The 115,343-nt window shown below is 60.9% G+C and carries 96 protein-coding genes, 1 tRNA gene and 2 pseudogenes (2 of these 99 cut by a window edge); 53 read left to right on the forward strand and 46 right to left on the reverse strand.

Features of this window, described 5'->3' with window-relative positions; all coding sequences use genetic code 11:
* On the forward strand, positions 1-4,396 hold the 3' portion of the coding sequence (locus ACVI9W_RS20285; protein ID WP_461530970.1) for an NAD-glutamate dehydrogenase. Its footprint begins 470 nt before the window's first position; 4,396 of the gene's 4,866 nt are visible here — the last part of the coding sequence; the start codon falls outside the window, past its left edge; it ends in the stop codon at positions 4,394-4,396.
* A gap of 157 nt (positions 4,397-4,553) precedes the next feature.
* On the opposite strand, the gene ppsR is transcribed toward ACVI9W_RS20285, so the two are convergent.
* Positions 4,554-5,372: a posphoenolpyruvate synthetase regulatory kinase/phosphorylase PpsR gene (gene ppsR, locus ACVI9W_RS20290; RefSeq protein ID WP_461530971.1), complete on the reverse strand. Its 819-nt coding sequence runs from the start codon at positions 5,370-5,372 to the stop codon at positions 4,554-4,556.
* A 176-nt stretch (positions 5,373-5,548) separates the two neighbouring features.
* Here ppsR and ppsA point away from each other — a divergent pair, with 176 nt between their 5' ends.
* The 8 genes from ppsA (at position 5,549) to ACVI9W_RS20330 (ending at position 13,637) form a co-directional block, all read left to right on the forward strand.
* Positions 5,549-7,924: a phosphoenolpyruvate synthase gene (ppsA, locus tag ACVI9W_RS20295; protein ID WP_461530972.1), complete on the forward strand. Its 2,376-nt coding sequence runs from the start codon at positions 5,549-5,551 to the stop codon at positions 7,922-7,924.
* 109 nt (positions 7,925-8,033) lie between these two features.
* A complete protein-coding gene (locus ACVI9W_RS20300) occupies positions 8,034-9,050 on the forward strand; it encodes an alpha/beta fold hydrolase (RefSeq protein ID WP_461530973.1) in 1,017 nt (338 codons plus the stop codon).
* Positions 9,051-9,119: 69 nt separating this feature from the next.
* A complete protein-coding gene (gene rraA, locus ACVI9W_RS20305) occupies positions 9,120-9,608 on the forward strand; it encodes a ribonuclease E activity regulator RraA (protein ID WP_038608795.1) in 489 nt (162 codons plus the stop codon).
* Positions 9,609-9,635: 27 nt separating this feature from the next.
* The gene (locus ACVI9W_RS20310) at positions 9,636-10,631 is read left to right on the forward strand and encodes a zinc transporter ZntB (protein ID WP_038608796.1); all 996 of its coding nucleotides are present in this window, start codon (positions 9,636-9,638) and stop codon (positions 10,629-10,631) included.
* Positions 10,632-10,726: 95 nt separating this feature from the next.
* A complete protein-coding gene (locus ACVI9W_RS20315) occupies positions 10,727-10,981 on the forward strand; it encodes a CrfX protein (RefSeq protein WP_371261983.1) in 255 nt (84 codons plus the stop codon).
* Between the two features lie 2 nt (positions 10,982-10,983).
* Positions 10,984-11,808 (forward strand): mechanosensitive ion channel family protein, encoded by an 825-nt coding sequence (locus tag ACVI9W_RS20320; protein WP_128326090.1) that lies wholly within the window; start codon positions 10,984-10,986, stop codon positions 11,806-11,808.
* Positions 11,809-11,922: 114 nt separating this feature from the next.
* A complete protein-coding gene (gene sigX, locus ACVI9W_RS20325) occupies positions 11,923-12,489 on the forward strand; it encodes an RNA polymerase sigma factor SigX (RefSeq protein ID WP_036990388.1) in 567 nt (188 codons plus the stop codon).
* A 110-nt stretch (positions 12,490-12,599) separates the two neighbouring features.
* Positions 12,600-13,637 carry an OmpA family protein gene (locus tag ACVI9W_RS20330; RefSeq protein WP_038608805.1) on the forward strand — a complete coding sequence of 346 codons (1,038 nt, stop codon included), beginning with the start codon at positions 12,600-12,602 and terminating at the stop codon, positions 13,635-13,637.
* 57 nt (positions 13,638-13,694) lie between these two features.
* Here the strand turns inward: ACVI9W_RS20330 and cobA are convergent, their stop codons facing one another.
* From cobA to ACVI9W_RS20355, 5 genes are all read right to left on the reverse strand, one after another.
* Positions 13,695-14,438 carry a uroporphyrinogen-III C-methyltransferase gene (gene cobA / locus ACVI9W_RS20335; RefSeq protein WP_461530974.1) on the reverse strand — a complete coding sequence of 248 codons (744 nt, stop codon included), beginning with the start codon at positions 14,436-14,438 and terminating at the stop codon, positions 13,695-13,697.
* Between the two features lie 29 nt (positions 14,439-14,467).
* Positions 14,468-16,138, reverse strand: a complete 1,671-nt coding sequence (locus ACVI9W_RS20340; RefSeq protein ID WP_461530975.1) for a protein kinase domain-containing protein — start codon at positions 16,136-16,138, stop codon at positions 14,468-14,470.
* A gap of 9 nt (positions 16,139-16,147) precedes the next feature.
* A complete protein-coding gene (locus tag ACVI9W_RS20345; protein ID WP_461530976.1) occupies positions 16,148-17,359 on the reverse strand; it encodes a nitrate/nitrite transporter in 1,212 nt (403 codons plus the stop codon).
* A gap of 174 nt (positions 17,360-17,533) precedes the next feature.
* Complete coding sequence (locus ACVI9W_RS20350; RefSeq protein WP_461530977.1) at positions 17,534-18,109, reverse strand: ANTAR domain-containing response regulator; 576 nt, start codon at positions 18,107-18,109, stop codon at positions 17,534-17,536.
* A gap of 15 nt (positions 18,110-18,124) precedes the next feature.
* Positions 18,125-19,339, reverse strand: coding sequence for a CmpA/NrtA family ABC transporter substrate-binding protein (locus tag ACVI9W_RS20355; protein WP_461530978.1), 1,215 nt, complete (start codon positions 19,337-19,339; stop codon positions 18,125-18,127).
* 151 nt (positions 19,340-19,490) lie between these two features.
* Between ACVI9W_RS20355 and ACVI9W_RS20360 the strand changes: the two genes are divergently transcribed.
* Positions 19,491-20,513 (forward strand): quinone-dependent dihydroorotate dehydrogenase, encoded by a 1,023-nt coding sequence (locus ACVI9W_RS20360; RefSeq protein ID WP_461530979.1) that lies wholly within the window; start codon positions 19,491-19,493, stop codon positions 20,511-20,513.
* 95 nt (positions 20,514-20,608) lie between these two features.
* On the opposite strand, the gene rmf is transcribed toward ACVI9W_RS20360, so the two are convergent.
* Positions 20,609-20,824: a ribosome modulation factor gene (gene rmf, locus ACVI9W_RS20365; protein ID WP_010223328.1), complete on the reverse strand. Its 216-nt coding sequence runs from the start codon at positions 20,822-20,824 to the stop codon at positions 20,609-20,611.
* 541 nt (positions 20,825-21,365) lie between these two features.
* Between rmf and rlmKL the strand changes: the two genes are divergently transcribed.
* Positions 21,366-23,567, forward strand: coding sequence for a bifunctional 23S rRNA (guanine(2069)-N(7))-methyltransferase RlmK/23S rRNA (guanine(2445)-N(2))-methyltransferase RlmL (gene rlmKL / locus ACVI9W_RS20370; protein WP_461530980.1), 2,202 nt, complete (start codon positions 21,366-21,368; stop codon positions 23,565-23,567).
* A 106-nt stretch (positions 23,568-23,673) separates the two neighbouring features.
* A complete protein-coding gene (locus ACVI9W_RS20375) occupies positions 23,674-26,070 on the forward strand; it encodes a sensor domain-containing diguanylate cyclase (protein ID WP_461530981.1) in 2,397 nt (798 codons plus the stop codon).
* A gap of 4 nt (positions 26,071-26,074) precedes the next feature.
* Here the strand turns inward: ACVI9W_RS20375 and dacB are convergent, their stop codons facing one another.
* Positions 26,075-27,538 carry a D-alanyl-D-alanine carboxypeptidase/D-alanyl-D-alanine endopeptidase gene (gene dacB / locus ACVI9W_RS20380; protein ID WP_157191803.1) on the reverse strand — a complete coding sequence of 488 codons (1,464 nt, stop codon included), beginning with the start codon at positions 27,536-27,538 and terminating at the stop codon, positions 26,075-26,077.
* A gap of 204 nt (positions 27,539-27,742) precedes the next feature.
* Here dacB and ACVI9W_RS20385 point away from each other — a divergent pair, with 204 nt between their 5' ends.
* Positions 27,743-28,087, forward strand: coding sequence for a YggL family protein (locus tag ACVI9W_RS20385; RefSeq protein WP_191831950.1), 345 nt, complete (start codon positions 27,743-27,745; stop codon positions 28,085-28,087).
* A 41-nt stretch (positions 28,088-28,128) separates the two neighbouring features.
* On the opposite strand, the gene ACVI9W_RS20390 is transcribed toward ACVI9W_RS20385, so the two are convergent.
* From ACVI9W_RS20390 to ACVI9W_RS20415, 6 genes are all read right to left on the reverse strand, one after another.
* Positions 28,129-31,788: a transporter substrate-binding domain-containing protein gene (locus tag ACVI9W_RS20390; RefSeq protein ID WP_461530982.1), complete on the reverse strand. Its 3,660-nt coding sequence runs from the start codon at positions 31,786-31,788 to the stop codon at positions 28,129-28,131.
* An 8-nt stretch (positions 31,789-31,796) separates the two neighbouring features.
* Positions 31,797-32,423 (reverse strand): response regulator, encoded by a 627-nt coding sequence (locus tag ACVI9W_RS20395; RefSeq protein WP_461530983.1) that lies wholly within the window; start codon positions 32,421-32,423, stop codon positions 31,797-31,799.
* 307 nt (positions 32,424-32,730) lie between these two features.
* Positions 32,731-34,062, reverse strand: a complete 1,332-nt coding sequence (locus ACVI9W_RS20400) for a deoxyguanosinetriphosphate triphosphohydrolase (protein WP_461530984.1) — start codon at positions 34,060-34,062, stop codon at positions 32,731-32,733.
* Between the two features lie 87 nt (positions 34,063-34,149).
* Positions 34,150-34,482: a hypothetical protein gene (locus ACVI9W_RS20405; RefSeq protein WP_157191808.1), complete on the reverse strand. Its 333-nt coding sequence runs from the start codon at positions 34,480-34,482 to the stop codon at positions 34,150-34,152.
* Positions 34,479-34,856: a phage holin family protein gene (locus ACVI9W_RS20410; RefSeq protein ID WP_422415242.1), complete on the reverse strand. Its 378-nt coding sequence runs from the start codon at positions 34,854-34,856 to the stop codon at positions 34,479-34,481. The genes ACVI9W_RS20405 and ACVI9W_RS20410 overlap by 4 nt, the downstream gene beginning before the upstream one ends.
* An 8-nt stretch (positions 34,857-34,864) precedes the next feature.
* Complete coding sequence (locus tag ACVI9W_RS20415; RefSeq protein ID WP_342624817.1) at positions 34,865-35,179, reverse strand: ElaB/YgaM/YqjD family protein; 315 nt, start codon at positions 35,177-35,179, stop codon at positions 34,865-34,867.
* Positions 35,180-35,474: 295 nt separating this feature from the next.
* Here ACVI9W_RS20415 and ACVI9W_RS20420 point away from each other — a divergent pair, with 295 nt between their 5' ends.
* The gene (locus ACVI9W_RS20420) at positions 35,475-36,683 is read left to right on the forward strand and encodes an ammonium transporter (RefSeq protein ID WP_342624818.1); all 1,209 of its coding nucleotides are present in this window, start codon (positions 35,475-35,477) and stop codon (positions 36,681-36,683) included.
* Here the strand turns inward: ACVI9W_RS20420 and ACVI9W_RS20425 are convergent, their stop codons facing one another.
* A complete protein-coding gene (locus tag ACVI9W_RS20425) occupies positions 36,684-38,642 on the reverse strand; it encodes a monovalent cation:proton antiporter-2 (CPA2) family protein (RefSeq protein ID WP_422415239.1) in 1,959 nt (652 codons plus the stop codon).
* 177 nt (positions 38,643-38,819) lie between these two features.
* Here ACVI9W_RS20425 and ACVI9W_RS20430 point away from each other — a divergent pair, with 177 nt between their 5' ends.
* The 4 genes from ACVI9W_RS20430 to ACVI9W_RS20445 all read left to right on the forward strand — a co-directional run bounded on the left by ACVI9W_RS20430 (position 38,820) and on the right by ACVI9W_RS20445 (position 40,921).
* Positions 38,820-39,056, forward strand: a complete 237-nt coding sequence (locus ACVI9W_RS20430) for a glutaredoxin family protein (RefSeq protein WP_038608834.1) — start codon at positions 38,820-38,822, stop codon at positions 39,054-39,056.
* A gap of 95 nt (positions 39,057-39,151) precedes the next feature.
* The gene (locus tag ACVI9W_RS20435) at positions 39,152-39,583 is read left to right on the forward strand and encodes a D-Ala-D-Ala carboxypeptidase family metallohydrolase (RefSeq protein ID WP_461530985.1); all 432 of its coding nucleotides are present in this window, start codon (positions 39,152-39,154) and stop codon (positions 39,581-39,583) included.
* Between the two features lie 88 nt (positions 39,584-39,671).
* Positions 39,672-39,983 (forward strand): transcriptional regulator, encoded by a 312-nt coding sequence (locus ACVI9W_RS20440; RefSeq protein WP_422415236.1) that lies wholly within the window; start codon positions 39,672-39,674, stop codon positions 39,981-39,983.
* Between the two features lie 50 nt (positions 39,984-40,033).
* A complete protein-coding gene (locus ACVI9W_RS20445) occupies positions 40,034-40,921 on the forward strand; it encodes a pseudouridine synthase (protein ID WP_422415235.1) in 888 nt (295 codons plus the stop codon).
* A gap of 40 nt (positions 40,922-40,961) precedes the next feature.
* Here the strand turns inward: ACVI9W_RS20445 and ACVI9W_RS20450 are convergent, their stop codons facing one another.
* From ACVI9W_RS20450 to acnA, 3 genes are all read right to left on the reverse strand, one after another.
* Positions 40,962-42,527 (reverse strand): methyl-accepting chemotaxis protein, encoded by a 1,566-nt coding sequence (locus ACVI9W_RS20450; RefSeq protein WP_038608840.1) that lies wholly within the window; start codon positions 42,525-42,527, stop codon positions 40,962-40,964.
* A 93-nt stretch (positions 42,528-42,620) separates the two neighbouring features.
* The gene (locus tag ACVI9W_RS20455; protein WP_461530986.1) at positions 42,621-43,397 is read right to left on the reverse strand and encodes a CPBP family intramembrane glutamic endopeptidase; all 777 of its coding nucleotides are present in this window, start codon (positions 43,395-43,397) and stop codon (positions 42,621-42,623) included.
* A gap of 154 nt (positions 43,398-43,551) precedes the next feature.
* On the reverse strand, positions 43,552-46,293 hold the full coding sequence (gene acnA, locus ACVI9W_RS20460; RefSeq protein ID WP_461530987.1) for an aconitate hydratase AcnA: 2,742 nt from the start codon (positions 46,291-46,293) through the stop codon (positions 43,552-43,554).
* A gap of 253 nt (positions 46,294-46,546) precedes the next feature.
* Here acnA and rlmM point away from each other — a divergent pair, with 253 nt between their 5' ends.
* Together rlmM and tusA are read left to right on the forward strand one after the other, a co-directional pair.
* Complete coding sequence (gene rlmM, locus ACVI9W_RS20465; protein ID WP_461530988.1) at positions 46,547-47,611, forward strand: 23S rRNA (cytidine(2498)-2'-O)-methyltransferase RlmM; 1,065 nt, start codon at positions 46,547-46,549, stop codon at positions 47,609-47,611.
* A 170-nt stretch (positions 47,612-47,781) separates the two neighbouring features.
* Positions 47,782-48,024, forward strand: a complete 243-nt coding sequence (gene tusA / locus ACVI9W_RS20470; RefSeq protein ID WP_038608848.1) for a sulfurtransferase TusA — start codon at positions 47,782-47,784, stop codon at positions 48,022-48,024.
* Here the strand turns inward: tusA and ACVI9W_RS20475 are convergent.
* Positions 48,021-49,427: an MATE family efflux transporter gene (locus ACVI9W_RS20475; protein WP_461530989.1), complete on the reverse strand. Its 1,407-nt coding sequence runs from the start codon at positions 49,425-49,427 to the stop codon at positions 48,021-48,023. The two genes, tusA and ACVI9W_RS20475, sit on opposite strands and share 4 nt — an antisense overlap.
* 144 nt (positions 49,428-49,571) lie before the next feature.
* Here ACVI9W_RS20475 and pdxB point away from each other — a divergent pair, with 144 nt between their 5' ends.
* Positions 49,572-50,714, forward strand: a complete 1,143-nt coding sequence (gene pdxB / locus ACVI9W_RS20480; RefSeq protein WP_461530990.1) for a 4-phosphoerythronate dehydrogenase PdxB — start codon at positions 49,572-49,574, stop codon at positions 50,712-50,714.
* A gap of 53 nt (positions 50,715-50,767) precedes the next feature.
* Here the strand turns inward: pdxB and ACVI9W_RS20485 are convergent, their stop codons facing one another.
* A complete protein-coding gene (locus tag ACVI9W_RS20485; RefSeq protein WP_191831935.1) occupies positions 50,768-50,941 on the reverse strand; it encodes a PA1571 family protein in 174 nt (57 codons plus the stop codon).
* Between the two features lie 255 nt (positions 50,942-51,196).
* Between ACVI9W_RS20485 and ACVI9W_RS20490 the strand changes: the two genes are divergently transcribed.
* From ACVI9W_RS20490 to mqo, 4 genes and pseudogenes are all read left to right on the forward strand, one after another.
* Complete coding sequence (locus ACVI9W_RS20490) at positions 51,197-52,969, forward strand: ABC transporter transmembrane domain-containing protein (protein WP_461530991.1); 1,773 nt, start codon at positions 51,197-51,199, stop codon at positions 52,967-52,969.
* 782 nt (positions 52,970-53,751) lie between these two features.
* A pseudogene (locus ACVI9W_RS20495) lies at positions 53,752-53,910 on the forward strand (HAMP domain-containing protein); the annotation flags it as partial.
* 171 nt (positions 53,911-54,081) lie between these two features.
* Positions 54,082-54,795, forward strand: a complete 714-nt coding sequence (locus ACVI9W_RS20500; RefSeq protein ID WP_461531849.1) for a methyl-accepting chemotaxis protein — start codon at positions 54,082-54,084, stop codon at positions 54,793-54,795.
* 389 nt (positions 54,796-55,184) lie between these two features.
* On the forward strand, positions 55,185-56,783 hold the full coding sequence (gene mqo, locus ACVI9W_RS20505) for a malate dehydrogenase (quinone) (RefSeq protein WP_461530992.1): 1,599 nt from the start codon (positions 55,185-55,187) through the stop codon (positions 56,781-56,783).
* A 117-nt stretch (positions 56,784-56,900) separates the two neighbouring features.
* Here mqo and ACVI9W_RS20510 read toward each other — a convergent pair whose 3' ends face one another.
* From ACVI9W_RS20510 to ACVI9W_RS20520, 3 genes are all read right to left on the reverse strand, one after another.
* A complete protein-coding gene (locus ACVI9W_RS20510; protein WP_157191826.1) occupies positions 56,901-57,263 on the reverse strand; it encodes a glycine zipper domain-containing protein in 363 nt (120 codons plus the stop codon).
* A gap of 134 nt (positions 57,264-57,397) precedes the next feature.
* A tRNA-Pro gene (locus ACVI9W_RS20515) sits at positions 57,398-57,474 on the reverse strand.
* A gap of 65 nt (positions 57,475-57,539) precedes the next feature.
* Positions 57,540-57,761: a YgdI/YgdR family lipoprotein gene (locus tag ACVI9W_RS20520; RefSeq protein ID WP_038608856.1), complete on the reverse strand. Its 222-nt coding sequence runs from the start codon at positions 57,759-57,761 to the stop codon at positions 57,540-57,542.
* Positions 57,762-57,953: 192 nt separating this feature from the next.
* Between ACVI9W_RS20520 and moaB the strand changes: the two genes are divergently transcribed.
* Positions 57,954-58,493, forward strand: a complete 540-nt coding sequence (gene moaB, locus ACVI9W_RS20525; RefSeq protein ID WP_107022870.1) for a molybdenum cofactor biosynthesis protein B — start codon at positions 57,954-57,956, stop codon at positions 58,491-58,493.
* Positions 58,494-58,515: 22 nt separating this feature from the next.
* Positions 58,516-59,703, forward strand: coding sequence for a molybdopterin molybdotransferase MoeA (locus ACVI9W_RS20530; protein ID WP_461531850.1), 1,188 nt, complete (start codon positions 58,516-58,518; stop codon positions 59,701-59,703).
* Here the strand turns inward: ACVI9W_RS20530 and ACVI9W_RS20535 are convergent.
* On the reverse strand, positions 59,692-60,939 hold the full coding sequence (locus tag ACVI9W_RS20535; protein ID WP_461530993.1) for a glycosyltransferase family 4 protein: 1,248 nt from the start codon (positions 60,937-60,939) through the stop codon (positions 59,692-59,694). The genes ACVI9W_RS20530 and ACVI9W_RS20535 overlap by 12 nt on opposite strands.
* Positions 60,940-61,004: 65 nt before the next feature.
* Positions 61,005-62,459, reverse strand: coding sequence for a mannose-1-phosphate guanylyltransferase/mannose-6-phosphate isomerase (locus tag ACVI9W_RS20540; RefSeq protein ID WP_461530994.1), 1,455 nt, complete (start codon positions 62,457-62,459; stop codon positions 61,005-61,007).
* Positions 62,460-62,736: 277 nt separating this feature from the next.
* On the opposite strand from ACVI9W_RS20540, the gene yegS reads away from it, so the two are divergent.
* Positions 62,737-63,636, forward strand: coding sequence for a lipid kinase YegS (gene yegS / locus ACVI9W_RS20545; RefSeq protein ID WP_461530995.1), 900 nt, complete (start codon positions 62,737-62,739; stop codon positions 63,634-63,636).
* Here the strand turns inward: yegS and ACVI9W_RS20550 are convergent.
* The 3 genes from ACVI9W_RS20550 to ACVI9W_RS20560 form a co-directional block, all read right to left on the reverse strand.
* Positions 63,620-64,279 (reverse strand): response regulator, encoded by a 660-nt coding sequence (locus ACVI9W_RS20550; protein ID WP_461530996.1) that lies wholly within the window; start codon positions 64,277-64,279, stop codon positions 63,620-63,622. The genes yegS and ACVI9W_RS20550 overlap by 17 nt on opposite strands.
* Positions 64,276-65,166: a sensor histidine kinase gene (locus ACVI9W_RS20555; RefSeq protein ID WP_422420968.1), complete on the reverse strand. Its 891-nt coding sequence runs from the start codon at positions 65,164-65,166 to the stop codon at positions 64,276-64,278. The genes ACVI9W_RS20550 and ACVI9W_RS20555 overlap by 4 nt, the downstream gene beginning before the upstream one ends.
* A 447-nt stretch (positions 65,167-65,613) precedes the next feature.
* Positions 65,614-66,111 carry a histidine kinase gene (locus ACVI9W_RS20560; RefSeq protein WP_461530997.1) on the reverse strand — a complete coding sequence of 166 codons (498 nt, stop codon included), beginning with the start codon at positions 66,109-66,111 and terminating at the stop codon, positions 65,614-65,616.
* A 349-nt stretch (positions 66,112-66,460) separates the two neighbouring features.
* On the opposite strand from ACVI9W_RS20560, the gene ACVI9W_RS20565 reads away from it, so the two are divergent.
* Both ACVI9W_RS20565 and ACVI9W_RS20570 read left to right on the forward strand, forming a co-directional pair.
* Positions 66,461-67,396 carry a chemotaxis protein CheV gene (locus tag ACVI9W_RS20565; protein ID WP_038608870.1) on the forward strand — a complete coding sequence of 312 codons (936 nt, stop codon included), beginning with the start codon at positions 66,461-66,463 and terminating at the stop codon, positions 67,394-67,396.
* A gap of 46 nt (positions 67,397-67,442) precedes the next feature.
* On the forward strand, positions 67,443-68,246 hold the full coding sequence (locus ACVI9W_RS20570) for an MOSC domain-containing protein (protein WP_461530998.1): 804 nt from the start codon (positions 67,443-67,445) through the stop codon (positions 68,244-68,246).
* Between the two features lie 79 nt (positions 68,247-68,325).
* On the opposite strand, the gene ACVI9W_RS20575 is transcribed toward ACVI9W_RS20570, so the two are convergent.
* Positions 68,326-70,254, reverse strand: coding sequence for a transglycosylase SLT domain-containing protein (locus ACVI9W_RS20575; protein WP_461530999.1), 1,929 nt, complete (start codon positions 70,252-70,254; stop codon positions 68,326-68,328).
* 221 nt (positions 70,255-70,475) lie between these two features.
* Here ACVI9W_RS20575 and ACVI9W_RS20580 point away from each other — a divergent pair, with 221 nt between their 5' ends.
* Complete coding sequence (locus ACVI9W_RS20580) at positions 70,476-72,395, forward strand: ATP-binding cassette domain-containing protein (protein WP_461531000.1); 1,920 nt, start codon at positions 70,476-70,478, stop codon at positions 72,393-72,395.
* Between the two features lie 39 nt (positions 72,396-72,434).
* Here ACVI9W_RS20580 and ACVI9W_RS20585 read toward each other — a convergent pair whose 3' ends face one another.
* Positions 72,435-72,875, reverse strand: coding sequence for a universal stress protein (locus ACVI9W_RS20585; protein ID WP_038608878.1), 441 nt, complete (start codon positions 72,873-72,875; stop codon positions 72,435-72,437).
* A gap of 109 nt (positions 72,876-72,984) precedes the next feature.
* Between ACVI9W_RS20585 and ACVI9W_RS20590 the strand changes: the two genes are divergently transcribed.
* The 7 genes and pseudogenes from ACVI9W_RS20590 (at position 72,985) to ACVI9W_RS20620 (ending at position 81,268) form a co-directional block, all read left to right on the forward strand.
* Positions 72,985-73,422 (forward strand): hypothetical protein, encoded by a 438-nt coding sequence (locus tag ACVI9W_RS20590; RefSeq protein ID WP_461531001.1) that lies wholly within the window; start codon positions 72,985-72,987, stop codon positions 73,420-73,422.
* Positions 73,423-73,919: 497 nt separating this feature from the next.
* Positions 73,920-76,068, forward strand: a pseudogene (gene fadB / locus ACVI9W_RS20595) (fatty acid oxidation complex subunit alpha FadB).
* Between the two features lie 29 nt (positions 76,069-76,097).
* On the forward strand, positions 76,098-77,273 hold the full coding sequence (gene fadA, locus ACVI9W_RS20600) for an acetyl-CoA C-acyltransferase FadA (RefSeq protein WP_038608883.1): 1,176 nt from the start codon (positions 76,098-76,100) through the stop codon (positions 77,271-77,273).
* A 78-nt stretch (positions 77,274-77,351) separates the two neighbouring features.
* Entirely contained in the window at positions 77,352-77,603 is a 252-nt protein-coding gene (locus ACVI9W_RS20605; protein WP_461531002.1) for a DUF1653 domain-containing protein, read from the forward strand.
* 100 nt (positions 77,604-77,703) lie between these two features.
* On the forward strand, positions 77,704-80,316 hold the full coding sequence (gene topA, locus ACVI9W_RS20610; protein ID WP_461531003.1) for a type I DNA topoisomerase: 2,613 nt from the start codon (positions 77,704-77,706) through the stop codon (positions 80,314-80,316).
* A 146-nt stretch (positions 80,317-80,462) separates the two neighbouring features.
* A complete protein-coding gene (locus ACVI9W_RS20615) occupies positions 80,463-80,984 on the forward strand; it encodes a DUF6586 family protein (protein ID WP_461531004.1) in 522 nt (173 codons plus the stop codon).
* Between the two features lie 50 nt (positions 80,985-81,034).
* Positions 81,035-81,268, forward strand: a complete 234-nt coding sequence (locus tag ACVI9W_RS20620; protein ID WP_038608889.1) for a hypothetical protein — start codon at positions 81,035-81,037, stop codon at positions 81,266-81,268.
* Between the two features lie 65 nt (positions 81,269-81,333).
* On the opposite strand, the gene sulA is transcribed toward ACVI9W_RS20620, so the two are convergent.
* The gene (sulA, locus tag ACVI9W_RS20625) at positions 81,334-81,828 is read right to left on the reverse strand and encodes an SOS-induced cell division inhibitor SulA (protein ID WP_038608891.1); all 495 of its coding nucleotides are present in this window, start codon (positions 81,826-81,828) and stop codon (positions 81,334-81,336) included.
* A 10-nt stretch (positions 81,829-81,838) separates the two neighbouring features.
* Positions 81,839-82,447 (reverse strand): transcriptional repressor LexA, encoded by a 609-nt coding sequence (gene lexA / locus ACVI9W_RS20630; protein ID WP_038608892.1) that lies wholly within the window; start codon positions 82,445-82,447, stop codon positions 81,839-81,841.
* A 230-nt stretch (positions 82,448-82,677) separates the two neighbouring features.
* Here lexA and ACVI9W_RS20635 point away from each other — a divergent pair, with 230 nt between their 5' ends.
* From ACVI9W_RS20635 to nagZ, 3 genes are read left to right on the forward strand one after another with little or no spacing between them, the layout of a single operon-like run.
* Complete coding sequence (locus ACVI9W_RS20635; RefSeq protein WP_157191841.1) at positions 82,678-83,391, forward strand: TetR/AcrR family transcriptional regulator; 714 nt, start codon at positions 82,678-82,680, stop codon at positions 83,389-83,391.
* Positions 83,392-83,436: 45 nt separating this feature from the next.
* Positions 83,437-83,961: a L,D-transpeptidase family protein gene (locus ACVI9W_RS20640; RefSeq protein ID WP_422415380.1), complete on the forward strand. Its 525-nt coding sequence runs from the start codon at positions 83,437-83,439 to the stop codon at positions 83,959-83,961.
* Positions 83,962-83,983: 22 nt separating this feature from the next.
* Positions 83,984-84,982, forward strand: coding sequence for a beta-N-acetylhexosaminidase (gene nagZ / locus ACVI9W_RS20645; RefSeq protein WP_461531851.1), 999 nt, complete (start codon positions 83,984-83,986; stop codon positions 84,980-84,982).
* Between the two features lie 81 nt (positions 84,983-85,063).
* Here nagZ and ACVI9W_RS20650 read toward each other — a convergent pair whose 3' ends face one another.
* Genes ACVI9W_RS20650 through mfd form a run of 3 tightly spaced genes read right to left on the reverse strand, consistent with a single transcriptional unit; the run spans position 85,064 to position 91,407 of the window.
* The gene (locus tag ACVI9W_RS20650) at positions 85,064-87,382 is read right to left on the reverse strand and encodes a DEAD/DEAH box helicase (protein WP_461531005.1); all 2,319 of its coding nucleotides are present in this window, start codon (positions 87,380-87,382) and stop codon (positions 85,064-85,066) included.
* 4 nt (positions 87,383-87,386) lie between these two features.
* Positions 87,387-87,947: a CsiV family protein gene (locus ACVI9W_RS20655; RefSeq protein WP_461531006.1), complete on the reverse strand. Its 561-nt coding sequence runs from the start codon at positions 87,945-87,947 to the stop codon at positions 87,387-87,389.
* Between the two features lie 10 nt (positions 87,948-87,957).
* Positions 87,958-91,407 carry a transcription-repair coupling factor gene (gene mfd, locus ACVI9W_RS20660; RefSeq protein WP_461531007.1) on the reverse strand — a complete coding sequence of 1,150 codons (3,450 nt, stop codon included), beginning with the start codon at positions 91,405-91,407 and terminating at the stop codon, positions 87,958-87,960.
* Positions 91,408-91,576: 169 nt separating this feature from the next.
* On the opposite strand from mfd, the gene ACVI9W_RS20665 reads away from it, so the two are divergent.
* From ACVI9W_RS20665 to sthA, 3 genes are all read left to right on the forward strand, one after another.
* The gene (locus tag ACVI9W_RS20665) at positions 91,577-93,040 is read left to right on the forward strand and encodes a glyceraldehyde-3-phosphate dehydrogenase (protein WP_157191847.1); all 1,464 of its coding nucleotides are present in this window, start codon (positions 91,577-91,579) and stop codon (positions 93,038-93,040) included.
* A 71-nt stretch (positions 93,041-93,111) separates the two neighbouring features.
* The gene (locus ACVI9W_RS20670; protein ID WP_461531008.1) at positions 93,112-94,113 is read left to right on the forward strand and encodes an FAD:protein FMN transferase; all 1,002 of its coding nucleotides are present in this window, start codon (positions 93,112-93,114) and stop codon (positions 94,111-94,113) included.
* A gap of 223 nt (positions 94,114-94,336) precedes the next feature.
* On the forward strand, positions 94,337-95,731 hold the full coding sequence (gene sthA / locus ACVI9W_RS20675) for a Si-specific NAD(P)(+) transhydrogenase (protein ID WP_038608908.1): 1,395 nt from the start codon (positions 94,337-94,339) through the stop codon (positions 95,729-95,731).
* A gap of 42 nt (positions 95,732-95,773) precedes the next feature.
* Here sthA and ACVI9W_RS20680 read toward each other — a convergent pair whose 3' ends face one another.
* Together ACVI9W_RS20680 and ACVI9W_RS20685 are read right to left on the reverse strand one after the other, a co-directional pair.
* Positions 95,774-96,496, reverse strand: a complete 723-nt coding sequence (locus tag ACVI9W_RS20680) for a glycerophosphodiester phosphodiesterase (RefSeq protein WP_461531009.1) — start codon at positions 96,494-96,496, stop codon at positions 95,774-95,776.
* A 27-nt stretch (positions 96,497-96,523) separates the two neighbouring features.
* Positions 96,524-97,111, reverse strand: a complete 588-nt coding sequence (locus tag ACVI9W_RS20685) for a PilZ domain-containing protein (protein ID WP_157191849.1) — start codon at positions 97,109-97,111, stop codon at positions 96,524-96,526.
* Between the two features lie 94 nt (positions 97,112-97,205).
* Between ACVI9W_RS20685 and ACVI9W_RS20690 the strand changes: the two genes are divergently transcribed.
* From ACVI9W_RS20690 to ACVI9W_RS20700, 3 genes are all read left to right on the forward strand, one after another.
* On the forward strand, positions 97,206-98,456 hold the full coding sequence (locus ACVI9W_RS20690) for a lipoprotein-releasing ABC transporter permease subunit (protein WP_461531010.1): 1,251 nt from the start codon (positions 97,206-97,208) through the stop codon (positions 98,454-98,456).
* Between the two features lie 7 nt (positions 98,457-98,463).
* Positions 98,464-99,147 (forward strand): lipoprotein-releasing ABC transporter ATP-binding protein LolD, encoded by a 684-nt coding sequence (lolD, locus tag ACVI9W_RS20695; RefSeq protein ID WP_461531011.1) that lies wholly within the window; start codon positions 98,464-98,466, stop codon positions 99,145-99,147.
* A gap of 72 nt (positions 99,148-99,219) precedes the next feature.
* Positions 99,220-100,464, forward strand: a complete 1,245-nt coding sequence (locus tag ACVI9W_RS20700) for a lipoprotein-releasing ABC transporter permease subunit (protein ID WP_461531012.1) — start codon at positions 99,220-99,222, stop codon at positions 100,462-100,464.
* A gap of 60 nt (positions 100,465-100,524) precedes the next feature.
* Here the strand turns inward: ACVI9W_RS20700 and ACVI9W_RS20705 are convergent, their stop codons facing one another.
* Positions 100,525-101,883, reverse strand: a complete 1,359-nt coding sequence (locus tag ACVI9W_RS20705) for a heavy metal sensor histidine kinase (RefSeq protein WP_461531852.1) — start codon at positions 101,881-101,883, stop codon at positions 100,525-100,527.
* A complete protein-coding gene (locus ACVI9W_RS20710) occupies positions 101,880-102,560 on the reverse strand; it encodes a heavy metal response regulator transcription factor (RefSeq protein WP_461531013.1) in 681 nt (226 codons plus the stop codon). The genes ACVI9W_RS20705 and ACVI9W_RS20710 overlap by 4 nt, the downstream gene beginning before the upstream one ends.
* Before the next feature lie 157 nt (positions 102,561-102,717).
* Between ACVI9W_RS20710 and ACVI9W_RS20715 the strand changes: the two genes are divergently transcribed.
* Positions 102,718-103,212, forward strand: coding sequence for a cupredoxin domain-containing protein (locus ACVI9W_RS20715; RefSeq protein WP_461531014.1), 495 nt, complete (start codon positions 102,718-102,720; stop codon positions 103,210-103,212).
* A gap of 67 nt (positions 103,213-103,279) precedes the next feature.
* Positions 103,280-104,110 (forward strand): NADPH-dependent 7-cyano-7-deazaguanine reductase QueF, encoded by an 831-nt coding sequence (gene queF, locus ACVI9W_RS20720; RefSeq protein WP_461531015.1) that lies wholly within the window; start codon positions 103,280-103,282, stop codon positions 104,108-104,110.
* 44 nt (positions 104,111-104,154) lie between these two features.
* On the opposite strand, the gene ACVI9W_RS20725 is transcribed toward queF, so the two are convergent.
* Together ACVI9W_RS20725 and ACVI9W_RS20730 are read right to left on the reverse strand one after the other, a co-directional pair.
* A complete protein-coding gene (locus ACVI9W_RS20725; protein WP_038608926.1) occupies positions 104,155-104,418 on the reverse strand; it encodes a DUF4404 family protein in 264 nt (87 codons plus the stop codon).
* 124 nt (positions 104,419-104,542) lie between these two features.
* Complete coding sequence (locus ACVI9W_RS20730; protein ID WP_461531016.1) at positions 104,543-105,109, reverse strand: phosphonoacetaldehyde phosphonohydrolase-related protein; 567 nt, start codon at positions 105,107-105,109, stop codon at positions 104,543-104,545.
* Positions 105,110-105,337: 228 nt separating this feature from the next.
* Here ACVI9W_RS20730 and ACVI9W_RS20735 point away from each other — a divergent pair, with 228 nt between their 5' ends.
* From ACVI9W_RS20735 to rssC, 3 genes are all read left to right on the forward strand, one after another.
* A complete protein-coding gene (locus tag ACVI9W_RS20735) occupies positions 105,338-106,012 on the forward strand; it encodes an MlaA family lipoprotein (RefSeq protein ID WP_461531853.1) in 675 nt (224 codons plus the stop codon).
* 339 nt (positions 106,013-106,351) lie between these two features.
* Entirely contained in the window at positions 106,352-107,536 is a 1,185-nt protein-coding gene (rssB, locus tag ACVI9W_RS20740; RefSeq protein ID WP_038608932.1) for a two-component system response regulator RssB, read from the forward strand.
* Complete coding sequence (gene rssC, locus ACVI9W_RS20745) at positions 107,533-108,015, forward strand: anti-sigma factor antagonist RssC (protein ID WP_013971741.1); 483 nt, start codon at positions 107,533-107,535, stop codon at positions 108,013-108,015. The genes rssB and rssC overlap by 4 nt, the downstream gene beginning before the upstream one ends.
* Before the next feature lie 39 nt (positions 108,016-108,054).
* Here rssC and ACVI9W_RS20750 read toward each other — a convergent pair whose 3' ends face one another.
* The 3 genes from ACVI9W_RS20750 to dusA all read right to left on the reverse strand — a co-directional run bounded on the left by ACVI9W_RS20750 (position 108,055) and on the right by dusA (position 112,131).
* Positions 108,055-109,959 carry an alkaline phosphatase D family protein gene (locus ACVI9W_RS20750; protein ID WP_461531017.1) on the reverse strand — a complete coding sequence of 635 codons (1,905 nt, stop codon included), beginning with the start codon at positions 109,957-109,959 and terminating at the stop codon, positions 108,055-108,057.
* 147 nt (positions 109,960-110,106) lie between these two features.
* Positions 110,107-111,033 carry a transaldolase gene (gene tal / locus ACVI9W_RS20755; protein WP_461531018.1) on the reverse strand — a complete coding sequence of 309 codons (927 nt, stop codon included), beginning with the start codon at positions 111,031-111,033 and terminating at the stop codon, positions 110,107-110,109.
* Positions 111,034-111,156: 123 nt separating this feature from the next.
* The gene (gene dusA / locus ACVI9W_RS20760; RefSeq protein ID WP_461531019.1) at positions 111,157-112,131 is read right to left on the reverse strand and encodes a tRNA dihydrouridine(20/20a) synthase DusA; all 975 of its coding nucleotides are present in this window, start codon (positions 112,129-112,131) and stop codon (positions 111,157-111,159) included.
* 499 nt (positions 112,132-112,630) lie between these two features.
* Here dusA and ACVI9W_RS20765 point away from each other — a divergent pair, with 499 nt between their 5' ends.
* On the forward strand, positions 112,631-113,521 hold the full coding sequence (locus ACVI9W_RS20765) for a glycosyltransferase family 2 protein (RefSeq protein ID WP_461531020.1): 891 nt from the start codon (positions 112,631-112,633) through the stop codon (positions 113,519-113,521).
* On the opposite strand, the gene ACVI9W_RS20770 is transcribed toward ACVI9W_RS20765, so the two are convergent.
* Positions 113,511-114,713: an O-antigen ligase family protein gene (locus ACVI9W_RS20770; RefSeq protein ID WP_461531021.1), complete on the reverse strand. Its 1,203-nt coding sequence runs from the start codon at positions 114,711-114,713 to the stop codon at positions 113,511-113,513. The genes ACVI9W_RS20765 and ACVI9W_RS20770 overlap by 11 nt on opposite strands.
* 277 nt (positions 114,714-114,990) lie before the next feature.
* Positions 114,991-115,343 carry the final stretch of a sulfite exporter TauE/SafE family protein gene (locus tag ACVI9W_RS20775; RefSeq protein ID WP_157191863.1) on the reverse strand. It continues 433 nt past the right edge of the window, so the window shows 353 of its 786 coding nt (coding positions 434-786); its start codon lies off the right edge, out of view; the stop codon is at positions 114,991-114,993.

Genomic DNA, 115,343 nt, shown 5'->3' on the forward strand with positions numbered 1-115,343 from the left:
GATGTACCTGGAGATCGACCGCTGCGCCAACGCCGCCGAACTCAACGTGCTGAGCCGCGAGCTGGAGCAGGTGCTGGCTGAGGTGCGCGTTGCGGTGGCCGATTTCGAACCGATGAAAGCCAAGCTGCGGGAACTGCTGGCGCTGGTCGAGCAAACCGCCTATGCCCCGGCCCAGGCCGAGAAGGCCGAGGTCAAGGACTTTCTGGAATGGCTGGTGGGCAACCACTTCACCTTCCTCGGCTATGAAGAATTCGTGGTCCGCGCCGATGCCCAGGGTGGTCAACTGGCGTATGACGAGCAGTCGTTCCTCGGCCTGACCCGCCTGTTGCGCGCTGGCCTCACCGCCGAAGACCTGCGTATCGAAGACTACGCGGTCAACTACCTCAACGAGCCGCTGCTGCTGTCCTTCGCCAAGGCCGCTTACCCGAGCCGTGTGCACCGTCCGGCCTACCCGGATTACGTCTCTATCCGCCAGCTGGATGCCGACGGCAAGGTCATCAAGGAATGCCGCTTCATGGGCCTGTACACCTCTTCGGTGTATGGCGAGAGCGTGCGCAACATCCCCTATATTCGTGGCAAGGTCGCCGAAGTCGAGCGCCGCTCCGGTTTCGACCCTAAAGCCCACCTGGGCAAGGAACTGGCGCAGGTCCTGGAAGTCCTGCCGCGCGATGATCTGTTCCAGACGCCGGTGGATGAGATGTTCAGCACCGTCATGTCGATCGTGCAGATTCAGGAGCGCAACAAGATCCGCGTGTTCCTGCGCAAGGATCCGTACGGTCGCTTCTGCTACTGCCTGGCCTATGTGCCGCGCGATATCTACTCCACCGAAGTGCGGCAGAAGATCCAGCAAGTACTGATGGATCGCCTGAAGGCCAGCGACTGCGAGTTCTGGACCTTCTTCTCCGAGTCGGTGCTGGCGCGTGTGCAGCTGATCCTGCGCGTCGATCCGAAAAACCGCATCGACATCGACCCGCAACAGCTGGAAAACGAAGTCATCCAGGCCTGCCGTTCGTGGCAGGACGACTACGCCAGCCTGACCGTCGAAAGCTTCGGCGAAGCCCAGGGCACCAACGTTCTGGCCGACTTCCCGAAAGGTTTCCCGGCCGGCTACCGCGAGCGCTTCGCCGCCCATTCGGCGGTGGTCGACATGCAGCACCTGCTGACCCTGTCCGAGCGCAAGCCGCTGGTGATGAGTTTCTACCAGCCGCTGACCCAGCTCGGTGAGCGCCAGCTGCACTGCAAGCTGTACCACGCCGATACCCCGCTGGCACTGTCGGACGTGCTGCCGATTCTGGAAAACCTCGGCCTGCGTGTGCTCGGCGAGTTCCCGTATCACCTGCGTCACGCCAGTGGCCGCGAGTTCTGGATTCACGACTTCGCCTTCACCTACAGCGAAGGCCTGGACCTGGATATCCAGCAACTTAACGACACCCTGCAGGACGCCTTTGTCCACATCGTCAAGGGCGATGCGGAAAACGACGCCTTCAACCGCCTGGTACTGACCGCCGGCCTGCCGTGGCGCGACGTCGCGCTGCTGCGTGCCTATGCCCGCTACCTCAAGCAGATCCGCCTGGGCTTCGACCTGGGTTACATCGCCAGCACCCTGAACAACCACACCGACATCGCCCGCGAGTTGACCCGGTTGTTCAAGACCCGTTTCTACCTGGCGCGCAAGCTCACCAGCGAAGACCTGGACGACAAGCAGCAACGTCTGGAACAGGCCATCCTGACAGCGCTGGACGACGTCCAGGTGCTCAACGAAGACCGTATCCTGCGTCGCTACCTGGACCTGATCAAGGCCACCCTGCGTACCAACTTCTACCAGACTGACGCCCACGGCCAGGTCAAGTCGTACTTCAGCTTCAAGTTCAATCCCAAACTGATCCCCGAGCTGCCCAAGCCGGTACCGAAGTTCGAGATTTTCGTTTACTCGCCGCGCGTCGAAGGTGTGCACCTGCGCTTCGGCAACGTCGCCCGTGGTGGTTTGCGCTGGTCGGACCGTGAGGAAGACTTCCGTACCGAAGTGCTGGGCCTGGTAAAAGCCCAGCAGGTGAAGAACTCGGTGATCGTGCCGGTCGGGGCCAAGGGCGGCTTCCTGCCGCGCCGCCTGCCGCTGGGCGGTAGCCGTGACGATATCCAGGCTGAAGGCATCGCCTGCTACCGGATCTTCATTTCCGGGCTGCTGGATATCACCGACAACCTCAAGGACGGCGCCCTCGTGCCGCCGGCCAACGTCGTGCGTCACGACGATGATGACCCGTACCTGGTGGTGGCGGCCGACAAGGGCACTGCAACCTTCTCCGACATCGCCAACGGCATTGCCATCGATTACGGCTTCTGGCTCGGCGATGCCTTCGCTTCCGGTGGTTCGGCCGGTTACGACCACAAGAAAATGGGTATCACTGCCCGTGGCGCCTGGGTTGGCGTGCAGCGTCACTTCCGTGAGCGCGGCATCAACGTCCAGGAAGACCCGATCACCGTGGTCGGTGTCGGTGACATGGCCGGTGACGTGTTCGGCAACGGTTTGCTGATGTCCGAGAAGCTGCAACTGGTGGCTGCGTTCAACCACCTGCACATCTTCATCGACCCGAATCCGGAGCCAGCCAGCAGCTTTGCCGAGCGCAAACGTCTGTTCGATCTGCCGCGTTCGGCCTGGAGCGACTACGACACCAGCATCATGTCCGAAGGTGGCGGGATCTTCCCGCGCAGCGCGAAAAGCATTGCGATCAGCCCGCAGATGAAAGAGCGCTTCGCCATCGAAGCCGACAAGCTGACCCCGACCGAGCTGCTCAACGCCTTGCTCAAGGCGCCGGTTGATCTGCTGTGGAACGGCGGTATCGGTACCTACGTCAAGTCCAGCGAAGAAAGCCACGCCGATGTTGGCGACAAGGCCAACGACGCCCTGCGTGTCGACGGCAACGAGCTGCGCTGCAAAGTGGTGGGCGAGGGCGGTAACCTCGGCATGACCCAGCTGGGTCGGGTCGAGTTCGGCCTCAATGGTGGTGCCACCAACACCGACTTTATCGACAACGCTGGTGGCGTGGACTGCTCCGACCACGAGGTCAACATCAAGATCCTGCTCAACGAAGTGGTGCAGGCTGGCGACATGACCGAGAAGCAGCGTAACCAGCTGCTGGGCAGCATGACCGATGAAGTGGCCGGTCTGGTGCTGGGCAACAACTACAAGCAAACCCAGGCGCTGTCCCTGGCAGCTCGTCGGGCCAAGGAGCGCATCGCCGAATACAAACGGCTGATGGCCGACCTGGAAAGCCGTGGCAAGCTGGACCGGGCTATCGAGTTCCTGCCCACCGAAGAACAGCTGGCCGAGCGCCTGGCTGCCGGCCAGGGCCTGACCCGCGCCGAACTGTCGGTGCTGATCTCCTACAGCAAGATCGACCTCAAGGAACAGTTGCTCAAGTCGCTGGTACCGGATGACGACTACCTGACGCGCGACATGGAAACCGCGTTCCCACCGTCACTGGTGAGCAAGTTCGCCGAGGCCATGCGTCGCCATCGCCTGAAACGCGAAATCGTCAGCACCCAGATCGCCAACGATCTGGTCAACAACATGGGCATCACCTTCGTTCAGCGTCTGAAAGAGTCCACCGGCATGAGCCCGGCGAACGTTGCCGGTGCTTACGTGATCGTGCGGGATATCTTCCACCTGCCGCACTGGTTCCGTCAGATCGAGGCGCTGGACTACCAGGTGCCTGCGGAAATCCAGCTGACCCTGATGGACGAGCTGATGCGTCTGGGCCGTCGGGCGACCCGCTGGTTCCTACGTAGCCGTCGCAACGAGCAGGACGCCGGGCGTGATGTCGCGCACTTCGGGCCGAAGATCGCTGCGTTGGGTCTGAAGCTTGATGAACTGCTGGAAGGGCCGACCCGTGAGCGCTGGATGACTCGTTACCAGGGCTTCGTCGAAGCCGGTGTGCCGGAGCTGCTGGCGCGTATGGTTGCCGGTACCACGCACCTGTACACCCTGTTGCCGATTATCGAAGCGTCCGACGTCACCGGCCAGGATCCGGCTGAAGTGGCCAAGGCCTTCTTCGCGGTGGGCAGCGCGCTGGATCTGACTTGGTACCTGCAGGAAATCAGCAACCTGTCGGTGGAAAACAACTGGCAGGCCCTGGCCCGCGAGTCGTTCCGCGATGATATCGACCTGCAGCAGCGCGCGATCACCATCTCGGTCTTGCAGATGGCCGATGCGCCGCAAGACATGGATGCCCGCGTGACGCTGTGGCTGGATCAGCACCGCGTGATGGTCAACCGCTGGCGCGCCATGCTGGACGAGCTGCGTGCCGCAACCGGTACCGATTACGCCATGTACGCGGTAGCCAACCGTGAACTGGTGGATCTGGCCATGAGCGGGCAGGCGGCGGTGGTGCCGTCCTGAGTCTGAGCTGAAATGAAAAAGCCCCGGCATCTGCCGGGGCTTTTTTTTGACCTTGTAGGAGCGGATTCATCCGCGATGGACTGCGAAGCAGTCCCTCATTTTGGGGCCGCTACGCGACCCTTCGCGGATAAATCCGCTCCTACAAGTAAGGAAGTGCCTACTTGAACCTGCGTTCTACGCCTTTCTCCACAAGAATCTTCGCCGCTATCTCTTCCACCGAGAAATGCGTGGAGTTGATGTGGGCAATGTTCTCGCGGCGGAACAGGTTCTCGACTTCGCGCACTTCGAACTCGCACTGGGCGAAGCTGGCATAGCGGCTGTTGGGCTTGCGCTCATGACGAATGGCGGTTAGCCGGTCCGGGTCGATGGTCAGGCCGAACAGCTTGTGCTGGTGGTTTTTCAAGGCCTGCGGCAGTTGCAGGCGCTCCATGTCGTCTTCGGTCAGCGGGTAGTTGGCCGCGCGGATGCCGAATTGCATGGCCATGTACAGACAGGTCGGAGTTTTGCCACAGCGTGAGACACCCACCAGGATCAGGTCGGCCTTGTCGTAGTAGTGGGTACGGGCGCCATCATCGTTGTCCAGGGCAAAGTTGACCGCCTCGATGCGCTCCATGTAGTTGGAGTTGCCACCGATGGAGTGGGATTTACCCACCGAATAGGACGAGTGCGCCGTCAGTTCCTGCTCCAGCGGGGCCAGGAAAGTCGAGAAAATGTCGATCATGAAGCCATTGGAGGTGGCCAGGACCTCGCGGATGTCCTGATTGACGATGGTGTCGAAAATGATCGGGCGGACACCGTCCTTTTCTGCGGCGCTATCGATTTGCTGTACCATGGCCCGCGCTTTTTCCACACTGTCGATGTACGGACGTGTGAATTTATTGAACGAGATTGTATCGAATTGCGCTAGAAGACTCTGTCCCAACGTCTCGGCAGTGATACCGGTGCCGTCGGAAATAAAGAAAGCAGATCGTTTCATTTGCGCCTTGGGCCTTAAGCTGGTGAGAATTCTTGGATATGATAGGTTCGGTTTACCGAACATCGTGTTCGGCATTCTCACTTATTTTCCGGGTCCAGGCCACAAGCGCCCGGCCAAGCCAGAGCTGGCAGGCGGGCGACCTGAGCTTTTCCAACACAGTTAGTGGAGAGATCACCTTGGTAGAGTACGTAGTTTCCCTCGATAAGCTCGGCGTCCATGATGTAGAGCATGTGGGGGGCAAGAACGCATCCCTCGGCGAGATGATCAGTAACCTCGCGGGCGCCGGTGTATCGGTCCCCGGCGGCTTTGCCACTACGGCTCAGGCGTACCGTGATTTTCTCGAGCAGAGTGGGCTGAACGCCCAGATCCACGCTGCGCTCGACGCACTGGATGTCGATGACGTCAATGCCCTGGCCCGTACCGGTGCGCAGATCCGTCAGTGGATCATGGAAGCCGAGTTCCCCGAGCGTCTGAACGCTGAAATTCGCACCGCCTTCGCTGAAATGTCCCAGGGCAACCCGAACATGGCCGTCGCCGTGCGTTCCTCGGCCACCGCCGAAGACCTGCCAGACGCGTCGTTCGCCGGTCAGCAGGAAACCTTCCTGAACATCCGTGGCGTCGAAAACGTCATCCGCGCCGCCAAGGAAGTGTTCGCTTCGCTGTTCAACGACCGCGCCATTTCCTACCGCGTGCACCAGGGCTTCGACCACAAGCTGGTGGCCCTGTCGGCAGGCGTGCAGCGCATGGTGCGTTCGGAAACCGGTACTGCTGGCGTGATGTTCACCCTCGACACCGAATCGGGCTTCCGTGATGTAGTGTTCATCACCGGCGCCTACGGTCTGGGTGAAACCGTCGTACAAGGTGCGGTCAACCCGGATGAATTTTATGTCCACAAAGGCACGCTGGAAGCCGGTCGCCCGGCCATCCTGCGTCGCAATCTGGGCAGCAAGGCCATCAAGATGGTCTACGGCGAAGAAGCCAAGGCCGGTCGTTCGGTCAAGACCGTTGATGTCGACAAAGCCGACCGCACCCGTTTCTGCCTGAGCGACGCCGAAGTCAGCGAGCTGGCCAAACAGGCCATGATCATCGAGAAGCACTACAAGTGCCCGATGGACATCGAGTGGGCCAAAGACGGCGATGACGGCAAGCTGTACATCGTTCAGGCGCGTCCGGAAACCGTGAAGAGCCGTTCCCAGGCCAACGTCATGGAGCGTTACCTGCTCAAGGAAACCGGCACTGTGCTGGTCGAAGGCCGTGCCATTGGCCAGCGCATCGGTGCCGGCAAGGTGCGGATCATCAAAGACGTCTCGGAAATGGACAAGGTCCAGGCTGGCGACGTACTGGTATCGGACATGACCGACCCGGACTGGGAACCGGTAATGAAGCGCGCCAGTGCCATCGTCACCAACCGTGGCGGACGTACCTGTCACGCGGCGATCATTGCCCGTGAACTGGGTATTCCGGCAGTGGTCGGTTGCGGCAACGCCACCCAGTTGCTCAAAGATGGCCAGGGCGTGACCGTTTCCTGCGCTGAAGGCGATACCGGTTTCATCTTCGAAGGCGAGCTGGGCTTCGACGTCCGTCAGAACTCGGTCGATGCCATGCCAGATCTGCCGTTCAAAATCATGATGAACGTCGGCAACCCGGACCGTGCGTTCGATTTTGCCCAGCTGCCCAACGCCGGTGTCGGCCTGGCGCGTCTGGAGTTCATCATCAACCGCATGATCGGCGTGCACCCCAAGGCGCTGCTGAACTACGCCGGCCTGCCTGCCGAGCTGAAAGAAAGCGTCGACAAGCGTATCGCCGGTTACAGCGATCCGGTCGGCTTCTACGTCGAAAAACTGGTCGAGGGCATCAGCACCCTGGCGGCGGCGTTCTGGCCGAAGAAGGTCATCGTGCGCCTGTCGGACTTCAAGTCCAACGAATACGCCAACCTGATCGGCGGCAAGCTCTACGAGCCGGAAGAAGAAAACCCGATGCTGGGCTTCCGTGGCGCCTCGCGTTACATCAGCGAAACCTTCCGTGACTGCTTCGAGCTGGAGTGCCGTGCACTCAAGCGCGTGCGTAACGAAATGGGTCTGACCAACGTCGAGATCATGGTGCCGTTCGTACGCACCCTGGGTGAAGCCAGCCAGGTCGTCGACCTGCTTGCTGAAAACGGCCTGGCCCGCGGCGACAATGGTCTGCGCGTGATCATGATGTGCGAGCTGCCGTCCAACGCCATCCTCGCCGAAGAGTTCCTCGAATACTTCGACGGCTTCTCCATCGGTTCCAACGACCTGACCCAGCTGACCCTGGGCCTGGACCGCGACTCGGGGATCATCGCTCACCTGTTCGACGAGCGTAACCCAGCGGTCAAGAAGCTGCTGGCCAACGCCATCCAGGCTTGTAACAAGGCTGGCAAGTACATCGGCATCTGCGGCCAGGGCCCATCCGACCACCCGGACCTGGCCAAATGGCTGATGGAGCAGGGCATCGAAAGCGTCTCGCTGAACCCGGATTCGGTACTCGAAACCTGGTTCTTCCTGGCTGAAGGCCAGGCTGCGAACTGAGGCGTTGAACCGGAACCTTCACTTGGCCTTTGCTGGCCGGTGAAGGTTCCGACCGTATTCCAGGGCGTGTTCCAGTGATGGTTCCCGCCCTTTTTCGTGCAAGAAACCTATGCAAAGCAGCAGTTCTCTATTTCCCGTGGCCTTGCTCAGTGCCGAACGTCGCGGTGATCTGAGCGAAGACGTCTACCGGATCAAAGCCGGTAACAGCCCGGATCGCACCGTTGAGCTGGCGGTCACCCGTCTCGGTCTGGCTGACCAGGCCGAGGTGCGCGGCGCCCCGGTGATTTTGCTGCACGGCAGCTTTTCCAACCGGCGCTTCTGGTATTCGCCCCGGGGTGTTGGCCTGGGTGCATACCTGGCGCGCGCCGGTTTTGATGTGTGGATTCCGGAAATGCGCGGCCACGGCCTGTCGCCGCGCAACCGCGCTTATCGAAATAACCGTGTTGCCGACTATGCCCGTTACGATTTGCCGGTCATCGCCGCCTTTGTCAGCGAGCAGTGCGGCCGTGCCGCGCACTGGGTCGGCCACTCCCTGGGCGGTACCACGCTGGCCGCTGCGCTCGGCGGTCGGTACCTGACAGCTGAGCAGGTGGCCAGTGCGGCGTTTTTCGGTACTCAGGTCAGTCGCACCTACTGGCCGCTGAAATTACCGCCAGTGGAGTGGGGTGGGCGCCTGTTGCTCAAGCGCTTCGGGCAGATTTCCGGCTCGCGGCTCAAGCGCGGCCCGGAGGACGAGCCGATTGGCCTGGCCCTGGAAAGCATGCGCTGGTTCGGTCTGTTCGGCCGTTTCGGCGACAAGGATCGCGATTGGTGGGCCGGGCTGGCTGAAGTCGATGTGCCGGTGCTGGCGGTAGGCGCGGCTGGCGACCATCAGGACCCGGTGTGGGCCTGTCGCAAGCTGTTTGAGCAATTGGGCGGTGAGCACAAGCAATTCGTTCGCCTGGGGCGCGAAGAGGGCTTCGACAACTTTGGGCACGTCGACATGCTGGTCAGCAAGCCCGCGCAGACGCAGGTATGGCCGCTGGTTGAGCGCTGGCTGCACAACCCCATGGCTGCTTTGCTCAATGATACTGCGCAGCAGGTGACCGGATCGGCGCCGACGTGTAGCCTTGAGCCTAAAGCTTGATCGCTGGGCCTCGTTAACTGATTTGAAACTGTGACATCCCTTTGTCTTGGCAACCGACAGGAGTTTCCCATGCATTATCTCACCCCCGATCTGTGCGACGCCTACCCGGAACTGGTGCAGGTGCTGGAGCCGATGTTCAGCAACTTCGGTGGACGCGATTCCTTCGGTGGTGAGATCGTCACCATCAAGTGCTTCGAGGACAACTCGCTGGTCAAGGAACAGGTTGACCTGGATGGCAAGGGCAAGGTGCTGGTGGTCGACGGTGGCGGTTCGCTGCGTCGCGCCCTGCTCGGTGACATGCTCGCCGAGAAAGCTGCCAAGAACGGCTGGGAAGGCCTGGTGATCTATGGTTGCGTGCGTGACGTCGATGTCCTGGCACAGACCGACGTTGGCGTGCAGGCCCTGGCCAGCCACCCGATGAAGACCGACAAGCGCGGCATCGGTGATCTCAACGTGGTGGTGAACTTTGCCGGGGTGACGTTCCGCCCGGGCGAGTACATTTACGCAGACAACAATGGTGTGATTGTCTCGCCAAGTCCGCTTAAAATGCCGGAATAAGCACTGAAACCGCGAAGTGGAGCAGGAATGTTCGAGGAAGAAAACGCGCAGTGGGGGTTGGTGCATGCCCTGGTGCTCGATGGTAAAGGCGGTGCGCGTTCGATTGCTCGAACTGAACTGGACGACCTGCAGCTGCAACCAGAGCAGAGCCTCTGGCTGCATTGGGATCGCAGCCATCCCCAGACCCGGACCTGGCTGCGCCGCGACAGCGGCCTGAGCGAGTTCGCCTGCGACCTGCTCCTCGAAGAAAATACCCGCCCACGCCTGCTGGCCTTGCCAGAAGAGCAGATGCTGCTGTTTCTGCGCGGGGTCAACCTCAATCCGGGCGCAGAGCCTGAAGACATGGTCTCGGTACGCATTTTCGCCCAGGCACAGCGGGTGATTTCCCTGCGCTTGCGGCCATTGCGCGCCAGTGACGAGCTGTTGCAGCAACTGGCCGAAGGCCGTGGCCCGAAGACTGCCTCCGAACTGTTGCTGAGCATGGCGCAGCTGCTGACCGAGAAGGTTCAGGCGCTGCTCAGTGATCTCTCGGAAGTGGTCGACCTGGAAGAAGAGAAGCTTGAAGCCGACCAGAGGTACGCGCCGGAGCAGGCTTCCTTGCAGCAGATCCGCCGCCGTGCCGCCGGTCTGCGCCGCTTTCTCGCGCCGCAGCGCGAGCTGTACGCGCAATTGGCGCGCAACAAGTGGAGCTGGTTCGCCGAAGACGATGCCGATTACTGGAACGAGCTGAACAACAGCCTGATTCGCTATCTTGAAGAGCTGGAGCTGACCCGTGAGCGGGCGGCGCTGGTGCTGGAAAGCGAAGACCGTCGGCGTGCTGAGCGCATGAACCGGACCATGTACCGCTTTGGCATCATCACCTGTATCTTTTTGCCCATGAGTTTTGTCACCGGGCTGCTGGGCATTAATGTCGGCGGAATTCCGGGATCGGAAAGCCCCTATGGTTTTCTCTTCGCCAGCCTGCTGGTACTGGCGCTGGCGCTGGGGCAGTGGTGGTTGTTCCGCCGGCTGCGCTGGGTGTGATCCGGTGCATTTCGTGAACAATCAGTCATTAACTGTCTGCCCGGTTCATGTGACCCGTGCCGGGGCGACCTCGTCTTTGACAGATATTGCGCGAGGTGCCCATGCACGATCCGTTTGAAGAATCCCTGCGAGACCTGCTCAAGGCATCACCGTCCGGGCGCGAGCGCGACGACGATGCCTGCCTTGGGCGTGTCCTGAAAACCGCCAACCGTCAGGTGGGTGCGGGCGATCTGTTCAGCCTGCTTGGCCGCTGGAGCCAGGCGTTGATGATCGCCGTGAACAATGGTTCGGCGCATGTAGCGCCGGTCCGCCGTAACGCTACCGCTCGTAAAGCTGATAAGGCCGATTGAATATGGAACTTAATCTCTGGACCCAGAGCTTGCTCACCGCGATGACCGCGCTGTGGACCAAAGTGGCGAACTTCATCCCCAATCTGTTTGGCGCCCTGGTTGTGGTGCTGCTCGGTTTTGTCGTGGCCAAGCTGCTCGACACCTTGCTCTCCAAACTGCTGGCCAAACTCGGTCTGGACCGCCTGATGGGCGGCACCGGCCTGACCAAGATGCTGGATCGGGTCGGTATCCAGGTGCCGATCTCGACGTTGATCGGCAAGATCGTCTACTGGTTCGTGTTGCTGATCTTCCTGGTCTCGGCGGCTGAATCCCTTGGTCTTGAGCGCGTTTCGGCAACCCTGGACATGCTCGCGCTGTACCTGCCGAAGGTGTTTGGCGCGGCGCTGGTGCTGCTGGCGGGCGTGCTGCTGGCACAACTGGTCAACGGCCTGGTGCGCGGCGCCGCCGAAGGCATCGGCCTGGAGTACGCCGCCGGCGTCGGTCGTATCGCTCAGGGCCTGGTGATTATCATCAGTATTTCGGTGGCGATCAGCCAGCTCGAGGTCAAAACTGACCTGCTGAACCATGTAATCGTCATCGGTTTGATTACCGTTGGTCTGGCCGTTGCCCTGGCGATGGGCCTGGGCAGCCGTGAAATTGCCGGGCAGATTCTGGCTGGAATCTACGTCCGAGAGCTCTATCAAGTGGGCCAACAGGTGCAGGTTGGAGAGGTCGAAGGGCAGATCGAGGAGATCGGCACGGTCAAGACGACCCTGCTGACCGATGACGGCGAGCTGGTTTCGTTGTCCAACCGGATTCTTCTCGAGCAGCGAGTCAATAGCCGCTAACCGGGTAAATCCTGCTAATGTATGCCGCCGCAAAATTGCCCCAGGCAGGGGTAAGCGGCGACATTGACCTGACTGTCGGCCAGATTCGTTTTGAATAAAGTTCACTCGCTGCCCATGCGTTACGACCCCCGCGAGCTCACTGATGAGGAGTTGGTGGCGCGTTCGCATGAGGAGCTGTTTCATGTTACTCGCGCGTATGAGGAGCTCATGCGGCGCTACCAGCGGACTCTTTTTAACGTGTGTGCACGTTATCTAGGGAACGATCGGGATGCTGATGATGTCTGTCAGGAGGTGATGCTCAAGGTGCTCTATGGTTTGAAGAACTTCGAGGGCAAATCGAAGTTCAAGACCTGGCTCTACAGCATCACCTATAACGAATGCATCACCCAGTACCGCAAGGAGCGGCGCAAGCGTCGACTGATGGATGCCTTGAGTCTTGATCCACTTGAGGAGGCCTCGGAAGAGAAGGCGCCGAAACCTGAAGAGAAGGGTGGGCTGGATAAATGGCTAGTGCATGTTAATCCGATTGACCGTGAAATTCTGGTGCTACGATTTGTCGCAGAGCTGGAATTTCAGGAAATCGCCGATATCATGCATATGGGCCTGAGCGCAACGAAAATGCGGTACAAACGTGCGCTAGACAAGCTACGTGAGAAATTTGCGGGCCTTGCTGAAACTTAGAAGCACGCAAATATCTCTAACGTACCGGCAAGTTCTGCTAGACTTGCCGTCGAGTTGTCCCCCGGATGTTGGTGGGACTGCTTAACTATCACCAGATGGGGATTTAACGGATGAAATTGAAAAACACCTTGGGCTTGGCCATTGGTTCTCTTGTAGCCGTAACTTCGCTCGGCGCTCTGGCACAGGGCCAAGGCGCGGTTGAGATCGAAGGTAACGTTACCAAGCAGTACTACGATAGCGAGCGCAATTTCAAGAACGACGGCACCAACCCTGGTGTTCGCCTCGGTTACTTCCTGACCGACGACCTGTCGCTGGACCTGGGCTACAACGAGACTCACAACGCTCGTGGCGAAGTCTTCAACAAAGACATCAAAGGTTCTAAAGCCAAGCTCGACGCTACCTACCACCTGGGTACCGTAGGCGACGCAGTGCGTCCTTACGTTTCCGCTGGTTTCGCGCACGAGAGCCTGGGCCAGGCCACCAACAACGGTCGTGACCACTCCACCTTCGCCAACCTGGGCGCCGGTGCCAAGTGGTACATCACCGACATGTTCTTCGCCCGTGCTGGCGTTGAAGCCATGTACAACATCGACAACGGCAACACCGAGTGGGGTCCAACCGTCGGTCTGGGTCTGAACTTCGGTGGTAGCGGTGGCAAAGTTGCTGCTGCTCCTGCTCCAGTTGCTGAAGTCTGCTCCGACAGCGACAACGACGGCGTTTGCGACAACGTTGACAAGTGCCCTGACACCCCAGCCAACGTTACCGTTGACGCTGACGGCTGCCCGGCTGTTGCCGAAGTCGTACGTGTTGAGCTGGACGTCAAGTTCGACTTCGACAAGTCGGTCGTCAAGCCAAACAGCTACGGTGATATCAAAAACCTGGCTGACTTCATGAAGCAGTACCCACAGACCACCACCACTGTTGAAGGTCACACTGACTCCGTCGGTCCTGACGCTTACAACCAGAAGCTGTCTGAGCGTCGTGCAAACGCCGTTAAGCAGGTTCTGACCAACCAGTACGGCGTAGAATCGAGCCGTGTTGAGTCGGTAGGCTACGGTGAAACCCGTCCGGTTGCTGACAACGCCACCGACGCTGGTCGCGCTGTTAACCGTCGCGTAGAAGCACAAGTAGAAGCCCAAGCCAAGTAATTGGTAAGCGCTTCACGGAAAAGCCCGGCCTAGGCCGGGCTTTTCTTTGCCTGCGATTCAGGCCGGTATCTGCAGCAGGGTGCTGCCTGATGCTGCTCGGGCTGCCACTTCGCCGATCACCAGTATCGCCGGGCTGCTGAGTTTGAAGCGCGCAGCATCCTCGCATAGCTGAACCAAGGTGCTGCGTTGTTCGCGCTGTTGGGGCAGGGATGCGTTCTCGATCATCGCCACTGGGGTGTCGGCTGCCAGGCCGCCTGCCAACAGTCCTTGGCGGACCTCGTCGAGTTTGCTCACGCCCATGTACACCACAAGGGTGGTGCCACCCTGGGCGAGCGCCTGCCAGTTCAACGGGCTGTCATCCTGGGTGTGCGCGGTGACCAGGGTCACGCCCCGGCTTACGCCGCGCAAGGTCAGGGAAATGCCACATTGGGTAGCTCCGGCAAGGCCGGCGGTAATGCCATTGACCAATTCGGTTTCGATACCTTGAGCCTGCAGCCAGGCAGCTTCTTCACCGCCACGCCCGAAAATGCACGGGTCGCCGCCCTTGAGTCGGGCCACACAACGGCCCTGGCGGGCATAGCGCAGCATCAGACGCTGGATGAAGGCCTGGGGTGTGGAACGGCATCCGCCGCGTTTGCCAACGGCAACCACGCGTGCCTGAGGGCAGTGGGCGAGGATCAGTGGGTTGACCAGGTCGTCGATCAGTACCACTTCGGCTTCAGCCAGGGCACGTACAGCCTTGAGGGTCAGCAGCTCCGGGTCACCGGGACCGGCACCAATCAGCCAGACTTTCGCATTCATCGTGTATTCCTCATCGGCAAAGGACGCCGTCAGCCTTTTAGCAGGCAGATCAGCAGGATCAGGTTGAGTAACAACGACAGCAGCGCCAGGCCGCGCCAGACCTTCAGTGGCTCGCGTTCGAGCAGTGGCCGCGGGCGTATGCCCAGGTGCTGGCGTTCGCCTTGTTCGAGCAGCAACAGCCATTGCTCGGCGGTTTCAAAACGTTGTTGCGGGTCGGCGAGCAATGCCTGGGTCAAGTTGTGCTCCAGCCATTCAGGCAGGTCTGGGCGGTAGCGTGCGGCACTGGTGGGCTGGACAAAGCGTGGGCGCTGGAACGCCTCGATTTCGCCATAGGGGTAGTGACCGGTCAGCAGGTAGAACAGCGTTACGCCGACGCTGTACAAGTCCTGCCGGGCGCTGGGCGGCTCGCCGCCGAACGCTTCCGGGGCAATGAACGACGGGGTGCCGGGGAGCTCGTGGGCACGGTCTTCAGAGAGTCCCGGGCAGAAGGCCAGGCCAAAATCCAGCAGGCGCAGCTGGCCATCGTCACCCAGGTGCAGGTTCTGCGGTTTGATATCGCGATGGAGGATGTTGCGCCGGTGCAGCATGCCCACGGCCTGTAGCAGTTGCTGGGCAAGCGCCTGCCAATCCGCCAGCGGTAAGGGGCCGGTACGGGCGAACAATTGCTCCAGGGTCTGGCCTGGGTATTCACGCATCAGGTAATACAGGTGCTGGCGTTGGCTGGCCGGGTGGACTTCGGGGAAGTAACGCCCGGCAACCCGGCGCAGGAACCACTCTTCGAGCAGCAGGCTTTGTAGTGCGCCAGGTTCATCCTTGCGCTGCTCGGGCAGGGTTTTCAGCAACCAGGCGTGTTGCTGGTTGTCGTGAACCCGGTACAACAGGGACTGTCGACTCTGGCTGAGGGCCTGCTCGACCGTCCAGCCATCGATCGATTGGCCGCTACGCAAGGGGCCTGGCAGCGGCCATTGCTGCAGTTGCGCCAGGGAATCGCCGAGGTTGCTCGCGCCCAACTGATCAATCCGCACCAGCAATGCGCTGGCGTTGTCCTGGCTGCCGCTGTGATGGGCCGAGCTGACCAGCGTGTGCGCCGCGTCCTGCAGGTCGATCTGTTCGCGCAGCACCGCCCTGATTTGCGATTCGCTGAGGCTGGCCCAGACGCCATCGCTGAGCAGGACGAAGCATTCACCAGCGTGCAGGTCGCCTTCGAGGTAGTCGACCTGCAGGTGTTGATCCAGGCCCAGGGCGCGCTTTAGCACATGCTGCATGCCTGGCTGATCCCAGACGTGATCCTCGCTGATACGCTGCAACTGGCCAGCGGCCCAGCGATAGATACGGCAGTCGCCGACATGCGCCAGGGTGAAACGCCGACCGCGCAGCACCAGGGCGCTGAGGGTGGTCAGTAGTGGCTGGCCACCACCATTGGCGCGCAGCCAGCGATTCTGCGCCAGCAACAGGCGGTCGAGCGCCTGGGCCACGCCCCAGGTAGGCGGTGTGGCGTAATAGTCCAGAGCTAGCGCCTGCAGGCTCGCCCGCGCGGCCAGGCCGCCGTCGGCGCACTGGCTGACGCCGTCGGCGAGGGCGAACAGATAGCCTTTGCTGGCAGCCAGTTCCGGATTGGGTGTAACCAGGCGCAAGGCATCCTGGTTCTCTTCTCGAGGCCCGGTGGCGCTGGCTTGCGCAAAGCTCAGTTGCAGGCTCATGGCGCTGCCTCAGACCCGCGCCGCGGTGACGGCGGCCGAGCCCCAGGTGGTGCGCCAGCGTTGTTTCACGCCGTACAGGCCGAACCAGGCCAGCACACCGAGGCTGGCGAACAGCCAAAGCCCCAGTTGATAGTCGCCGCTGTGTTGTTTGATCGCGCCAAGGCCGGCGGCCAGGAGGAAACCACCGATACCCCCGGCCATGCCGATCAAGCCGGTCATCACGCCGATTTCCTGGCGAAAACGCTGCGGTACCAGCTGGAACACTGCGCCATTGCCAGCACCAAGACCGAGCATGGCACTGACGAACAACGCCAGTGCCGCCACCGAACTTGGCAGGTTGAAACCGACCGCGGCAATACAGATGGCTGCCACGGTGTACATCGCCAGCAGGGTACGGATCCCGCCAAAGCGATCGGCCAGGGCGCCACCCAGAGGGCGCATCAGGCTGCCGGCGAACACGCAGGCGGCAGTGTAGTAACCGGCAATGACCGGGCTCAGGCCGTACTGGTCGTTGAAGTAGCCGGGCAGGGCGCTGGCCAGGCCGATGAAGCCGCCAAAGGTGACGCTGTAGAAGAACATGAACCACCAGCTGTCGCGATCACCCAGGGCTTTGAGGTAATCGGCCATGGCCTTGGGCTTGGGGCGTTGCGGGGCATTGCGCGCAAGCAGGGCGAACAGCGCCAGGGTCAGCACCAGCGGCACCACGGCAAAGCCGAAGACATTGTTCCAGCCAAAACTGGCGGCCAGGACCGGCGCCAGCAGCGCGGCGAATACGGTGCCGGAGTTGCCTGCGCCGGCAATACCCATAGCCTTGCCCTGGTGCTGGGCTGGGTACCACTGCGAGGCCAGTGGCAGGGAGACGGCAAAGGAAGCGCCGGCGACGCCGAGGAACACACCCAGCAGCAACGCCTGTTCATAGCTGTGTATGCCCAGGTTCCAGGCGCAGAACAACGCCATGATGACGATCACCTGGCCAATCAGGCCGGCGGTTTTTGGTGACAGGCGGTCTACCAGGATGCCCATCACGAAGCGCAGGATGGCGCCGGCGAGGATCGGTGTGGCAACCATCAGGCCGCGTTGCTGGGTGGTCAATTGCAAGTCTGTGGCAATCTGCACCGCGAGGGGGCCGAGCAGGTACCAGACCATAAAGCTCAGGTCGAAATACAAAAAGGCGGCGAACAGCGTGGGAATATGCCCGGACTTCCAGAAACTCGTATTCATCGAACACCTCGTTGAACGTTGCACTGCAGGTCGCGCCCTCAAGGGGCAGAAACGCAAAAGACGCCGCCTCCCGGCCCGCTGTTGCGAGGGGGATGCGACGTCTTTGTCGTGAAGGGGCAACCGCCGTTGGCTACCTGTGCGAATAGAATTAGCAAAAGCCAGGCCAGGGTGCTGTCAGCCAAGCAAATCACTCATGGCGATGATCTGTTCGGCCACCTGGATCAGCTTCTGCTGCTTGCTCATGGCCTGGCGACGCATCAGGGTGTAGGCCTGTTCTTCGTTGCAGTCCTTCATTTTCATCAGCAGCCCTTTGGCCAGCTCGATGCGCTTGCGTTCGGCCAGCTGCTGGTCGCGGGCTTGCAGCTGGGCCTTGAGCGCCTGGTCGCTTTCGAAGCGGGCCATGGCCACGTCGAGGATTGGCTGCAGCCGCGCCGCATGGATGCCTTCGACGATGTAAGCGCTGACCCCGGCCTGGATCGCCTGGCGCATCACGTTCGGGTCGTGCTCGTCGGTAAACATGACAATTGGCCGTGGCCGGTCGCGACTGACCAGGATCACTTGCTCCATTACATCCCGGCCCGGTGACTCGGTATCGATCAGCACCACATCCGGACGCACCGTTTCGACGCGTGCCGGCAGGTCGATGATCAGCCCTGACGCTTCGATAACTTCGAAGCCGGCTTCAACCAGTGCAGCTTTCAGACGCCCGACTTTCTTTTCGGTGTCGTCGATCAATAGGATCCGCAGCATCATGAGCTCCCCTGATCAGCGACGGGCGAGGGCGGCAGGCGTTTGCGCCAGCGCGTGCAGGGCAAAGCTGCGGGCGTAGCCGGCGGGGTCGCTGCCATCCCAATAGCTGCCATCGATCAACTGGCTGCGGCGCATGTTCTGCTCGGTACAAGGCACACCGATGGCAGTGGCGGCGTCGCGGTACAGCGCCAGTTGCTGCACCTGGCGCGCCACGCCGAGGTAGTCGGGATCTTCGCGCAGCAGGCCCCAGCGGCGGAACTGGGTCATGAACCACATACCGTCGGACAGGTAGGGCAGGTTGGCCCGGCCGTTGTCGTGCAGGCGCAAGGCGTGCGGGTCGTGCCAGTGATTGCCAAGGCCGTCGTGGTAGTCACCGAGCAAACGCGGTTCGATACTGCTCAAGGGCGTGTCCAGGTAGGCCTGGCCGCTCAGCAGCTGGGCGGTGCTGCGACGGTTTTCCGGGCTTTGCTCGATGAAGCGGCCGGCGGCCAGAATCGCTTTGACCAGCGCTCTGGCGGTGTTGGGGTATTGCTCGACGAAGGCGCGGGTACAGCCGAGGACTTTCTCAGGGTGGTCAGGCCAGATCGATTGGCTGGTCGCCAAGGTGATTCCCTGGCCCTGCTCGACGGCGTCGGCCGACCAGGGTTCGCCGACACAGAAACCGTCAATGCGCCCGGCTTGCAGATGAGCAAGCATCTGCGCCGGGGGCACTACAACGCTGTTGACGTCATGCAGTGGGTGGATGCCCTGGCTGGCCAGCCAGTAATACAGCCACATGGCGTGAGTGCCGGTCGGAAAGGTCTGGGCAAAGGTGAGTTTTGTCCTGCTTTGGTGCACGAAGTGCTCCAGCGCCTCGGGACGGGTCACGCGCTGACGTTGCAGTGCCGCCGACAGATTGATGCCTTGGCCATTCTGGTTGAGCCCCATCAGCACCGCCATGTCGGTGGCTCCGGTGCCGCCAATGCCCAGGTGCACGGCATAAATCAGCCCATACAGGCTATGGGCGGCGTCCAGCTCGCCGCTGACCAGCTTGTCGCGCAGGCCGGCCCAGGAACTCTGGCGCTTGAGGTTCAGGCTCAGGCCGTAGGGCTGGGCAAAGCCCTGGGTCGCGGCAACCACTACCGAGGCGCAGTCGCTCAGGGCCATGAAGCCGATGTCCAGGCTGCGCTTTTCCGGCGCATCGCTGCCGTTGACCCAGGCCAGTGGAGTCGTGGGGGTATCGTTGTTCACAATAGTGCGCCTGTATCGAAGGTCAGGCCGTGCCGCTTGCGTGGCCGGTATCAAGCGTCAACAAAGCAACGCATATGCCAAGGCGGCGCTGTCCCCCGGACGGCGCCACCTATATAATCGCCCCCTCACTCACGCCGAGCTAAGCCCGCCCATGTATACCCTGGCCCGCCAGTTGCTGTTCAAGCTCTCCCCGGAGACCTCCCATGACCTGTCCCTGGACCTGATCGGCGCCGGTGGCCGCCTGGGCCTGAACGGGCTGCTGACCAAGGCCCCGGCCTCCTTGCCGGTGACGGTCATGGGCCTGGAGTTCGCCAACCCGGTGGGGCTGGCGGCAGGTCTGGACAAGAACGGTGCAGCCATCGATGGTTTTGCCCAGCTGGGTTTCGGTTTTGTCGAGATCGGCACGGTCACGCCGCGTCCGCAGCCGGGCAACCCCAAGCCGCGCCTGTTCCGCTTGCCACAGGCCGAGGCGATCATCAACCGCATGGGCTTCAACAACCTGGGTGTCGATAACTTGCTGAACCGCGTGCAGGCGGCGAAATATCGCGGCGTACTGGGCATCAATATCGGCAAGAACTTCGATACCCCGGTCGAGCGCGCAGTGGACGACTACCTGATCTGTCTGGACAAGGTCTACGACCACGCCAGCTACATCACCGTCAACGTCAGTTCGCCCAACACCCCGGGCCTGCGTAGCCTGCAGTTCGGCGACTCGCTCAAGCAGTTGCTCGATGCCCTGGCCGAGCGCCGCGGGCAACTGGCTGCGCAGTACGGCAAGCACGTACCGTTGGCGATCAAGATCGCTCCGGACATGAGCGATGAAGAAACCGCTCTGGTGGCTGCGGCGCTGGTCGAGTCAGGCATGGATGCGGTGATTGCCACCAACACCACGCTGGGCCGTGAAGGTGTCGAGGGCTTGCCTCATGGCGACGAGGCCGGTGGCCTGTCGGGCGCGCCGGTACTGGAAAAGAGCACGCATATCGTCAAGGTGCTGTCGGGTGAGCTGGGTGGCAAGTTGCCAATCATCGCAGCCGGGGGCATCACCGAGGGCAAGCATGCGGCACAGAAGATCGCCGCGGGTGCCAGCCTGGTGCAGATCTATTCGGGGTTCATCTACAAGGGGCCTGCGCTGATCCGCGAAGCGGTGGACGCCATTGCTGCCATGCCGCGCTGAAACGCAGGCATAAAAAAGGGCCCCTTGAAGGGGCCCCTGGGCCTTAGCCCGCCGCCCGGATGGGGCGCGCATGGTGAATGAATTCAGTTCCTCGTTCAGCCAACGGCGTGAAGTTCGTTGAGTCTGTGAATACCCGCAGTGCCGGTCATACCGTCCCAGTTGTCGCCGCGTCCTTCACGCCAGCCATTGATCCATGCCTGGCGTACAGACGGTAGAGTAAAAGGGCAAAGCTCGCGGGATTTGCCGGTGACCCCATATTGGTAGCCACGTGAAAATGCTCGTTCCAACGGATCACGCTTAAGTCTTCTCATAGGGTGTTGCCCTCACTTGTTGACTGTAATGTCCCGTCGGCCTCTAGGAGGCCGGGCAGAATCGTTCTGCCGGTTTGCGCTCGCTGCCGGCGTCGCGAGCGAAAGTGTTGCCCCGTTGCGGTGACAACCTGAGATGAGTTCTAACCAATGCACGACACAGTGTGAATGATCGTTTTGTCATAAGGACGTAACCTTTCCTAGGGTCAAAGGATAAGTAAATAAATGCGTCAGGCCTGGATCCGACGCAAAGCCCGCTATGATCAGGGTTTGATAAGAATTGAAGTCACTTGGCGAGCGCCGGGTGATAATTTGTAACAAGGCAGTCAATACGACGAAGGGTCATTTTTCCCCCTGTCAGTCGTGAATTTTTCATTCTGCCCGGCGATCAAAGACTTTTCTGCCCCAGGCAAAAGGTCAGGTTGCCCGGGTGGCCCGGCACTCACCGCAGTGCCATTCGAACGCTCGCTGGAAAGGCGTTCGATTAAACATCGGAAGGCGATGCGCTTGCCCTCCACTTATTGCTCAAAGCACTGGATACCTCATGTCGGACCGTTTCGAACTCTACCTAACCTGCCCCAAAGGTCTTGAAGGCCTGCTCGCCGAAGAGGCCCGCGGCCTGGGCCTTGAAGAGGTGCGTGAACACACCTCGGCCATCCGCGGCTCGGCCGACATGGAAACCGCCTACCGCTTGTGCCTCTGGTCACGCCTGGGCAACCGCGTGCTGCTGGTGCTCAAGCGCTTCAACATGAAGAACGCCGACGACCTGTACGATGGTGTGCACGATGTCGAGTGGCAGGACCATCTGGAAGCCAGCGGTTCGCTGGCCGTGGAGTTCAGCGGCCATGGCTCGGGTATCGACAACACCCATTTCGGTGCCCTGAAGGTCAAGGATGCCATTGTCGACAAGCTGCGTACCCGCGATGGCGAGCGTCCTTCGGTTGACAAGCTCAACCCTGACTTGCGCGTGCACCTGCGTCTGGACCGTGGTGAAGCGATCTTGTCCCTGGATCTGTCGGGCCACAGCCTGCACCAGCGCGGTTACCGTCTGCAGCAGGGGGCTGCGCCGCTCAAGGAAAACCTTGCTGCCGCGGTTCTGATCCGTGCCGGCTGGCCGCGTATTGCCGCCGAAGGCGGTGCGCTGGCTGACCCGATGTGCGGTGTGGGTACTTTCCTGGTGGAAGCGGCGATGATCGCCGCCGACATCGCCCCCAACCTCAAGCGTGAGCGCTGGGGCTTCAGCGCCTGGCTTGGCCATGTACCGGCATTGTGGCGCAAGCTGCACGACGAAGCGCAGGCGCGGGCGCAGGCCGGTCTTGCCCGTCCGCCGTTGTGGATTCGTGGCTACGAAGCCGATCCGCGGCTGATCCAGCCGGGCCGCAACAACGTCGAGCGTGCCGGTCTTAGCGACTGGGTGAAAATCTACCAGGGCGAGGTAGGCAGTTTCGAGCCACGTCCAGACCAGAACCAGAAGGGTCTGGTGATCTGTAACCCGCCCTATGGCGAGCGTCTGGGTGATGAAGCCAGCCTGTTGTACCTCTACCAGAACCTCGGTGAGCGTCTGCGTCAATCGTGCCTGAACTGGGAAGCGGCAGTGTTTACTGGCGCCCCCGATCTGGGCAAGCGCATGGGTATTCGCAGCCACAAACAGTACGCGTTCTGGAACGGCGCGCTGCCGTGCAAGCTGTTGCTGATCAAGGTGCAGCCCGACCAGTTCGTCACCGGCGAACGTCGCCAGCCCGAGCGTGACGCTCAGGGTAACGAAGACCAGCGTTCACCGGCAGCCGTTGCCAGCGAGCCGGCACGCTTGAGCGAAGGCGGGCAGATGTTCGCCAATCGGCTGCAGAAAAACCTCAAGCAGTTGGGCAAGTGGGCCAAGCGCGAGCAGGTCAGTTGCTATCGTCTGTATGACGCTGACATGCCTGAATACGCCCTGGCCATCGACCTGTATCAGGACTGGGTACACGTCCAGGAATACGCAGCACCGCGTTCGATCGATCCGGAGAAAGCCCAGGCCCGCCTGTTCGATGCCCTGGCCGCAATTCCCCAGGCACTGGGCATCGACCAGAGCCGGGTGGTGGTCAAGCGTCGCGAGCGTCAGAGCGGTACCCGCCAGTACGAGCGCCAGAGCACTCAGGGCCAGTTCCTGGAGGTCAGCGAAGGTGGCGTCAAATTGCTGGTCAACCTGACCGACTACCTGGATACCGGGCTGTTCCTCGATCACCGGCCGATGCGCATGCGTATCCAGCGTGAGGCCGCCGGCAAGCGTTTCCTCAACCTGTTCTGCTACACCGCGACCGCCAGCGTGCATGCGGCCAAGGGCGGTGCACGCAGCACCACCAGCGTCGACCTGTCACGGACGTACCTGGACTGGGCGCGGCGCAACCTGTCGCTCAATGGCTTCTCCGACAAGAACCGTCTGGAGCAGGGTGATGTCATGGCCTGGCTGCAAGCGTGCCGTGATGAGTTCGACCTGATCTTCATCGATCCGCCGACCTTCTCCAACTCCAAGCGTATGGAAGGTGTATTCGATGTCCAGCGTGACCATGTCGAATTGCTCGACCTGGCAGTAGCGCGTCTGGCACCGGGCGGCGTGCTGTATTTCTCCAACAACTTCCGCAAGTTCCAGCTCGACGAACGTCTGGCCGAACGTTATGCGGTAGAGGAAATCAGCGCACAGACCCTGGATCCGGACTTCGCCCGTAACACCAAGATTCATCGGGCATGGCGCATTCAGGCACGCTGAAGACGATCTTCTCCCAGGCCTCGGATTGCTTCATTAGTGGCTAATGGCTATAACTGAAGGAGGACCTGGGAAACGCTGCATGCTGGCGTTATGAGTGCGATCAACTATGTCGATGCATGGCGTTCGTCCAAAGATGCTCGGCTTCGTCAGCGAAGAAGTGTCCGCCTGGTTGGTTGCCCTTGTGGCACTGGTGGCCGGCGGACTGTTGACTGCGTTTCTGGCGTTGGCAACCTACGAGTTGTACCAGCAACAGTTGCGTCAACGCTTCGAGCTGCTGGCCAGTGAGCGTTACAGTCGTATCGAAGAACGCTTCGAGGATCAGGTGCAGCGCCTGGATGGGCTGCGTCGGTTCTTCGTCTTTGCCACCGAAATCACGCTCGAAGAATTCAATGGTTACGCGCGGCCCTTGCTGCACCGTACCCAGGCCTATTCCTGGGCGCCGCGGGTGCCGGGGCCCGCACGCCAGGCCTTTGAGCAGCGTGCGACTCAGGTACTTGGCCGTCCCTACGAAATCCAGCAACTGACGGATGACGGCAGTTTGCGCGTATCACCCGCGCGTCCGATCTACTACCCGGTGCTGTTTACCCAGACCTTGGGCCTGCAGCGCCAGCCGCTGGGTCTCGACCTGCTTTCCCAGGCCCTGCGTCAGGACACCCTGCAACGCGCCGCGAAGCCCGGCAGCATGGCTGTCTCTGCGCCGCTCAACCTTACCGATGTGGAGCCTGCGTATGCCCGCGGTATTCTGATGGCGGCGCCAGTGTTCGCGCCACATGATCCTGACCCGCAGCCGCGGGGGTATGTCATGGCGGTGATCAGTATGCGGCAGCTGATGGCCGAGGGACTGCCCAACGCGGCCCAGGACAACCTGGTGGTGCGTATTCGCGACCTGTCCGGGCCGGACAGCCAGCATGAGGTGCTGTTCCAGTCGGATAACCGGGGTACTTCCTCAACGCTGGCCGCCAGTCATCTGCTGCACTTGGCCGACCATGACTATCAGCTCGATATCCGTCCAAGTCTGGCGTTCATGCAGGCCAACCGCTCTTCGGCGGTCCCCGCCGTGGTGTTTCTGGGTGGTTTGCTCAGTGTATTGCTCAGTGCCTTGCTGTTCAGTCTGTTCAGCCAGCGTCAGCGCGCCCTGACCCTGGTCGAACAGCGCACTGGCGAGCTGCGCATCAGTGAGCAGTCGCTGCGTGATACCCACAATCAGTTGCGCAGTGTGCTGGATGCGGCGACTCAGGTCGCGATCGTCGCTACCAACCTGCGTGGTGTGATCAGCACGTTCAATGCTGGCGCCGAACGCATGCTGGGCTACAGCAGTGCCGAAGCGGTCGGCAGCCTGACCCTTGAGGCACTGATCTCGCCCCAGGAACTGCACCAGCGGGCCCGGGACTTGAGCCAGCGTTATGGCCGCGAAATCACCCCGGCCCAGGCAATGTTCGCGCAAACCGTGCAGGAAGGAGGCAAAGAGGCGGGTGAGTGGACGTTGCAGCGTAAAGACGGCAGCCATCTGCTGGCCAACATGCTGGTGACGGCAGTGCTCGATGAACACGGCCTGTGGGTCGGTCACCTGGCGATCTGCATCGATGTCACTGAGCGCAAGCGCGTGCATGAAGCCCTGGCGGCCCGTGACCGTTTGCTGGACAAGCTCAGTGCCGAAGTGCCTGGTGGCATTTATCAGTTCCGTCTGCGTTTGGATGGCAGCTCATGTTTCACCTATGCCAGTGAAGGCTTGCGTGACATCTACGAGATTGAGCTTGAGCTGCTGCGCCAGGATGCTACGGCGGTATTTGAGCGCATCCACCCGGATGACCTGTTGCGTGTGCGCACTTCAATCCGCCATTCAGCCGATCACCTGACACCTTGGCGTGAAGAGTATCGCGTGTTGTTGCCGCTGGCAGGTCAGCGCTGGGTGCGGGGCGAGGCGACCCCTGAGCCGGAGGAGGACGGCAGTACGCTGTGGCACGGCTATCTGACCGATATCTCCGATCTGAAACGGGTTGAAGAAGAGCTGCGCGCGCTGTCGGTGACCGACTCGCTGACCGGTATCCATAACCGGCGCTATTTCCAGGAGCGTTTGAAGGTCGAGCTTGAGCGCGCTCAGCGCGACAATCAGGACCTGGCGATCATCATGCTGGATATCGATCACTTCAAACGCATCAACGACCAGTTTGGTCATGCGGTGGGTGATCATGTGTTGCGCAGCCTGTGCCAGCGCATCAGTCAGCGTCTGCGGCGCACCGATGTGTTCTGTCGTCTGGGTGGAGAGGAGTTCATGGTCTTGTGCCCGGGCAGTAACGCCGAGCAGGCGCACTCGCTGGCCCTGGAGTTGTGGCAGGGGGTGCGCAGTGTCGTCGTCGAGGGTGTTGGGCAGGTCACTGCCAGTTTTGGCGTGGCCGGCTGGCGCCCGGGGGAGGGCGCCGATGCCTTGTTGCTACGCGCCGACTCCGGCGTCTATGCGGCCAAACAAGCTGGCCGCGACCGGGTCGAGACAGAACTTTCCTGAATGCTCAGGGCTGTACAGAGGCCGTGCTGTTGACCAGTTTCGGCTGGCGATAGAGGTCCAGCAGCACCTGGTCGAGCACCGCTGAAGCACCCCAGGGTTTTGGATCGTTGAGGATCGCCGCCACCGCCCAGGTGTTGCCGTTGCTGTCGCGGCTGTAGCCGGCAATCGCGCGTACGGTATTCAGGGTGCCGGTCTTGATATGGGCCTCGCCGGTCATCGCTGTGCGCTTGAGGCGCTTGCGCATGGTGCCATCCATGCCTACCAGCGGCATGGAGCTGATGAATTCGGCAGCGTAGGGGCTTTTCCAGGCAGCTTGCAGCAGGGCCGCCATTTCCCGGGTGCTGACCCGTTCGGCGCGAGACAACCCGGAGCCGTTCTCCATGATCAGGTGCGGTGCAGTGATGCCCTTTTTCGCCAGCCACTGGCGTACCACCCGCTGTGCTGCACGGGCGTCGTCGCCATCGGCATCGGTGCGGAACTGCGCGCCCAGGCTCAGGAACAGCTGCTGGGCCATGGTGTTGTTACTGTATTTGTTGATGTCGCGAATGATCTCGACCAGGTCAGGCGAGAAGGCGCGTGCCAGCAGGCGGGCACTTTTTGGCACGCTGTCGATCCGGTCGCGGCCCTGGATGGTGCCACCCAGTTCATTCCAGATGGCCCGTACCGCACCGGCGGCATAGGTCGGGTGGTCGAGCAGCGACAGGTAGGTCTGCGAGTTGCAGCCGTCAGCCAACTGGCCGCTGACCACGACGGTGACGCCGTCTGCCTGGGTGACCGGGTTGTAGCGCACATCGCCGCTGCATTGTTTGCTGTTGACCGCCTTGACCTGGTTGTCGATACGGATGCTGGCAATCGGTGGCTCGACCGATACCAGCACCTTGCCACCGTCGTTGCGGGCGACAAAACGCAGGGCCTTGAGGTTGATCAGCAAGGAGTCGGGTTTGACCAGGAACGGCTTGTTTTCGTCGCCGCCGTCATCATTGAACTGGGGCAGCACGGGTTGCACGAAGTGGCTGCGGTCGAGCACCAGGTCGCCGCTGATGGTTTGCACCCCGTTGGCGCGCAGGTCGCGCATCAACAGCCAGAGCTTTTCCATGTTCAGTTTCGGGTCACCGCCGCCCTTGAGGTAGAGGTTGCCCTGCAGGGTGCCGTTACGCAGCGGGCCGTCGCTGTAGAACTCGGTCTTCCACTGGTGAGTCGGGCCGAGCAGCTCCAGGGCCGCATAGGTGGTGACCAGCTTCATGGTCGAGGCCGGGTTGACCGAGATGTCGGCATTGAACACGGTTGGCGTGCCAGGGCCGTTGAGCGGCAGCATCACCAGCGACAGGGCCGAGTCCTGCAATTTATTGGTTTTCAGCGCTTGCTGCACCTTGGCGGGCAGCGTGGTGTTGACGGCCGCGGCCTGGGAAGGCAAGGCAACGGGCAGGAGCAGGCCGGCAAGCAGAAGAGGGCGTAGAGATCTGATCATGTGCAATAAAACCCTGCAAGCGAGGGGTGAAAAAAACGGAGCAAGGAAAGGTGAAGGCCCCGGAGTGAAAAATATAGCGCGCATTATGCCCCAAGGCGCAGGGAGATGGGGCAGTGCGACAGGGTGGCTTGTCGGCTTTTATTCCGGCAGCCTCGCGGCGAAACTGGTAAAGTGCGCCGCGTTATTACTCAAGAGGATTGTTTCATGGCCACTAACCGTTCCCGCCGTCTGCGCAAAAAACTCTGCGTGGATGAATTCCAGGAGCTGGGTTTTGAACTGAACCTGGAGTTCAAGGAAGACCTGACCGACGAAGCCGTTGATGCCTTCCTCGATGCCTTCCTGGCAGACGCTATGGATGCCAACGGTCTGGACTATGTTGGCGGCGACGACTTCGGTCTGGTTTGCAAAGCAGATCGCGGCTCGGTCACTGAAGAGCAACGCGCTGCCGTTGAAAGCTGGCTCAAAGGCCGCAACGAGCTGACCAAGATCGAAGTCAGCCCGCTGCTGGACGCCTGGTATCCGGAAAACCCGATCAATCCGGTTGCCTGATGCCTGAAGAAACGGCGGCCCCAGTGGCCGCCGTTTTATTTTCAGCTCACCTTTGCCGTCGCACTGGCTGAGCCCCCTGGGTGCAAGTGCCGTTCAAGTGCCTGTTCCACCTCTGCCATGGCTGCCGCCAGCTGTTGCTGGTGAAGCTCGAGCGTGGGTACCGGCGCATTCGCCTGGCAGTCTGATTCCAGTTGTTCGCAGGCATCGATCAAGGCGTTGGCCTGAATGATCCGCGCGGCACCGAGAATACGATGCGCTTCGTCCTTCAACCGATCGGGTTGCCGTTCAGGGTCAAGCTCCGCCAGCGCTATCCGGTCCTTGCTAAAACTCTGTTGAAGCTGTTTCAGCAATGCTTGCAGGTCGACCGCGCTGTTGCCCACCACGGGCTCCAGGCCTTGCAGGTCGAACAGGGCAGAGTGGGCGGCACCGGCGCGTTGGGGGAGAGGTTGGATCCTCGCCAGGCGCTGGCCCAGCGCCTTGAGGCTGATCGGCTTGAGCAGGCAGTCATCCATGCCGGCTTGCTGGCATTGCCTGCGGACTTCCGGTTGCGCATTAGCGGTGTAACCGAGCAGGGTGCAGCGGGGCCATTGTCGTGCGTTTTCGTCAGCGCGTATTGCCTGGGCAAGTTGGTAACCATCGATGTCTGGCATGTTGCAGTCGATGATCAGCACATCGAATGCCTCCCGCCGCCATATCTCCAGAGCCTCCAGGCCGTTATCGACACTGCGGTGCTGCAACCCCAGGTAGTTCAGTTGCTGGGTCAGTAGCAGCAGATTGGCCGGATGGTCATCGACCACCAGTACCTTCAGGGCGGCAACGGACAGGCAGGGTTCGGCAATCACGGCAGGCCCGCCGGGCTGGCTGGCCATCAGCGTCACCGGCATGCTGACCTGCACACGGGTACCCTGGCCAAACACACTGTGCAGGGTCAGGTTGCCGCCCATCAGGTGGCACAGGTCGCGACTGATCGACAGACCCAGGCCTGTACCGCTACGCGCCAGCTTGCTATCGGGGTTGGCTTGGGCGAAGGGCAGGAACAGGCGTTGCTGGTCCTCATCGCGAATGCCGATACCGGTGTCCTGTACGCTCAGTTCAAGCCTGGCAAGATCCGGCTCGGGGCCAGGCTCCAGGGCTAGTTCGATGATGACCTGGCCCTGCTCGGTGAACTTGATTGCATTGCTGACCATATTCGAAAGGATCTGCTTCATCCGTAGCGGGTCCAGGTGAACATCGACATGCGCGCTGGGTGTGATACGGATCATCAGGCGCAGGTTTTTCTGGCGCGCCAGGCCATCGAACACGCGTCCGACAGACTCCACCAGCGCCCTCAGGCCGACCCGTTCCGGCGCCAGAGCAAGGTGCCCGGACTCGATGCGGGCGATGTCGAGTATGTCGCCGATCAGGGCCAGCAAGTCGTTGGCCGAACTGTAGGCCACTTCGACTGCCGGTCGATCCAGCTGCCCCTGGTCGGCTTTTTCCAGGGCTAGCTCGAGCATGCCAAGGATGGCGTTCATCGGGGTACGGATTTCATGACTGATGGTTGCCAGAAAGGTGCTCTTGGCGCGATTGGCATCATCGGCCTGCTGCTTGGCCTGGCTCAGGTCCTGGATCAACTGGCGTCGTTCACTGATATCGATCCAGCCGCCGATGATGCCCTGGACCTCACCGAGCGAGTCCCGGTAAGGCAGGATCCAGTGGTAAATGGTCATTGTCCTGTCATTGATCAGCAGCGGACGATCAATGATCAGTGGCACGCCCTCGCGCATCACTTGCTGGTAGTCGGCCTGAATCTGGCTGGCATAGCAGCTATCGCCCAGCGCGCCATCATCCAGGCGTTTGCCTAGCACTTCATCAAGCTGTAACTGAACGGCCTCCAGGTAGCTGTCGTTGCAACTTTGCAGCAGTCCTTCACGGTCACGTACATACATGGGGTGAGGCGTGCCGTTGAGCAGCGTGCGCATGAATTCGAGCTGATCGCCCAAGGCGCGCTCTGCGGCTTCGCGTTGTTTGATCTGGCGGCGCATCCACGCATTCCAGGCCAATGACAGCAGCAGGAGCACGCTGGTGCCCAACACGATTTGCAGGACCAGTTGGTGGTACTTGCTCCAGTAGGCATCGGTTTCGGTGCTGTAGCCACGCCAACGGCTGTTGATAACGCCCAGCTCTTCCGGCGCGATACTCAGCAGTGCCTTGTTCAGAATCGAAGCCAGCTCCTGGGAATGCCTGGCGGTCGCCATCGAAAAGGTCGCCGGCTCGGCGCCAACGGAAGCCCGAATGACCAGCCCATGCTGGGTCGCCAGGCTGAAGTTGGCGTTGATCAGCGCCATGATGGCAGCGTCGACATGGCCGCTGGCCAGTAAGGATGTGGAGTGAGCGGCGCTTTCGGTCTCCACCAGCTGTATGCCGGCTGCTCGTGCACGCAGCCTGTCGAGCAGAGGGCTGTCGCGGGTCAGGGCCACGCGGCGAGCTGAAAGCTGTTCCAGCGAGGAGGGTTGGTCCGCTCCTGTGCGGGTCACCAGCACGTAGGAGTTTTCCAGGTAGGGGCGGCTGATATGCAAGGTGCTTTCCCGCTGCTTGCTCGGCGAGATGGCGGCAATTACATCGGCCTGGTTGTGGTTCACACGATCGATCATGTCACTGATGCCGCTGGCGCGCTGCACTTCGAAGCGCAAACCGGTGCGCAAACGGATCAGCTCAAGCAAGTCGGCGGCAATTCCGCGAAAGTTGCCGGTGTTATCGAAAAATGTCAGTGGTGCAGCGGTTTCGTTGACCACTACACGGACCACCGGGTGCTTGCTCAGCCAGTGCTCTTCGCGTTGCGAGAGTTGCAGTTTGCGATCAGTCAGCAGCAGGTCGCTGCCCGCGCTCCAGCGTTTGAAAATGTCTTTACGGGTAGTGCTTGAGAGGTTGTCGAGGGTGGCGTTGATCAACTGCAGCAGGGTGAGGTTGCTTTGCTGTACGGCAAAGCTGAAGCCGACCGGTTCGTGTTTGCTGAAATTGGCCATCTTGACGTTCTGCAGATGGCCCTGATTGATCATGTAATGGGTGGAAATGGTATCGCCGAGAAACACGTCGGCCTGATCGAAGGCGACGGCATTGAGGGCATTCAGATAGGAGGGGTAGGTCTGAATCGTTGCCTTCGGGTAATTGGCCCGTACCTCTGCAAGCGGCAAGTAGTGATAGACCATGCTCAGGCGCAGGCCAGCCAGACCGGTATCAAGCGGGCGGCTTTCGTTTTCGCGGGTCACCAGCACCGGTTGATCGATGGCGTAGGGTCTGGAAAGCACCACTCCCGGTGTAGAGGCTTCGAAGCCATTGGCACTGCCGAGCAGGTCTATCTGCCCCAGAGTCAGGGCCTTTACCGCTTCCTGGCGGTTGGCAAAGCGTCGGACCTGAATAGGCAATCGCAGCGTGTTTTGCAGTATTCCGGCAATGTCAGCCGTCAGGCCTTCGTAGTCGCGACCGCTGGCGGTCATGTCGAAGGGCGGATAGTCCGGTGCCGAAGTACCCAGCAGCAATTGCTTTTTGCCTGCGATCCAGCGTCGTTGCGCCGAACTCAGCGGGAGGTCCACGCTCACCGGTTGCGAGCGGCTTAGCAACCGGTGCTGGCTGGCCTGTACGTCGTCGGCATATGCCGTAGGTAGCAGGTACAGGCAGGCCAGGAGGCTGCACAGGCAACAATAGAGGGTGCGGCTAGGCATGGCCTGATTCAAACCAGAGCATTGCGTTTGGCCAATTCAATGAGTTCGACCAAGGACTTGGCTTTGAGCTTTTGCATCAGGCGCTTTTTATAAGTGCTGACAGTTTTGTTGCTGAGGAACATCCCCTGGGCAATTTCCTTGTTGCTTCTGCCTTGGGCGAAGAGTTGCAGTACCATCAATTCCCGGTCATTGACTTGCTTGAACAGTTCCAGTTCACAGTGTTCGTTGTCGTGAGGGCGCAAGTTACTGATCGCCTGGCTGGGGAAGTAGTTGTAACCCGACAACACTGCTTTGATCGCGCTGAGCAACTCGCTCAGGTCTTCCTGTTTGCATACATAGCCGGCGGCGCCGGAGTGCATGCAGCGTACGGCAAACAACGCCGGCGACTGTGCGGTGAGCACCAGGATTTTCAGGGGGATGGCCATGCTATGAAAGCGTGACAACACTTCCAGGCCATCGAGTCTGGGAATGCTGATGTCGAGGATAATCAGGTCGGGTAGGCATTCGCGGACCATCTGCATGGCGTCCACGCCGTTGTCCGACTCTCCGACCACGCAATAGCCTTCATTCTCCAGGAGCATGCGTACAGCCAGGCGGATGACTGGGTGATCGTCGATGATAAATACAGATTGCATGGTGAACTTATCCAGGAAAGGTGTCGATTAAGCTGGCACCTTAACGCAGATAGAACAGGGCGCACACGAACAGAAAGGGAGCTAAGTGCTATATAGGAAATATCCGACTCTAAATGCAGGTATGGACTACAAGTGTTGTTTCATGCTGTTGCTTCAGGTGTGGGTGTTGGTAACTTAATGTTTCTGTTTATTTGGTTTGTTTAAACTATTTTCGACATGTAGTCCTTGTCCTGCACTGATATGTATTAACAGGTGGCCAGGTGTGAGTCCGACATCGCTCCTCACACCTGGCGGGCGTGTAATACGCTTACACCGGGCTTGAACGTCCCGTCATCTCCCGTGCCATTTCACTGGCGTAGCTGTCGGTCATCCCGGCAATGAAATCGATCATGCGCAGGAACGATGTATACAGTGGTGCATCGGGATTGGGGGCGCTATTGCCGAGCAGGTCGAGGATGCGTCGGCTCTTGAACGATGGCGTGCGCCCACCGTGTTGTTCAAGCGCCGCGCCGCAGAACGAGTTGAGCAGTATTTCGAGGGTGGTGTAGGCGCCGATTTCATGCAGCGTCTTGCGCTTGTCCTGGAAGATCTTCTTGCGTGCCATGTCCTTGGCTTGCAGGACGCAGCGTTTGGCCGGGCCATGCATGTGTTCGACCAGGTCACCCTGCAAACGCCCCGACAGCAAGGCATCCTGTTGTTCGACAAACGCGCGGGCGGCGGCATTGGTCAGGTGTTCGATGGCCTTACCGCGCAGAATCGCCAGCTTGCGCCGACGTGAATCGCCGGGGCCCAGCTGGCGGTAGGTTTCCGGCAGATCGTCACCCACCAGGTTCAACAGCAGCGATTCCACTTCCGGGTAGTCGAGCAGTTCCATTTCCAGACCGTCTTCGAGGTCGATCAGGGCGTAGCAGATGTCGTCGGCGGCTTCCATCAGATACACCAAGGGGTGCCGGGCCCAGCGTTGATCTTCAATCTGCGGCAGGCCGAGTTTGCCGGCAATCTGTTCCAGCAATGGCAGTTCGCTCTGATAGCAGCCGAACTTGTGCTTCTTGTAGCCCAGCGCGTCGGCATGGCGGGCGGTCCAGGGGTATTTCAGGTAGGTGCCGAGGGTTGCGTAGGTCAGGCGAGTGCCGCCGTCGAACTGGTGATATTCCAGTTGGGTCAGGACCCGGAAGCCCTGGGCGTTGCCTTCGAAATTGAGAAAGTCGGCACGCTCGGCGTCGGTCATTGCATCGAGCCAGCCGCGCCCGGCTGCCTGCTGGAACCAGTGGCGAATGGCATCTTCACCGGAATGGCCAAAGGGCGGATTGCCGATGTCGTGAGCAAGGCAGGCTGACTGCACGACCATGCCAAGATCGCTGGGCTCGCACCATTCAGGCAACTGGCGACGCAGCGTTTCACCGACACGCATGCCCAGTGAACGGCCGACGCAGCTGACTTCCAGCGAATGGGTCAGGCGTGTGTGAATATGATCGTTGCTGGATACCGGGTGCACTTGGGTCTTGCGCCCCAGGCGGCGGAAGGCACCGGAGAAAATGATCCGGTCATGGTCTTTGTGGAAGGGGCTGCGGCCCAGCTCTTCAGGGCTGTGCAGGGTCTTGCCGAGACGTTCGCGGGTGAGCAGGGTGTGCCAGTCCAAGGCCGGTTCTCCAAAACAGGGGCAGGCGCCTAGCTTCCCGTGTCGGCGCGGCACCTGCAAGTCTATCTGTGGGGACGGGCCCGATACTCAGCGCTTGCTGGCAGCGCCCTGCATGACCAGCTTGAGCAATGGCAGCAGGCTGCTGCCCAGGCGAATCATCCGGCTCAGGCTACCGTTTTTGGCGCCCTTGCCGGTCAGGAATCCCAGCACCACCACCGCAGCGATTCCCCACAGTGGTGCATGCTTGATGCCCAGTCCACCCTGCAGGCTGTCGCCCATGGCGCGCAGACGGGTCAGGGGGTTGAGCAACTGCCCGGACTCATGGCGGATTTCCTGGCGGTGCATCTCCAGGCGCAGGCGCACCAGCGCCTTGCGCAGCTCACGCCGGTTGGTGGTTTTCGGTAACTCAGACAGGCTCATGGCAACAGGCGCTCCCGGTCCTTGGCAAGTTCTTCGAGGGTCGAGCTGAAAGGTGACGATTCATCGTACACCGCAGCTTTCAGGCGCAAGGCACAGAACAGCGCCGCCAAACCGTAGAACACACACAGGCCGATGACGCCGGCCAAGCGGTAACTGTCCCACAGCAGCACCAGTACCAAAGCTGATAGGGCGACCAGCAAGAGCAGGGCAAACACCAGGGCCAGACCGGCAAACAGCAACAGGCTCAGGGTGCGCGCTTTCTGTTCCTGCAGTTCAATACCGAACAACTCGACATGGCCGTGCAACAGGCCGAGTACAGCTGCGCCCAGGCGTTTGCTCGACGCAGCGCTGGTGCCGTTGGATTCACTTTCCATAGTCAACCTCAGCGCCGATTGGCCAGCAGACCAATCAGAAAGCCGACCCCGGCAGCAATGCCGATCGATTGCCAGGGGTTGTTCTGTACGTAGTCTTCGGTCGCGCTCAGGGCTGCCTGGCCGTGCTCGCGGACCGAATCCTGGGTCAGTTGCAGGGTTTCCCGGGCACGCATCAGGCTCTCGTGGATCTGACCGCGTAATTCGTCGGCTTGATCACCGGCCAGAGTGGCGGTGTGTTCCAGCAATTTCTCGGTGTCACGTACCAACGCCTGAAAATCAGCCATCAATATCTCTTGAGCAGTCTTTGCCGATTTGCTGGTCATGGGGCTCTCCCTAAGGGTTGTGGCTATTTCGAGTCGCGAGCGCTGGCGAAGGTTCAGTGAAAATGCTGGTACAGGTTTTGCTGTTCCAGGGTGCGCTCAGGTCCGGCGCCTGCGCCAAGTTCGCACACGGAAGGCAGCCGGGCCTGTAAACCTTAACCCAATCCACGACAAACCCAAGGAAAAACTCCAGATACCAGCAGGATCGGCCAGGGAGGTGGCGCTCGGATGATCCAGGCTGGTGCAAAAAGGAGTCACTCCGCGCTGTCTTGGTGCTTTCGAAAGGCCTGCCGATTCCATGGAAAACCTGCAAAGTGCGGTGGACACTCTGATCCACGGCTCCAACACACTCTTCATTCTGCTGGGCGCCGTGATGGTGCTGGCCATGCACGCCGGGTTTGCCTTTCTGGAAGTGGGTACCGTGCGTCACAAGAACCAGGTCAACGCGCTGTCGAAGATTCTCAGTGACTTTGCTGTATCTACCCTGGCGTACTTCTTCGTTGGTTACTGGATTTCCTATGGCGTGAATTTCCTGCAGCCTGCGGCGGTGCTCAGTCATGAGCATGGTTATAGCCTGGTGAAATTCTTTTTCCTGCTGACCTTTGCCGCGGCGATTCCGGCAATCATTTCCGGCGGTATCGCCGAGCGGGCGCGCTTTGCTCCGCAGATGTGCGCTACGGCGCTGATTGTCGCTTTGGTCTATCCCTTCTTCGAAGGCATCGTCTGGAATGGCAATCTGGGCTTGCAGGCCTGGTTGCAGGCCCAGTTTGGCGCCAGCTTCCATGACTTTGCCGGCTCTGTGGTGGTGCATGCCATGGGCGGTTGGCTGGCCTTGACGGCAGTGCTGTTGCTCGGCCCGCGCAACGGGCGTTACCGCGATGGCAAGCTGGTGGCGTTCGCCCCTTCGAACATTCCCTTTCTGGCGCTGGGTTCGTGGATCCTGATTGTCGGCTGGTTTGGCTTCAACGTCATGAGCGCGCAGACCCTGCAAGGGGTCAGTGGCCTGGTCGCGGTCAACTCGTTGATGGCTATGGTCGGTGGCACGGTGGCGGCTTTGCTGGTCGGGCGCAATGACCCGGGCTTTTTGCACAACGGTCCGTTGGCTGGATTGGTCGCGGTGTGCGCGGGCTCTGACCTGATGCACCCGGTTGGGGCGTTGGTCACGGGTGCAATTGCCGGGGCGTTGTTTGTGTGGTGCTTTATTGCGGCGCAGAACACCTGGAAAATCGACGATGTGCTGGGCGTCTGGCCGCTGCACGGATTGTGCGGTGTGTGGGGTGGCATCGCCTGTGGAATTTTCGGTCAGACAGCGTTCGGTGGCCTGGGTGGCGTGAGCCTGATCAGCCAGTTGATCGGCAGCCTGGCCGGGGTGCTGGTGGCGCTGGTGGGCGGCTTTGCCGTGTATGGCGTGATCAAACTGTTGCTCGGCCTGCGCCTGAGCCAGGAGCAGGAGTATTACGGCGCCGACCTGTCGATCCACAAGATCGGCGCCACCAGCCAGGATTGATCAGCGCCCGGCGACCAGCCGCGCCTCGCAGGCTGCCAGGGCCGGTAGCGGGCCGCTGAGCAGCACTGCGTCGCCGGCATGCAGGCACGTGTCGGCGCTCATCGCCAGCTCTTCGCCATTGCGTTGTACCGCCTGCAGCTCGACACCGAACTGCTCCAGATCCAGTTCGGTCAGCGGACGCCCGCAGGCGTAGGCCTCGGCGCCAAGGTTGACCGCATGCATCATCGCTTTGGGCAGGCCTTCGCTGTCGACCGGGCTGGTCTGGGCGCCTTGATAGAACGCCTGGAGCATGCGGTAGCGGGTCTGGCGTACTTCGTCGATGCGTGCTTGTACGTGCTCCATGGGCAGGCCAAGCATGACCAGTGCATGGGAGGCGAGCATCAGACTCGATTCGAGCAGCTCAGGTACAACGGCGGTGGCACCTGCCGTACGCAGCTCTTCACGCTGGCTGTCATCACGGGTACGCACCAGGATCTGTATCTGGGCGTGACGTTCACGAGCCGCTTTGAGCACGCTCATGGCAATGTCGGTTTTATCCACGGCAATCACCAGCAGGCGTGCGCGCTCAAGGCCGATGGCGCTGAGCAGTTCGCCGCGCCGTGAGTCGCCGTAGTGCACGCTGCTTTCGCCAGCCGCAGCTTCCTGAACCCTTACCGGATCGTCATCCAGGGCAATGAAGGGGATGTTTTCACGGCGCAGGAAGCGCCCGATCGATTGCCCGACCCGGCCATAGCCGCAGATCAGCACGTGACCGCTCATTGAGGCGCTTTGCGCCTCGATGGCCTCCAGCTGGACTTCCTCGTTGGGCTTGCGGTGCAGGTGGGCGGCGATGGTAGGGGCGGCACGCAGTAGCAACGGTGTGACCAGCATTGAACAGAAGGTCGCGGCCAGCAACAGATTGCCCATAGCTTCGGGCAGTAGATCGGTTTGCTGCATCTGTGCCATCAGGGCGAAACAGAATTCACCGCCTTGGGCCAAGGCCAGGCCGCTGCGCCACGCAGTTTCGGCATCGCTGCCACGCACCCGGACCAGTGCTGCGACTACGCAGCCTTTGACCAGCAACAGGCCCAAGGTCAGGGCGAGGATTTCCAGGCCATGGGTGGCGAACAGTTGCAGGTCGATCAGCATGCCGATACTGACGAAAAACAATCCCAGAAGAATGTCGCGGAAAGGGCGGATATCCGCTTCGATCTGGTGGCGATAGTTGCTCTCACCCAACAACATGCCGGCCAGGAATGCGCCCAGTGCCGGCGACAAACCGAGCAAGTGAGTCAACCAGGCGGTCAGCAGGACGATGACCAGTGCCAGCAACACGAACAGTTCCGCTGAGTGGGAGCTGGCCACTTCGTGAAACAGACGCGGCAGCAGCCAGCGGCTGGCTAGCAACAGACCGACGAAGAGGATCACGGTTTTGCCCAGGGTCAGCGGCAGGGCCCAGTACCAGGCCTGGCCACCGTCACCGGCAAACACCGGAACCAGGGTCAGCAGCAAGACCGCTATCACATCCTGGAACAGCAATACGCCGATAGCGTTCTGACCATGGCTGCTGAAGATCTCACCGAGACTGGTCAGTTCTTTACTGACGATAGCGGTGGATGACAACGCCAGACCTGCACCCAACAATAACGCCGTGTTTGCGGGCATGCCCATCAGGGCCAGCAGCCCGGCCAGCAGTATCGACGAGCAGATGACCTGCAGGCTACCCAGGCCAAACACCACTTTGCGCAGGGCGAGCATTTTCGACAGGGAAAACTCCAGGCCCAGCGAGAACAGCAGGAATACCACGCCCATTTCGGCAAGGTCGGGCAGTTCTTCGCTTTCATTGACCCAGTTCAGCGCCGTGGGGCCGACAAACAGGCCAACACACAAATAGCCCAGGACAGGCGGCAGCTTCAGGCGCCTGAAGAAGGCAATGACGACTAGCGATGAGGCCAGGATGATCAACAGGTTGGCGAACACAACACACTCCATGTAAGAAAGCAGCAAAAAACCATTAAGCATGAACCATAGCTGCTGGTCGGACGCTGATCAGGATCAGTCGTCCGTCACTGAACAGACGCCAGAGCCCCGCGCTCGACGGCCCCCGACTGCAGACCTAGAATAATGATCCCTTCCTTCTTTTGCCGGTACCCGTAAATGCCTCCTGAATGCCAATTGTTCGGCACCCTGGGTTGCCACCTGTGTGAAGTGGCCGAAGCCTTGTTGATGCCTTTTGTCGAGCATGGCCTGCTGGTTGAGCTGGTGGATATTGCCGATGACGAGTCGCAGCTGGCCCGTTATGCATTATTGATCCCGGTGCTGCGTCGATGCGATACAGGCGCCGAGCTGAACTGGCCGTTCGATGCCGAGCAAGTGGTGGCCTTCCTGCGTTGAAATAAGCGCTTCGGCGGAGATATTTCCTGCCGTGCACGGCAGGGCGGGGGTGTGGACAATCCTTGGGTGTTTTTACTCATACCAAGGAGCGGACCATGTACCTGAGCGAACACTTCACGCTGGCCGAAATGACGGTGTCGGAGACCGCCGCGCGTCTGGGTATCGACAACACCCCGGATGCCCAGACGCTCGTCAACCTGCGCAGGCTGTGCACTTTTCTGGAACAGATACGCCAGTTGGTCGATAAACCGGTGTTGGTCAGCAGCGGTTATCGCTGCCTTCAATTGAACGAGATCATTGGCGGTTCGCTTCAGAGCGCTCATACCGACGGTCTGGCGGCAGACATCAATGTGCCCGGGCTGACCCCTCGGAAGCTGGCACGCGGTGTGGCAGACAGCCCGTTGATGTTCGATCAACTGATTCTCGAGTTCGACCAGTGGGTGCATGTGGGGCTCTCCCTGGCGCCTGAACGCCGGCAATTGCTGACCATTCGCAAGGGTACTGGCTACCTTCCCGGGTTGGTCTGAACGCTGTCTGATTGACGCGTCCAATAACTCTGAATATGCTGTATATAAATACAGTGTTGAGGTGGCGTTTGCCTCGAGGATCCAAACCATGGTCAATGTCGAACAACTGAAATACACCGTCAATCGTATGCCCACCGCCATGGTGAGCGAGGCGGTGCTCGAGTTGCGCCTGGATGGCCTGGTGCTGGAAGGCAAGACGCCTTTCAACAAACTGCACTTCAACACCTGCTTCGCTGAAATCGAAGCATTGTTCCAGCGTGCCGGCTATCACCGTCCGCTGGATGTGGTCGGTTACCAGGGCTTGTTGTATGCCCTCTACGACCCTGGTCGCTGGGAGGCGGTTGACGTGTTGCGCTGGCTCAAGGAGTTCATCGAGGCTGCCGCAACCCGGACTGGCTGAGGCGCCAGGCTTGCGGGATAATGCGCGGTCTACCAGTCACGAGCGTTCCCATGGCCACTGCCCCTTTTGACCCGGCCCAGCATCAAGCCAGTACGGTCTGTCTGCCACCTGGCAACTGGGCGACCGTGCTCGATTGCCTGAGCGAGCATTTCAAGGCGATCGGGCGTGAGCAGTGGCTTGACCGGATCGTCCGCGGCCGGGTACTGGATGCCCAGGGTGAACCGATCAGTGCGGCGCTGGCTTATAAGCAGGGGCTGCGCATCCACTATTTTCGCGAAGTACCCAACGAGAAACCGATCCCGTTCGAAGAGCAGATCCTGCACGTCGACGAGCATCTGGTGGTGGCCGACAAACCGCATTTCCTGCCGGTCACGCCTACCGGCGAATATGTCGAACATACCTTGTTGCGGCGGCTGATTCGCCGCCTGGACAATCCCAACCTGGTGCCTTTGCATCGTATTGATCGGCATACCGCCGGGCTGGTGATGTTTTCCGCCAACCCCCAGAGCCGATCAGCCTATCAGTCGCTGTTCCCCAACCGTCAGATCGACAAGCGCTACCAGGCGATTGCCCAGGCCTTGCCGCAACTTGAGTTTCCATTGACGCACAAGAGCCGCATGGTCAGTGGCGAGCCGTTCTTCCGTATGCAGGAGGTCGAAGGGCAGAGCAATAGCGAGACCCTGGCCGAGGTGCTGGAGAAGCACGGCGAACTCTGGCGTTATGGCCTGTCGCCGATCACTGGCAAGACGCACCAGTTGCGTGTGCACATGACAGCGCTGGGCGCGAGTATCTGCAACGATCCTTTTTATCCTCAGGTGCTGCAGGACCAGGATGACTACAGCAAACCGCTGAAGTTATTGGCGCAGAGCTTGCGCTTCAAGGATCCACTGAGCGGTGAAGAGCGGTTTTTCGAAAGCCGGCTGACGCTCGACTGGTAAGGCGGGAATCGGCGCACCCGCAAGCGGATGCGCCGTTTTTTCAGCGGTTGAAACGCTCGACCAACGAGTACTGAGTGGTCGCGGTGCGCGTCAGTTCTTCACTGAGCAAGGCCGAATGCTGGGCTTGCTCGGACGTTTGGTCAGCCAGCTCGGCGATAGTGCTGATGTTGCGGCTGATCTCGTCGGCCACAGCAGTCTGTTCTTCGGTGGCAGCGGCGATCTGGGTGGCCATGTCGGTAATGTTGGCCACCGCTTCGCTGATACCGACCAGTGCCTGGTCGGCTTCCATTACCCGCGCCACACCTTCTTCGGCCTGGCGATGACCCGATTCCATCGTCTGCACGGCATTGCTGGCGGTTTGCTGCAGCTTGGCAATCAGGCCGTGAATCTGCCCGGTCGATTCGCTGGTGCGTTGGGCCAGTTGGCGAACTTCATCGGCCACCACGGCAAAGCCGCGACCCATCTCGCCAGCTCGCGCGGCTTCAATCGCAGCGTTGAGCGCCAGCAGGTTGGTCTGGTCAGCAATGCCTTTGATCACATCGACCACGCCGCCGATTTCATCGCTGTCGCGCGCCAACTGGGTGACGGTCAGGCCGGTTTCACCAACCGCCGCCGACAGACGCTGGATGGCTTCGCGGGTTTCACCGGCGATGTCACGGCCACGACCGGTCAGCCGATTGGCTTCCTGGGTGGCGTCGGCGGTGCGCTGCACGTGGTTGGCCACTTCCTGGGTGGTGGCGGCCATCTGGTTGACTGCGGCGGCGACCTGTTCGGTCTCGACCCGTTGACGCTCCAGGCCCGAAGAGCTGTTGTGGGCCAGGGTATCGGACTGACGGGCCTGTTCGTTGAGGTGTTCTGCCGTGTCCTGCAGGCGGGTCAGGCAGGTCTTCATCCGCGCATCCTGACTGAGCATGGCCATTTCCAGGCGTGCCTGGACACCGCGGCTGTCAGTGTACATTTGCGCGATCAACGGATCGGAGGTGGACTGCTCGGCCAGGCGCAGCAGGCGCTTGAGGCCGCGCTGCTGCCAGCTCAGGCCCAGCAGGCCAAGTGGCACCGACAGGGCGGCGGCCAAGGCGAAGCCCCAGGAGTGGCCCAGCCAGTTACCGATCAGGAAGCCGACCTGGCTGACCAGGATGAACGGCAGCCAGTCTTGCACCACGGGCAGCCACTTGTCGCGACGCGGGATCGCCGGCTTGCCCTGATTGATGCGCTGGTACAACGCCTCGGCCCGGCGGACCTGCTCGGCAGTCGGCTTGACCCGCACCGATTCAAAGCCAACCACCTGGTTGTTCTCGAACACCGGGGTGACGTAGGCGTTGACCCAGTAGTGGTCACCGCTCTTGCAACGGTTCTTGACGATGCCCATCCATGGCAAGCCTTGCTTGAGCGTGGCCCACATGTGCGCGAACACCGCAGGCGGGACATCGGGATGGCGCACCAGGTTGTGCGGCGCGCGCATCAGCTCTTCGCGGGAAAAACCACTGATCTCGACGAAGGCGTCGTTGCAATAGGTGATGACACCCTTGGTATCGGTGGTCGAGATCAAACGTTGTTGAGCTGGGAAAGTCCGTTCGCGCTGGGTTATTGGCTGGTTATTACGCATTAGCTGTTCAATCCGCAAGGCTTTCGAGGGTTATCGGCAGCGTGGGGGTTTTGTTGAATGATATTTTGCAAAAGTCAGCAAGTGACCGCGTGTTCACGACGGTATCAGCATCGGATAGGTAAAACCGGCGAAATGTGCCAGGTTAAGGCCGAAATGGCAGAGTACTGCGGCGATCAAGCCGCCGTAGCGGTAAGCCAGACCATAGCCGATGCCGGCCAGGGAGGCGAGCAGTACCCAGTGCCAGCCAGCGCCCAGGTGCGCGAGGCCGAACAGGCCGGCGGCGAGGAGCAGGGCCAGGTGCTGATTCTTGAGTAAACGTTGGAGCCCGTCCTGGATGTAGCCCCGAAACAGCAGTTCTTCGGTCAGGCTGACCAGCAGCAGGTTATTCAGCACCCAGAGCCAGGCTTGTTCGGGCCATTTCGGCGCCCAGGCAATCATACCCAGCAACCAGGCACCGCCCAGGCACGCGGCAATCACTGCCGGCAACGTCGTGGCCAGGCTCGGCAGCAGGTGTTTGCCACCCATCGTCAGTACCCAGGGGCAGGCCAGCAGCAGCCACAAGCCGATCAACGGCTTGTCCAGATTCAGGTACATGGAAAAGGGCACGGCGCCTTCGCTGAACACCACCTTGTCGATGACCTTGGCGCCGTGGAAACCGGGCAGCCAGTGCAACGCCAACCCTAAAGCCAGTAGTACGAACAGGGCATGGCCAGACAATTGCTGCCAGCGTGGCGAGCGGTTGACCAGCAAGCCGGCGCACAGCAGGGCAATCAGGCTGGGCAATGCGAGCAGGCCCAGGCTGCCTTTGACGAGGGAGAAGACGTAACCAAAGCCTAACAGGGCCAGTCCGATCCATTGGGAAACAGGCATGCAGATTCCATTATTCGGTGAAAACGTGAGGTCTACGACTCCCCTGACGTAACCCAGGACACGCATGCCTGCAGTATCACCCCCCTGCAACCGGCTCTCACCGCGAGCGTAAAAAGTCGGCAAAGGCCCGGCCACAAAGGGCCGGGCCCGTGCTTCACGCTGCGATCAATTGCCGCAGTACATAGTGCAGGATGCCGCCCGATTTGAAGTATTCCACTTCGTTCAGGGTATCGATCCGGCACAGCACCTCGATGTGCTCCTGACGGCCATCCTGGCGGGTGATTTGCAGGCTCAGGTTCATGTGCGGGTGGATCCGCGCGTTGCTCAAGCCGAGGATATCGATACGTTCGCTGCCATCCAGGTCCAGGCTCTTGCGGGTCTGTCCGGCAGTGAATTGCAGCGGCAATACACCCATGCCCACCAGGTTGGAGCGGTGAATACGCTCGAAGCTTTCTGCCAGCACCGCCTTGATTCCCAACAGGTTGGTGCCTTTGGCCGCCCAGTCGCGGCTGGAGCCGGTGCCGTATTCCTGACCGGCAATCACCACCAGCGGCGTACCGTCAGCCTGGTAGCGCATGGCCGCATCGTAGATCGCCATTTTCTCGCCGCTTGGCACATACAGGGTGTTGCCACCTTCTTCGCCGCCAAGCATTTCGTTGCGGATACGAATGTTGGCAAAGGTGCCGCGCATCATCACTTCATGGTTACCGCGGCGCGAGCCGTAGGAGTTGAAGTCGCGCGGTTCCACGCCTTTATCGCGCAGGTAGCGCCCGGCAGGGCTGTCGGCCTTGATGTTGCCGGCCGGGGAGATGTGGTCGGTGGTCACTGAGTCACCCAGCAAAGCCAATACCCGCGCACCGCGAATGTCCTCGATCGCCGGCAAGGGACCAGTAATGTCATCGAAGAACGGCGGGTGCTGGATGTAGGTGGAATCGTCCTGCCAGACATAGGTGGCCGCCTGTGGTACTGCAATCGCTTGCCATTGAGCGTCGCCGGCGAAGACTTCGGCGTATTCCTTGTGGAACATCGCCGTATCGACACTGGCGACCGCCGCGGCGATTTCCTGCTGGCTTGGCCAGATGTCACGCAGGTACACCGGCTGGCCATCCTTGCCGGTACCCAGGGGTTCGCTGCTCAGGTCCAGGCGCACGCTCCCGGCCAGGGCATAGGCCACCACCAGCGGTGGAGACGCCAGCCAGTTGGTTTTCACCAGCGGGTGCACGCGGCCTTCGAAGTTGCGGTTGCCCGACAGCACCGAGGCAACGGTGAGGTCGGCGCCGGTGATGGCTTTCTCGATGGCATCGTCCAGCGGCCCGGAGTTGCCGATACAGGTGGTGCAGCCATAGCCGACCAGGTCGAAGCCCAGTTCATCCAGATAGGGTGTCAGGCCAGCCGCCTTGTAGTAGTCGGTTACCACCTTGGAGCCTGGGGCCAGTGAACTCTTGACCCAGGGTTTGCGTTTCAGGCCTTTCTCGACGGCTTTTTTCGCTACCAGGCCGGCGGCCATCATCACACTGGGGTTGGAGGTGTTGGTGCAGGAGGTAATCGCGGCGATTACCACCGCGCCGTCGCGCAACACATGCTGCTGGCCTTCGTGTTCATAGCTGACCTCGCCAGCCTGGTCGGCGTTGCCCACGGCGACACCGCCGCCACCTTCACTTTCCAGACGGCCGACGTCTTTGGTGGAGGCGCGCAGCTGCAAGCCGAGAAAGCTGTCGAAGGCCTGGCTGACCTGCGACAGGGCGACCCGGTCCTGAGGGCGTTTGGGCCCGGCTAGGCTGGCTTCGACTTCGTGCATGTCCAGGGCCAGGGTGTCGGTGAACACTGGCTCCTGGCCGGGCAAACGCCATAGGCCCTGTTCCTTGCAATAGGCCTCGACCAGTTTGACCGTGTCTTCGGGGCGGCCAGATAAGCGCAGGTAGTCCAGGGTCACCTGATCGACCGGGAAAAAGCCGCAGGTGGCGCCGTATTCCGGGGCCATGTTGGCGATGGTGGCGCGGTCCGCCAATGGCAGGTCAGCCAGGCCGTCACCGTAGAATTCGACGAACTTGCCGACTACGCCTTTCTTGCGCAGCATCTGCGTGACAGTCAGCACCAGGTCGGTGGCGGTGATGCCTTCGCGCAGCTTGCCGGTCAGCTTGAAGCCGATGACTTCCGGAATCAGCATCGATACCGGCTGACCGAGCATGGCCGCCTCGGCTTCGATACCACCGACGCCCCAGCCGAGTACGCCCAGGCCGTTGATCATGGTGGTGTGCGAGTCGGTGCCGACCAGGGTGTCGGGGAAGGCATAGGTGCGGCCGTCTTCTTCGCGAGTCCAGACGGTGCGGCCCAGGTACTCCAGGTTGACCTGGTGGCAAATGCCGGTGCCCGGTGGCACCACGCTGAAGTTATCGAAGGCATTCTGGCCCCAGCGCAGGAAGGCGTAGCGTTCGCCGTTGCGTTGCATTTCGATGTCGACGTTCTGCTTGAAGGCCTCTTGGCTGGCGTAGCGGTCAACCATCACCGAGTGGTCGATGACCAGGTCCACCGGCGACAGCGGATTGATCCGCTGCGGGTCACCGCCGGCCTTGGCCATGGCGGCGCGCATGGCTGCCAGGTCGACCACGGCGGGAACCCCGGTGAAATCCTGCATCAGCACCCGCGCCGGGCGGTACTGGATCTCGCGGTCGGAGCGGCGCTCCTTGAGCCAGTCGGCCAGGGCACCGAGGTCGGCGCGGGTGACGGTCTTGTCGTCTTCCCAGCGCAGCAGGTTTTCCAGCAGCACCTTCAGCGACATGGGCAGGCGCTGCAGGTCGCCGAGGCTCTTGGCGGCTTCGGTCAGACTGAAGTAGTGATAGGGACGGTTGGCGACCGTCAGGGTCTTGAGGGATTTCAGGCTATCGAGCGAGGGCATTACCAACTCCTTCTGCGTAGGTGTTCGGCGATCTTCCTTGCTGTCGCCGATTCACCGCCTCTATGACGGTCCGCACGGCACGGACCTGGCTGAGCGGTCAGGTTAGACCTGTTTGGCGCACCTGACCAAGTACTGGACCGGCGGGGCATGTCGCCGGTTCCGATCTTGCTTTATCATTCGCGCATTTGCCGGGGCAGTGCATTGCCTCCGGTCAGGGTTGGGGCCAATGGCCGCCAGCCGTCCTGGAGTGAAGATGAATACCCTGTTTATGCATTGCCGGCCCGGCTTCGAAAGTGAAGTCTGTGCCGAAATCGCCGAGCATGCCGCCCGGCTGGACGTCGCCGGCTACGCCAAGGCCAAACCGCAGAGCGCCTGTGCCGAATTCATCTGCAACGATGGCGAAGGCGCCGAGCGCCTGATGCGCGAACTGCGCTTTGCGCAACTGATTTTCCCCCGCCAGTGGGCGCGCGGTAGTTTCATCGAACTGCCAGAAACCGACCGTATCAGTGTGCTGCTCGAGTCCCTGGGTGATTATCCGGTGTTCGGCAGTGTGTGGCTGGAGGTGATGGACACCAATGACGGCAAAGAGCTGTCGACCTTCTGCCGCAAGTTCGAGGTGCCGTTGCGCAAAGCCTTGAACAAGGCCGGGCGCCTGGTTGAGGACTCGAGCAAGCCGCGTCTGCTGCTGACTTTTGTCAGTGGTCGGCGGGTATTTGTCGGCGTTGCCGCTGCGGACAATTCGGCGATGTGGCCGATGGGTATTCCGCGCCTGAAGTTTCCGCGTGAAGCGCCAAGCCGCTCGACCCTCAAGCTGGAGGAAGCCTGGCATCACTTCATTCCCCGAGAGCAGTGGGATGCACGGCTGTCCGATGACATGACCGGCGTTGACCTCGGTGCCGCGCCGGGTGGCTGGACGTACCAGCTGGTCAAGCGTGGCATGCTGGTGACTGCCATCGATAACGGCCCAATGGCCGAGAGCCTGATGGACACTGGCCTGGTTCAGCACCTGATGGCTGACGGCTTTACCTACAAGCCCAAGCAGACGGTGGACTGGATGGTCTGCGATATCGTCGAGAAGCCGGCGCGCAGCGCAGCGTTGCTGGAGACCTGGCTGGGCGAAGGCTTGTGCCGGGAGGCGGTGGTCAACCTCAAGTTGCCGATGAAACAGCGCTATGCCGAAGTGCGCCGCTTGCTGGAGCGGATCGAAGAGGGATTCAAGGCGCGCAAGGTCAAGGTCTCGATTGGCTGCAAGCAGCTGTATCACGACCGCGAAGAGGTGACTTGCCACCTGCGGCGCCTGGATCTGAAACCGCGCTGAGTCTATTTGTAGGAGCGGATTCACCGGGACGCCGGACCGCCGCGATGGACTGCGCAGCAGTCCCATTTATCGGCTGCTCCCATCGCGGATAAATCCGCTACTACGGCCTTTGATTATTGCCCGCACAACGGTGAGGGAGCGACAATAGCTGATTGTTTCCGGAGTTCTACATGACTGATTTCACCCCAGACGCCATCCTCGACGCCACCGGCCTCAACTGCCCGGAGCCGGTGATGATGTTGCACCAGCACGTGCGCGACCTGGCTGCCGGTGGCCTGCTCAAGGTTATCGCCACCGATCCATCGACCCGTCGCGATATCCCCAAGTTCTGCGTGTTCCTCGGCCATGAACTGGTCCAGCAACAGGAAGATGCCGGCACCTACCTGTACTGGATCCGCAAGAAGCTCGACTAAGCGCGCTGCGCCCGGCGAATGTGCTTGCCACTGCTGCGCGCCAGGCGAATCGACAGCATCAAGGCCGCGCAGGTCAAGCCGGCGATCAGGCCTTCCCACAAGCCGTTGGGGCCACTGGCGGGGCCGAAGTAGTCGGTCAGGCCGAGTACGTAACCCACCGGCAGACCGATGCCCCAGTAGGCGAACAGGGTCAGGATCATGGTTACCCGGGTGTCCTGGTAGCCGCGCAGGGCACCCGCCGCGATCACCTGGATGGCGTCGGAGAACTGGTAGAGCGCGGCATACACGATCAGCATCGCGGCAATCTGGATAACCGCCGTGTCCGGGGTGTAGATCGAGGCGATCGCCTCGCGCATCAACAGGATCAGGCTCGCCGAGAAACAGGCGAACACCAGGGCCGCGGCCAGTCCCACCAGCGCGGCAAAGCGTGCCTGGCGCGGTTCGCCGGCACCGATTGCCTGGCCCACACGTACCGTCACCGCCATTCCCAGTGAATACGGAATCATGAACAGCAGCGAACTGATGTTCAGGGCGATCTGGTGGCCGGCCACCACGGTCGGGCCGAGGCTACCGATCAGCAGGGCGATCACCGCGAAGATGCTCGACTCGGCGAACACCGCGATGCCGATTGGCAGGCCAACGCCCATCAGGCGCTTGATGACCGGCCATTGCGGGCGCTCAAAACGTACCAGCACCCGGCTGCTCTGGTAGGCCGGGGCCCAGCGGGTCCAGGCGGCCATGCTGATGGCCATGAACCACATGACGATACCGCTGGCCCAGCCGCAGCCAACGCCGCCCAGGGCGGGCAGGCCGAAGTGCCCGTAGATCAGGATGTAGTTCAGCGGGATGTTCAGCAGCAGGCCCAGGCAGCCAATGACCATGCTCGGACGGGTGCGGCCGAGGCCGTCGCTGTAGCAGCGCAGCACATAGTAGAGGGCAATGCCGGGGAAGCCGAAGGCAATACCTTGCAGGTAGCCCATGCTCGGCTCGACCAGTTGCGGATCGACCTTCATCACCTGCAGGATCGGTTCGGCGCTGATCAACAAGCCACTGGCGATCAGACTGACCGCGACTGCCAGCCACAAGGCCTGGCGCACCAATGGCCCGATTTCGCCGTGCTGACCGGCGCCAAAGCGTTGCGCCACCTTTGGGGTGGTGGCCAGCAGGATGCCGGTCATCAGCAGGAACACCGGAATCCAGATCGAGTTGCCCAAAGCCACCGCCGCCAGGTCGCGCGGGCTGACCCGGCCGGCCATGACCGCATCGACGAAACCCATGGCGGTGGTGGCCAGCTGGGCAATGATGATCGGTGTGGCCAGCAGCAACAGGCTGCGCAGTTCGGCGCGTACGCGCGCGGGGCGGGACAGGGGAGGGGAAAGGGTGTTGCAGGTCTGAGGTGTCACAAGACAGGTGTCCAGAAAGGTGCACAAAGCCGACTAGTCTACGCTTTGACGCATTGGTCAGGAAATCCATCCGGCGCTTTTGTCTGCGGCTGGATTAGCGCCCCTGCATGGGCCTACACTGCGCACCCCCGATAGGAGAGCGCCATGCTGATAGTTGCCGACGAGAATATTCCGCTGCTCGATGCCTTCTTTGCAGGTTTTGGCGAAATCCGCCGCTATCCAGGGCGCGCCATTGACGCCGCCTGCGTGAAGGACGCCGACGTCCTTCTGGTGCGCTCGGTGACCCGTGTCGACCAGGCGTTGCTTGAGGGCAGCAAGGTGCGTTTCGTCGGTACCTGCACCATTGGCACCGATCACCTGGCGCTGGATTATTTCGCCCAGGCCGGTATCCAGTGGTCCAGTGCGCCGGGCTGCAATGCCCGTGGGGTGGTCGACTATGTGCTGGGCAGCTTGCTGACCCTGGCCGAACTCGATGGCGCCGACCTGCCTGGCCGTACCTATGGTGTGGTTGGCGCAGGTGAAGTGGGCGGGCGTCTGGTTGAGGTGTTGCGCGGGCTGGGCTGGAAGGTGCTGGTGTGTGATCCGCCGCGCCAGGCCCGGGAAGGCGGCGATTATGTCAGTCTGGAAACGGTTCTCGCCGAGTGCGATGTGATCAGTCTGCATACCCCGCTGACCCGCCAGGGCGAACACGCCACCTGGCACTTGCTCGACAGCGAGCACCTGGCGGCGCTGCGTCCGGGGACCTGGCTGATCAACGCCAGCCGGGGACCGGTGATCGACAACACTGCACTGCGCGAACTGCTGCTGGCGCGTGAAGACGTGCTGGCAGTGCTGGATGTCTGGGAGGGTGAGCCGCAGGTCGACCTCGAGCTGGCCGACCTCTGCGTGCTGGCCACCCCGCATATCGCTGGCTACAGCCTGGATGGCAAACAGCGTGGCACTGCACAGATCTATCAGGCCTTCTGTGCCTGGCGCGGTGAGCCTGCGTCGGTGCTGCTGGAGGATCTGTTGCCCCAGCCCTGGCTGGCCGAAATCGGCCTGCAGGCTGAAACCGACCCGGCCTGGGCCTTGGCTACCCTGTGCCGTGCGGTGTATGACCCGCGCCGGGATGACGCCGACTTCCGCCGCAGCCTCAGCACTGATGCGCTTGAGCAGAAAGCCGCGTTTGATGCCTTGCGCAAGCACTATCCGCCACGTCGCGAGATTGAGGGATTAATGGTGCGCCTGCACGGGGACGCACCAGACCTGGCACAGATGGTCCGGGCCCTGGGTGGCGTGTTGCTGTAAAACACAGGCAATAAAAACCCGGCGCATGCGCCGGGTTGAAGAATTCGTCTGGTTCAGTCTTTCTTGGCGGGATCTTTGCGGCTTTGCTCCAGCTTTTGGCAGGCCTCCTGGACCATCGCTTCGGTGATGGTGATCTCTTTGCCATCCGGGCCGATGATCGAGCCGCCGACAGGTGTCTGCGGGTTCGGCGCGGTTTTGGGCTGGGTGTTGCCTTGTTGCAAACTCATTTCCTGTCTCCTCATCAGGTTGCAAGCTCAGACTAGAATCGCCTAGTGACCGAGCTATGACAGCTCCTTCGGTTATCACTGTACGACCCTTCCAGTCGACCAGAAAGCCGAGTAAACCTCCAGTGCTGCGTTAGAACGAAACGGTCTAGTGGTCAGCAGGACTAACCTAAACAGCGGTTATTTCCCCGGCGTTCCTTGGCGCAGGACGAGCGGTCAGGTGTACGCTGGGTAAAATCGCTGATTTCTGGTCCCTACATGCTCAATCGCTTTTCCCCTCGCCAACGTCAGGCAATGCGTCTGGGCTGGCGTTTCATTCGCCCGTATCGCAAACAGGTCCTGCTGGCCTTGCTCGCCCTGGTCGTTACTGCCGGCATCACCTTGTCCTTGGGCCAGGGTATCCGCCTGTTGGTCGATCAGGGCTTCATGACCCGTTCGCCGCAGCTACTCAATCAGTCCATCGGCTTTTTCCTGATGCTGGTGCTGGCCTTGGCCATTGGCACATTCAGCCGCTTTTACCTGGTGTCGTGGATCGGCGAACGCTGTGTGGCCGATATCCGCCAGCAGGTGTTTGATCATCTGATTTACCTCCACCCTGGTTTTTTCGAGAGCAATCGCAGTTCAGAGATCCAGTCGCGGCTTACCGCCGACACTACCTTGCTGCAGTCGGTGATCGGCTCATCGTTGTCGATGTTCCTGCGCAATGCGCTGATGGTGCTCGGCGGTATCGTGCTGTTGTTCGTCACCAACCCCAAGCTCACCAGTATCGTGGTGCTGGCGTTACCGCTGGTGCTGGCGCCGATCCTGATTTTCGGGCGACGGGTACGCAGCCTGTCGCGCCAGAGCCAGGACCGGGTGGCCGACGTCGGCAGCTATGTGGCCGAGACCCTCGGGCAGATCAAGACGGTACAGGCCTACAACCACCAGCCCAGCGATCAGCAACGTTTCGGCCACACGGTCGAGGCGGCCTTTGCGGTCGCGCGCAAGCGCATCCTGCAGCGCGCCTGGCTGATCACCCTGGTGATCGTGCTGGTGCTCGGGGCCGTGGGCGTGATGCTCTGGGTCGGTGGCATGGATGTGATTGCCGGGCGCATTTCCGCAGGCGAACTGGCAGCCTTCGTGTTCTATAGCCTGATCGTCGGCAGTGCCTTTGGCACCCTCAGTGAAGTGATTGGCGAACTGCAACGCGCCGCCGGGGCAGCGGAGCGGATTGCCGAGCTGTTGGCCGCACGCAGCGAAATCAGCGCACCGGCACAGGGGCTGGAGCGCTCGGCACCGCGGGTCAGTGGGCGGCTTGAACTTCGCGATGTCCGCTTTGCCTACCCGTCGCGCCCTGAGCCTGCGGCAATCGATGGTTTGAGCCTGATTGTCGAGCCTGGGGAGACGCTGGCGCTGGTCGGGCCTTCGGGGGCGGGTAAATCGACCTTGTTTGACCTGCTGTTGCGCTTCTATGACCCCCAACAAGGGCAAATACGCCTGGACGACCAGGACCTGAAGCGACTCGACCCGCAGGACCTGCGCCGACACTTCGCCCTGGTCGCACAGAATCCGGCACTGTTCTTCGGCACCGTCGAGGAGAACATTCGATACGGCCGGGCCGATGCCAGCGCAGCGCAGGTTGAGGCGGCCGCGCGCAGTGCCCATGCCCATGATTTCATCCTGCAACTGCCCGAGGGCTATCAGACCCACCTGGGCGATGCCGGCCTGGGTTTGTCGGGCGGTCAGCGTCAACGCCTGGCCATTGCCAGGGCCTTGCTGGTGGATGCGCCGATCCTGCTGCTGGACGAGGCCACCAGCGCCCTCGATGCCCAGAGCGAGCACCTGATCCAGCAGGCGCTACCGACCTTGATGAGCGGGCGCACCACCCTGGTGATCGCTCACCGTCTGGCCACGGTGCAGCATGCCGATCGCATCGCGGTGATCGATCAGGGCCGCCTGGTCGCCATCGGCACGCACCGCCAATTGATCGCGCAAAGCCCGTTGTATGCGCGCCTGGCGGCCCTGCAGTTCAACGTCGTGACGGAAATGTGACAGCGTTCCGCGGGCTGTCACATTTCTGTAGCAATCGCCTGAGACTATCTGCTCCAGCTGTTGCGTAATGCTCGAATCAGGCTGCTATCGAACGATGGCAGCTTTTTTTTCGCCTGCGCCGGTTGCCAGTGAACGAGGACAAGGACGTCTTTGCCTGGTCGATGCAATCCAGCGTCGTTTCCTTCCTCCTTGTTCCGAGATTCCTTCCGATGTTGCGTAAATCTCTCAGAGTGCAAATCCTCGCGCTACTTGCTGGCAGCCTGTTGGCGATACTGATGATCGCTCTGGTCTGCTTTCAATTGCTGTCGTCCAGCGTGCGCGGTTATGGGCAATTGATCGACGGGCCATTGCAGGCTTCGCAATTGATTGACGAGGCCAATCTGCAGTTCAAGGTTCAAGTCCAGGAGTGGAAGAACGTGCTGTTGCGCGGCAAACAGCCAGCCGATCTGGATAAGTACTGGCAGCAATTCCTGGCCCGTGAGCAGCAGGTGCAGGGCATTCTCGACCAGTTGATCCAGAGCAGCGACGCTACGCTCAAGGCCCGCGCCGAGCAGCTCAAGGAAAGCCATCGCCAGTTGGGCCAGGCGTATGCGCAAGGGCGTCAGGCGTTCCTTGCCGCAGGGGCTGACCCGACCGCCGGCGACCAGGCGGTCAAGGGCGTGGATCGTGCGACCAGTGAGCAGATGAGCGAACTGGTCAGCCAGCTGCGCAGCGATGCCCAGGCGCGCGCCCAGACCATCAGCCAGTCGGCAGAGCGCACCGTGTGGCTGGGGCTGCTGGTGATGTTCGGCTCGGCAGTGCTGGTCGGCCTGTTCAGCCTTTGGCTGGTCAACCGTAGCCTGATCGAACCGATCCGCGGCCTGATCGAGTATGTCGCACAGCTGAGTCAGGGGCGTTTCGAGGCGCGGGTGGCCAGTGACCGTCAGGATGAGCTGGGGCGTCTGGCCGTGGCCGCCAATACCTTGCGCGACTTCCTCGCCGATACGTTTACCCGCCTGCAGAACAACGCCGGTGAGCTGGAAACGGCCAGTGGCGAATTGCGCAGCATTGCCGGTGGTATGGCGCGTGGCACCGATGACCAGTTCCAGCGTACTGACCAGGTGGCCACGGCCATGCACGAAATGTCCGCCACCGCTCAGGAAGTGGCGCGCCATGCCGCTGAAGCCGCGCGTGCGGCCGATGACGCTGATCACAGTGCCCAGGCAGGTGAGCAGGTAATGCAGGCCACCATCGACACGATTGCCACGGTCAATCAGGAGATTGCCGGTACGGCGGCGGTGATTCGCCACCTGGAGGCTGACAGTGCCAGGATCGGCAAGGTGCTGGAGGTGATTCGCGGGATTGCCGAGCAGACCAACCTGCTGGCACTCAATGCTGCTATCGAAGCGGCGCGGGCGGGGGAGGCCGGTCGCGGCTTTGCCGTGGTCGCCGATGAGGTGCGCAGCCTGGCGCAGCGCACAGCTGCCTCGATTGCCGAGATCAACCAGATCATCAGTGCCGTACAGTCCGGCGCCCTGGAGGCGGTCAAGGCCATTGAAAGCGGTCAGCAGCGCAGTGAGGAGGGCGCCGAACAGGTCCAGCGTGCCGGCCAGATGCTGCAGCGCATCACCCTGGCCGTCGAGGCGATCCGCGACATGAACCGCCAGATCGCCACGGCCGCCGAAGAGCAGACCAGCGTGGCTGAAGACATCTCGCGCAACCTGGTGGAAATCACCCGCATCGCCACCGCCAATCAGCAAGCGGTGCAACATACCGAGCAGGCCGGGCATCGCCTGCATGGTCTGTCGGGGCAGCTCGGCGAGGTCACCGCGCGGCTAAGCGCCTGAAAAAAGGGGGAAATCCGCCACATTTCGCACAGCAGGGGCGGCGATGTGGCGGATTGTCGCCAGAAAAACCGTTAAAGATGGGGTGCGACGACTCGTCCTAGCTATTAGCCGTTGGTCTTGCAAAAGTTGGCCTGTTTCGTGCTTAAAGGCGGTCAGGCCTAGGCCATGCAAGCACCCGGCGTCAGGCTTCAATGCCCATCGTCAGGGTGACGACCGTTCCCGATCCATCGAACAACCCCAGCTGCCAACCATCGCCCGCGCGTCCAGGCTGCTTGCCTGAACGCCGAGCCCCGCTAAGCTTTGGTCTGCGCGAGCAACAACAAGAATCCGGGCGTGCACAACGGGATGAGCGGTCATTGCCAATTACTTCACCTCAATTGGATTGAACTATGAAAAAAATCCTGCTGACGCTCCTATGCCTGAGTGTCATCGGTTGCTCCAAGCCCAGCGAGCCAGAGAAAAGCGTAGATGTACTGCTGATCGGCGGCGGCATCATGAGTGCAAGTCTCGGGACTTACCTCAATGAGCTGGAACCGACCTGGTCGATCGATATCTACGAGCGCCTGGACAAGGTCGCCGAAGAAAGCTCCAACGCCTGGAACAACGCCGGTACCGGCCACTCCGCCTTCTGCGAACTGAACTACACCAGCGAAGGCGCCGACGGCAAGATCGACATCAGCAAGGCGGTCGGGGTCAACGAGCAGTTCGAGATCTCCAAGCAGTTCTGGGCCTACCAGGTCGAGCAGAACGTGCTGAGCAATCCGAAATCGTTCATCAACAACGTGCCGCACATGAGCTTTGTCTGGGGCGACAAGAACGTCGAGTTCCTCAAGAAGCGTCATGAAGCCCTGCAGCACAGCTCGCTGTTCCGCGGCATGGAATACTCCGAAGACCACGCGCAGATCCAGAAATGGGTGCCGATCGTGATGGAAGGCCGTGCCGCCGACCAGAAGATCGCCGCGACCCGCATGTCGATCGGTACCGACGTCAACTTCGGCGAGATCACTCGTCAGATGATCGCCTCGCTGACCAAGCACGACAACGTCAAGCTGCATGTGCAGCACGAAGTGCGTGACATCGTGCGCAACGCTGACAATACCTGGACCGTGGTCGTTGCCGACCTGGCCAACAAAGGCGTCGAGCGTAGCGTGAAGGCCAAGTTCGTCTTCATCGGTGCCGGTGGTGGCGCCCTGAAGCTGCTGCAGAAGTCCGGTATTCCTGAAGCCGAAGGCTATGCAGGCTTCCCGGTCGGCGGTCAGTTCCTGATGACTGACAACCAGGACATCGTTGCCCGCCACAAGGCCAAGCTGTACGGCAAGGCTTCGGTCGGTGCACCGCCAATGTCCGTTCCGCACCTGGACACCCGTGTGATCGACGGCAAGGAAGTCCTGCTGTTCGGCCCGTTCGCGACCTTCTCGACCAAGTTCCTCAAGAACGGTTCACTGCTGGACATGTTCGCGGCACTGACCACCCACAACATCATGCCGATGACCCACGCCGGTATCGACAACATCGACCTGAGCACCTACCTGATGGGTCAACTGATGCTCAGCTTCGACGATCGTATGCAAGCGCTGCGTGAGTACTTCCCGAACGCCAAGAACGAAGACTGGAAACTGCTGCAGGCCGGTCAACGCGTTCAGGTGATCAAGAAGGATCCGGTCCACGGTGGTGTGCTGCAGTTTGGTACCGAAGTCGTGGCTGCCCAGGACGGCACTATCGCTGCGTTGCTGGGTGCATCGCCAGGTGCTTCGACCGCCGCGCCGATCATGCTCAGCGTGCTGGAGAAGACCTACAAGGATCGCATCAAGACCCCTGAGTGGCAGGCCAAGCTGAAGGAAATCGTTCCGACTTATGGTCAGAAGCTCAACAACAACCTTGAGCTGACCAACAAGACCCGTGAATGGAGCAGCTCGCGCCTGGGTCTGCTGTATGTTCCGGTGCTGCCGGAAGAGACTGCTGCAGTACAGGCTGAGCCTGCACTGTAAAGGTTGAATCGGTAATAAAAATAGCCCCCTGTTCAGGGGGCTATTTTGTTCGTGGGACAAGCCTCACAGATGCAGTTCAGCCTGTGGGAGCGGGCTTGCCCCGCGATCAGCGCTGAATCAGCGATGCTTGTCGGCATATTTGTTACCCAGTGCGCCACCGGCCGCGCCACCCAGGCCGGCACCGATCGCCGAGCCGGTGCTGCCACCGAGCTTGCCACCGATCAGCGAACCGCCAGCCGAACCCAGACCGCCACCAATGGCCGCCTCGGTCTTGTTGCCCTTCTTCGCGGCCATGGCACCACCTGCCGCGCCACCGACGCCGGCACCAATCGCAGCGCCGGTGCTGCCGCCGAGCTGTTTCCCGACCACATTACCCAGTACACCACCCAGGCCGCCGCCCAGGGCAGTCTGGCCATCGCCGGCCACGGCGCCTTGCGCACACAGCAGGCCCAGTGTCAGGGCGGCAAGAGTCTTACGCATGTGTTTCAACCTCTGAGTTCGAAAGGCGCGCATTTTGCTGGCCTCACCATCGCGGTGCAATGCTGGCCAGTGCAATTCGTCGTAATGCAGGTACGAAAAAGCCCGCATGAGAGCGGGCTTTTTGTCGAGTGATCTGGTCGGAGAGACAGGATTCGAACCTGCGGCCTTCTCGTCCCGAACGAGACGCGCTACCTGGCTGCGCTACACTCCGATGGAGAAAATATTACTCAAAATTTTCTCCTCGACAAGCCCCCTGAGAGGGGGCTGTCGCAAGCATCAGAGGTCCTTGACGGTACGCACCTGATCTTTGTTGATGCGTGTACGTTTGCCATCGAGCTGTTCAAATTCGTAGAAGCCCGATTCATCGTCATATTGCGGCGTGTCGACCGCCTGGATTTCGCGACCGTCGTTCAAAGTGATGACAGTTGGCGAGGAGCAACCAGCCAGAGTGCCCAGGCCCAGAGCGAGCAGGAAGGCGGGGAGGGTCCGTTGAATCATCATGTTTCTCCAGTAGAGGGTGGTGCGTAATGTCCTTGAGACGCATGGCGACGGCGCAAGTTCCTTGTCCATTGCAGCATAGCTAGCGCGCAGCACTATTGATCGGCAGCACGCCCGGGCAGGACCATGGGCGCGAGCCGGGCAGGGCTGTGATATAACACCGCCCATACTCCCTCAATGGATCAAGGTCCCATGAAAGCCAAGGCAGATGTACCTTTCGTGCCGCTGAACATCGCGGTGTTGACGGTCAGCGATACCCGTACCCTGGAAACCGACACCTCTGGCCAGGTGTTTGTCGATCGCCTGACCGAGGCCGGTCACGGCCTCGCTGCACGGGTACTGCTCAAGGACGATCTGTACAAGATTCGCGCCCAGGTCGCCACCTGGATTGCCGATGAGCAGGTGCAGGTGGTGTTGATCACCGGTGGCACCGGCTTCACCGGTCGTGACAGTACTCCAGAGGCAGTTGCCTGCCTGCTGGATAAACAGGTCGATGGCTTCGGTGAGTTGTTCCGCCACATCTCTTTGGCGGACATCGGTACTTCGACGGTTCAGTCGCGTGCCCTGGCCGGGTTGGCCAACGGTACCCTGGTCTGCTGTCTGCCCGGCTCGACCAATGCGGTGCGCACCGGCTGGGATGGCATCCTTGCCGAGCAGCTCGATGCCCGCCATCGCCCGTGCAATTTCGTTACTCACCTCAAGCAGGCCGAGCCCTGCGCCAGCCGTGGTTGAGGTGCCTGTGAACAAGCCGTTGATGCCGGTTGAAGATGCGCTGGCACGTTTGCTGGCACTGGCTGAGTCCGCACCCATCGTCGAAACCGAGCAGGTTGCCTTGGCGCAAGCCGAGGGGCGGGTGCTGGCCGAGGCGCTGATCGCCAGCCTGGATCTGCCGCCTTGGCCCAACAGTGCCATGGACGGTTATGCCTTGCGCCTGGCTGACTGGCAGGGTGAGGCGTTGCCGGTCAGCCAGCGCATTTTCGCCGGTCACGCTCCTGAGCCGCTGCAGCCGGGCACCTGTGCACGGATTTTCACCGGCGCGCCGTTGCCGTTGGGTGCTGATTGTGTCGAGATGCAGGAGAACGCCGAGGTTCTGCAAGACCAGCGGGTGCGTTTCAACGAGCCGCTGCGTGCTGGCCAGAATGTGCGCCCGCAAGGTCAGGAAACCCGTGTTGGCGAGTCGGTGCTGGCGGCGGGTACACGGCTGGGGCCGATCGAGTTGGGGCTGGCGGCAACGCTGGGTTGCGCCACGCTTACGGTGGTGCGCAGGGTTAAGGTTGCCGTGTTGTCCACGGGCGACGAGCTGGTAGAGCCGGGCTTGCCGCTGGGGCCAGGGCAGATTTACAACAGCAATCGGCGCTTGCTGGTCAGCTGGTTGCAACGCCTGGGTTGCGAGGTGATCGATGCGGGGATTCTTGCCGACGACCTGGAAAAAACCCGTGATTGCCTGGCGGGGCTGGGTCAGGTCGATTTGATCCTCTCGACCGGTGGTGTTTCCGTGGGTGAGGCCGATTACCTGGGCCTGGCCTTGCGCGAAGCGGGCGAACTGGCACTCTGGAAGCTGGCAATCAAGCCCGGCAAGCCCTTGACCTTCGGTCACTACAAAGGCGTGCCGGTGATCGGTTTGCCCGGCAATCCGGCGTCGACGCTGGTGACTTTCGGTCTGCTGACCCGCCCGTATCTGCTGCGCCGCCAGGGTGTGCAGGAGGTGACCCCTCTGCAGTTCCCGGTACCGGCCGGTTTTGACTGGCCCAAAGCCGGCAATCGTCGGGAGTACCTGCGCGCACGGCTGGACCAAGGGTGTGCGCAGATCTACAAGAACCAGAGCTCCGGCGTGCTGCGCAGCGCTGCCTGGGCCGAGGGCCTGGTGGAGGTCCGTGAGGGCACTACACCTGGCAAAGGCGATACCGTGCAGTTCATTCCCTTGAGTGAGCTACTCGGCTGAGCGACTGAGCAAACTGTTGTCGCTCAGATTGCCCAGTGTGGGCGCGCGCTGGCTCAGGCGCGCGTGCACGCTTTCCAGCTGGGCTGCAGCAATGCTCCAGTCGTGGCGCTCATGCACGAACTGCCGCGCGGCCTCCGATAACTGACGCATGCGCCAGGGCTGATTGAGCAATTGGGTGATGAGCAAGGCCAGTTGATCACCATCGTCACTGCCCAGGTAGTGTTCGCCCTGGGTCACCTGCAGCCCGCATACGCCCTTGGCGGTGGTGACCACCGGCAAGCCGGCGGCCATGGCTTCGAGCACCTTGATTTTCGAACCGCCGGCATAGCGTAGCGGGGCGAAGAAAATTGCCGAATGACGTTGCAGTTCACGCAAGTCGGGCAGGTAGCCGACCCATTCGATTCGCGGGTCGCTCCAGCGCGATTTCCAGCTGTCCGGCAAGGCATGTCCGACGACGGCCAGGCGCACCGCCGGGTTGCTTTGCCAGACCTGCGGAAGGATATCCTCGAGTGCCCACTCGATGGCTTCGAGGCTGGCGTTGTACTCAAAATTGCCGACAAACAACAGACGCTGGCTGTGCAGTGACGGCTGGATGTCCTGATAGTGCGCGCAATCGACGCCATTGATCACCAGTGAAGCGGGATTACCGGTCAGGCGGCTGATGTGTTCGACATCCTTGGGACTGACCGCCACCACCTCGTGGGCCTGGCTCAGTACCCGATTTTCCCAGCGCCGGTAGCGCCAGCGGTCGAAGGCGTTGAACGGTCGCAGCCACAGCGGCAGGCGGTCGTGGCAGGCGGCGCCGGACACCGATTCGATCGTGTGTTCACTGAGCAGGAAGGGCAGGCTTCGCGCCTGCAGGGCCTTTTCGAACGGCTGGAAACTATAGCTGTGCTCGATCTGGATGACATCCCAGCGCTCTTCCAGCAGCTGCTCGAAGCGATGGCGCAGGTGCGGAGCCAGGCCGTTGACACTGGCTCGCATGGGATAGCCGGCATAGACCGCAGCCAGCAGGTTCAGTGGGCTGTGCAGCGGGCGCCTGGGTAACACGATCAGGCGTTCGAGCAGGGGCTCGAGCGCCTGGCGTGCCGCCTCGTTGGGCGGGATTTTCGACTGCACCAGCAAGGTGATCTGGTGGCCACGCTGCGCCAGGCTGCGCAGCAGGTGGTATTGCCGGGTTTTGCCGCCGCTGGTGGTTGGCCAGGGCAGATAAGGCAGTGTCCAGAGTACGCGCATGACCCCTTTCCTCTATCACCAGGCGGGTAACGGCATGCCGATATGAATGGACGCGCCTGGGGGTGTCAGCTGTTGGCTGATTCCGGGGCGCGTCCATAGATATCAGTAAAGCGCACGATGTCGTCTTCGCCCATATATTCGCCACTTTGTACTTCGATCATGACCAGGTCGATCACACCAGGGTTGGTCAGGCGATGTACCCGCCCCGGTTTGATGAAGGTCGATTCGTTGGTGTCGAGCAGAAACTCGTCCTCACCGTTGGTCACGCAGGCCATGCCGTTGACGACGATCCAGTGTTCACTGCGATGGTGGTGCATCTGCAGTGAGAGCGATGCTTGAGGGCGAACCACGATGCGCTTGATCTTGAAGCGTGGACCTTCCTCAAGCACCGTGTACATGCCCCACGGGCGGTTCACCGTGCGGTGCAGGCGATAGGCGTCATGTCCCTGGTGCTTGAGCTTTTGGGCGATCACCTTGACCTCCTGGCTGCGCGCGGCGTCGGCGATCAGCAGGGCATCGGGGGTATCGATGATGATCAGGTTGTCGAGGCCCACGGCGCCGACCAGGCGGCGTGGCGAGTCGATGTAGCAATTGGAGACGTCATGCAGGACAGTCTCGCCATTGCACTGGTTGCCATTCTGGTCGGCTTCGCTGAGGTCACGCACCGCCTGCCAGCAGCCGATGTCGCTCCAGCCCAGGTCGGCGGGTAGCACGGCCACCTGGTTGGAGGCTTCCATGACCGCGTAATCAATGGAGATGTCCGGCACCTTTTCGAAGGTCTGGGGGTCGAGTTCCAGCTGCAGTTCACCTTTACCCTGTTTGCTCGGGCTGTGCTGCAGGCAATGGTGGACGCTGGCGAGCAGGTCCGGAACATGGCGGTCCAGTTCTGCGAGGATTGCATCGACGCGCATGCAGAACATGCCTGCATTCCACAGGTGCTGGCCACCCTCCAGATAGTGCTGGGCAGTGGCGGCGTCGGGTTTTTCGACAAATCGCTCCACTTTGTAACCTTGCGCGTCCAACGCCTGGCCTTTCTCGATGTAGCCAAAGCCGGTTTCGGCGTGGCCGGGCACCAGGCCGAAGGTGGTCAGCCAACCTTGTTGCGCCAGAGTACGGGCTTGCGTGACCGCTTGTTCGAAGGCTGGCAGGTCGCTGATCAGGTGATCGGCAGGCAGGACCAGCAGCAAGGCGCTTTCGCCATACAGATTGGCACAGTGCAGGGCGGCGGCGGCGATGGCTGGTGCAGTATTGCGGCCAAAGGGTTCGAGGATGAAGTCCAGGGCGATGCCGGCCGGGTTCAACTGGCGGTACTCATCCTGTGTGCGGAAATACACCTCCCGGTTGGTCACCGTCAGTATCCGCTCGACATCTGGCAGTGCGCTGGCGCGGGAAAAGGTCTTTTGCAGCAGGCTCTGGCCATCGGGCAGACGCATGAACGGTTTCGGCATGGTTTCGCGAGAAACCGGCCAAAGGCGAGTGCCGGCGCCGCCGGCGATGATGCAGGGGATCAGAACGCTCATTTCACAGCCTTGAGTCAGGGCACTGAGACTACAGTGCAGTAAAGGATAACCGGGACCTGGCAAGCGCTCGCGCAAGAAGTCAATAAAATGACTTTTTTCATCGGCGTCCTCCTTGATGGCCAAATATTTGTCGAATGATGCACCCGGGCGTTCCTGCTTTCAATAATATTTGTGTGAATGCTCGGCAAATTTGTTTTTTGATCGGCCACTGGCTGTGCAGCAAAAGCCCCTGTCCTGTGGTCGAGATGCTCGGGTTTCAATTCGCGGGGGAGGCACCATGACGCAGCACAGAATCTTATTCATCCTGCATGGCAAGCAGGCCATGAACGAGCAGGTACGTGCCGCCGTTGGTGCGCTGCGCGACCGTGGCTGGCAGCTTGACGTTCGCCTGACCTGGGAGGCCGGTGATGCTGCGCGGCTGGTCAGTGAAGCCCAGGCGGGCGGTTACCAGCATGTGGCAGCCGGCGGTGGAGACGGTACCTTGCGTGATGTCGCCGAGGCCATGGCCCGGATCGCTTCCCAGGCAAGCCTGGTGCTCGTGCCATTGGGGACAGCCAATGATTTTGCCCGGGCTGCGGGTGTGCCGCTGGAGCCTGAACAGGCGCTTGCGCTACTGGATACACCTGCCCAGAGCATTGATTTAGGGCGCGTGGGTGAACAGGTGTTTCTCAATATGGCCACGGGCGGATTTGGCAGCCAGGTCACCGCCAACACCTCCGAAGACCTGAAGAAAGTGCTGGGCGCAGCGGCGTATCTGTTCACTGGCCTGTCGCGTTTCAGTGAACTCAGTGCGGCCACGGTGGATCTGCATGGGCCGGATTTCCACTGGCGCGGTGATTTGCTGGCGCTGGGAATCGGCAACGGCCGGCAGGCTGGTGGTGGGCATGTTCTGTGCCCGCAGGCGCAAGTCGATGACGGGCTGCTGGATATCAGCATTTTGCCGGCCCCTCAGGAAGTGGTGGGTACCTTGCGCAGCTTGCTCAGTGATGGCCTGGGCCTGGAGAACATGTTTGTGCGAGCGCGTCTGCCCTGGGTCGAAATCAAGAGCGCGCAAGGTCTGGATATCAATCTCGATGGCGAGCCATTGCAAAGCGATAGCCTGCGTTTTGAGGTACTGGCAGGCGCCTTGCGGGTGCACCTGCCGGCTGACTCGCCGCTGCTCAGTCGTCGAGGCTGATGATCTGCTCGCGGACGGCAAACAGTACCAGGCCGGCAACGTCGTAGATCTGCAGGCGTTTCATGATTTGTGAGCGATGAGTCTCCACGGTCTTGATGCTCAAGCCCAGGCCGTTGGCAATTTCACGGGTGGATTTGCCGCGCACGATCAAACGCAGGATTTCCAGTTGGCGTGCCGTCAGGTTGTGCTTGTCCGAGGCCGGAGCCTTGACGCTCTGGGTCCGCAGCAGGGCCTGATTGATCACCGTGTGGGCGATTGCCGGGCTCAGGTAGCGCTCGCCGTTGCGCAGTGCAGCCAGGGCCTGCTCCAGTTCGGTGGCGGTGGTGTCCTTGAGCAGGTAGCCATGGGCGCCGCTTTCCAGGGCCTGCATGATCAGTTCGGGATCGGTGTGCATGGACAGGATCAGTACTTTGCTGCGACAGCCGCTGGCGCGTAGCTGGGTGAGAGCGTCCAGGCCGTTGGTCGTGCGCATCGAAATGTCCAGCAGGACAATGTCCGGATCCAGTTGCAGTACGAGTTCGGCCACCTGGTTGCCGTCATTGCCTTCACCCACCACTGTGTAACCAGGAATATCCGAGACCAGGGCGCGAACACCGGCGCGAATCAGTGAGTGGTCATCTACCAGCAGCAATTTACAGGTCATTGGGCGTTATTTGTCTTGGCGCGTTCAAGGGTGCGTGGAGGCCAGGGAAACAGGGCATCGATTCGAGTGCCTTTGCCTGGCTGGCTGCTGACTGACAGTGTGCCATCAAGCAGTGCAGCGCGTTCAAGCATGCCGGCCATGCCGCATTGTCCTTCATCTGCAGGATTGCTGGCGGGCAGGAAGCCCAGGCCATCGTCGCTGATCGACAAGGCCAGGCCTTCAGGCTGGCGCTGAATGCAGACGACCAGGTTATGCGCGCTGGCATGACGAAGCATGTTGGTGACCGCTTCCTGGGTGATGCGAAAGGCGGCGATGGCCATGTCTTCAGGTATTCCGCCCAGACGCTGGCGGCACTCAAGGCTCCAGTGCACGTTGGTGTTTTCCAGGGTGCGCAGCAAGTGTGCACGCAAGCTGGCCTCCAGTCCCAGGCTGGACAGCTGGCGCGGGTTGAGAATGGCCGAGACGTCACGGACATTGGCCAGTGTGTCGTCCAGGGTGCTACGCAGGGTGCTGCAGTGATCCTGCAGGTCGCCTGGAACACGGCGTTGCAGCCAGTCCGCCTGGAGTTTGGCGGCTGTCAGCAGTTGGCCGATATCGTCGTGGAGCTCCCGGCTCAGGCGTTGCCGCTCGCTTTCCTGAACCTTGAGCAGGCGATCGGCAAGTTCTGCCGGGCGCAGGGCAATCGAACGTGCCCAGTGGCGCAGATGCCAGCCAATGCTCAGCATCGCGACGATGTGCAGGATCAGCACACTGGCCGGCATCGGCAGCGCGTAGAAGTACAGCGCCAGGTTGGCGATGATCGAGGCCAGGCACAGGAGCGCGGTCAGCCCGCGCAGTAGAGCGGCCCCGGGGCGCCAGAGCTTGAATCTATTGAGGCTTGAGAGCATAGAAAATGAAGCCACTGAAATATCGCTGAAGAAAGCCTGGAACAGGTCAAACTTAGGGGCGTTGTCGTGTTGCCTTCAATATCATTTATATGTCGGCGCCGGGCGGAGTAATGAATACCTGCGCCAAGAAAAAAATCGTTGAAGGCATGATTGGACAAGGTCTGACTAACCTTCATCGCGCGCATGGTATCACTTCAAGTCCCAAGGGTGGCGAACTCTGATAACTGTCTGAAACGTCAGATTTTACGGGCTGATGCAGGGGGTCCGTCATGTGCGCTGGTCTAGCACTTTGCCATTACTTTATAAGGCGTAAAGCTTGCGCGAAATAAAGTAAATCTGCAGTTGTAAAAACGACTGCAGAAATGATCGGCAAACGGGAAAGTTGCTGCTTAGTGCGTAGCGCGGAGCGCTGTCAGCACTCGCTGCCGGATCTTTGTCGATGACCCTTTAGTTGCCCGTAGTTTGCTGTCCGGTTGCCTCGCGCGCGTTGTGCGGCGGGTGTTCGCAGGAGGTCATGCTTGAGTGGCAGGAAGCGCAACCGGAGGTCGTGTTCAGGGCGGCTGCCAGGTTGTCCAGCAGCAGCACCTGTTCATCGGTATCCAGGCTCAGGCGGCCGGTGTGCGGGTCAACCAGCTCCAATTGCCAGGCCAGCAGGGTCAGGCACTCTTCCAGTGCCGGCAAGGCGCTGCCGGGCAGCCGCGAAGGGTTGTGAGCGGTCTTCAGCAAATGTTGCAGCTTCTTGCTGTAACTGGCCACCTCCAGGAGCCCCAGGGCATGTGCGCGAGTCACTAGCGTGGCCAAGGTGTCGTTGAGGCAGTGGCAGGCATCCGGATCGTTGTCGATCAATTCCAGGTGCTGCAGGCACTCTTCGGCCTGGGTCAGCAAGACCTGGGCGTCCACCAGAAAATCCTGCAGGGCGCTGCTGTTCAGTGATTCGTTAGCCATCATTTGGCTCCAGCACAAAGGGCTGGAGCAGGGGCTGGCCACAACGAGGCGATCGCTGACAAAAGCCTGACTCCGTTCATGCAATGAGAATGGCGTCACATTAATGGCTAATGGATATCGCGAACATCAGGTCTCGCCCGATTGTCACTAGGGGTTTCCCTGATGGGCTGGTGTGATTACGACCCTTTGCGGGTGTTTACGACAGGAAGGAGCTGAGCGCAGTAAAGCATGATGTTAAATTGACATCAATGACCGGCTGAGCATTTTCTTCAGAGGGTCAAGCTGTGCCTGATCTGGCCGATACAGGGCCAATGGGTTCATTTCTTGGAACAAGCCTGGGGGTTCTTTAATGGCTGGCATTCTCGACACAGTAGACCAAAGAACGCAGCTGGTGGGTGAGAACCGCCTGGAAATCCTGATGTTCCGCCTGGCCGGGCGACAGTTGTTCGCGATCAACGTGTTCAAGGTTCAGGAGGTGCTGCAGATGCCCAAACTGACCTTGATGCCACAGCGCCATGCATTCGTCTGTGGTGTAGTCAACCTGCGTGGGCAGACATTGCCGGTGATCGACTTGTCCCAGGCTATCGGCATGCGCCCGCTTACGCCTGGGCCCGGCAGCACCATTATTGTCACCGAGTACAACCGTTCGGTGCAGGCGTTTCTGGTGGGTGGGGTCGATCGTATCGTCAACATGAACTGGGAAGCCATCATGCCGCCGCCGGCCAGCGCCGGTCGTCAGCATTACCTGACGGCAATCAGCAAGGTCGACGAGCAGCTGGTGGAAATCATCGACGTAGAGAAAGTGCTGGCCGAAATCGTGCCGTACAGTGCCAAGGTCTCGCGCGACAAGCTGGAGGATCCGGTGTTGGCGCGGGCCCGCGGTCGCGAGGTGTTGTTGGTGGACGATTCCACTGTGGCCTTGGCCCAGCTGCGCGACACTTTGTCTCAGTTAGGGGTGAAAATGCATGTCGCCAGTGATGGTCTCAAGGCGTTGCGCATGCTCAAAGGCTGGGCCGACGCTGGCGAAGATATGTGTGAAAAACTGTTGATGATTTTCACCGATGCCGAGATGCCGGAGATGGACGGCTACCGTCTGACTACCGAGATCCGTAACGACCCGCGCTTGCGCCCGTTGCATGTGGTGTTGCACACCTCGTTGTCGGGTAGTTTCAACGAGTCGATGGTGAAGAAAGTCGGTTGTGACAACTTTCTCTCCAAGTTCCAGCCCGACAAGCTGGTCGATGTCGTTCGCCAACGGTTGATGCTGGATGAAGCGACGGCCTGAGTCGGTATAAGCTAAGGCTTTGAACCGGCAAAAGGACAGGTCACCGATGCAATTGAGTGCGTTGTACCGATATCCGCTCAAATCCGCGCGCGGCCAGGCGTTGCAATCGTCTTCACTGGGCTTGCTGGGACTGGATGGCGACCGTCGCTGGATGCTTGTAGAGCGCGACAATGGCCGCTTCCTGACCCAGCGCGCGTACCCGCAAATGAGCCAGTTGACGGCGTTGTATGGCGTTGACGGCGAGCTGACCCTGGAGGCGCCTGGGCGACCTGCGTTGAAGGTCGCCGTGCCGCAGGCTGACAGCGATCTGCGCGGCGTGACGATCTGGCGTGACACCTTTCGCGTCCCGGATGCCGGTGAAGTCGCTGCGCAGTGGCTCAGCGAATTTATCGGCAAGGACGTGCGCCTGGTCCATGTACCCGAGGAGCGCAGCCGTTTCCTGCCGGGTGGTTATGGCGAGGTCAATGACCGGGTGGCTTTTGCCGATGGCTTCCCGTTGCTGCTGATCGGCCAGGCGTCGCTCGACGACCTGGTACAGCGGGTCGGCCGGCCGCTCGAGATGCAGCGCTTTCGTCCCAATCTGGTGGTGGAGGGGGCCGAAGCCTTTGCCGAGGATGGCTGGAAGCGCATCCGTATCGGCGAGATGGAGTTCCGTGTGCTCAAGCCTTGTGAGCGTTGCATCATGACCACCATTGATCCGCAGACCGGCGAGCGCAGTACAGATCGCGAACCCCTGACCACACTCAAAACCTATCGGCAGAAGGAGGGGGATGTGCTGTTCGGGCAGAACCTGGTGGCTGATGGCTGCGGGGTGCTTGAGGTGGGGATGCCGGTGACGGTGCTGGAATAATCAAATCGCGGGGCAAGCCCGCTCCCACCGGGTTCTATATCACCCTGTGGGAGCGGGCTTGCCCCGCGATTGCATTCAACTACTGATCGTCAAAATATCGCTCATGCCAGTCCACCAGCGGCTGCGGCGAGTTGAGCTTCTGTCCGTAGATCACCGAGTAGGACAGCACGTTCTGCACATATTGACGGGTCTCATCAAATGGGATCGACTCCACCCAGACATCGAAGCTCAGGTGATCGGCGCCACGCAGCCATTGCCGTACACGGCCCGGGCCTGCGTTATAGGCGGCCGAAGCCAGCACCCGGTTGCCGTTGAACTGACTGTGCACCTGGCTCAGGTACGCCGCGCCGAGCTGGATATTCTTGTCCGGGTTGAACACCTGGGCCGGGGAGGCCAGCGGGATGCTGAACTTGCGCGCAGTCTCCTTGGCCGTGGCTGGCATCAGTTGCATCAGGCCGCTGGCGCCAACGCTGGAGCGGGCGTCCTCCATGAACGCACTTTCCTGGCGAGTAATGGCGAACACCCAGCTTGAATGCAGGCCACGCACCTTGGCTTCCCGCACCAGCGTATCGCGGTGGGCCATCGGGAACCGGATATCCAGGTCGTCCCAGTATTGCGCCTGGCTGATGGTGCGGATCGCCGGGAAGTACCAGCGCATGTCGTAGGCCAGGCGTGCCTGGGCGACCATTTCGTCGCGGCTGAAATGGCGGCTGACGTGGTACCACTCGCGGCGGCCATCGACAATCTGCCCGCGGGCATGGAACTCCAGGGCGCGACGGATACCTGGTGTGTTGCGCACTTTGTTCATCACCGCCTGGCTCAGCACCAGTGGCTTGTTGTTCAGCTGATACGGGGTTTTTGCCCGGTCGGCGGCAAGGAAGCCATAGAAATCACGCTCACGTGCCACGGTTTTGTACAGCAGCGGGATCTGCGGGTTCTGTGGCTGCGCCAATTCAAGGCTGCGCGCGTGCCAGTAACGCCAGCGGCTGCTGCTGGCCAGGTCCTGGGGCAGGCGCTTGGTCAGCTCATAGGCGTCTTCCCAGCGGCCCAGGCGCAGCAACAGGCGCAGACGCCATTCGGTCACGGTGTTGTCGCGCAGCTCGGGGTCGTAGCGGGTCATCAGGTCCAGGGCCCGCGGGTCGTAGCGGCGGGCCAGGGTCAAACCAATTTCGCGGGCGATGGCGACTTTCTCGTCGCGGGAGAAATGCATGCGGTTGGCATAGTCGTCCAGCAGGCTCATGGCCCGCTCCGGGTCCTGGCGTGCCAGGCGGCGCAGGCCGAGGCTGACCACGTCGGACATGGCCTCGTTGACCGGTACGAAGCGTCCAGGCTGATTCAACAGCTGTGGTTTCTGTGCCACATCAACCAGCAAGCGACCCTGAGGGGCGAGGGTGGTGAGGGTTTTGGTCAGGCTGTTGGCCAAGGCATAGTTGCGCGCCTGGGCGGCCAGCTTGGTGCGCTGCCAGCGTTTCTGCTCGCTGAGTTGACCTTCGGCTGCCCAGCGGTCGAACAACGGGTCACAGGCGGTAGGCTGGGACTTGCCCACCAGCCAGAGTTTTTCTGCCGAGGCATAGCCTTCGGCGCGCTGGCCCTGAATCAGCTGACGCTGGCCATTGAGGCAATCGAGTTCGGTGAAGTTCAGCTTCGGGTCGTAGTAGCGGCTGAAGGTCTCCCACTCGCCGCGCTCGGCCAGCCAGCGCAACCAGCGCAATTTCATCCAGTTGGCCTGGGGCAGGTCGCCATGGGCGGCGAGGAATTTTTCGATCTCGGCATTGCTGGCGGTTTTCAGACGCGCGGTCAGCTCGTCGTAGGCCAGGTAAGGCGTTAGCGGATAATCACTCAACGCTTGTGCGTAACGCAGGTAGGGACCCTTGTCACCCTTGGCCAGGGCGCGTTTGGCCTCGTCATAGTACTGGCGCTGCACGGTGATGTCGGTGGCCTGGGCGACGCTGGCTGCGGAGGCCGAGAGAAGCAGGCAGGAAACTAGATTTAACAGGCGGCTGCGCATGAGACTTCCGGGCAGTTTGACCATGAAAAGTGACGGCGAAGCCAGCACTGTTGGGATTGCGTTGCTTAAGCTTAGCCGTTTGCCATAGGCGGATGAAAGCATTGTGCTTGTATCCAGTTGTAATCACACGGCCTGTCGTCGGATCTGTCTGGAGGCGCGCCTGCTTAATGTGAAGCGGGCTCAAGTCGGGTAGAATGCGCGCCCGGTTTTTGGAGAAGATCATGACCCTGCTCAAATTAAGCGATGTGTCCCTTGCGTTCGGCGCCATGCCGTTGTTGGACAAGGTGTCGTGGCAGATCGCCCGTGGTGAGCGGGTGTGCATTATTGGCCGCAACGGTACTGGCAAGTCGAGCATGCTGCGCCTGGTCAAGGGCGATCAGAAGCCTGACGACGGCGATGTCTGGCGCGCTCCTGGGCTGAAGATTGGCGAGTTGCCGCAGGAACTGCCGGTGGCCGACGGACGTACAGTGTTCGACGTAGTGGCCGAAGGCCTCGACGGTGTCGGCGCCTTGCTGGCCGAATATCACCACCTGAGCCAGAACATCCACAGCGATGCCGATCTGGAAAAGCTCATGCACGTCCAGCACGACCTGGAAGCGCGTGATGGCTGGCGCTTGCAGCAACTGGTCGACAGCACCCTGAGCCGTCTGCAACTGCCAGCCGACAAGACCCTGGCCGAGCTCTCCGGTGGCTGGCGCCGTCGCGTGCTGCTGGCCCAGGCGCTGGTCTCCGAGCCTGACCTGCTGCTGCTCGACGAACCGACCAACCACCTGGATATCGGTGCCATTGCCTGGCTGGAAGAGGCCCTCAGCGGCTTCGGCGGCGCCGTGCTGTTCATCACCCACGACCGCTCCTTCCTGCAAAACCTGGCCACGCGCATCCTCGAACTGGACCGCGGCGGCCTGATCGACTGGAACGGCGACTACGCCAGCTTCCTGGTGCACAAGGAAGCCGCGCTGGCCGCCGAAGAAACCGCCAACGCGTTGTTCGACAAAAAACTGGCCCAGGAAGAAGTGTGGATCCGTCAGGGCATCAAAGCCCGACGTACCCGTAACGAAGGCCGCGTGCGCGCCCTCAAGGCCCTGCGCGTTGAGCGTAGCGAGCGCCGTGAGCGTCAGGGCAAGGCCAATATCATGCTTGATGTTGCGGAGAAATCCGGCAAGCAGGTGATGGTCCTGGAAAACGTCAGCTTCAGCCATCCGGGTGGCCCGCAGCTAGTCAAGGACTTCTCCATGGTCCTGCAGCGAGAAGACCGCATCGGTCTGCTTGGTGCCAACGGTACCGGCAAGACCACCCTGTTGAAACTGATGCTCGGCGGTCTTGAGCCTACCAGTGGCAAGATCGAGTCCGGTACGCGCCTGGAAGTGGCCTATTTCGACCAGCTGCGCCATCAGCTGGACCTGGAAAAGACCGTCATCGACAACTTGTCCGAAGGTCGCGACTTCATCGAGATCGACGGCCAGAACCGCCATGTACTGAGCTATCTGGGCGATTTCCTGTTCAGCCCGCAGCGTGCCCGCACGCCGGTCAAGGCGCTGTCTGGTGGTGAGCGCGCGCGGTTGCTGCTGGCCAAACTGTTCAGCAAGCCAGCCAACCTGCTGGTGCTCGACGAACCGACCAACGACCTCGACGTGGAAACTCTCGAGCTGCTCGAAGAAGTGCTGTCGGCGTTCAAGGGCACCGTGCTGATGGTCAGCCACGACCGGGCCTTCCTCGACAACGTGGTCACCAGCACCCTGGTCTTCGAGGGCGAGGGCAAGGTGCGCGAGTACGTCGGTGGTTACCAGGACTGGATTCGTCAGGGCGGTTCGCCAAAATTGCTGGGCGTTACCGAGAGCAAGTCGGGCAAGTCAGAGCTGAACACAGCGGTGGTTGAAGCTGTAGCTCCAGCTCCCATTGCAGCACCGGCAACCGAGACGCCAAAGAAAAAGCTCAGCTACAAGCTGCAACGCGAGCTGGAAGCCTTGCCGGGCCAGATCGACGAACTGGAACAGAAAATGGCGGCGGTGCAGGAAGAAATTTCCGACCCGGCCTTCTACCAGCGCCCGATCGACCAGACCTCTGCCGTGCTGGCGCGTCTGGAGCAGATGCAGGCTGAGCTGGATGTTCTGGTAGAGCGCTGGGCTGAACTCGACAGCTAAGGGGAGGGGCCCGGCGCAGGCTGCGCCGGGCTGCCCTGGTTATTCTTTTTTCAGCAGGCGTACGGCCAGCACATCGCAGGGCGCGCCGTGCAGGACGTCATTGGCGGTAGAGCCCAGCAGCAGTGCCAGACCGTGCCGGCCGTGGCTGCCGACCACGATCAGGTCGCAAGCATTCTCCTTGGCCAATTGATGGATCTCCTGGCGGGGTTGTCCGTAGGTCAGATGCGAATCGCCGCGCTTGATCTCGGGATACTTGACGAACAGGCGGTCCATACGCTCTTTGGCCTGGTCGAACTGTTGTTGTTGCAGTTGGGACAGATCCATCGGCACATCGCCACCAAACGCCATGGCCATGGGCTCGACGATATGCACCAGAGAAACTTTGGTCTCGGTCGATGCGGCCAATGTCATGGCGCGCTTGATGACCGGATCGCATTCTTCGGTCAGGTCGACGGCAACCAGTATGTGTTCGTAGGGCATGAGAGGCTCTCCTGACAGTCGCAATAGTTCAAGTATGGTCGGTTTCAGGCTGATCGCTCAGAACCTCGGCTAACCAGCTCATTTGCAAAGCTTTATGGGAACAACAGATATGACGGTCTGGGTAGTGGTGTCAATCCTTGCGCTGATTCTCAGCCCCTTGGCCTGGTTGCGTCCTTCGCGTAACCAGAGTGGCCGTATGGCCCTGCGTATGGAAGCCCGGCGTATGGGCTTGAACATGCAGCTGGCGCCTCAGCAGTGGCCGCACTGGTTGCCCAAGGAGCCGCCAAGCCCCTGCGCGCAGTATGTGCAGCCGCGGCGCAAGGGCAGGGTAGACACCTGGAGTTATTGGCAAACGACCCCCGGCACCTGGCTCAATCAATGGCGTGAGCCTTGCACCGATCCTGTGCATGCAGAGCATCTCGCGCGCCTGCCTGACAACGTCTTCAAGGTCGAAGCCGGCCCGCAAATGGTTGCCCTTTATTGGGGGGAACGAGGTGAAACGGCTGTATTGCAGAATATTGCCGCGGTGCTGAAAGCCCTGGCCTGATCACGCTCAATAAAAAGCCCGATATACGCATCGGGCAGGCGGGCCAGGCAGGCCGGTCTAAGTATTGATTCCCTCCCAGTGTAGCGGGCCCGCCGCTACCCGCCGCCTTTTCTGTCCTTTTTTGTTCGCACCCAGCGTGTATTGATCCTGTGCATGGGTGTGTAAGCCTTCGTCCATTATCGTTGGCGTGAATGCTCATCGATCACCGAAGCCGGTGTTTGCCCGCGATCAGCTGAAAGTGACCGTAAAGTCGCGTTTTCACACCGCTTTCGGGCATTTGACAACGGCGATCTTTTCGTTGAATGTGTGCATACCCAAATCAAACGGGCGTATGAATTGAGCGTTTGTATTGTCAGAAGGCTCTTACAGAATCCCGACTATCGCGCTGACGGGTGTGCCTGGCGCAAGGATTCGGCAAATCACGGCCAACGGCCGGCCGGGTCCTTCACCAGCGTTCGGCGTGTACAGTTCAGCTTCCATATCGTGGAGATCAGTTGATGATTTACGAAGGTAAAGCCATCACGGTTAAGGCTCTTGAAAGCGGCATCGTCGAACTGAAGTTCGACCTCAAGGGTGAGTCCGTCAACAAGTTCAACCGTCTTACCCTGAACGAATTGCGTCAGGCCGTAGACACCATCAAGGCCGACGCCTCGATCAAAGGCGTGATTGTCAGCAGTGGCAAGGACGTGTTCATCGTCGGCGCGGATATCACTGAGTTTGTCGATAACTTCAAGCTGCCCGAGGCCGAACTGGTCGCCGGCAACCTGGAAGCCAACCGGATTTTCAGCGACTTCGAAGACCTGGCCGTGCCGACCGTTGCCGCGATCAACGGCATCGCCCTGGGCGGTGGTCTGGAAATGTGCCTGGCTGCCGACTTCCGCGTGATGTCCAGCAACGCCAAGATCGGTCTGCCGGAAGTCAAGCTGGGTATCTATCCGGGCTTTGGCGGTACCGTGCGCCTGCCGCGCATCATCGGTGCCGACAACGCCATCGAGTGGATTGCCGCCGGCAAGGAAAACCGTGCTGAAGACGCTCTGAAGGTCGGTGCCGTCGATGCCGTGGTAGCCCCTGAGCTGCTGCAGGCCGCCGCACTGGACCTGATCAAGCGCGCCATCAGCGGCGAGTTCGATCACAAGGCCAAGCGTCAGCCGAAGCTCGAGAAGCTCAAGCTCAACGCCATCGAGCAGATGATGTCGTTCGAAACCGCCAAAGGTTTCGTTGCAGGTCAAGCGGGCCCGAACTACCCGGCGCCGGTTGAAGCGATCAAGAGCATTCAGAAGGCGGCCAACTTCGGCCGTGACAAGGCCCTGGAAGTCGAAGCCGCCGGCTTCGTCAAACTGGCCAAGACTTCGGTTGCCGAGAGCCTGATCGGTCTGTTCCTCAACGACCAGGAGCTCAAGCGCAAAGCCAAGGCCCACGACGAAATCGCTCACGACGTGAAGCAGGCTGCCGTGCTCGGCGCCGGCATCATGGGCGGCGGTATCGCCTACCAGTCGGCGGTCAAGGGCACCCCGATCCTGATGAAGGACATCAACGAAGGCGCCATTGCGCTGGGCTTGAACGAAGCTTCCAAGCTGCTCGGCAAGCGCGTTGAAAAAGGCCGTCTGACCCCGGCGAAAATGGCTGAAGCGCTGAACGCGATTCGTCCGACCCTGTCTTACGGCGACTTCGCCAACGTCGATATCGTCGTTGAAGCTGTGGTCGAGAACCCGAAGGTCAAGCAAGCGGTACTGGCTGAAGTGGAAGGCCAGGTGAAGGAAGACGCCATCCTCGCTTCCAACACCTCGACCATCTCCATCAACCTGCTGGCCAAGGCCCTCAAGCGTCCGGAAAATTTCGTCGGCATGCACTTCTTCAATCCGGTGCACATGATGCCGCTGGTCGAAGTCATCCGTGGTGAGAAGTCCAGCGATGTGGCAGTTGCCACCACCGTTGCCTACGCCAAGAAGATGGGCAAGAACCCGATCGTGGTCAACGACTGCCCGGGCTTTTTGGTCAACCGCGTGCTGTTCCCGTACTTCGGCGGTTTCGCCAAGCTGGTCAGCGCCGGTGTCGACTTCGTGCGCATCGACAAGGTCATGGAAAAATTCGGCTGGCCGATTGGGCCCGGCCTACCTGATGGACGTGGTCGGTATCGACACTGGCCACCACGGCCGTGACGTCATGGCCGAAGGCTTCCCGGACCGCATGAAGGACGACCGTCGTTCGGCCGTCGATGCGCTCTACGAAGCCAATCGCCTGGGTCAGAAGAACGGCAAGGGCTTCTACGCCTACGAGACCGACAAGCGCGGCAAGCCGAAGAAAGTCGCCGACGCGGCCGTCCTCGAAGTGCTCAAGCCGGTCGTCTACGAACAGCGTGAAGTCACTGACGAAGACATCATCAACTGGATGATGGTGCCGCTGTGCCTGGAAACCGTTCGTTGCCTGGAAGACGGCATCGTTGAAACCGCCGCCGAAGCCGACATGGGTCTGGTCTACGGTATCGGTTTCCCTCCGTTCCGCGGTGGTGCGCTGCGTTACATCGACTCGATCGGTGTCGCTGAATTCGTTGCCCTGGCAGACAAGTACGCCGATCTGGGTCCGCTGTATCACCCCACCGCGAAGCTGCGTGAAATGGCCAAAAACGGCCAGAGCTTCTTCGGTTAAGCGCCCAACGATAGAGAGCGAGAGAATATATGAGCCTGAATCCAAGAGACGTGGTGATTGTCGACTTCGGTCGCACGCCGATGGGCCGCTCCAAGGGTGGCATGCACCGCAATACCCGCGCCGAAGACATGTCCGCGCACCTGATCAGCAAGGTGCTGGAGCGCAACACCAAGGTCGACCCTAACGAAGTCGAGGACGTGATCTGGGGCTGCGTCAACCAGACCCTGGAGCAGGGCTGGAACATCGCCCGCATGGCGTCGTTGATGACCCAGATCCCTCACACTGCGGCCGGGCAGACCGTCAGCCGTCTGTGTGGTTCGTCCATGAGCGCCCTGCACACCGCAGCCCAGGCGATCATGACCGGCAACGGCGACGTGTTCGTCGTCGGTGGCGTCGAGCACATGGGCCACGTCAGCATGATGCACGGTGTCGATCCGAACCCGCACATGTCGCTGTACGCAGCCAAGGCCTCGGGCATGATGGGCCTGACCGCCGAAATGCTCGGCAAAATGCACGGCATCAGCCGTGAGCAGCAGGACCTGTTCGGCCTGCGTTCGCACCAGCTCGCCCACAAGGCGACGGTCGAAGGCAAGTTCAAGGATGAAATCATCCCGATGCAGGGCTACGACGAGAACGGCTTCCTCAAGGTCTTCGACTACGATGAAACCATTCGCCCGGACACCACCCTGGAAAGCCTGGCGGCCTTGAAGCCGGCTTTCAACCCTAAAGGCGGTACCGTGACTGCCGGTACGTCGTCGCAGATCACCGACGGCGCTTCGTGCATGATCGTCATGTCGGCGCAACGTGCTCAAGACCTGGGCATCCAGCCGCTGGCGGTAATCCGTTCCATGGCGGTGGCCGGTGTCGACCCGGCGATCATGGGCTACGGCCCAGTGCCTGCGACCCAGAAAGCGCTCAAGCGTGCTGGGCTGAGCATTGCCGATATCGACTTCTTCGAGCTCAACGAAGCGTTCGCCGCACAGGCCCTGCCAGTGCTGAAAGATCTGAAAGTGCTCGACAAGATGGATGAGAAGGTTAACCTGCACGGCGGCGCCATCGCCTTGGGTCATCCTTTCGGTTGCTCTGGTGCGCGGATTTCCGGCACTCTGCTCAACGTCATGAAGCAGAATGGCGGGACCTTCGGCGTTTCGACCATGTGCGTCGGCCTGGGCCAAGGTATCACCACCGTCTTCGAACGCGTTTAAGCGTTTCGCTGATGGAAACCGGGGCCTGGTGCCCCGGTTTTTGTTTTTGCAGGATTTTTTTTCAAGAGGGCGAGCAACATGCAGATACAACCAGGCGTATACCGGCATTACAAGGGGCCTGAGTATCGTGTGTTCGGCACGGCGCGCCATTCCGAAACCGAGGAGTGGGTGGTGTTCTACCAGGCCCTGTATGGCGAGTTCGGCCTCTGGGTTCGACCCCTTTCGATGTTTATGGAGTCGGTCGAGGTTGACGGCGAGCAAGTGCCGCGCTTTGCTTTGGTCAAGGCTGAAGTCGAGCTGTTTTCCCGGCCAGATGCCGAGGGTGGCTAACGCCTCGCGCTTGACCTCACTCTGTTGCCACTATATATAGCGGTGCCGCGTCAGGTACCTGCCGTGTTTTTATTTTCAGTATTCAGGAATTTTCCGATCCATGGGCAAATCGCTGGTCATTGTGGAATCCCCGGCTAAGGCCAAGACCATCAACAAGTACCTGGGCAGCCAGTACGTGGTGAAGTCGAGTATCGGCCATATCCGAGACCTGCCCACCAGCGGTTCGGCCAGCGCCAGCAAGGAGCCTGCCGCCAAGCGCGGCAAGGCCGCCGCTGGTGAAGCGCCAGCCCTGTCGCCGAAAGAAAAGGCGCGCAAGCAACTGGTCGCGCGCATGGGAGTTGATCCGGACCACGGCTGGAAAGCCAAGTACGAGATCCTTCCGGGCAAGGAAAAGGTCATCGAAGAACTGCGTCGTCTGGCCAAAGATGCCGACACCATCTATCTCGCAACCGACTTGGATCGCGAGGGGGAAGCCATTGCCTGGCACCTGCGCGAAGCCATCGGTGGTGACGACAGCCGCTATAAGCGCGTGGTGTTCAACGAAATCACCAAGAAGGCCATCCAGGAAGCGTTCTCGCAGCCAGGCGAGCTGGATATCGATCGGGTCAATGCCCAGCAGGCGCGTCGTTTCCTCGACCGCGTGGTGGGTTACATGGTTTCGCCACTGTTGTGGTCGAAGATCGCCCGCGGTCTTTCTGCCGGTCGCGTGCAGTCGGTTGCGGTGAAGCTGGTGGTTGAGCGTGAGCGCGAGATCCGTGCCTTCATCCCGGAAGAATACTGGGAAGTGCATGCTGATCTGGGGACTGCCAAGGACGCCAAGGTGCGTTTCGAAGTAGCGCGGGAGAAGGGCGAAGCCTTCAAGCCGCTTAACGAAGCCCAGGCCATGGCGGCACTGGAGAAGCTCAAGTCTTCCAGTTACACCGTCGCCAAGCGTGAAGACCGTCCGACCAGCAGCAAGCCGTCGGCGCCTTTCATTACCTCCACCCTGCAGCAGGCCGCGAGCAACCGTCTGGGCTTCGGGGTGAAGAAGACCATGATGATGGCCCAGCGTCTGTACGAAGCCGGCTACATCACTTATATGCGTACCGACTCGACCAACCTTTCGGTCGATGCGGTGGAAATGGCTCGCAGCTACATCGAAAGCGAGTTCGGCAAGAAGTACCTGCCTGAAGCGCCGATCGTCTACGGCAGCAAAGAGGGTGCCCAGGAGGCGCACGAAGCGATTCGTCCTTCCGACGTCAACACCCACCCGACCAAGCTCAGTGGCATGGAGCGTGATGCCGAGCGCCTGTACGAGCTGATCTGGCGCCAGTTCCTGGCCTGCCAGATGCCGCCGGCGCAGTACCTGTCGACCACCGTCAGCGTCACTGCTGGCGACTTCGAGCTGCGTGCCAAGGGCCGTATCCTCAAGTTCGACGGTTACACTCGTGTGTTGCCACAACAGAGCAAGCCGGGCGATGACGACGTGCTGCCGGAGATGAACCAGGGCGAAGTGCTCAAACTGATCCAGATCGACCCGAGCCAGCACTTCACCAAGCCGCCTGCGCGTTACTCCGAAGCCAGCCTGGTCAAGGAAATGGAAAAGCGCGGCATTGGCCGTCCTTCCACCTACGCGGCGATCATTTCGACCATTCAGGATCGCGGCTACGTGACCCTGCATAACCGTCGGTTCTATTCCGAGAAGATGGGCGACATCGTCACCGAGCGCCTGTCCGAGAGCTTCTCCAACCTGATGGACTACGGCTTCACCGCCGGCATGGAAGAGAACCTCGACGATGTGGCCCAGGGCGAGCGCGACTGGAAAAATGTGCTGGACGAGTTCTACGGCGATTTCAGCAACAAGCTGAAGCTGGCCGAGGATGGCGAGAAGGGCATGCGTGCCAACCAGCCGACCCTGACCAACATCGCGTGCAAGGATTGCGGGCGGCCGATGATGATTCGTACCGCATCTACCGGTGTGTTCCTCGGCTGCTCGGGCTACAGCCTGCCGCCAAAAGAGCGTTGCAAGGCCACTGTGAACCTGGTGCCGGGCGATGAAATCGCGGCCGACGACGAGGGTGAATCGGAATCGCGCGTGCTGCTCAACAAGCACCGTTGCCCGATCTGCTCGACAGCGATGGATGCTTACCTGCTTGATGAGAAGCGCAAGCTGCACATCTGCGGTAACAACCCTGATTGCACTGGCTACGAGATCGAAGAAGGCAACTACCGCATCAAGGGCTACGAAGGGCCGAGCCTGGAGTGCGACAAGTGCGGTAGCGAAATGCAGCTCAAGACTGGTCGTTTCGGCAAGTTCTTCGGCTGCACCAACGCCGAGTGCAAGAACACCCGCAAGCTGCTCAAGAGCGGCGAGGCGGCGCCGCCGAAGATGGATGCGGTGAAGATGCCGGAGCTCAAGTGCGAGAAGGTCAACGATACCTACGTGCTGCGTGATGGCGCTTCGGGTCTGTTCCTGGCGGCCAGCCAGTTCCCGAAAAACCGCGAGACCCGTGCACCGCTGGTGATCGAGATCATTCCGCATAAAGACGAAATCGATCCGAAGTACCACTTCCTCTGCGAAGCGCCGAAGAAGGATCCCGATGGTCGTCCGGCCGTGATCCGCTACAGCCGCAAGACCAAGGAGCAGTACGTGCAGACCGAGGTGGATGGCAAGCCGACTGGCTGGCGCGCCTTCTACGACGGCAATGCCTGGAAGGTCGAAGACAAGCGCTGATCAAGCTTATTGGTCTAGTCGCGGGGCAAGCCCGCTCCCACAGGATTAATGGATCCCTGTGGGAGCGGGCTTGCCCCGCGATGCTTTTACGCCTTTGAGTAGTGTAAATTGACAGATCGCCTTGCAGCCTTTCGGAGGGCACCCAGATGGCCCAGGAACTCTACACCCGCACCAATCAGAAGATTTACTTTGCAGGCCTGGCCCTCGAAGCCATGGGCAGGGCACAGGAAAGCCGGGCCATGAATGCCCAGGCCTTGATTCAGGCTGAGCGTGAATCGGCGCTGTTTCACCTGTACGGAGCACTGCTGGGCTTGTGTCACGAGATTGCCGGTTTTTACCGCTTGCCGCAGGCCGGTGCGCCACGTGCAGAGCTACTGCTGGCTCGTGAGGTGCTGGAGGCGGTGGCGATTCCTGAGATGGCCGAGCTGGTCGAACTGGCTGAGCAGCGGGAAACCTGGTTGGCGCAACTGTTAAGCGCTTATGCCGATTTGTTCCGACCGCCGGTCGCGAAAAAAACGCCGAAAACTGACGTCACCCAACCGTTGATTCAGGCCGTGAGCCTTGATGAGCCTGAGGTAGCGCCACTTTCGCGGGAAGAGCTGGAGAGCTGGCGGCAGAATCTCAAGGGCCTGACCGTTCGTTTTCGCGAGGGCTTGAGTGAGTGCTGATTGGGGCGCTCGCTGGTACAATACCGGCCTTTCGTGGAGAACAGCCCCTTATGCCAACGTCCTTTCTAGAAATTGTCGAGTTGCCTGATGGCCGGATCGAGTTGCGCCGTGCCGAGGACGAAGGCTCCCTGGTAACCCTGGATTTCTCCGAGGACGCCAAGGCTTTCCTGCAAGGTCAGCACGTGGAAGTGGCCAAGGCCATGCTCAGTGTTGGCGTGCAGATGGCCGGCAAGCTGGTGGAAGGCGAAGTCGAGCGAGACGACGGGCCGCGCGTTCTGCATTGATCGCCATACAGGGCTTCCTCGTCCTGAGGAAGCCTGGCGAAACCAACCCCTGCGTATCCTGAGTATCAGCCGAGGCGGATGTTCAGGCTTTGTGCGTCTCCGGCACGTGCGGCGTTGCTCAGTTGCTGGCGGGCGCTGCTGCTGACCGTGCTCAGCCAGCTGACCACGGTATGGCTACGGCCCAGGCGCAAGGCTTCACAGGCTAGTTGCAGGGCGCTCTGGTTGCCGCGTGGTTGCAGTAGCAGAATGCGCTCGCGGTTCAGGCCAGCTTCGCGTAGCCATGCCTGGGTCAGGCTGGCCGGCGGGGCGATCAGGGTCAGCCAGCGTTCGTCCTGCTCTTCGCTCAGCTCGCTCAGTTCGCGCAACATGGGGGCCAGCAGGCTCTGGCAGTTGCCCAGCGCACCACGGAAAGACAGCTCGCTGAAAACCTGAGCTGCGCCAGGGTGCGGCGCAGGCTTGGCGGCTTTCAGTCCGGGCAGCACTGGCTGGGCCAGGAATGCTTCGAACAGGGGCAGTTGTGCTTGCTGCGGTACGTTCTGTGACGCTGGGGGGAACTGCATGATGCCTCCTTTACCGGCGAATGACGCCGACACTCAAGCCCTCGATCACCAGCTCCTGGTCTTTCAGGTTGACTTCGATAGGGGCGAATTCGGGGTTTTCAGCAATCAGCCAGACTTTGCTGCCTTCGCGCTTGAAGCGCTTGACCGTTACCTCGTCACCCAGGCGGGCGACCACGATCTGGCCATTGCGGGCTTCGCGGCAGGTATGTACGGCGAGCAGGTCGCCATCGACGATGCCGACATCCTTCATGCTCATGCCGTGGACGCGCAACAGGTAGTCGGCACGGGGGTGGAAGAAGGCCGGGTTGATGTTGCAGGATTCCTCGATGTGCTGCTGGGCAAGAATCGGTGCGCCGGCGGCGACACGGCCGATGATTGGCAAGCCGCTGTCTTCGGCCTTGGCTTCAAGGCCGGGGATGCGGATGCCGCGCGAGGCGCCCGGAGTCATCTCGATTGCGCCCTTACGGGCCAGGGCCTTGAGGTGTTCCTCGGCGGCATTCGGAGACTTGAAACCCAGCTCCTGGGCGATTTCCGCGCGGGTGGGCGGGAAGCCGTTGTCTTCCAGGCAGCGCTTGATAAAAGCCAGAATCTCAGCTTGGCGTGGCGTCAGTTTTAGCATGTCGATCGCTCTGTCTTTTTATACAGTGACTGGGATTATATACAGTAGGTGGCAGGCTGCAAGCATCAGGCTGCAAGAAAACCCGGGGCAGGGGCAGATGTCCTTGCAGCTTGCGGCCTGCAGCTGTGATTTAATACGTGACCGGGTAGGCACAAAACGGCCTCGCGGACTTGACAAATCACCGCTTTGAAACGTATGTTTCAAACAAGTGTTTGTCAGGCGGAGTAGTCATGGCCCAGTCGGAAACCGTTGAACGCATTCTCGATGCTGCCGAGCAGTTGTTCGCGGAAAAAGGTTTTGCCGAAACCTCATTACGGCTGATCACCAGCAAGGCCGGCGTCAATCTGGCGGCGGTGAATTACCATTTCGGTTCCAAGAAGGCCCTGATCCAGGCGGTCTTCTCGCGTTTCCTTGGTCCTTTCTGCACCAGCCTCGAGCGCGAGCTGGAGCGTCGTCAGGCCCGTCCTGAGCACAAGCCAAGCCTTGAAGAACTGCTGGAAATGCTGGTCGAGCAGGCGCTGGTGGTACAGCCGCGCAGTGGCAACGACCTGTCGATTTTCATGCGCCTGCTGGGCCTGGCCTTCAGCCAGAGCCAGGGGCACTTGCGGCGTTATCTGGAGGACATGTACGGCAAGGTGTTCCGTCGCTACATGCTGCTGGTCAACGAGGCCGCACCGCGTATTCCGCCCATCGAGCTGTTCTGGCGTGTGCACTTCATGCTCGGTGCTGCAGCATTCAGCATGTCCGGGATCAAGGCACTGCGTGCCATCTCCGAAACCGATTTCGGCGTCAACACCTCGATCGAACAGGTCATGCGCCTGATGGTGCCGTTTCTCGCCGCCGGTATGCGCGCCGACAGTGGTGTCACTGACGAAGCCATGGCCGCCGCGCAGCTGCGTCCGCGCAGCAAATCCTCAAGCACCACGGTCACCGCCAAGGCCTGATGCCATGGCTGGGCGCGGCGAGCCGCATCGGCTAAGCTAGCGCCCATGCCCAGTCTCGATTTACTGCACATCTCCCTTGCCGATCAATGCCTCTATGGGTTTACCCAGGGGCAGTTGCGTCTGCGTCTGCCTGTGTCCACGGCATTGAAGGGTGCCGGCGAGCGCAATGGCTCCGGTTGCACGCCCCGTGGCCTGCATCAGGTCCGCGCAAAAATCGGCGCCGGACTGCCGCAAGGAGCGGTTCTGCGCGGGCGGCGCTGGACCGGCGAAACCTGGACGCCGGCCCTGCATGCGCAGTATCCCGAACGTGACTGGATTCTCAGTCGTATCCTCTGGCTCAGCGGTTGCCAGCCGGGATTCAATCGCCTGGGCCCGGTCGACACTTTCCGTCGCTACATTTATCTGCATGGCACGCCTGATTGCGAACCAATGGGCGTGCCGTTGTCCCATGGCTGTGTGCGCCTGCGCAATGCCGACCTGCTGCGCCTGTTCGATCAGGTGCCAGTGCATTGCCCGGTGCGAATCGAAGAAGCCGCGTGCCCCGAATGGGCCCGTGCGCCCCTGAACTGAAGGATCAATTATGAGTGCCAGCCTGCAAGGCTCCTTGATGGTGGACATCGCCGGTACCTGGCTGACCGCCGAAGATCGCCAGCTGTTGCGCCAGCCCGAAGTGGCCGGCCTGATCATCTTTGCCCGCAACATCGAAAGCCCACGTCAGGTGCGTGAACTGACCGCTTCGATTCGCGCCATCCGCCCGGACCTGATTCTGGCGGTCGACCAGGAAGGTGGCCGGGTGCAGCGCCTGCGCCAGGGCTTTGTACGCTTGCCGGCGATGCGCGCGATTGCCGACAACGACAATGCCGAATACCTGGCCGAGCAGTGCGGCTGGCTGATGGCTACGGAAGTGCTGGCGGTTGGTCTGGACCTGAGTTTCGCGCCGGTGCTGGACCTCGATCACCAGCGCAGCGCCGTGGTCGGTAGCCGCGCGTTCGAAGGTGATCCGCAGCGTGCCACCGTCCTGGCCGGTGCCTTTATTCGCGGTATGAACGCCGCAGGCATGGCTGCATGCGGCAAGCACTTCCCGGGTCATGGCTGGGCTGAAGCTGATTCCCACGTCGCCATCCCGACTGACGAGCGTAGTCTGGGACAGATTCGCGCCGTCGATCTGGTGCCTTTCGCGCGGCTCAGTGGCCAGCTGGCGGCGGTGATGCCGGCGCATGTGATCTATCCGCAGGTCGACAACCAGCCGGCAGGCTTCTCGCGCCGCTGGTTGCAGGACATCCTGCGCGGTGAGCTGGGCTTTGACGGGGTGATCTTCAGTGATGACCTGTCGATGGCCGGCGCACATGTGGTGGGTGATGCGGCCAGTCGAATCGAGGCGGCGTTGAGCGCTGGGTGTGATATGGGCCTGGTGTGTAACGACCGGGCTGCCGCCGAGCTGGCGCTGACAGCGGCGCAACGCCTGAAGGTCAAGCCTTCGCCACGTATCGCGCAGATGCGCGGGCAGGGCTTTGCGCGTACCGATTATCGCCAGCAGCCGCGTTGGCTGGAGGCGCTTGGGGCGCTCAAAGAGGCTCAACTGGTCGATTGATACCAATAGCCAATCGCCGGCAATGCCGGCTCCCGCATGGATACCAACACCCCGTGGGAGCTGGCGTTGCCAGCGATGAACTCAACTGGTTTTCGACGCTTTGCGTTTGCCCGGCAATGGCGCAAACAACGCATCGATATCCTCGGCTGCCAAACGCCAATCCCCCGCCTGACGCCCATCCAGCACCCCCGCCGCCAACGCCGATTTCTCCAGCTGCAGTTGCTGGATCTTCTCTTCCACCGTGCCTCGGGTAATCAGCTTGTAGACGAAGACCGGCTTTTCCTGGCCGATACGATAAGCGCGGTCGGTGGCCTGGTTTTCCGCTGCCGGGTTCCACCACGGGTCGTAATGGATCACGGTATCGGCAGCGGTGAGGTTCAGGCCCACGCCACCAGCTTTGAGGCTGATGAGGAAAATTTGCAGACGCCCGCTCTGGAAGTCCTGTACCGGTGCCCGGCGATCGCGGGTCTCGCCCGTCAGCAGGGCGTAGGCGATGGCGCGTTGCTGCAGTTCTGCCTCGATCAGCCGCAACATGCTGGTGAACTGTGAGAACAGCAGCACGCGTCGCCCTTCGGCGAGCAGTTCCTCAAGCATTTCCATCAAGCTTGCCAGCTTGCCCGAGTGAGCGCCGCGGGTGGTTGGCGCCTGGCTGTTGACCAGGCGCAGATCGCAGCAGACCTGGCGCAGCTTGAGCAAGGCTTCAAGGATGATGATCTGGCTGCGGGCTACGCCTTTGCGGGTGATCTCCGCGCGCACTTTCTGGTCCATGGCCAGGCGCATGGTCTCGTAGACATCGCGCTGCGCATCGCTGAGCTCGACCCAGTGAATCATCTCGGTCTTGGCCGGCAGTTCGGTGGCAACCTGTTCCTTGGTGCGCCGCAGCAGGAACGGCTTGATCCGCGCGTTGAGGTGCTGCAGACGCTCATCGTTGCCCTGGCGCTCGATCGGTACCCGGTAGTCGCGATTGAACGCCTTGGCGTCTCCCAGCCAGCCGGGCAGCAGGAAGTGAAACAGTGACCACAGTTCGCCCAAGTGATTCTCCAGCGGCGTGCCGCTCAGACACAGGCGTTGGCGTGCTTCGAGCTGGCGTGCGGCCTGGGCGGCTTTGCTGTTTGGGCTTTTGATGTACTGCGCCTCGTCGAGGATCAGTGCATGCAGCATCAGGCCCTTGAAGTGCTCCAGGTCCTTGGGCAGCAGGGCATAGGTGGTCAGCAGCAGGTCGTAGTCCTGCAGCTTGTCAAAATGCTTGCGCCGACCGATGCCCTGCAGCGCCAGAACCCGCAGGTCAGGGGCGAAACGTGCTGCCTCGTCCTGCCAGTTGGGGATCAGGCTGGTGGGCATCACCACCATGGCGGGACGGGTCAGGCGTCCGGCGTTCTTTTCCGTGAGCAGGTGGGCCAGGGTCTGAAGGGTTTTGCCCAGGCCCATGTCATCGGCGAGGATGCCGCCGACTTCCAGCTCGCGCAGGGCCTGCATCCAGCTCAGGCCTTCAAGCTGATAGGCGCGCAGTGTCGCGTTCAAGCCCGTCGGGACCTCTGTCGGCTGCAGGCGGATGTCGCGCAGGCGTTCGCCCAGGCCACGTACCTGCTCGCCGCCTTGCCAACTCAGCGGCAGCTCCTCCAGGGCATTGAGGCGCGTGGCGTCCAGCGTTGGCACGCGCACACTGGTGTCACCGGTGTCACGCAGGTAGAAGTCGCCGAGGGTTGCCAGCACCGGCTTGAGGCGACCGTAGGGTAGCGCTACTTGCAGGTTGCGTCGTGCTTCGCCGGCGGGGGCGGGAATCTGTACCAGCAGTTGCTCATCATCGCGGCGCTTGTGCAATTGCGCCGGGTTGAGCAGTTCCGGATGGCTACGCAGCACGTTGAGCAGGATCGGCAGCAGGCTCAGGCGCTGGCCGTTGACCTCGATGCCCAGCTCCAGATCGAACCAGTCGCGGCCGCTGGCTTCGTCGATTTGCGCGTACCAATCGTCAACTTCGGCAAGGTTGAAGGCGAAGTCATCGGTGAACTCGATTTCCCAGCCTTGCTCGCGCAGGGTGGGCAGGTCGTTAAGCATGAAGCGCAGCCAGGCGGCTTCGGAAGCCAGCTCCAACAGATCGCCGGCACTCTCCGGCAAGGCTTTGCTTTGCCGGGTGGCGACCTTGAAGCCCAGACGCTGAAGGGTCTGGCGGATCTGGCTTTCGGCCTCGGCGTGGCGCCTTATGCGTTGGCTGGTGGTGCTGTCCAGGCGGCTGACTTCCTTGCTCTGTCTGCCGCTGGCGCGAATACCGTCATAGTTGAATGACAGCGCCGCGCGGTGCTGGTGCTGACGCTGCATCCTGCCGGTTTGCGGGACGTAGGCGCTGAACTCGTGGCTGCCCAGGATCAGGTGAGGTGTCGGGGCAAGACCATCGTTAGGCATCGGACTACTGCTCCATCAACTCCGCGGGCGCAGTGGGGGCGCTGACTGGCCGGTTGGCCGTAACCTTGAGCAGCACGGCCAGATGGCCGCCGTCAAGGAAGGTCAGTTCTCCATTTTTTACCGTGCTGTTGCTCTGCTTGAGCTGTTCGCTCTGGATCACCGTGCCATTGCCGTCGAACTGGTTGACCCAGAGGCTGGCCTCGACGCTGATGAAGCGCTCTTCGTTGAGGTTCAGGTTGCCCTCGATCGGGAAGTGTCCGAACTGCTTTTTGCCGTCATTGATGGCGACAGTGCCGGCGTCCTGTTTCCAGGCCTTGTGCAGCAGCACGGTGTACTGGTTGTCAGCGCTCAGCTTGGCCGCTTCGTCGGTCATGGCCGGTTGGCGCAGGTCGCCTTCGGCAATGGCCTGGGCGCCGTTGCTCCAGTCTTCCGGGGCGGACTGGCTGGTGATTGCCGGGACGGCGTTCTGCCGTACCAGGATCATTTCGACCTGATAAACGCCTTCAGCGAAAGCGGCTGGAGTAAACAACGCCAGCAGCAGGGTCAGGCAGCGAATGGCACGCATGGATCTTCCTTCACGCAGATTGTGGGGTCAGGCGCTCGAACAGCGCTTCGAGGTTGTTGAAACGTTCTTCCGGGCGTTCCATTGGCACCATGAATTTGAACTGGGTGGCGCCTTCGAACTTGTAGCGCTTGGGCTGGCCCTGGATCAGCTTGATCAATGCCAGTGGGTCGACCGGGGTCTCGGCTTCGAACTCGATCTTGCCGCCGTTGGGGCCGGCATCGACTTTCTTGATGCCGAGTTTTTCCGCCTGCAGCTTGAGCAGAGTCAGGCGCACCAGGTTCTTGGTCGGCTCGGGCAGCAGGCCAAAGCGGTCGATCATTTCGACCTGCAGGTCTTTGAGGCCGTCTTCGTCCACCGCTGAGGCGATGCGCTTGTACAGGATCAGGCGGGCGTGGACGTCAGGCAGGTAGTCCTCGGGAATCAGCGCCGGTAGGCGCAGGTTGATTTCCGGGCCGCCACCCAGCGGCTGATCGAGGTTCGGCTGGGTGCCCTTGCGGATGGCCTTGACCGCACGCTCGAGCATTTCCATGTACAGGGTGAAACCGACCGCCTGAATCTGGCCGCTTTGGCCTTCACCGAGCAGTTCACCGGCACCGCGGATCTCCAGATCGTTGGTGGCCAGGACGAAACCGGCGCCCAGGTCCTGGGTGTTGGCGATGGCCTCCAGACGCTTTTCGGCGTCCGGGGTGATCTGCTGGCGCGGCGGCGTAAGCAGGTAGGCGTAGGCCTGGTGGTGGCTACGCCCGACCCGGCCGCGCAGTTGATGCAGCTGGGCCAGGCCGAACTTGTCGGCGCGCTCGATGATGATGGTGTTGGCGCTGGGCACGTCGATGCCGGTCTCGATGATGGTCGAGGCAATCAGCACGTTGAAGCGCTTGTGGTAGAAGTCGCTCATCACCTGTTCGAGTTCGCGCTCGCGCATCTGCCCGTGGCCGATACCGATCCTGGCTTCTGGTACCAGCTCGGCGAGGTCAGCGGCGCATTTCTCGATGCTCTTCACGTCGTTGTGCAGGTAATAGACCTGGCCGCCACGCAGCAACTCACGCAGCAGCGCTTCTTTGACCGTGCTCTTGTTCTGCTCCATGACGAAGGTGCGTACCGACAAGCGGCGTGCCGGCGGGGTGGCGATGATCGACAGGTCGCGCATGCCGGCCACGGCCATGTTCAGGGTGCGCGGGATCGGCGTGGCAGTCAGGGTGAGGATGTCCACCTCGCTGCGCAGGGCCTTGAGCTGTTCCTTCTGGCGCACGCCAAAACGGTGCTCTTCGTCGATGATCACCAGGCCCAGGTCCTTGATCTTGACGTCGTCCTGCAGCAGCTTGTGGGTGCCGATGACGATGTCGATCTTGCCTTCGGCCAGATCGGCAACGGCGGCGGCGACCTCCTTGGGTGACTTGAAGCGGCTCATCACTTCGACGGTCACCGGCCAGTCGGCAAAGCGGTCGCGGAAGCTGTTGTAGTGCTGCTGGGCGAGTAGGGTGGTCGGTACCAGAATGGCGACCTGACGCCCGCCGTGCACGGCAATGAAGGCGGCGCGCATGGCCACTTCGGTCTTGCCAAAGCCGACGTCGCCGCAGACCAGGCGATCCATCGGTTTGGCCGCCAGCATGTCTTCGCGCACCGCTTCGATGGCGCTCTGTTGGTCCGGAGTTTCTTCGAACGGAAAGCCGGCGCTGAAGGTGGCATAGTCCACTGACGGGTCGGCGAAGGCATAACCTTTTCGCGCCGCGCGACGGGCATAGATGTCGAGCAGTTCGGCGGCCACGTCGCGCACCTGTTCGGCGGCCTTGCGCTTGGCTTTTTGCCAGGCTTCGGAGCCCAGCCGGTGCAACGGTGCCAGGGCGTCGTCGCTGCCAGTGTAGCGAGCGATCAGGTGCAGGTTGGCCACTGGCACGTAGAGCTTGGCACCCTCGGCGTATTCGAGGGTGAGGAATTCGGCGGCCTGGTTGTCGATTTCCAGGGTTGCCAGACCCAGGTAGCGGCCCACGCCGTGATCGATATGCACCACCGGCGCGCCTTCGCGCAGCTCGGTAAGGTTTTTGATCACTGCGTCGTTGTTGGCGTCGCTGCGTTTGTCGCGGCGTCGGCGCTGCATGACCCGCTGACCGAACAGCGGGCTCTCGGCGATCAGGGCGATGGCCGGGTCGTCCAGCAGCAGACCTTCGTCCAGCGGCGCGATGGTGATCGCCAGGCGCTCTTTGCCCGCGACGAAGGCGTTCCAGCTATCGACGGTTTGCGGGCGCAGCTTCAGGCGTTCGAGCAGCTCCAGCAGTACTTCGCGGCGGCCCGCCGACTCGGCGGTGAACAGCACGCGACCAGAAAACTGGTCGAGAAAGCCCGACAGTGCTGCCAGTGGCTGGTTGGCTTTGGCTTCGATGGCCAGGTTCGGCAAGGTCCGGGCCGGGAAGCGCTCGCGGCCGACGCCGCTGTCGACGTCATCCTGGCTGACGACCACGCGTGGCCAGCTCTTGAGGCGGGCAAAGCAGTCTTCCACCGGCATGAACAGTTCGGCCGGTGGCAGCAGGGGGCGCGACGGATCGATGCGGCGCTCCTCGTAGCGGTTGCGCACATCGCTCCAGAAGTGCTCGGCGGCCTGTTCGGCGCCTGGCAGGGAAAACACCTGGGTGTCCTGCGGCAGGTAGTCGAACAGGGTCGAGGTGTCTTCGAAGAACAGCGGCAGGTAGTACTCGATACCGGCCGGGGTAATGCCGCTGGACAGGTCCTGGAAGATCGGGCAGCGGCGAAAATCGACGTCGAAACGCTCGCGAAAGCGTGCCTTGAAGCGGGTCACCGCCTCTTTCTGCAGCGGAAACTCGCGGGCGGGCAACAGCCGTACCGACTCGACCTTGTCGATCGAGCGCTGGGTTTCCGGGTCGAAGGTGCGCAAGGTCTCGATTTCGTCATCGAACAGGTCGATGCGGTACGGCAGTTTGCTGCCCATCGGGAACAGGTCGATCAGCGCGCCGCGCACGGCGAACTCGCCATGCTCATACACCGTATCGACACAGCGGTAGCCGCTGGCTTCAAGGCGCGTGCGCATCTGTTCGACATCCAGCTTCTGGCCGATGTCCAGCACCAGGCTGCTACCGAGCAGGAAGCTGGTCGGTGCCAGGCGGTGCAGGGCGGTGGTGATCGGCACCACGAGAATGCCGTGATCAAGTTCCGGCAGCCGGTACAGGCTGGCGATCCGCTGGGAGATGATGTCCTGGTGCGGCGAGAACAGGTCGTAGGGCAGGGTTTCCCAGTCTGGGAAAGGCAGTACCGGCAGCTCCGGCGCAAAAAAGCGCAGCTCCTGCTCAAGCCGGTCAGCGCTCTGGCTGTCGGCGGTCAATAGCAGGGTAAAGCGCTTGGCGGCGCTGGCAGCCTCGGCAATCGCCAGGCTCAGGGCGGCACCCGGCAGGTTGCCCCAGGTTTGTTTGCCGGCAGTGGCCGGCAGGTGCGGTAGACGCAGAACAGGCACGGGAGGTCGAGCTCCAAGCGTTGCGACAAAGACGCCAATTGTACCGGTCTGAGGCCCGTGCTGTCAGGTTTGCACAGTCTAAATACATGTAGTGACAGAGTGGCGACAGGCGCTCATTGCTCGATGGGCTGCGGGGCGTCATAATGTAGCCCCTTTTTTCTGTCCCTACATGTGGAAGGTTCCCGTGACTCAGAAGCCCGACCAGTGTCTTGGTGAGTGGATTGATCGTGAAGCACTTGCAGAAGCGATGATCCCGCTTATCGGTCAGCTCTACCGCAATAACAATGTGGTGAGTTCGATCTATGGCCGCAGCCTGATCAACCGTTCGGTGATCTCGATCCTCAAAGCGCACCGCTTTGCTCGTCATCGCCAAACCGACGAAACCGAACTCTCTGTCCACGAGACATTCCCGCTGCTCAAAGCCATGAGCGAGCTGAAACTGGGCGCCGCTTCGGTCGACCTGGGCAAGCTGGCCAACAAATTCAAGCAGGAAGGCAACGGCCGCAGCGCCGAGCAGTTCGTGCGTGAAGAAATGGCTGACGTGGTTGGTCAGCAGAACGCTTCGGCGCGCAAAGGCACCGACGTTGTGCTGTACGGCTTCGGTCGTATCGGCCGCCTGCTGGCGCGCATCCTGATCGAAAAAACCGGTGGTGGCGACGGCCTGCGTCTGCGCGCCATCGTCGTGCGCAAAGGCGCCGAGAACGATCTGGTCAAGCGTGCCAGCCTGCTGCGTCGTGACTCGGTTCACGGCCCGTTCGATGGCACCATCACCATCGACGAAGCCAACAACACCATCACTGCCAACGGCAACCTGATCCAGGTTATCTACGCCAAGAGCCCGAGCGAAGTCGACTACACCCAGTACGGCATCGAAAACGCGCTGATCGTCGATAACACCGGTGTATGGCGTGACGCCGACGGCCTGGGCCAGCACCTGGCCTGCCCGGGCGCTGCCCGCGTGATCCTCACCGCACCTGGCAAAGGCGCGCTGAAGAATATCGTCCACGGTATCAACCATGGCGATATCACTGCTGACGACAAGATCATCTCGGCCGCCTCGTGCACCACCAACGCCATCGTGCCGGTGCTCAAGGCTGTCAATGACAAGTACGGCATCGTCAACGGCCACGTCGAAACCGTTCACTCGTTCACCAACGACCAGAACCTGATCGACAACTTCCACAAGGGCAGCCGTCGTGGCCGTGCCGCGCCGCTGAACATGGTTATCACCGAGACCGGTGCAGCCACCGCAGCCGCCAAGGCGCTGCCAGTGCTCAAGGGCAAGCTGACCGGTAACGCGATTCGTGTTCCTACGCCGAACGTGTCGATGGCCATCCTCAACCTGAACCTGGAAAAGGCCACCAACCGCGAGGAAATCAACGAGTACCTGCGCCAGATGGCCATGCACTCGGATCTGCACAAGCAGATCGATTACGTCAGCTCCCAGGAAGTGGTATCCACCGACTTCGTCGGTTCCCGCCACGCCGGTGTGGTCGATGCCGAAGCCACCATCTGCAACGATAACCGTGTTGTCCTGTACGTCTGGTACGACAACGAATTCGGTTACAGCTGCCAGGTTGTGCGCGTGATGGAAGACATGGCCGGTGTAAACCCGCCAGCTTTCCCACGCTAAGCTTGGCTTGGTTGTGAAAGACGGGAACCTCAGGGTTCCCGTTTTTTTTGCCTGAATTTCCAGGAGGACGGATGCGGAACGTGTTACTGGTGGGTGTGCTGGTGAGTCTGCTGGGCTGTGGACAAGGCGACACGCTTGAGCGTATCAGCGGGCCGACCATGGGCAGCAGTTACACCGTGCAGTATGTACGCACGCCGCAGGGGCCGACGCCGGAGCAGGTCAAGCGTGAGGTGGAAGCTATCCTTGAGGGCGTCGACAAGCGCTTCTCCACCTATCGCAGCGATTCGCTGACCGAGACGTTCAATCGCTTGCCTGCCAACAGCTGTCAGCTCATGCCTGCTGATGTGTTGGAGCTGGTGCGCGTTGGTGAGCAGCTGTCGCAACAGAGTGATGGGGCGTTTGACCTGACCGTGGAACCGTTGCTCGATCTCTGGGGCTTCGGACCGCAGTCGCGAATGGAAAAAATACCTGACGCACAGGCGCTGGCCGCTGCTCGCGAGCGTGTCGGGCATGGGCATTTGCGCATGGTGGGTGAGCAGCTGTGCAAGGATGCGCCGGTGGAGGTGGACTTCAATAGCATCGCAGCCGGGCATGCAGTAGACCTGCTGGTTGAGCGCTTGCAAGCCTTGGGCGTCGCGGATTTGCTGGTCGAAGTCACGGGTGAGCTCAAGGCTGTGGGGCGAAAACCTGACGGCAGTCACTGGAAAGTGGCCGTGGAGTTGCCCCGTGACGATCGCCAGATTGCCCAGCAAGTGCTGGCGGTGGATGGTTTTGGCGTATCGACCTCCGGTGACTATCGCAATTATTTCGAGGAGAATGGCCAGCGCTATTCGCACACCTTCGATGCGCGTCTGGGCAGGCCGGTGAAACACGACCTGGCGGCGGTGACGGCGTTTGATCGTTCGACGCTAATGGCAGACGGTTACTCGACTCTGTTGCTGATCCTCGGGCCGCAGCAGGGCTGGGAGTTTGCCCTTCGGCACGAGATTGCCGCAGTGTTCGTGACCCGGGTTGCTGACGGTTTCGTCTCTCGTAGCACCCCGGCGTTCGGGCAGGTGACGGCGAAGGATTGAAAAGCTTCGCGGGGCAAGCCCGCTCCCACAGTTTAGGAGCGGGCTTGTCCCGCGATGAATACATGTAGTGCAGAGAAAAATAGCCTACGACGCGACCAAGGGTTAATGTGCGCGGCGTTCAAGCTTGATTAGACTGCACCCGAATTTTTTCATGGCGCCGCTGGCGACATGATCTAGCCCCGCTCGCCAATGTGGCGACCGGGCCTGTTCTGAAGGAGTACGCATGGCTGTCTACAACTACGACGTAGTGGTGCTGGGTTCCGGCCCCGCAGGAGAAGGGGCGGCAATGAATGCTGCCAAAGCAGGACGCAAGGTGGCGATGGTCGATAGCCGTCGCCAGGTCGGCGGCAACTGCACCCACCTGGGCACCATCCCGTCCAAGGCCCTGCGTCACTCGGTGCGCCAGATCATGCAGTTCAACACCAATCCGATGTTCCGGGCGATTGGTGAACCGCGCTGGTTCTCGTTCCCCGACGTGCTTAAAAGCGCCGAGAAAGTGATCGCCAAGCAGGTCGCTTCACGCACCGGCTACTACGCCCGCAACCGTGTCGATGTGTTCTTCGGTACCGGCAGCTTTGCCGACGAGCAGACCATTGAAGTGGTTTGCGCCAACGGCGTGGTCGAAAAGCTGGTGGCCAAGCACATCATCATTGCCACCGGCTCGCGTCCGTACCGTCCGGCCGACATCGATTTCCATCACCCGCGGATCTACGATAGCGACACCATCCTCAGCCTCGGCCACACCCCGCGCAAACTGATCGTGTATGGCGCCGGCGTCATTGGTTGCGAATACGCTTCGATCTTCAGTGGCCTGGGTGTGCTGGTGGAACTGGTGGACAACCGTGGCCAGTTGCTGAGCTTCCTCGACTCGGAAATCTCCCAGGCGTTGAGCTACCACTTCAGCAACAACAACATCACGGTTCGCCACAACGAAGAGTACGAGCGCGTCGAAGGCCTGGACAACGGTGTGATCCTGCACCTGAAATCGGGCAAGAAGATCAAGGCCGATGCCTTGCTCTGGTGCAACGGCCGTACCGGCAACACCGACAAGCTGGGTCTGGAAAACATCGGCATCAAGGTCAACAGCCGTGGCCAGATCGAAGTCGATGAGAACTACCGCACCCACGTGCCGAACATCTACGGTGCCGGTGACGTGATCGGTTGGCCGAGCCTGGCCAGTGCTGCGCACGACCAGGGTCGCTCGGCCGCTGGCAGCATCGTCGACAATGGCAGCTGGCGCTTCGTCAACGATGTGCCGACCGGCATCTACACCATTCCGGAGATCAGCTCGATCGGCAAGAACGAGCAGGAACTGACCCAGGCCAAAGTACCTTACGAAGTCGGCAAGGCCTTCTTCAAAGGCATGGCGCGGGCGCAGATCGCCGGTGAGCCGCAAGGCATGCTGAAGATCCTGTTCCACCGCGAGACCCTGGAAATCCTCGGTGTGCACTGCTTCGGTTATCAGGCGTCGGAGATTGTCCACATCGGTCAGGCGATCATGGATCAGCCGGGTGAGCGCAACACCCTGAAGTACTTCGTCAACACCACCTTCAACTACCCGACCATGGCCGAAGCCTATCGGGTAGCGGCCTACGACGGTCTCAACCGGCTTTTTTGAGCGGCTCCGGCCGGTGGCCTGAGCCGGCCGGGGAGACCGATTTCAGCGATTCTCGAGGGTGGCGCTGGCCAAACCGGGAAAGTCTGTAATCAGGCTGTCTACGCCGAAGTCGGCGAGCCTGCGCATCAGCGCCGGCTCGTTGACTGTCCACACCGACACGTGCAAATCCTGGCGCTGGGCCTTGATCAGGCGCTCAGGGGTGCACAGTGTCCAGTTCAACGCCAGCAAATTGCAGTCATAGTTCTGGGCGACCTTCAGCGGGTCGAGCCAGGCGTACTCGGCGACCAGTCCGCGAGAAATATCCGGCGTCAATTCAAGGGCTGCACCCAGCACTTCCCGAGAACTTGAGGTAATGGTGATCCTGTCGAGCAGGCCGTACTGCTGGGCCATTTCGCGAATGGCCAGTACCGTGGTCACCGCACGGGTGCGCGAGGCGCTCTTGACCTCCAGTTGCCAGTGCTCGAAGTCGCACTTCTCGAACAGCTCTTCCAGCCGTGGAATGGGGCAGGGCGATACCCAGCCCGGGCCACCTTCGCGTGCATCGTAAGTCACCAGGTTCGCCGCTTCGTGCTCGACCACCTTGCCGCGTCGGCCGGTGGTGCGCTTGAGGCTCGGGTCGTGAATGACCATCAGTTCGTTGTCAGCCGACAGGTGCAGGTCCAGTTCGCAACGGCGCACGCCGTGCTTGAGACACTGCTGGAAGCTGGTCAGGGTGTTTTCGGGGGCTTCGCCCTTGGCGCCACGGTGGCCGTAAATCTGGGTCACGTTTGTTCCTTCAAGAAAGGGTGAGACTCAAGAAGCGCTCGGGGCGTTCTGTTCCAGTGCCTGACGTCGTTGTTGTGCCTGTCGTTGCAGGATGTAGCGGGCCAGCAGTTGGCGTTGGGCATCGGTCATGTCGACGAACTCGGTACCGATTTCGTACAGGCCGTCAGGCTGCTGATCGCAGTGGGTGACTCTGGCGCGCAACAGCAAGCCCAGGGCTTGCGGCATCAATACCATCTTCACCGCGACCCGGCTGCCAGCGGCAAGCGCTTGGGCCTGGTTGAACTCGATACCGCCTTCGGACAGCACTACCGCCTGTGGCGCGCTGAGCTGCCCGAGCAGTGTCTGCGCAACCACAGCGCTGAGCAGGTCGATACGTTTGTTCTGCGCCTTGAGGAAGGCGGCCAAGGTGCGATCCTTTTCACTGAGCTGGCGCAGCAGGTGCTGGGACTCGAATTCACTCAGGTGCAGTTCGCTGAGCAGGTTGAAGAGTGGTGAATCATCTTGCAACAAGTCTGGGCCAAGGGCTTCAGTAGCACTTAGCGGGCTAATTTCCAGTGCGATCCTATCGTCGATACGGTAGTATTCGCGGCGATCTTCTTCATCTAATGTCGACATGGCGAACCCATGGTAGCGGCGGTGGTCTGAGTGTAAAGCTGCTATTCAAGCCCCGCCACAAGGACGTTCCTCTTTCATCCGAACAAGCCCCGACATGTTCAGACCTCTCTTCGTATTCATCGGCACGCGTTACACCCGTGCCAAGCGTCGCAACCACTTCGTCTCGTTCATTTCCCTGACCTCGATGATCGGCCTCGCCCTGGGCGTGGTGGTGATGATCGTGGTGTTGTCGGTCATGAACGGTTTCGATCATGAGATGCGCACCCGGGTATTGGGCATGGTGCCCCATGCCACCCTTGAAACCGGACAGCCGATCAGCGACTGGCCCGCCCTTGCCAAGCAAGTAAAGCAGAACCCGCAGGTTGTGGCGGTGGCACCCTTTACCCAGATGCAGGGTTTGCTGACTCATGACGGCAAGGTGCAGAAGGTGCTGCTCAACGGCATCGACCCGGCCCAGGAGCGGCAGGTCTCGATCATCGACAACTTCATTCGTGAAGGTAAGCTCGACGCCCTGGCGCCGGGTGAGTTCGGCATCATGATCGGTGACAAGGCGGCGGCCAAGCTGGGTGTCGGTATCGGCGACAAGCTGACTTTCGTCGCCCCGGAGGTCACCGTGACCCCCGCCGGCATGTTCCCGCGCATGAAGCGCTTTACCGTGGTCGGCATCTTCCATGTCGGCGCCGGTGAAATCGACGGCTACCTGGGGCTTACCAACCTGTCGGACCTGTCGCGTCTGCACCGCTGGAAAGCCGACCAGGTCCAGGGCCTGCGCCTGAAGTTCGACGACCTGTTCCAGGCGCCGCGCACCGCCTGGGATATCGCCCAGAACCTGGGTGACCGCGAGTTCTATGCCCGCGACTGGACCCGCAGCCATGGCAACCTGTACCAGGCGATCCGCATGGAGAAGGCGATGATCGGCCTGCTGTTGCTGCTGATCGTTGCGGTGGCGGCGTTCAACATCATTTCCACCCTGGTGATGGTGGTCAACGACAAGAAGGGCGATATCGCCATCTTGCGTACCCTGGGTTCGACCCCAGGGCAGATCATGGCCATCTTCATGGTCCAGGGTACCGTGATCGGCGTGGTCGGTACCTTGATCGGCGGGGTGGTCGGCATCGCTGCGGCGCTGAATGTCAGCGCGGCAATCGCCGGGCTCGAGCGCCTGATCGGACACAAGTTCCTCAATGCCGACGTCTACTTCATCGACTACCTGCCGTCCCAGGTCATGGCCGAAGACGTGTGGATGGTCTGCGGTGCGGCATTGGTCCTGAGTTTCCTCGCCACCCTGTATCCGGCCTGGCGTGCGGCACGCACCCAGCCTGCGGAGGCGCTACGTTATGAGTGAGTTGGGCATGAGTAATAAAGCAGTGCTGAGTTGCCGCAACCTGGGCAAGTCCTACGAGGAAGGCCCGGAGAAGGTTCAGGTGTTGTCCGGTCTGCAACTGGAGCTGCACCCCGGTGAGCGGGTGGCCATTGTCGGCAGTTCGGGTTCGGGCAAGAGTACCTTGCTCAACCTGCTGGGCGGTCTCGACACCCCGACCGAGGGCAGCGTCTGGCTGGCCGGTGAAGAGCTGTCGGCCCTCGGTGAGCGTGCCCGTGGCCTGCTGCGCAACCGCGCGCTGGGCTTCGTCTACCAGTTCCATCACCTGCTGCCGGAGTTCACCGCGCTGGAGAACGTGTGCATGCCGCTGCTGATTGGCCGCACCGCCATCCACGAAGCGCGCGAGCGCGCCGAAGCGTTGCTCAAGCGCGTCGGTCTGGGCCACCGTCTGAGTCACAAACCGGCCGAGCTGTCCGGTGGTGAGCGCCAGCGAGTAGCGATTGCCCGCGCCCTGGTCAACCGGCCGGGGCTGGTGATGCTCGATGAGCCGACCGGTAACCTCGACCACCACACCGCCCAAGGCATCCAGGACCTGATGCAGGAGCTGAGCAGCTCGTCGCAGACAGCCTTCCTGGTGGTCACCCACGATCTCAACCTGGCGCGGCAGATGGACCGTGTGCTGCGCCTGGACGACGGTCACCTGGTACCGATCTGACCTGGCCGTGCAGCGTGCCCGCATACTTAGGCGGGCACCGTGTTTCTTTTCTTTACCTGGGTGCTTCCGTTCATGTTCAGACCCTTGTCTATTTTCATCGGCGCGCGCTACACCCGCGCCAAGCGCCGCAACCATTTCATCTCGTTCATTTCCATGACCTCGATGATCGGCCTGTCCCTGGGTGTGCTGGCGATGATCGTGGTGTTGTCGGTAATGAACGGTTTTCAGCGCGAAATGAGTGCGCGGATCCTCGGCATGGTGCCGCATGCCAGCATTCTCGGTGTGCAGCCATTGGCTGACTGGCGCCCGGCGGCCGAGGCTGCGCTGAAAAACCCGCAAGTGCTTGCTGTCGCGCCGTTGACCGAGATGGAGGGCATGCTCTCCTACAAGGGGGCGATGCAGCCGATCCAGGTCAGCGGTATCGATCCGGCCGAGGAGGGCAAGGTCTCGATCGTTGCCCAGCACATCGTCCAGGGCAGCCTGCAGGCGCTGGAACCGGGCGAATACGGGGTAGTGATCGGCGAGATCAGCGCCCGGCGTTTTCGTTTGAATGTCGGTGACAAGCTGACCCTGATCGTGCCGGAAGTGAGCAGTGCTCCAGGTGGCATCACGCCGCGGATGCAGCGTCTGAATGTGGTCGGGGTGTTCAAGGTGGGCGCCGAGCTGGATGGCTCCATGGCCTACATCCATATGGCCGATGCAGCACAAATGCAGCGCTGGCAGCCGGGTCAGGTGCAGGGCGTGCGCCTCAAGCTCAAGGACCTGTACGCCGCGCCGCAGGTGTCCAAGGCTATCGCCGCAAGCCTGGGCGAGCAGTACCGTGCCGATGACTGGTCGCATACCCAGGGCAGCCTGTTCAGCGCCATGAAGATGGAAAAGACCATGATTGGCCTGTTGCTGCTGATGATCATCGCCGTGGCGGCGTTCAACATCATTGCCACGCTGATCATGGTGGTCAATGACAAGGGCGCGGACATCGCCATCCTGCGCACCATTGGCGCGACCCCGGCGCAGATCATGGGCACTTTCATGGTTCAGGGCACCTTGATCGGGATTGTCGGCACCTTGATCGGTGGCGTGCTCGGGGTGGTTGCCGCGCTCAATGTCAGCCAGATTGTCGGCTGGCTGGAGCGGGTCAGCGGGCAACACATCTTTACCTCTGATGTGTATTTCATCAGCAGTCTGCCGTCGGAACTGCAATGGGGTGATGTGGCGCTGATCTGCAGTGCTGGCCTGGTGATGAGTTTTCTGGCGACCTTGTACCCGGCGTATCGGGCTTCGCAGGTAGAACCGGCGTACGCATTGCGTTACGAGTGATGGCCATCGCGGGGCAAGCCCGCTCCCACTGTGGGAGCGGGCTTGCCCCGCGATAAAGTTTCACGCCGCCGGTAGATCAATCACAAACCGCGTCCAGCCCGCCGCCGACTCGGCACGAATACTCCCGCCATGGGCCTGGACAATCGAACGGGTAATCGCCAGGCCCAACCCCGCATGCTCGCTACTGCCTTCACGCCGCGCCGGATCGGCCCGATAGAAACGGTCGAACAGGCGCGGTAGCAATGCCGGGTCTATGGGCGCGCCAGTATTTGCCACCTGCAGGCTCACCTGGTCATTCCCCACCTCGATACTCAAGCGAATTTCGCCCTGTGCCGGGGTAAAGCGCAAGGCGTTGTCCAGCAGGTTGGACAGCGCCCGGCGCAGCATGTGCCGGTCACCTTCCAGGCTGGCCTGGCCTTGGCGATGCAAAGTAATACCGGTTTCTTCGGCCAGCGGGGCGTAGTACTCCAGCAAGGCATCGGCCTCATCAGACAGGGCAAGCCGCTGGCGGCTGGGCATCAACAGGCCGTGGTCGGCCTTGGCCAGATAGAGCATGTCGTTGACCAGTTGTGCCATCCACTGCAGTTCTTCAAGGTTGCTGTGCAAGGCCTCGCGGTATTCGTCCAGGTCGCGTGGGCGGGTGAGGGTGACCTGGGTGTGCGTCAGCAGGTTCGACAATGGCGTGCGCAATTCGTGGGCGATATCGGCAGAGAACGCCGACAAACGCTGAAAGGCATCATCCAGACGTTCCAGCATGGCGTTGACGGTCTGTGCCAGTTCGGCCAGTTCAACCGGCATCTGGTTTTCAGGCAGGCGCGTGGTCAGCGAGCGCGCCGATACCTGTGAGGCGACCTCGCCCATGCGCCGCAATGGTCGCAGGCCGCTGCGCGCAGCCCAGGCGCCGAGCAGGGCGGTGGCCAGGGCGGAGAGGCCGACGGTCAGCCAGATCAGTTGCTGCATGCGCTGCAGGAAGTGCTGGTGGTGGGTGATGTCGAGAAACAGTGTCAGTTGCGCCGACTGTGGGTCGCCATGCTGCAGATTGACGCACAGGCTGCGGTAGTCGCTACTGGTGCTGTGCACGGTGCTGATCCCGGGCACCTGAGGCGATTCGGGCAGGTTGGTCTGGCTGTCGAACCACACCTGGCCATCGCTGCCCCGTACGCGTACCGCGAGGTCAGCCTGGTGGCTCAATTCGGTTTGCAGGGCGGGCAGGCGCGTAGCCAGGCTGGCCGGGTCGTGTACGCCTTCAAGCATCTGGCGCAACACCGACAGTCGACTCTCGAGCAGTTGCTGGTCCAGCTCGATGAAATGGCGTTCGCTGGCGCGGCTGAACAACAGGCCAGCGGTCAACGATACCGCAGCCGTGCAAGCAGCAAACAACAGGGCCAGACGGCCACCCAGGGACAATCGGCGCATCAGGCAAGCCGCTCTTCAAGCACGTAACCCATGCCGCGCACGGTATGAATCAGCTTGCGCTCGTGGTTGTCATCGATTTTCAGGCGAAGGCGGCGGATCGCCACTTCGATGACGTTGGTGTCGCTGTCGAAATTCATGTCCCAGACCTGAGAGGCAATCAGCGACTTGGGCAGTACCTCGCCTTGACGGCGCAGCAGCAGTTCGAGCAGGGCGAACTCCTTGGCGGTCAGGTCGATGCGCTGGCCGTTGCGCTCGACCCGGCGGCGGATCAGGTCCAGGCGCAGGTCGGCAAGGCCCAGGTTGGTTTCCTGGGTCGGGCTGCTGCCGCGGCGCAGCAGGCTGCGCACCCGTGCCAGCAACTCGGAGAAGGCAAACGGCTTGACCAGGTAATCATCGGCGCCCAGCTCCAGGCCATGTACGCGGTCTTCCACGGCATCGCGGGCGGTGAGGAAAAGCACCGGCACCTCACTGCCAGCTGCGCGTACGGCCTGGAGAATCTGCCAGCCATCGCGGCCGGGCAGCATCACATCGAGGATCAGCAGGTCGTAGTCGCCGGTCAGGGCCAGGTGCTGGCCGGTATTGCCGTCGGCGGCCAGCTCCGTGGCAAAGCCTGCTTCACTGAGGCCCTGGCTCAAGTACTGGCCGGTCTTGGTCTGGTCTTCGACGATCAACAGTTTCATCAGGGAGGCTCATGGACATGGGTTGCCGGCTGGTTATACCGCGCCGGAGGGGCCAGATGGCCAAGCTGACAAAGTTGTAATGTTTTTGTCAGGTAGCTGCCAGCGCCGGTTTTCTACAGTGAAGCCTGATTCGTCGCAACCCTGGAGTGGGCCTGATATGAAACACCTTTTTTTCGCTGGCGCCCTGGCGCTGTTCAGTTTGCCTGCACTGGCTTCTCCTGCGAATTCTTTTGCCTTTGGCGCGCCTGCAGCAGCTGCCAAGGCTGATCGTACCGTGGAGATCATCATGGGCGACATGTACTACGCGCCACGCAGCTTGCAGGTCAAGGCCGGGGAAACCGTACGCTTCGTGCTGATCAACAAGGGCGCGGTGGCGCATGAGTTCAGCCTCGGCGACGCGGCCATGCATGCCAGGCATCAGAAGGAAATGATCGCCATGCAGGGGCAGATGGACCACGCGGCCATGGGCCACGGCAGCATGCAGCACGGTGCAATGATGAAACATGACGACCCCAATACGGTGATGGTTGCCCCCGGCAAGCGTGCCGAGCTGACCTGGACCTTCACTCAGACCACCCCCATCGAGTTCGCCTGCAATGTTCCGGGCCACTATCAGGCGGGTATGGTTGGGGAGCTGACCATCGGCCAATAACAGCCGATTCCCCTTTGCATGGCACAAACCGATAAACTAGGCACATTTCGTCCTTCAGGTTTGAGTCATGCATCCCGCCGCCGAACATTCCCCGCTGGGCAAGTCCAGCGAATACATCGCCACTTACACGCCATCGCTGCTGTTCCCGATTCCTCGCGCAGCCAAATGGGCCGAGCTGGGCGTCAGTGCCGAAACGCTGCCATGGCAAGGTGTGGATTTCTGGAACTGCTTCGAGCTGTCCTGGCTGCTGCCGTCGGGTAAGCCGGTGGTGGCGATCGGCGAGTTCGCGATTCCCGCCGATTCGCCGAATATCATCGAGTCGAAGTCGTTCAAGCTGTACCTGAACTCCCTGAATCAGACCGTGTTCGAAACGCCGGCAGCGTTGCAGGCGTGCCTGGCAAAAGATCTCTCGGCCGCGGCCGGCAAACCGGTGGTCGTGCAGATTCGTAGCCTGGCCGAAGTCGAAGGGCAGGGCGTGGTTGCCTTGCCGGGCGTGTGCATTGACGACCTGGACGTCAGCATCAGCAACTACGAGCAACCGCAACCGGAGTTGCTGAGCTGTGACGCCTCCCGCGTCGTCGAAGAAACCTTGCACAGCCACTTGCTCAAATCCAACTGCCCGGTCACTGGCCAGCCGGATTGGGGTAGCGTTACTGTGCACTACCGTGGAGCCGCGCTGGATCACGCGAGCCTGCTGACCTACCTGATCAGCTTCCGCCAGCATGCCGATTTCCATGAGCAGTGCGTGGAGCGCATTTACCTGGACCTCAAGCGTTTGCTCAATCCTGAGTTCCTGACGGTCTATGCCCGATATGTGCGTCGCGGTGGGCTGGATATCAACCCGTACCGCAGCACTGAAGCCGTTACACTGCCTAACCTGCGCCTGGTTCGGCAGTAACGAAAAAGCCCCGTTCGATGACGGGGCTTTTTACTTGAATGGGGTCAGATACCCATACTGTGCAAGCTTACGGCCAGGCGGCGCAAGATGCCGGTCAGGCTGGGGTGGTTGGCTTCAAAGGTTTCGACCGCCAGGTTGACGCTATCGACCAGGTCGTTGTCCGGGACGGTGGCTTCCAGTTCAAGCTTGGCCTCGATTTGCCGCATCAGTTCATGCAGGTGTTCGCGCTCTTCTTCTGAAAGCGGTGGGTTTTGCTCCAGTTGCTCGCGCAGCTCGTTGAGTTGCTGTTGCAGTTCGCGGGCAGGCATGGGTGATCTCCCTCTATGAATAGGCACAGTCATGGACCCCGGTAGCGGGTGAAAGGTCCATACCTTGCCTACTAGAGTAATCCACTGCGCAACGCTTTGCATGACCGGGATCAACGGCCCTGTGTCAGGGTTTTTCACCCTTGAGGCGGCGCTGGGTGATGTCGGCCAGGCAGTCGCTCAGCGCTTCGAGATGGTCGATCACCGAATGTACGCCCAGGGCGAACAATTGCAGCGTCGCCTTGCCACGTTTGCGTTCCTGTTCCTGCGGGCTGAGCGCCTGCCACTGCTGACTGTCGGCCGCGCAGAGCGAGCCGCAGGTGGCAAGGCCGATAGTCCACAGGCCGGCATTGAGCCCCGACTGCAGCAGGCGTGGCTCGCCGCTGACCAGCACGCAGCCTTCAAGGGTGTGGCTCTTGAGCGTCATTAACGCCTGCCAGCAGGCGTCAGGCGCAGGCCATGGCGCCGGCGCCTGATATTGCGCCTTGATCCAGGCTGGTAATGGTCTGCCAAAGTGTTCGGCGTCGGCACTGCTCAACTCGTCAATCCAGGCACAGGGCACCTGGTGCTGATTCAACCAGTCGAGTGTCCGCAGGGCGCCGGGGGTGGGTTGCGGTTTCGGGGTGATGCCCGCGTCGACGAGGCAGCCGCGCAGGCCAAACAGCAGAGCGGTGAAGGCGGGGGCGTCTGACATGGCAACATCCCTGAAATAGCTTGCACACTACGCGCTGCGTATTACACCTTGGTTACGCCATCAGCGCAGCGTTGTTCACAAAATCATGACCTTGTTTATGTCAGGCTGTTCATCAGTGGAAGACCCTTTATACTTGTTTCCTTTTTTAGCGTAGGACACGAGTGTCTTATGCAGTGACCGTCGAGGAGTAACTCTATGCGTAGGATCGGTACAGACGTGATCAATCGGATGACCCGGGCCTGTGTCTGTGCCAGCCTGCTGCTGGCGCCAATGGGCGCAGTCCAGGCGGCGACCGAGGAAGATCCGTGGGAGAGCATCAACCGGCCGATCTTTACCTTCAACGACACCCTCGACACCTACGCGCTCAAGCCGCTGGCCAAGGGATACCAGGCGGTCACCCCGCAGTTCCTGGAAGATGGCATTCACAATATGTTCCTCAACCTGGGCGACGTGACCAACCTGGCCAACAACATCCTGCAGCTCAAGCCGCATGCCGCCGGGGTCGACACCGCACGCCTGATCGTCAACACCACCTTCGGTCTGGGCGGTTTCTTCGATGTCGGCACCAAGATGGGCCTGCAGCGTAATGATGAGGACTTCGGTCAGACTTTGGGTTACTGGGGTGTAGGCAGCGGTCCTTACGTGATGCTGCCATTGCTCGGCCCAAGCACCGTGCGTGACGCTATCGGTAAATACCCGGACACTTACACCGAACCCTACCGCTACATCGATCACGTGCCGACCCGCAACAGCGCGATTGCCGTGGATGTCGTCGACACCCGCGCCAGCCTGCTGTCGGCAGAAAAGCTGATCCGCGGCGACAAATACGTGTTCATTCGCAATGCTTATCTGCAGAACCGCGAGTTCAAGGTCAAAGATGGCGAAGTCAAAGACGACTTCTGATCCGCACCGCAACGAAACAGGCGACCCTCGGGCCGCCTTTTTCATGCCGGCGATTCAGCGCGTGCTGACAATGCAATGCTTCCATTAGGTTGCAGTGAAAGGGGTTTTTATAACTCTTGGTGATTTGCCCGGCAAAGAGCAGCCGCGAGCATCGGCGTACCCTTGAAACCCCCAGCGGATGGGAGTACCGTCTGCGCCTTACAGGGCACCTCTGCAAGTTGCCGGACAGCCTGTCTTGTCCTACAACTCATATAAGAGTGGCTAGAAGCGAATCCAGTACGTGTGCTCATGCCTTGTCGAGCCGCCTACGCCAACCTAATTCTGGCGCCGTTTGCCCACATGCAGAAAACCAGTGCCACGCTGCTGATAATCGATGACGACGACGTCGTACGTGCCAGTCTTGCCGCCTACCTTGAAGACAGTGGTTTCAGTGTCCTGCAAGCGAGTAATGGCCAGCAGGGCCTGCAGGTCTTCGAACAGGAACAGCCTGATCTAGTGATCTGCGATCTGCGCATGCCGCAAATGGGCGGCCTGGAGCTGATTCGCCAGGTGACCGAGCGCGCGCCCGAATTGCCGGTGATCGTGGTCTCCGGTGCCGGGGTCATGAACGATGCAGTAGAGGCGTTGCGCCTGGGCGCTGCAGACTACCTGATCAAGCCTCTGGAAGACCTTGCGGTGCTGGAACATTCGGTGCGCCGTGCGCTGGATCGCGCTCGCCTGGTGCTGGAGAACCAGCGTTACCGGGAAAAGCTCGAAACCGCCAACCGCGAACTGGAGGCCAGCCTGCACCTGTTGCAGGAGGATCAGACAGCCGGGCGTCAGGTGCAGATGAACATGCTGCCGGAAAGTCCCTGGGTGGCCGACGAGCTGTCGTTCGAGCATCAGATCATTCCGTCGCTGTACCTGTCGGGCGATTTTGCCGACTATTTCCGGGTCGACGAGCGACGCATCGCCTTCTACCTGGCGGATGTTTCCGGTCATGGCGCTTCATCGGCGTTCGTCACGGTGTTGCTGAAGTTCATGACCACCCGGCTGCTGTTTGAATTCAAACGCAATTCCAGGCTGCGCGATTTCAAGCCCTCGGAAGTGCTCGGCCACATCAACCGCGGCCTGATCAACTGCAAGCTGGGCAAGCATGTGACCATGGTCGGCGGGGTGATTGATGAAGACACCGGGCTGATGACCTACAGCATTGGTGGTCACTTGCCGTTGCCGGTGCTGTATACCCCAGGCCAGAGCCGTTATCTGGAGGGCCGCGGGTTGCCGGTCGGACTGTTTGAAGAGGCGACCTACCAGGATCATGTCCTGGAGTTGCCACCACAGTTCAGCCTGACCTTGCTCTCTGATGGCATTCTGGACCTTTTGCCTGGGAGTACACTCAAAGATAAAGAGGCGGCCTTGCCTGAAATCGTCAAGGCCGCGGGTGGCAGCCTGGATGGGCTGCGCCAACGATTCGGATTGGCTACGCTTGGGGAGATGCCGGATGATATCGCCCTATTGGTGTTGAGCAGGAACCTTCAATGAGTACGGGAAGAATCCAGTTCGCCGAACAGAGCGGCACCTTCGTTCTGAAGTTTGTCGGCGAAGTGCGCCTGACCTTGTGTTCGGCGCTGGATGCGACTATTGAAAAGATCTTCACGGCGCTGAATTTCTCGGCGATCGTCATTGATCTGACTGAAACCGAAAGCATCGACAGTACCACCTTGGGCTTGCTGGCCAAGCTCTCGATCCTGTCGCGCCAGAAGGTCGGGCTGTTGCCGACAGTGGTGACCACCAACCCGGATATCTCGCGGTTGTTGCAATCGATGGGCTTCGACCAGGTGTTCAACATCGTTGACCGGCCGATTCCATGCCCCGAGTGCCTGACCGATCTACCTTCCCAGGACCAGAACGAAGACGTGGTGCGCTCGAAGGTACTGGAGGCGCACAAGATCCTCATGGGCCTGAACGATTCCAATCGTGAAGCCTTCCACGACCTGGTCAACGCCCTCGAGCGCACTTGATCCGGCTCTCAGGCGCCTCGCGGCGCCTGCGCTTACTGACTAATCCGTTGTCCTGGGTGGAAACTCGGTCGGCGCCGCGCCGTTGGCGTTGAGCTGGAATATCCGCTGGGGTTGTCCCTGTTCATTGAAAAACACCTGGCCCAGGCCTGCGCTGTTCCACAGTCGCTCACCGGCCTTGCTGTGGCTCGGTGTGCGGGGGATTACCTCCATCTGGCGGCGCTTGGTAAACCAGTTGAGCGGTGAGCGGGGTGAATACAGCCAACGGTTGAGACGGTCGAAGGTGTCCAGCAGGCGTCGCGGGAATTCGTTCTTGATGCCACTGCTGGTGATCTGCCACAGGTGCGGACTGCGCTGGCGATGACGGATCAGTACTTCGTAGACGAACGAATAGTGCACGTCTCCGGAGAGAACCACGTAATGCCCTGGCGTACGCGAGTGTCGGAAGATGTTCAGGATTACCTGCGCCGCACCACGATGGGCCATCCAGTTTTCAGCATCGACCAGCAGGGGGTAGCCCAGCCAGCTGAACACCCGTTGCACGGTTTCAATCAACTTGACGCCGAAGATCGGGGCAGGCGACACGATGATGGCTGATGGGTGGTCGAGCAGGGTCTGTTGCAGCTCGCTCAGGGCTTCCCAGTCGAGCAGGCCGGACGGCTTGTTGAAGTTGCTTTCGCTGCGCCAGCGACGTGTCCGGGTGTCGAGTACCAACAGCGGCGGGTTGCTTGGCAGTACGAACTGCCAGCCCTGAAAACGCAGCACTTCATCGATCAGCTCATCCTGCAACGAGGCATCCAGGCGCTGGTCGGTCAGGGCACTATGGCTCAGTGCCTGGCATTTGTGCACCAGTGCGCGGCAGCTGTCGGGATCATTGCCCCAGCCCTGGCATAGCAGGTAGGCAAGCAAGGCATTGCCAATGATGCGCCTGGAAAAGGGATGGCCATAGGCGGTTTCTTCCCACTGTGCAGACAGGTTCCAGTCGTCGGTGATGTCGTGATCGTCGAAGATCATCAGGCTAGGCACATGGGCCAGCACCCGGGCGACGCCGCCCAGACCGCTGACAAACGCGTGGATCAGCTGTTGTTCCTGACGGTAGCGGTCCTGGCGTTGAGCGGTAAGCGCGGATGGCATTTGCGGGTCGATCAGCGACCAGGGTATCGGCGACCAGACCAGCAGGTACATGGCCATGACCTCGGCAAAAGTCACCAGGTGATTATCAGCATTGCTGCTGGTGAAGATCGGCTTGCGCGCGCCGCCGAAGAAGCGCTCACGCAGGGTTTCATTGCTTTCCAGTGCCGGTAGTAGATCTGCGCGGTGGTAATAACTGGCCGGGTGCTGGTAGAGCGCGGTGCCGTTATCGACCACCGCCCCCTGCAGCGTCTCGTCAAACAATCCCAGGCGTTCGATCAGCGCATGTATCGCGCGCAGCATCGGCCCGGCGACATCGTCGGCGTAGACCTGGTCGCCGCTCATCATCAGCAGGGCGGGGCGCGCCTTGGGGTCGTTGCATTCCATCAGCAGGCGATCAGCGCAAAGCAGGCCGTCGGCCGCCGGATGATGCGGCTTGCGGCAGGAGCCGTGAAGCAGTTGCTCAAGGCGTGAATGCAGGACAAAGCTGGCTTGCCGGGCGCCGTCGTAGAGCAGGTGTGGCGCCCATTGGGCGATGCCCTGAGCACCGTAAAGTGTTTGCAGGATCAGGTCATAGTCGATCTGCACATCGCAGGGCAGGGGGCTGTCGAGGCGGATGTCGATCAGGTGCACGAAAGCCTGGCGGCCGATGGCGATGACCTGGCAATCGAGGTCGGGCGTGATGCCCGGGCAGTTCAGTGACAGGGTCGGGTGCAACACTTGCGAGCCGACCAGCCAGAACACCATTCGCGTAGGTTCCAGGCGGCGCAGCACGGGGCCGGCCAATACTGCGGGCAATGCGGAGGGTTCAGGCATCAACATCTCTGGAAGCGCAATAGAAAGCATCGCGGGTCAAGCCCGCTCCTACTGTGGGAGCGGGCTTGACCCGCGATGAGGCCTCAAGGCCGCAAAAAAGCAAGGATACTCAGCATTCCCCGCTTCAGTAGCAAATGCGGTTTTGTATCAAGCCTTTGCTGCGAGCAACGCCTCAAGCTTCTCCTGATCCCGAGCGAACTGGCGAATGCCCTCGGCCAGTTTCTCGGTGGCCATGGCATCTTCGTTCGAGGCCCAGCGGAACTGTGCTTCGTTCAGTTGCTGACGGGCTTCGCCCGCGTTGCCCGGCTTGAGAATACGTGGCAGCTTGCCTTGGTCGTCGCTCAACTGCTGTAGCAACTCGGGACTGATGGTCAGGCGGTCGCAGCCCGCCAGTTGTTCGATCTGGCCGATATTACGGAAGCTCGCGCCCATGACCACAGTGTTGTAACCGTTGGCCTTGTAGTAGTTGTAAATCCGCGTGACCGATTGCACGCCCGGGTCTTCAGCGCCGACGTATTCCTTGCCGGTGGATTTCTTGTACCAGTCGTAGATACGGCCTACGAACGGCGAAATCAGGAATACCCCTGCGTCGGCACAGGCCTGGGCCTGGGCAAAGGAGAACAGCAGGGTCAGGTTGGTCTGGATGCCTTCTTTCTCCAGCACTTCGGCAGCGCGGATGCCTTCCCAGGTCGAGGCAAGTTTGATCAGCACGCGATCGCGGCCGATACCGGCTTGTTCATACAGCGCGATCAACTGCCGGGCCTTGGCCAGCAGCGCGGGTTGGTCAAAGGACAGGCGCGCATCGACCTCGGTGGAGATACGCCCCGGAATCACCTTGAGAATGCCGGCACCCACTGCCACGGCAAAGGCGTCACAGGCAAGGCCGACATCGCCTTTGCTGTGTTCGACCGCTTGCTTGAGCAGCTCGGCATAACCGGGCATGGCCGCAGCTTTGAGCAGCAAGGAGGGGTTGGTGGTGGCATCGACCGGTTTCAGGCGGCTGATGGCATCGATGTCGCCGGTGTCGGCAACCACAGTGGTGAACTGCTTGAGTTGTTCCAGCTTGGAGGTCATGGGCGTGCTCTGTCCTGTGCGATGGATCGACATTACCCGAGCGTTGCCAGCCGCTCAAGGGCTGGCTGGCAAGCAGGGCGAAGGGATAAACCTTCGAGTGTCCAGGTGCGCACAGGTTCCGGGCTAGCGACCCTGCAGCAGTTCGCCGGCCTGATCGAGCAGGGCCAGGGGATCCTTGCTCTTGTGAATGTCCACCGAGAGCAACTGACGGAACTTGCGCGCCCCCGGGAAGCCCTGGCCGAGGCCGAGGATGTGGCGGGTGACATGGTGCATGGCGCCGCCGGCAGCCAGGTGTGCGGCGATATAAGGGCGCAGCTTGGCCAGTGCTTCACTACGGCTGATCACCGGCGCCTGGCTGCCGAACAATTGCTGGTCGACCTCGGCCAGCACATAGGGGTTGTGGTACGCCTCGCGTCCGAGCATCACGCCGTCGAACGTCTGCAGGTGTTCCTGGCACTCGGCCAGGGTCTTGATGCCACCGTTGAGGATGATCTCCAGCTCCGGGAAATCCGCCTTCAACTGCGCTGCTACGTCGTAACGCAGGGGTGGAATCTCGCGGTTCTCCTTCGGCGACAAACCTTCAAGGATCGCAATACGTGCATGCACGGTAAAACTGCGGCAGCCGGCATCACACACCTGGCCGACGAAATCGCACAACTGGGCGTAACTGTCGCGGCCATTGATACCGATACGGTGTTTGACCGTCACCGGAATCTGCACCGCATCCTGCATCGCTTTGACACAATCACCGACCAGTGCCGGATGGCCCATCAGGCAGGCGCCGATCATGTTGTTTTGCACCCGGTCGCTCGGGCAGCCAACGTTGAGGTTGACCTCATCGTAGCCGGCGTCCTCGGCCAGCTTTGCGCAAGCGGCGAGATCCGCCGGCACGCTGCCGCCCAGTTGCAAGGCAAGCGGATGCTCGGCTTCGTCATGACGCAGGAAGCGCTCGGCGTCGCCATGCAGGAGGGCGCCGGTAGTGACCATTTCGGTGTAGAGCAGGGCGTTGCTGGAAAGTAGGCGCAGGAAGAAGCGGCAATGGCGATCAGTCCAATCCATCATCGGTGCAACAGAAAACCTCCTGACTACCGGATTCATTGGGCTTACCAGGTTTTCTGCTTGTTTCGTCGGCATCTACATTGTTCTCATTTGCTACTGTCTATCATTATCGCTGTATTTGCATTTTCTTGAAGGCGGCGCATGCCGCACACATTCGCATCATGCAAAAGGGCGTCGTAGTTTATCAGGAAAGCCAGACGTACGACCGTAAGACAACGGCGCTGGCAGTTATGTACTTGGAGCGATCCGTCCTCGTGCTGCTCCAGCGACAAGACCAAGGGGTGCCGATCATGGGCGTCCGCCATGCCTTGATCCCGGATGGCGAGCAGCAGGTTCCAAGCAAGCCCGTATCGTTCGAGGGCGCCTTCATTTAGACTGAGGGCGCTGCACTGAGATTACCGATGCAACTAATGATAGGATAAGTAGCATTACCCCCGCATCTTCGGCTATTAATCGAGGCTTGTGAGCTTGAGCGCGACATTCGCAAATGTAAGCTGAAAAATACTAATGCAGCACGGATTCAATTTAGGGTTTTTTTATGTCTGCTCAACGTCACGATGTTTCTGATACACCGTTGGTGACAGTAATCATCGCCTCTTACAATCACGCTCGCTATATAGAAAAAAGCGTAAATAGCGTCATCAACCAAACCTATTCCAACATCGAGTTGCTCGTCATCGACGATGGTTCAACGGATGAGAGCCCGGCGATTCTGAGGCAGCTTCAGGAAAAGCATGGTTTCGATTTACGCTTTCAGGCCAACAAGGGCCTGGCGGCTACGCTTAATGATGCGATTGAGCGGGCAAGGGGCGAGTTAATTGTCCCGTTTGGCTCCGACGACATCATGGTTGCCCACCGTATCGCCACGCAAGTGGAGTACATGAAGGGCAAACCTGAAGTGGGTATTTGTTCAGCTAATATCGAAACCATTGACCAGGATGGTCGGGTTATGGGGCCGCGTGAGCAGCGTAAGCGCAATCTGCCGTTTCGCCGCCTGGATTTTGACGATCTTTTTCTCGATCGCAAGCCTGGGCCAATGGCCGCGACCTTGATGCTGCGACGCGAAGCCCTGGATAAAGTTGGTGGCTTTAATGCGAACATTCGGCTGGAGGACGTCTATATCGAGTTGGCGATTGCTCGTGCCGGCTACTTCATCGATGTGCTTGGCGAGGTGCTGGCGCAATACCGTGATCATCCGACCAACACCTTCAAGAACGGCCGGTTCATGGTGGATAACGTGCTGAAAACGTACGCGGTGTTCCGTGACCATCCGCAGTACGAGAAGGTCTGCATGAACTTCCGGAACTCCATGGTGCTCAAGTACGCCAACCGTGACAAGGCGCTGACTCGGGAAATCCTGGCGGAAATCCCGGTCAAGTACTGGAACAAGAAAACCTTGCGCGGTATCTGGAGGCTGATCAGCTCTTGAGTGTCCGGCTACGCGTCCAGTAGATCAGCGATTGGCCGTAGATCAGGGCCAGCGGTATCCAGATCAGGAACCAATGCTCTTTGGGGCGTGACATGAAGGCACTGCCTTCGGTCAGGCCCGCAGCAAAGCCGAAGATAAGCCAGGTCGCCGCGAGGGTGACAGCAGGTTGCTTGCGGTAGACCCAGCTGAAGTACATCGCCAGGCCATACAGCGTCATCCACAACACCAACCCCAAGATGCCGCCCGCGTACAACACGCCCAATTCAATGTTGTGTGGATCGGCGAGTGTTCTGCCCATGCCCGGAATGATCACCGTCATGGGGGAGTCGTAGCCATGGCCCAGCCATGGATGTTCACTGATCTGGCGCAACGACTCCATCCAGATGGCGGGACGGTAGGATACCCCGCGTTGGGTGATGGCTTCGGGATGAATCAGCACAAGGCTGATAATGCCAAGCGCTACGACCCCTATGGCAATCAGGCTGCGTCTGCGGTCGCCGACGATCATCAGCCACCCAAGGGCCGCCGCTAGTCCAACCAATGGCGTCCGTGAGCCGGTTGCGATAATCGCTACGCCCAATAGCGCCAGGCAGATAATCGGCAGAGGGCTCAACGCGTTACGTGCCTGGAACCATGATCCCAGCCAGAATGCGGCGAATGCACCGAAAACATGGGCGGTAAGCAAGGGGTTGTAGAGCGCGCCGTAACCGGTTAAACGGTTATCAGGTTCGGGCAGTTTGAAGAACATGAAGTAGATCAGCGACAGGCCTGCCGCCAATGCGGCGAAGATAGCCGCCAGGCGCGTGCACTTGTCCAGTTGTGCAGGGGTGCGCAGAGCGATGATGCCCGCAGATAACAGCAGCATTGCGATGTACAACGGTCGTTTGACCAAGCTGCCCGTTGAATTTTCCGTATCGGACCAGGCAATGCTCAGGAGGGTGTACGCGCTGAAGGCCAGGAAGGCCAGAAACAGCGGGTTGCTGGTAAGGGGTTTGAGTAATCGCGGCTGCAGGATCAACGCCAGGAGGGTGGGAAAGGCCAGGAAAATGTAAAAGAGCTTGTGATACATCGCTCGTTCCCCAACCCAGAACATCCCTGTGAGGATGACCAGCCAGCCAATCGGCAATACGTAGCTATTGATCATGTTCCCCAGGCGTTGGGCCTTGGTCTCTATCGGTACATCAATCGACATCTCGCGCGCTCATCCTAATCAATGCCATATTTATATGTCCTGCGTGGTATTAATTCTGAAACTCTTGGACACCATGAAAGATCGCCTCCTTGCTGAATAAGGGCGGCACAGCAGCCCGTGGCCACGGATCAAGTGACTGAAGAAATTGTGGACAAGGGCTGGCAGGAAAATAGCATCAATCCATCGTTGGTGCCACGCTGGAGTGGCAGCAGGCTTACGGCGTTGATGGGCATATTGACCCCGGCTGAGGGGCCGCTGGGTATTGGCTGCGAGGGCGTCAGAACGCCAGTTTGTAACCGATCATCAGCAGCATGCCAGCCAGGCACGGACGCAGGACGCTATCGGAAATGCGTCCGGTCAGGTGGCTGCCCAGATAGATGCCCGGCAGCGAACCCAACAGCAGGTAACCCAGCAGCGACCAGTCCATATTGCCCATGCTGGCGTGGCCCAGGCCGGCGACCAGGGTCAAGGGCACTGCGTGTGCGATCTCGGTGCCGACCAGGCGGCGGGTGACCAGGTAGGGGTAGAGCAGGAACAGGGCTACAGTACCTAGGGCGCCAGCGCCGATAGAGGTCAGCGAAACCATGACGCCGAGTATGACGCCGGTGATCACGGTCAGCAGGTTGAGGC

The sequence above is a fragment of the Pseudomonas sp. 210_17 TE3656 genome (assembly GCF_054821965.1).

Coding starts and splice junctions, on each gene's coding strand:
- ACVI9W_RS20620 (WP_038608889.1), top strand. CDS start 81,035: ATGCCAACGTCCTTTCTAGAAATTGTCGAGTTGCCTGATGGCCGGATC.
- ACVI9W_RS20765 (WP_461531020.1), top strand. CDS start 112,631: ATGTCTGCTCAACGTCACGATGTTTCTGATACACCGTTGGTGACAGTA.
- queF (WP_461531015.1), top strand. CDS start 103,280: ATGCATCCCGCCGCCGAACATTCCCCGCTGGGCAAGTCCAGCGAATAC.
- ACVI9W_RS20435 (WP_461530985.1), top strand. CDS start 39,152: ATGTACCTGAGCGAACACTTCACGCTGGCCGAAATGACGGTGTCGGAG.
- ACVI9W_RS20510 (WP_157191826.1), bottom strand. CDS start 57,263: ATGCGTAAGACTCTTGCCGCCCTGACACTGGGCCTGCTGTGTGCGCAA.
- ACVI9W_RS20395 (WP_461530983.1), bottom strand. CDS start 32,423: ATGCAATCTGTATTTATCATCGACGATCACCCAGTCATCCGCCTGGCT.
- ACVI9W_RS20665 (WP_157191847.1), top strand. CDS start 91,577: ATGTGGAAGGTTCCCGTGACTCAGAAGCCCGACCAGTGTCTTGGTGAG.
- ACVI9W_RS20540 (WP_461530994.1), bottom strand. CDS start 62,459: ATGAGCGTTCTGATCCCCTGCATCATCGCCGGCGGCGCCGGCACTCGC.
- dusA (WP_461531019.1), bottom strand. CDS start 112,131: ATGAATCCGGTAGTCAGGAGGTTTTCTGTTGCACCGATGATGGATTGG.
- cobA (WP_461530974.1), bottom strand. CDS start 14,438: ATGAATGCGAAAGTCTGGCTGATTGGTGCCGGTCCCGGTGACCCGGAG.
- ACVI9W_RS20320 (WP_128326090.1), top strand. CDS start 10,984: ATGGAACTTAATCTCTGGACCCAGAGCTTGCTCACCGCGATGACCGCG.
- ACVI9W_RS20750 (WP_461531017.1), bottom strand. CDS start 109,959: ATGCCTGAACCCTCCGCATTGCCCGCAGTATTGGCCGGCCCCGTGCTG.
- ACVI9W_RS20520 (WP_038608856.1), bottom strand. CDS start 57,761: ATGATTCAACGGACCCTCCCCGCCTTCCTGCTCGCTCTGGGCCTGGGC.
- ACVI9W_RS20450 (WP_038608840.1), bottom strand. CDS start 42,527: ATGCGTAATAACCAGCCAATAACCCAGCGCGAACGGACTTTCCCAGCT.
- ACVI9W_RS20640 (WP_422415380.1), top strand. CDS start 83,437: ATGCCCAGTCTCGATTTACTGCACATCTCCCTTGCCGATCAATGCCTC.
- ACVI9W_RS20690 (WP_461531010.1), top strand. CDS start 97,206: ATGTTCAGACCTCTCTTCGTATTCATCGGCACGCGTTACACCCGTGCC.
- ACVI9W_RS20605 (WP_461531002.1), top strand. CDS start 77,352: ATGCAGATACAACCAGGCGTATACCGGCATTACAAGGGGCCTGAGTAT.
- ACVI9W_RS20635 (WP_157191841.1), top strand. CDS start 82,678: ATGGCCCAGTCGGAAACCGTTGAACGCATTCTCGATGCTGCCGAGCAG.
- rssC (WP_013971741.1), top strand. CDS start 107,533: ATGAGTACGGGAAGAATCCAGTTCGCCGAACAGAGCGGCACCTTCGTT.
- ACVI9W_RS20375 (WP_461530981.1), top strand. CDS start 23,674: ATGTCGATGCATGGCGTTCGTCCAAAGATGCTCGGCTTCGTCAGCGAA.
- pdxB (WP_461530990.1), top strand. CDS start 49,572: ATGCTGATAGTTGCCGACGAGAATATTCCGCTGCTCGATGCCTTCTTT.
- sthA (WP_038608908.1), top strand. CDS start 94,337: ATGGCTGTCTACAACTACGACGTAGTGGTGCTGGGTTCCGGCCCCGCA.
- ACVI9W_RS20685 (WP_157191849.1), bottom strand. CDS start 97,111: ATGTCGACATTAGATGAAGAAGATCGCCGCGAATACTACCGTATCGAC.
- ppsR (WP_461530971.1), bottom strand. CDS start 5,372: ATGAAACGATCTGCTTTCTTTATTTCCGACGGCACCGGTATCACTGCC.
- ACVI9W_RS20385 (WP_191831950.1), top strand. CDS start 27,743: ATGGCCACTAACCGTTCCCGCCGTCTGCGCAAAAAACTCTGCGTGGAT.
- rlmKL (WP_461530980.1), top strand. CDS start 21,366: ATGTCGGACCGTTTCGAACTCTACCTAACCTGCCCCAAAGGTCTTGAA.
- ACVI9W_RS20300 (WP_461530973.1), top strand. CDS start 8,034: ATGCAAAGCAGCAGTTCTCTATTTCCCGTGGCCTTGCTCAGTGCCGAA.
- sulA (WP_038608891.1), bottom strand. CDS start 81,828: ATGCAGTTCCCCCCAGCGTCACAGAACGTACCGCAGCAAGCACAACTG.
- rlmM (WP_461530988.1), top strand. CDS start 46,547: ATGAATACCCTGTTTATGCATTGCCGGCCCGGCTTCGAAAGTGAAGTC.
- ACVI9W_RS20585 (WP_038608878.1), bottom strand. CDS start 72,875: ATGCCCTACGAACACATACTGGTTGCCGTCGACCTGACCGAAGAATGC.
- sigX (WP_036990388.1), top strand. CDS start 11,923: ATGCGTTACGACCCCCGCGAGCTCACTGATGAGGAGTTGGTGGCGCGT.
- ACVI9W_RS20445 (WP_422415235.1), top strand. CDS start 40,034: ATGGCCACTGCCCCTTTTGACCCGGCCCAGCATCAAGCCAGTACGGTC.
- rraA (WP_038608795.1), top strand. CDS start 9,120: ATGCATTATCTCACCCCCGATCTGTGCGACGCCTACCCGGAACTGGTG.
- ACVI9W_RS20770 (WP_461531021.1), bottom strand. CDS start 114,713: ATGTCGATTGATGTACCGATAGAGACCAAGGCCCAACGCCTGGGGAAC.
- ACVI9W_RS20570 (WP_461530998.1), top strand. CDS start 67,443: ATGCAATTGAGTGCGTTGTACCGATATCCGCTCAAATCCGCGCGCGGC.
- ACVI9W_RS20710 (WP_461531013.1), bottom strand. CDS start 102,560: ATGAAACTGTTGATCGTCGAAGACCAGACCAAGACCGGCCAGTACTTG.
- ACVI9W_RS20310 (WP_038608796.1), top strand. CDS start 9,636: ATGTTCGAGGAAGAAAACGCGCAGTGGGGGTTGGTGCATGCCCTGGTG.
- ACVI9W_RS20410 (WP_422415242.1), bottom strand. CDS start 34,856: ATGGAAAGTGAATCCAACGGCACCAGCGCTGCGTCGAGCAAACGCCTG.
- ACVI9W_RS20535 (WP_461530993.1), bottom strand. CDS start 60,939: ATGCGCGTACTCTGGACACTGCCTTATCTGCCCTGGCCAACCACCAGC.
- dacB (WP_157191803.1), bottom strand. CDS start 27,538: ATGATCAGATCTCTACGCCCTCTTCTGCTTGCCGGCCTGCTCCTGCCC.
- ACVI9W_RS20555 (WP_422420968.1), bottom strand. CDS start 65,166: ATGCTCTCAAGCCTCAATAGATTCAAGCTCTGGCGCCCCGGGGCCGCT.
- moaB (WP_107022870.1), top strand. CDS start 57,954: ATGAAAGCCAAGGCAGATGTACCTTTCGTGCCGCTGAACATCGCGGTG.
- ACVI9W_RS20615 (WP_461531004.1), top strand. CDS start 80,463: ATGGCCCAGGAACTCTACACCCGCACCAATCAGAAGATTTACTTTGCA.
- rssB (WP_038608932.1), top strand. CDS start 106,352: ATGCAGAAAACCAGTGCCACGCTGCTGATAATCGATGACGACGACGTC.
- fadA (WP_038608883.1), top strand. CDS start 76,098: ATGAGCCTGAATCCAAGAGACGTGGTGATTGTCGACTTCGGTCGCACG.
- lexA (WP_038608892.1), bottom strand. CDS start 82,447: ATGCTAAAACTGACGCCACGCCAAGCTGAGATTCTGGCTTTTATCAAG.
- ACVI9W_RS20700 (WP_461531012.1), top strand. CDS start 99,220: ATGTTCAGACCCTTGTCTATTTTCATCGGCGCGCGCTACACCCGCGCC.
- ACVI9W_RS20590 (WP_461531001.1), top strand. CDS start 72,985: ATGACGGTCTGGGTAGTGGTGTCAATCCTTGCGCTGATTCTCAGCCCC.
- ACVI9W_RS20390 (WP_461530982.1), bottom strand. CDS start 31,788: ATGCCTAGCCGCACCCTCTATTGTTGCCTGTGCAGCCTCCTGGCCTGC.
- ACVI9W_RS20360 (WP_461530979.1), top strand. CDS start 19,491: ATGTATACCCTGGCCCGCCAGTTGCTGTTCAAGCTCTCCCCGGAGACC.
- ACVI9W_RS20670 (WP_461531008.1), top strand. CDS start 93,112: ATGCGGAACGTGTTACTGGTGGGTGTGCTGGTGAGTCTGCTGGGCTGT.
- ACVI9W_RS20340 (WP_461530975.1), bottom strand. CDS start 16,138: ATGAGCCTGCAACTGAGCTTTGCGCAAGCCAGCGCCACCGGGCCTCGA.
- ACVI9W_RS20655 (WP_461531006.1), bottom strand. CDS start 87,947: ATGCGTGCCATTCGCTGCCTGACCCTGCTGCTGGCGTTGTTTACTCCA.
- lolD (WP_461531011.1), top strand. CDS start 98,464: ATGAGTAATAAAGCAGTGCTGAGTTGCCGCAACCTGGGCAAGTCCTAC.
- rmf (WP_010223328.1), bottom strand. CDS start 20,824: ATGAGAAGACTTAAGCGTGATCCGTTGGAACGAGCATTTTCACGTGGC.
- acnA (WP_461530987.1), bottom strand. CDS start 46,293: ATGCCCTCGCTCGATAGCCTGAAATCCCTCAAGACCCTGACGGTCGCC.
- ACVI9W_RS20440 (WP_422415236.1), top strand. CDS start 39,672: ATGGTCAATGTCGAACAACTGAAATACACCGTCAATCGTATGCCCACC.
- ACVI9W_RS20560 (WP_461530997.1), bottom strand. CDS start 66,111: ATGGCTAACGAATCACTGAACAGCAGCGCCCTGCAGGATTTTCTGGTG.
- ACVI9W_RS20485 (WP_191831935.1), bottom strand. CDS start 50,941: ATGAGTTTGCAACAAGGCAACACCCAGCCCAAAACCGCGCCGAACCCG.
- ACVI9W_RS20430 (WP_038608834.1), top strand. CDS start 38,820: ATGCCTCCTGAATGCCAATTGTTCGGCACCCTGGGTTGCCACCTGTGT.
- tusA (WP_038608848.1), top strand. CDS start 47,782: ATGACTGATTTCACCCCAGACGCCATCCTCGACGCCACCGGCCTCAAC.
- ACVI9W_RS20345 (WP_461530976.1), bottom strand. CDS start 17,359: ATGAATACGAGTTTCTGGAAGTCCGGGCATATTCCCACGCTGTTCGCC.
- ACVI9W_RS20735 (WP_461531853.1), top strand. CDS start 105,338: ATGACCCGGGCCTGTGTCTGTGCCAGCCTGCTGCTGGCGCCAATGGGC.
- ACVI9W_RS20530 (WP_461531850.1), top strand. CDS start 58,516: ATGCCGGTTGAAGATGCGCTGGCACGTTTGCTGGCACTGGCTGAGTCC.
- ACVI9W_RS20455 (WP_461530986.1), bottom strand. CDS start 43,397: ATGCCTGTTTCCCAATGGATCGGACTGGCCCTGTTAGGCTTTGGTTAC.
- yegS (WP_461530995.1), top strand. CDS start 62,737: ATGACGCAGCACAGAATCTTATTCATCCTGCATGGCAAGCAGGCCATG.
- tal (WP_461531018.1), bottom strand. CDS start 111,033: ATGACCTCCAAGCTGGAACAACTCAAGCAGTTCACCACTGTGGTTGCC.
- ACVI9W_RS20330 (WP_038608805.1), top strand. CDS start 12,600: ATGAAATTGAAAAACACCTTGGGCTTGGCCATTGGTTCTCTTGTAGCC.
- ACVI9W_RS20490 (WP_461530991.1), top strand. CDS start 51,197: ATGCTCAATCGCTTTTCCCCTCGCCAACGTCAGGCAATGCGTCTGGGC.
- ACVI9W_RS20405 (WP_157191808.1), bottom strand. CDS start 34,482: ATGAGCCTGTCTGAGTTACCGAAAACCACCAACCGGCGTGAGCTGCGC.
- ACVI9W_RS20565 (WP_038608870.1), top strand. CDS start 66,461: ATGGCTGGCATTCTCGACACAGTAGACCAAAGAACGCAGCTGGTGGGT.
- topA (WP_461531003.1), top strand. CDS start 77,704: ATGGGCAAATCGCTGGTCATTGTGGAATCCCCGGCTAAGGCCAAGACC.
- ACVI9W_RS20415 (WP_342624817.1), bottom strand. CDS start 35,179: ATGACCAGCAAATCGGCAAAGACTGCTCAAGAGATATTGATGGCTGAT.
- ACVI9W_RS20575 (WP_461530999.1), bottom strand. CDS start 70,254: ATGCGCAGCCGCCTGTTAAATCTAGTTTCCTGCCTGCTTCTCTCGGCC.
- ACVI9W_RS20715 (WP_461531014.1), top strand. CDS start 102,718: ATGAAACACCTTTTTTTCGCTGGCGCCCTGGCGCTGTTCAGTTTGCCT.
- mqo (WP_461530992.1), top strand. CDS start 55,185: ATGAAAAAAATCCTGCTGACGCTCCTATGCCTGAGTGTCATCGGTTGC.
- ACVI9W_RS20420 (WP_342624818.1), top strand. CDS start 35,475: ATGGAAAACCTGCAAAGTGCGGTGGACACTCTGATCCACGGCTCCAAC.
- ACVI9W_RS20725 (WP_038608926.1), bottom strand. CDS start 104,418: ATGCCTGCCCGCGAACTGCAACAGCAACTCAACGAGCTGCGCGAGCAA.
- ACVI9W_RS20350 (WP_461530977.1), bottom strand. CDS start 18,109: ATGCTGCGGATCCTATTGATCGACGACACCGAAAAGAAAGTCGGGCGT.
- ACVI9W_RS20730 (WP_461531016.1), bottom strand. CDS start 105,109: ATGTCAGACGCCCCCGCCTTCACCGCTCTGCTGTTTGGCCTGCGCGGC.
- ACVI9W_RS20580 (WP_461531000.1), top strand. CDS start 70,476: ATGACCCTGCTCAAATTAAGCGATGTGTCCCTTGCGTTCGGCGCCATG.
- ACVI9W_RS20500 (WP_461531849.1), top strand. CDS start 54,082: ATGCACGAAATGTCCGCCACCGCTCAGGAAGTGGCGCGCCATGCCGCT.
- ACVI9W_RS20650 (WP_461531005.1), bottom strand. CDS start 87,382: ATGCCTAACGATGGTCTTGCCCCGACACCTCACCTGATCCTGGGCAGC.
- ACVI9W_RS20550 (WP_461530996.1), bottom strand. CDS start 64,279: ATGACCTGTAAATTGCTGCTGGTAGATGACCACTCACTGATTCGCGCC.